The organism is Paracoccus tegillarcae, from assembly GCF_002847305.1.
Lineage (GTDB): Bacteria > Pseudomonadota > Alphaproteobacteria > Rhodobacterales > Rhodobacteraceae > Paracoccus > Paracoccus tegillarcae.
The window spans coordinates 1,270,825-1,380,000 of record NZ_CP025408.1; the positions used below are offsets into that span (position 1 = coordinate 1,270,825).

Sequence of the window (109,176 nt, forward strand, 5' to 3'; positions counted from 1 at the left end):
GCCTGGTTGTTCAATTATCCAGGCGCTGCTTGAGGGCATGGCAAAAGCTCCTCCAAGCTTCTGCCATTGCGGGCAGTTGTTCCCGCGCATGAAGACAGCCGTGCAACATATCGGCTGCCAGGTAATAGCCAACCTCCGCGCCGTCCTCGCGCCAGCGGGAAACTGCGTCTTCCAGCGGTGCGGTCAGCGGGTCGCGCGACACGGCCAAAACCTCGATCTGGCGCGCGGGCGGGGATAGATCATCGACAGCCGGGCTGCCCTGCGCCATTGCCTCCCATGCCGCAAACACGTCGTCGCGGCTAAGCAGGGGGGCATCCGGGCCCAACGTTTCTGCGGTGAGCGTGCCCGCCGGCGGATAGATCAGTCCAAGAGGCGGGCTCGCGTCTGGATCATGGCAAAGATCCAGTATGAGCCGCCCGCCGGCGCTGTCGCCGACAAGGGCGGCAGGCGAAATTTCTGCAATCACCTGGCGGCAATCATCCAGGGCGTCGGCATAGCCCGCCTCGGGCAGCAGCCGATAGCCGATGCTGACCACCTCGCGCGACAGCGCCTCGGCCAGTCCCGCCGCGACACCCTGATGGCTGTCCAGCGAGCCCAGATTGAAGCCGCCGCCATGGATGTAGACGACCACGCCGGGGTTGTGGTGCCGGGGGATGTGGCGCCGCACCGGCACATTGCCAATGCGATCGTCGGTCAGGGTCATGCCGTTGGGCAACGCAGGCGCGAAACTGGCGCATAGCGCGTCGTAATACTGGCGCGCATTCGGCAGCGGCAGATCCGCCATGGCGGTCAGTCCCTGATCGAACTGGCGTTCAAAATCGGCAATATCCATCGTCGTCACACTTTCATTTGAAGCTGCCGCCCAGAACTTGACGACGGCCCGGGGTTGCAGGTCATCCGGGACAGCGCGGCACAATCTGGCGAAGGTCACCGGAACAGGCCGTAGCGCGTCCCGGAAAATTGGCAAGCAGGGGCGAAAGGCGCACGAAAGGTTCCGGCCAGCCAAGCGGTTTTGCAGCGTTCATGGGCGTCTAGATTGGTTGCGGTCGCGAGAGGACCGCGAAATCCGTACGGGGCGTGGTTTCAAATATATGCACAGAAACGCCGTCACATATTAACCAATCTCGCCACACAGAGAGCAAATATCGCCGTATTTCAGGGTGACGGGCCTTTGGAAACGCCCGCGCCTGTCATGCCGCACATTGCGATAAGTGCTGTATTGCGGCTGCCCGCTGGATCGAAACGTCCGGGGGTAGCTCGCAATCGGCAACCCGAGCTCGCATAGCCTAACTGTGGCTTTGTCAGCCAGTGCAGACCGAGCAGACCTAGGGTATGACATCGCGGCTGTCTCGACCTTCACCGCCATCGCGTTTGGGGTCGCCGCAACGCTGATCGGGCTGGCCGTGCATCCGCTGGCGCTGGCATCCCTGCTGCCCCTACCGGCATCTGGCGTCAGGCTGCTGGCAATCGTCGCCGCCCTGATGATCCTCGGGCCGCTGATCTGGGCCTCGTTCACGCGGCGGCGGCTGAAAATCGGCCGTTTCGAGTTGCACGCGCCATCGCCCAGGCTGCTGGCCGTCATGGTTTTCGGATCCGGGCTTTGGATGTCCCTGTCAGCCCTGCTGCCCCCCGTCAGCCCGATTGCGGCAATTTACCCATCCGCGTCGGCAGGCACCTGGCGGGGGTGCGATGCTATCGGGCAAAACGGCGCTGCTCGTTTTCTGCCCTGACAAAGATGGGCCATTCCGTATCTTCATACGCGATTGTTCAGAGTATAGGATGCAAAGGGACAGTTAGGCAGGTACCCTCATGATCGTCAGCCCACCCCTGCACAAGGACGGCACTGCGACCGTTGGCGATGCGCTGCTGCAGACCGTGCGGTTCGATATCATCCGCGGGCAATTGCTGCCAAACCAACGGCTGCGGCTGGAGAAGATGCGCGAAGCCTATGGTGCCAGCGTCACCACCCTGCGCGAAATGCTGAACCGGCTGGTCGCCGAAGGCTTTGTCGTGGCCGAAGGGCAGCGGGGTTTCGAGGTGGCCGCGATCAGCATGGCCGAGCTGCGTGAGTTGGCCGAAATGCGGACCATGCTGGAATGCCATGCGCTGGACAGGTCGATCTCGCTTGGCTCACTGGAATGGGAGGCTGGCGTCGTCTCAGCCCATCACATGCTGCACTCGGTCGAAAACGGGTTGATCGGCGGCGAGACAAGCGCGGTCGAGACATGGGTGCAATACGACTGGAATTTCCACAGCGCCACCGTTGCGGCCTGCGATATGCCGGCGCTGATCGCCACGCATACCAACATCTTTGGGCGCTATATCCGCTATCACCTGCTGGCGTTGGATTTTCGCGGCGCGGCGGTGGCCAGGGATCACGAAAAGCTGCGTGATCTGGTCATATCGCGGCAAATTGATCCTGCCGTCACCCTGCTAAAGGCGCATATCCGCGCCGGAATGGATCACATCATCGCCTCGGGCAAAATCCCGGCCTAAGCGGCGGCGCGATCCGCCACCATGTCACGCAGCAACTGCACGGCATAGCCGTAGCCCCTTGCGCCGGTGCCCGCCATCACCGCGGTCGCAACGGGCGATACCAGCGAGCGGTGATAGATCGGTTCGCGCTTGTGGACATTGCTGATGTGAAACTCGATCAGCGGATGGGGATACATCTTCAGCGCGTCCATCACCGGGACCGAGGTAAAGGTCAGCCCGGCCGGGTTGATCAACAGTGCCGAGCTGTCATCAATTGCCTCGTGAATCCAGTCGATCAGCTGAAACTCGGCATTGGTCTGGCGAAAGACCAGCGCTGTATCGCCGGCGGCCTCGCGGCAGATCTGTTCCACCTGAGCCAGCGTCGTATGGCCATAGATCTCGGGCTCTCGCAGGCCAAGGCGGTTGAGGTTGGGGCCGTTCAGGACATGGATCGGTTTGGTCATGGTTTCGCTCATCCGTTATAGCCGAACTGCCGGGGCAGCCACAAAGACAGGTCGGGCAGCATGGTGATCAGCAGCAGCGCCACCAGTAACGCGGCCAGGAAAGGCAGGATCTCGCGCACGATGCGGCGCAATGGGCTGCCCGAGATATTGCTCATCACGAACAGCAACAACCCATAGGGCGGGGTGATCAGCCCCAGCATGACGTTGACCACGCAAACGACGCCGAAATGCACCAGATCAACGCCCAGGGCATTGGCGGTCGGGATCAGTACCGGCACGATGATCAGCAGGATCGTGGTACCCTCGAGCAGGCAGCCCAGCACCAGCAAAAGCAGGTTCACGAGCAGCAGAAAGGCCAGCGGCGACAGGTCAAAGCCGGTCAGCCAGGCGCTGAGCGTTGCGGGGATGTTTTCGACCGTGACGACATAGTTGAACACCATCGCACCGGCGATCAGCATCCCGATCGAGGCGGTCGTTCTGGCGCTGGACAGCAGTGACGCATAAGCCGAGGCCGGGCTGATGCTGCGGTAGAGCAGGGCCGAGATCAGCAGGGCGTAAAGCGCGGCGATGGCGGCGGCCTCGGTCGGTGTGGTGGCGCCGCCATAGATGCCGCCCAGCAGCACGACCGGCATCATCAGCGCGGGAAAGGCATCCAAGGTGATCCGGGGCAATTCGCGCATCGGCACGGGCGCCTCTACCGGGAAATTCCGGCGGCGTGCCGAGACGACGACGATCAGCGCCTGCACCAGCCCCATCAACAGGCCCGGCACGACGCCCGCCAGAAAAAGGTAACCAATCGAGGCATCGGACACGAGCGCATAGATCACCATCGGGATCGAAGGCGGGATGATCGGTCCGATCACCGAGGTCGAGGCCGTCAGCGCGGCGGCAAAGGCGGGTGGGTATTTGCCGCCCTCGGTCATCATCTTCTGCATCAGCTTGCCCGCGCCTGCCGCATCGGCAATCGCCGACCCCGACATGCCGGCGAAAACGATGCTTTGGACCACATTGACCAGCGCCAGTCCGCCGGGGAAACGCCCGACAAAGGCGTTGCAAAAGGTCAGCAGCCGCAGCGTCATGCTGCCAGCATTCATCAGTTCCGCCGCCACGATGAATAGCGGCACCGCAAGCAGGATATAGCTTGAGAACATGCCGTTCAGCAGTTGCTCGGCCGCGGTGCCCATATCCAGCCCGGCCAGCATCAGATACAGGATCGACGAGGCAATCATCGCGTGCCCGATGGGCAGCCCGATGATGCACAGCAGAACGATGGACAGGATCGACAGCGTAAAGGGGTCGGTCAGGCTCATGTCTGCCCGTCCCCGCGCTGAATGTCGTCGCTCGCGCCCGCCCCGCGCAGCGTTCTGACGAAAATCCAGGCATAGCGGATCAGCACGGCAACCGCGAAAATGATATAGATCGAGTAGAGCCAGTCGTAGCGGATATCCAGATAGGACGATTTCTGGATCTTCATGAAGGTCACGTAATCCCAGACCGCTGGCAGAGAATAACCGTAAAGAAACAGCAGGGCGGCCGCGGCCAGCAGGGTCATGACCCGCCGCGCCTTGGGTCCGACCGATCCATAGATCACGTCAAAGCGGATCTCATCGCGCTCGCGCAGCACGAAGGCCGCGCCCCACAGCACCACCCACAGCCACATGGTGATGGTCAGTTCGCTGGCCCCGCCGACCGGCAGGTTGAACAGATAGCGCGACGCGATCTGCACGATGAATGCCCCGAACATCACCACCAGCATCCCGACGGCAATGTTTTCTGCGCGACGATGCAGCCACGCCCCGATCCTGCTCAGCTTGTCCACCTGCCCTGCCCTCCGCGAGGTGTCGCGCCCGCCGCTCGGGCGGACGCGACCTGATCTTACATCGCGTTGATGCGGTCCAGCATGCCCTCGGGCCAGTCAGCCGAGATCTCATTATCCAGATACATCTGCTGCGCGTGGGTGCGGAAGGCATCCACATCCGGGGTATAAATCTTCAGCCCCTGTTCCTCGAAGAAGGCCGAAAGTTCTTCTTCGCGTTTCAGATGTTCTGCCTGACTCCAGTTGATGGCCTCGTCAGCGGCAGCCTGAAAGGCCTCGCGCTGCGCGTCATCCATACCGTCCCAGACCTCTTTCGAGATCACCAGCAGGTCATAGCCGACCAGATGCGAGGTCATCGCGATCTGCGACATCACCTCGTAGAACTTCATGTTCTCGACATTGGGCAAAGGGTTGTCCTGCCCGTCGATGGCCCCTGTCTGCAGTCCGGTATAAACCTCGGCATAGGCCATCGGCGTCGGGTTGGCCCCCAGCGACTGACCCAGGAACTGCCACGCATCGCCGCCGGGCATGCGCAGTTTGACGCCTGACATATCCTCGGGCGTGCTGATTTCCTTGTCGATGTTCAGCCCTACCTGACGGGTGCCGAAATAGGTCGGGCCAAGGATGTGGATGCCCAGTTGATCCTCGGCCATGGCCTTCATCTCGGCACCGGCGTCGCTGTCAAAGAAGGCGCGCAGATGATCGGCGTCGCGGAACAGATAGGCTGAGGTCAGGATCGAAAAAGCCGGAATCTGCGATGCGATATCCTGCGGCGCGACATTGCCCATTTCCAGATTGCCGCGCTGGATGGCGATGATCTCGGTCGTCTGCTTGAACAGCGTGCCGCCGTAATACAGCTCTAGCTCGAAATTATCTGCGACCGCTTCGGCCAACTGTTTCATCATGTCGGCGCGGATGTCCTGCTCGGAAAACACCGCCGAAAACCGCAATTTTTGGCTGTCTTGCGCCAAGGCCGGCATCGCCACGGACAAAGCCAGAGCCCCCGAGGCCATCAGCCCCAGAACCTTACGTCGATTGAACATTCGTCTTCCTCCCTGTCGAATGGTCATTTTTATTCATCAGGTCTAGCACAGATCACGCAAAGAATGGCGTATAATTTATATTTCATAGGCTATTTTTTTGTTCATAGGTCATTTGATTTTGCTTTGATCGGTCCGCTCAATGATCAACTCGTGCGGCTGATCCAGGAAATATCGGTCGCGCAAACCGCGTCCGGCGCAGCAACTTGAAACCGCCCCGCTGGCCTGTTCTCTGTGTTCATTGCTGGCCTGCCACGCGCGCAACTCGCGATATCCTTGGGCCTTGTCGCTGGCAGCCGATCCTTGATGGCCCGCCGCGCATCCGCCTGCGGACGCTGTCTATTCGTCCTGTGGATCCGGGACAGCATGGCGTCGGCGGTCTTCGTCTCTCAGGCGCGTCTTTTTTAGCCCGCCATGGCTTTCAAGCACGGCATAAGCGATGGTTGAAAGCTTGCTGTTCACCTCTTTCAGCGCGGCAATCAGTTCCAGATGCTGGTTGCTTGAACTGAGGCTGGTCAAGTTGCCGGTGCTGACCCGCTGCAAGTGCTTGCGGCGGCTTTTCTCTTCCAGTTTGGACACACTCTGCTTGTGCAGAACCAAACGGCGCGCGGCCGAGTAATCGCCCGTCCATGTTACCTTTTGGGCCAGGATCAGCGCCTTGCGGACTTCTTCGGCGAGTGTCGCAATTTCTGCGTCACCTTCGGACGAAAAGGCGAATTCGCCGTTCAGCTGTTCCTGACGGATCTCCAAGTATTTGTCCGCGAGGATATCTGCACAACGCTCGATCCGGATGGCAAAATCGACGATATTGCGGACCTCTGTCGACGCATCCTCCGGAAGTTGCGGCAGATCCGCGAATGCCAGCCTGATATCCGACAAGGCGCGATTCATCTGCCGCTCTGACGACGTGACAAGGGCGACCTCGGGGCTGGCTGCAGTTACCTGCTCGAACATGCCTGTCAGGATCGACAGCATCTGGTTGAGGCCACCTTTCAGCGCCGTCACAATGATTTCCGGGTCGCTTTCCCCGCCCGGGATCGTGACCACGCCGGAAACCTGGCCGGAACGATCAGAATTCTGCGGTCTGCGCGCCATGTACCGGGCAATCGGCGCAAGCCACAGCAGGATGAAATTGAACCCGATATGGCCCAGCAGTATCGCGGTTTCCGCATCAGGCAAGTGTTGCGCCACAAGCTCGTCCGATATGACAAGTCCGGCCAAAAGCAACGCTGCCAGCCCGCAGCGCAGAACAGCGATGATCCGCGCCAGATGCATCGCATCCGCCGTTTCATTGCGCAGCAGCCATAGGGGCAACAGGGCGCTGCCGATGTTGCAGCCCAGCACAAAGCCAAGGCCGGTCAACGGCCCCAGACCTGCATGTGCGGCGATAAACAGGCCCGTCAGGATCGCGGCAAGGCTGGAATGCATCAGCAATGTCAGGGCTATCCCGATGATCGCAGCGGTGATCGGGTCGCCTTGCAGCACCGACATCAACGGGCTTTCTTCCGACAGCGCCTGCAGGGGCTCTACCGCGTCTCGGATCACGCCGAGCGACATGAAGATCAGGCCCAGACCAAGGATCACCCGGCCCAGATTTTTCCGCCGGGCCTCGCGCGAATTAAGATAGAGCCAGCCGCCGGTCAGAATGGCGAAGGGCCCAAGCGCCGCAACCGGCAATGTCAGGAAGCGGACGGCCAGGGCAGAGCCGAAATCGGCCCCTATCGCCAGCAAAGCTGCCGAAACCAGTGGGATTGCGTTACTGCCGACCATGCCCGCGGCCATAAGCATGACGACCGTCGCGCCCTGCATGGCAAAGCCCAATGCCGCACCCTTTGCCAGCAGTGGCAAGGTCGCCGAGGCCTCGCCCAGGCTTTGCCGGATTTGGTTGCTCCACAATCGCTCGATCCCGATGCGCATGAAACGCACGGCAAACAGCAGCAGAGTCGCGCCGCTGAGAAGATGAACCAGAAAGGAAATGATCGCCATTGCAGCAGGGTCCCAGCCACGCGCCCAAGCAATGCTTGGCAGTATCAGATCGGCCAACCTGCCCTGCGTCGCAGTCCTGGCGGCTTGACCACGCGCAGCCAGAAGATGACTGTCATTATTTACCGGCAGGTAAGAGTTGCCGTCAAGGATTGCGGCGACGCCACCCGTGGCGCGACGGATCAATTTTCCGGGCGCATGATCCTGTGGGTCACAGGGCACCAAGCCTATTCTGTCAATCGTGAAGACAGACCCGTGCCATTGGACAAGGCTGCTTGCCAGTGTTCGGACGTTGCGCCAAATCTTCATGCAGGATGCGCTGCCAATCGCGAGAGAAGTTCGTGCTGAGACCCTCCATCGTGGTAATTGTGGACGCTGGCTGGGAAACGTCGCCCTCGGTCAACCGCTCAATTTCAGTTCGCCAGATCTCGGTCGACGCGTCCTGAACCGCAATCGCGCCAAGCGACAAATGGTCTTTGAGGCCATCAACATCGCTGGTCAGCAATGCCCGGCCCGCCGCAAGCGCCTCTATCGCGACCAGGCCATAGGCTTCCCAACGTGACGGCATGGCAACTGCATCGACAGCGCCCATCGCCTCGATCGGAGCAACGAGGCCGAAAAAGGCAATACGCGGATCGCCCGAGGCGAGGTTTCTTAGCCGCTGTTCCTCCGCCCCTTCGCCAAAGATGTGCAGCGCGATATCGGGGTTGGTTGTCTGCCGGAATGCCGTGATCAAGGTGTCAAAGCCCTTCTGTCGCTCTAGCCGGCCAACAGCGCCGATCACGCGGATTGGCCCGATGGGGCGATCGAGGTCCAGAAACGCCGACAGATCGACGCAGGACTGAATGACGGACAGCCTGGCCGCAGGGACGGCACCGCTGCTGACAAGCCAGTTCCCCTGCGCCCTGCTGACCGCCACCACGCGGTCGAACAGGCGGTAGGCGATGCGCAGCAAGACGGCGAACCGGCGTTCATGCGTCACGTTATGGGCCACGAAGTTTTCGGTATAGCTGTGTTCGACATGGACCAGCCGCGCATGTGGGTTCATTAGTTTCAGCGCCGCCAACACAGGCAAGGATCGCCAGCTGATCGCCAGATGGGACACAATCACATCAGCCTTGATCCGCCCCAACGACAGGCGACCGCGATCAACGCATTGCAAGCTGTGCTGGGCAAACTCGGCCATAGCGGGTGCCGTGATGATGTGGTCCACGACCCGCATCACGCCGCCGGCAGTCGTGTCATCGACAAGGTGAACGACGCTTGGCAGGCCCATCAGGTTCTTCCTGCGGTCCGGGCGCGCTGGGCGAACATCATGACAGTTTGCAGCGCCCGCTTGCCAAAGGCGAACAGCGCGGCCGAGGCACCAAGCGTCACAATCGATTTGATCGGCTCCTCAAACAGCGGCAGACGCGATTCTGCCAGCCATGCCTTGGTCAGTTCAATGGCGCGCCCGCCGTCCAGATCGCTGATCGCGCGGCGGCTGAGATAACGCAATTGATAGGCACGCGCAGCAGGTGCATTGACCTCAAAGAAGGCCGGATTCAGCGGGGTCTGCTTCTGGACCATTCTTTCCCATGCAGCCAATTGCCGGTCGGTGGCGGCTGACAGGCCGCCTGTGCTGATGCGATATTGCGTGAGCAGACCGGGAATACCTTCAAAGACCCAATTGGTCGTCAGCGCGATGCGCATCCAGCACTCGATGTCTTCGGATTGGCGAAAGGTTTCGTCGAAATACCAATGGCGCGTGGGCTCTTGCCGGTGGTGATAGGCAATCTCTTCCAGCACCTCGCGCCGGATCATCGTGGCAGAGCCGTTGCCGATGGGATTGCGCTTGAAGATGTTGACCTCGGTGATGCCGGTCAGTTGCGGGCGCTGCGCCTGTCCGGTCAGGTTGCCGTCGTCATCGATCAGGGCCGAGCCTGAAAAGCTGATCCCGACCTCGGGCCTTGCCTCGAAATGCACCACATGCCGGGCAAGCTTTTCCGGAACCCACAGGTCGTCGGCATCGCAAAAGCCAATGATGTCGCCGCGTGCGGCCGCGATGCCTGTGTTGCGCGCACCGGCAAGGCCGCGATTGGCCTGACGGATCACGCGCACGCGCGGATCACCGCTGAAACCGGTCGCGATCCGGTTGGTCGCATCGGTCGAGCCGTCATCCACGATGATGATCTCGAACTTCTGATAGGTCTGCTCCAGCAGCGCGTTCAGCGTGCATGTCAGGGTGGCTTCGACGTTGAATGCGGGGACGATGATAGAGGCGAGTGTCATGGCAGGTTCCTTCGGTTGGATCACGAGAAGAGGATGCGGTTCAGGCGACGCGGCAGCAGCGTCGCGCTGACGGCCCCTGCCAGCGTCAAGGCGCCGCGATTGAATGGTGCGAAAAAGCCGCGCGGGCTGTAGGCCACGCCGTAAACCGCGTGACGCAATGCCTGAATTCGCGGCGCGCCTGTGCGCAGTGCGCGGCGGGCAAGATAGCGGTGATGAACGGCGTGGCTGCTTCTGCTGGGCGTGACGCCGAAACGCGCGGCTGTTTCAAGCGCGCGTTCGCGGCCCGACAGCATCGCAGCCAGATTTGCCGACAAGCCGCTGACGCTGGTGCGGTACCAGGTTTGCAAGGACGGCACGCCGATGATCCTTGCGCCGCGACCGATCAGACGGATCAGCAGTTCAAGGTCTTCGTTATGCACCATCGTCACATCAAAGCCGCCAGATCCGACAAAAGCATCGCGGCGCAAGGTGATGTTTGACATGGTGCAGACCGGGTTTTCGCCCAGCAGCCGGTCAATGGTCAGATCCCCGGCTGGAACAGTCGAATACACGGTGCAATCGCTTGGGCATTTATCGAAAAAGCCGATCTGGCCAAACGCGCCGTCAACCTGCTGATCCGCAAAGATCGTGGCAAGTTCGGCCAGCTTTTGCGGGGTCCAGAGGTCATCTGCATCGCAGAACGCGACCAGATCGCCCCGCGCCAGGGTCAGCGCGCCAAAGTTGCGGGCGGCACTGGGGCCCTTTGCCTTGTTCAGGATCAGCCCGATCCTCGCGTCCTGCGTCGCAGCCGCAGCAATGACGTCGCGGGTCAGATCGGTCGATCCGTCATCGACGCAGATCAGTTCCCAATCGCATTCGGTTTGCGCCTGGATACTGGCGATGGTGCTGTCGATGGTGACCTGCGCATTGTAGCAGGGCATGATGATCGAGAATCTGGGCATGGATCAGGCCTTTCTGAGTGTGGGGCCAAAGGCCATCAAGACTGCGGGAAGCGACGGGATGACCATGACGACCGTCGCGACGATGGCGTAGCCCGTGGCGACGGCATGCAGGCCATAGGGTGCCATCAGGGCGGTGTTCAGCATCAGCGCCGCTGTCATGGCCAGAGTGGTCCAGAATTCCTGATGGGCGTGACCGGATGCGCGCAGCCATCCCGCGGCTGCGGACCACAGCGTCGTGGGGATCGCCACCAGACACAGCAGCGAGACGATCTCGGCGATGCCGTCCCAGCCGTCGCCGAACAGGATCGGGACGTAATACGGCGCCATCAGTGCCTGCATGACCACGATGGGCGTAATCAGGCCCAGCGCCATGACAATGCTCTGACGCAGCGCCAGCACCTTGTCCGAACTGCTGCACAGATGCGGGAACAGAACGGTCGAGAAGGCAACCGTGAACGAATTGGCAAGACCCAGACCGGCATTGAACGCCATGAAATACAGGCCAAGGGTTTCGGCACCCATCAGCGACCCGATGATCAGCTTGTCAGCCTGCAGGCGCATGGCCTTTGTCAGCTCGACCCCAAGAACGGCCCAGCCAAACCCGATGAACGGGCGCAGCGGGGCGCGACCATTGCTGAGGTCCAACCGCCAGGGATGCAGCCTGCGCATGGCGACAAGCCAGAACGGCGCAGTCAGCAGGCGCGGCAGGATCAGGGCCAGCGACGAGGGCCAGACAAGGGCCAGAACGGCCGACATCATGTTGGCGCCGACGACCTGCGCACCAGAGATCGCCGCCGTCTGCCGCAGTTTTCCGGCGCGCATCGCCAGCGCCGTTTGTACCAGACCGGCGGGCATGAACAGGTATTCGCCTGCCAGCAACACGATCAGGATCAACAACTCGACGCTGGCGCCGGTGGCATAGAGCGCAAGGCCGATCCCGGTTTGCGCGATGAACAGGCCCAGGCACCAGATCCAGAAAATTCGATGCGCGGTGGCGCAGGTCTGCGGCAGCTCTGCCTCGGGCGCAGAGATGATCTTTTGGCCCACCCCGTTCTCGGTCAGCGATTTCAGGATGTCGGCTGCGGCAAGGGCTGCGGCGGCGACGCCGATCTGCGACAGCTCCAGCGACCGGGCAACCGATATCACCACCAGCAAACGCGATGCCTTGGCAGCAATTTCTGAGGCGCCATAAGCGAAAAGATTTTGCGCGATCTTCGAGGGTGCAAAGCGCAGGGTCATGGTGAAAGGTCCAGTTTTTCAGGTTGGACCATTCATAGCGAAGGCAGATCACTGCGTCGTGGACGTCACCGGACAGGCGCAAGGGGCAACCGGGTTGTCTTATATACGAATGGACAGGGCAGCATCTTCCGATGCTCACTCGACTGGGTGGCGCGAAACGAATATGGTCCGCACAACCGCAAATAAACAACGAGCGTTTTAAATGGCAGACCGTATAAGATATGGATCAACCATTCTTGCCACATTGCTGGTTGCAAACTGCGCATCCTTCGACACCCCCGATAATCTGGAGCCCGTTGAAAAAGGCGGCGGTTATCAAGCCCAATACCGGAATCCCGCCGTATCCCGCAGCAAGGCGGATTCGTTGACCTCGGCTGTGCTTAATGCGCAGGAATGTCGCGAGCCGCGCGGCGGGGATGCAGGCAAGGGCTCTGGCCTTGCCGCGGTTTCGCTGCGTGGCGAACGCCTGACCCGAAATGATCTGGTCGATGTGCGGGTCAGCGATGATGACACGTTCAGCGGTGATTTCGTCGTGTCGCGCGACGGCACCATCAAGCTGCCTTTCCTTGACCCGATCCGCGCCGAGGGCAGGTCGACCGACCAGATCGAAGATGAAATAGCATCGCAGCTGATCGCCGGTGATTTCTATAAATCAAATCCGCGCATTTCAGTGCGTGTGGCGGATTTTGCCTCGGTCAGCGTCGGCGTCGCCGGGGCGGTATTCGAAGCGCGCTCTGTCGAGATTGGCGGGGTCGAGGGCGATCGCGTGGATGATCGTCGGCAAGGCGCGTTGGGCGCCTCGACCGAGGGGCGGAACCTTTCGGCGGCGCTTCGCGCGGCGGGCGGCGTGCGGCCCGATGCGGATATCTCGGCAGTCGAGGTCCGGCGGGCTGGCCAGTTTTACACCGTGGACATGCGCGGCGTGTTCGAGGGCGTCAATGCCGTCGACATCATGCTGCTGACCGGCGATGAAGTGACGGTCCCCACCCGCGGCTGTTTCCAGGAAGACCTGATGCGGCCCAGCCCGATCAGCCCGCCAGGCATTTCGCTGTTCCTGTCGAACCTGACGCAACCTGCCTCGGGCAACGCGGTGTCAGCCGTTGGCCGTGATGTGCGCGAAATTCCCTACGGCACACGATATTTGCAAGCGGTGATAAACACAAACTGCGTCGGAGGCGCTCGCGGGACCAGCGCCAACCGATCGTCGGTTCTGTTCTCACGCAACCCGGCAACGGGTGTCTCGGTCGTCATCGAACGAAGCATCGAAGATTTGCTGCGCCGCGCAGATCGCGACGATTACGACCCCTACCTGCTGCCCGGAGATTCGATTGCCTGTTACGACAGCACCGTGACGAATATCGGGGAAGTTGCCGGCCTGCTCGGCGTTCTGGGCATCTGATCATCGACCTGCGGCCGATCGCAGATCATCCAACGCGGATTGCCTATTCAGATATCAGCAGAGGCCGCGTCTCTGCCCAGATCCCGGGCAGGCGCGCGGCAGCGTCAGACGCGGCTTCGGCATCCGAACGCTTCGCGGCTACTTCAACGGCAATCAGTCCGGCGCGCAACTTTGCCGCGCCAATCGTCGCAGCCGCACCGGCGACGCGATGGGCCTTGTTGGCGATCTGGTCCAGCGAATGGTCCGGCAGGCGTTGCATGAAGTCGATGGCTTCATCCACCTCGGCGCAGAACTTGTCCAGTACCGAGCGAACCGCATCAGGCGACAGCGTTTCGCGCAACTCGCGCAGGTGCTGCGGATCAATTGCATCAGACAGGGCAAGTTTAACCGAGGGGTGCTGCGTCGTGCTGCAAAGGTGATCGGCCAGAATATCGGACATGGCATCGCGCGACAGCGGCTTGGTCAGAATCGCGTTCATGCCGTCGGATATGAACGCCTGCCGTTCCTCGGCCATCACATTCGCCGTCAGCGCAATGATCGGTGCACCGGCAGATGCCCCACCCGACGCCCTGATCGCGCGTGTCGCGGTTCTGCCGTCCATGACAGGCATACTGATGTCCATGAAAATCAGATCGAACCGCTGATCCTGCGCCAGCGCGACCGCGATCTTGCCGTTATGCGCCACACGGACGGTGTGACCCATCGCTGTCAGCATCTCGCGGGCGACGACACGGTTAATCTCATTGTCCTCCACCAGCAGAATGCTGCCGCGGATCGCAGGTGCCCGCCGATCCGTCTTGCGCCTGTTTCGGGTGGCGGCCTTCACCGGGTTGATCGGAAAGCGAATACCAAACGTGCTGCCCTTGCCGACTTCGCTGGCAACCTCGATGCTGCCGCCCAGCGCCTTCACGAAACGCTGCGCGATCCCAAGGCCCAGACCGGTCCCGCCGACGTTTCGGTCATAGGATGAATCGCCGGTCATGAAGTCATCAAAGATCTGCGCTTGCAGCGACTCGTCCATGCCAATGCCGGTATCGCTGATGGTGATCTGAATATCAGGCGCGTCGTTGGGATCGCCGACGACTTCGAGCTGAACCGAGATCTGGCCGTCGCGGGTAAATTTCACCGCATTGCCGATCACGTTCATCAGGATATGCTGAATCCGTTCCTTGTCGGCATAGATCCATTCCACGACTGGCCCCGACCAACCCCATGTCAGCGTGGTATTATGCGCCGCCACCGCGCCGCTTTGGTTATCAACGATATCCTGCAAGAGCGAACTGAGGTTCATCACAACCGGCCGAAGTTTCAGCTTGCCGGCATCATATTTGGTGATGTCCAGGACGTCCGAGATATGGCTCATCAGCAGCTTGCCGGATGTCTCCATATTCTTGATGTAGCGGCTTTGGCGGGCGCTTGGATGACTGTCCTGCAACAGCGAAAGATTGCCCAGCAGACCATTCAGAGGGGTGCGGATTTCGTGGCTCATCGTGGCCAGAAAATCCGTCTTGGCCTTTTCGCCTGCCAGTGCCCTGTCACGGGCCTCGACCAATTGCTTTTCCGCCGCGACCCGGTGCGAGATGTCGCGCAGAAATGAAACGAAAATCTCGCCCTCTGCGGTATCGGCCGATTGGACGGCAAATTCGACCGGAAACACCTCGCCAGAGGCGCGCTTGGCCTCCAGCTTGATGCGCCCCTTGCCGACCACACGTTTCTCACCGCCCTGCCGCATCCGCGCAAGGCCTGCCTCATGCGCCTCGCGGTGATGGTCAGGCACGATCAGTTCGCCCAGTTGACCGCCGATGGCGTGCTGTGCGCTGTAGCCGAACATCTGCTCGGCGGCGACGTTGAAATCCAGGATAACCCCGTCAATGTCGCAAACGATCACGGCATCCAGTGCGGTGCTGGTCACGACGTTCATGCGTTTGCTTGCCTGTATCGTCTCTTGACGGCGCCGCACGTTCTGGCGGTTCAGATAGCCCAGATAGACGGTGAACAGGATCAGCGCGACGATCAGCAGCGTCACGCCAATCGCCATCTGCAGCAGCGTGATATAGACGTTTTCACGTCGCATATCCGATTCCGTGGCAAAATAGCTTAGCCCCGAGGTCGACAGCCTTCGCACATTGCTGCGCACCTTGCCTGCCTCTTGCGCCAAGGTGGGCAAGGCAGCTTGCAGCGTCGGATCGTCGGCGTCGATCTTGTCGACGCAGCCATCCAGAAACCCCCGAAGCGCTTTCAAATTATACGAAAATTCAGGAATGGCCCGCACCGGCGCGTAAATCGACGCCTGTTGCAAGGTTGTCATCCGACTGTAGAAGATGTCGAAATCGCGCCGCAAATCGTCCAAGTTCGGAACGGCGGCGCGGGTCGCGTTTTCAATCGCGATTTCCAACTCTAGAAATTCGACCTCGGTCTGCGACAGGGTCCATTGAACATTGTCCGAACTGGCCGAGTTCAGCAGCCGCAAGTCGCGCGCCACATTGCCAGACAGAAAGGCGATGGTCACCAAGCTGAGGACGGCCATGAGGATCCCAAGGATCAGCCGCGAGGGAAAGCCGCTTTCTGTTTGATCGGCCAAACCTGTATTCCTGACATCAGAGGCTTGTGGACAGGCGTAGAGATGCGGCGGGTCGTCAGTCAACCGCTTCGATACGATCCATCTGCCAAATGCTGCGAGAATAGATCACTTCGGTCCGATAATCGGCGTCGGCATCATAGGGATAGATGATCCACAACGGTCCCTTGTCGCGCAGTGACATGGTATCGCCGTTCTGGCGGTATGCCACGATCGGTCCGCCCTCGACCGCGTCGGTCATGGGGATCTCGATCTCGTAATCGTTGATCGCCGTCGCGCGCAGCGTCTCTCCGGTGATGCCAAGCGCCTCGACCAATGCGGCAAGCGACACACCTTCAAAGGTTTGCATGCCTTCGGTCCAGATCGTCGATGTCTCGATGGTGGTCGTATCCATCGCTTCGAGCATGTCCAGATCAAGCTGGGCCGTGCCGTCGACATTCGTCGTCTCGACATTGCCCGAGACGGTCAACATGACCTCACCCGTCGGCGCGGCAAGATCTGACGCAATTGCGGGCAAGCCGGTTGCGCCAGTCATGGCAATCACGGCCAAAGCTCCGAAAAGTCTACGCGACATGGTGATATCCTTTTCAAGTCACCCAAGCTATCGCATGAACGCCGCGAACCGCTCAACTGGGCAGAGGGATAGCGACCTACCCGTTCGGATAGGTCGCCATGTTTCAAGCCACCCGGCGCATCGGGGCGGCGCGTTCCCTCAGGAAATACCGCAATTCCCCCTCAAGCTCTGGCCGGTCCAGCGCGAAGGCGGCGGTTGCCTGCACAAACCCCTGGATCGAGCCGCAATCGAACCGTTCACCTTCGAACCGGAAGCCGGAAATGCCTGCCGTCTGCACATCGGCATTGATCGCATCGGTCAATTGCAACTCGCCCCCGGCGCCTGGTCCCAGATTGGCAAGACGGGCAAAGATCGACGGTTCCAGAATGTAACGGCCAATGACCGCATCGGTCGACGGGGCCAGTTCCGGGCGCGGCTTTTCAACCATCCCCTTGGCGCGCAGCAAGCGACCATCCTGACTGGCCACGTCAAGCACGCCATAGGACGAGGTCTTCTTCAGCGGCACGTCCATCGTTGCGACCATATGCCCGCGGTTTCTGGCATGTGCATCGACCATCTGGGCCAATGCCCCGCGCTTTGAGCGGATCACATCATCGGGCAGCAGCACGGCAAAGGGTTCATCCCCGACAAGCCGCTGCGCAAGTCGGACGGCATGGCCCAACCCCAGCGGATTGCTCTGGCGCACAAAGGACAGCGCCCCTTCGGGCATGCGGGTCGGTTCCAGCGCGGCCAATGCATCGGCTTTGCCGGCGCGTGCCAGCCGCTGTTCAAGGGCTGCGGCGGTGTCGAAGTAATCCTCCAGCGCGCCCTTGCCGACGGCGGTGACAAAGATGAACTCTTCAATTCCGGCCTCGCGGGCCTCATCGACGGCGTATTGGATCAGCGGGCGATCAACGAGCGGCAGCATCTCTTTCGGGATCGATTTGGTCGCAGGAAGAAAGCGGGTGCCCATGCCGGCGACGGGGAAAACGGCCTTGCGGATATGTGTCATTGGTCGTGTCCTTTCAGGTTAAAAGTCGCGTTCAGTAGGCGCCATCGCTGGAAACCACGGCGCGGAAGGTCATGCAGATCAGGGCCAGATCAAGCAGCAGGGTGCGCGATGCGGCATAGCTGAGATCCATCTCGACCATCTGGTCGAAGCCGATCTTGGCGCGGCCCGAGACCTGCCAGACGCCCGTGATGCCCGGCTTGACCGCCAAACGTCCCAAGGCGCGTTCCGGATAAAGGGCAACCTCGCGCGGCAAAGCAGGGCGCGGGCCGACAATCGCCATTTCGCCGCGCAAGACGTTCAGGATCTGCGGCAGCTCATCGATCGAAAAGCGACGGATAAATCGGCCGACGCGCGTGACCCGCGGGTCGTTGCAGGATTTGAAGCAAACACCTTCGCGGTCAGACGCACCGGCGATGGAGGCAAGCTGCGCCTCGGCATCCGCGCCCATCGATCGGAACTTGAGCATGCTGAAGGACTTGCCAGCTTGTCCGACGCGGCGTTGCCGGTAGAATACCGGACCGCGGCTGTCTGCCTTGATGGCCAGAGCGGTCAGCGCGAAGACTGGCATCAGCAGGACCAGCGCAGTGGCCGCAATGCCCACATCCAGCCCGCGCCGCACCATGTTGGACACCGGTATGCGCCTGGCGGCTTTTGCCCCGGCATGGGCGAGGAAGGTCGGATTGCCCGCAATATAGCGTTTGGCCAGGCGGCGCGGCTCTTGCGCCAGACGCCATGTCCATTCCATTTTTATCTTGCGCAGGATCTTGGGCGCACGCACCACCACCCCGGCAAGGAAATCTAGCAAGGCACCCACGGCCAGTGTCACCCTTGCATTCAACCGGTGTGCATTCTGGTGCAGCCACATCTCTTGCAGCGGCACGCCAAGGGCGACCAGCACGATGTCAGCGCCGCTTTCGTTGATATCCGCGATGACCGCTTCGGTATCGGAGGCCCCATCATAGCCGTCGCGCGTTCCGGCGATCCGCAAATGCGGTGTTTTGCGGATCAGGGCAGCGGCTGCCGCATCTGCCACGCCTGGCCGGCCGCCGAACAGATAGACTGACTTGCCGCGCCGAGCGGCCTCGGCCATCAAATCAGGAACAAGATCGGTGCCGTTCAGGTTCTCGGTCAAGCGCAGGCCAGTCATCCGGGCGGCCAGTTCAACGCCGATCCCGTCAGGCAGCAGCATGTCCGCATCGGCAACGGCGCGTGCATACTGCGGATCCTGGCGGCGGATGTTGCAGCAATGCGCGTTCATGAAAAATGCGCGGCGGCGTCCGGGTGCAAGCAGCGCGTCAATTGCCTGCTGCTTTGTTCCATCGACAAGGTATAGATCAAGCGCTGGAACGTATGTGTTTGAATGCGTAGGAACTTCGGCCGGCAAAAGCGTGGCGAAATCTTTGTTGAAGTCGGTATGTTTCATGGGGCGGCCTCGCTGGCTTGGGTTGCATTTCCCTAAAGCTGACGAAGGTTCGCGGTCCGCTCAACGGAGCGGACGGACAGGAAAACGGCACTTTGGTTCGCCGCACTGAGAATGTGGTTAATGCCGCTATCCGATCGGAGTGTGACCTATCCGAACGCCCCGAAAACGAAATGACAGTTGTGGTGCCATGTCGCAGTGCATGCATATATGTTTTGCGTTATAGTCTGATTGAAAAGGGAGTATGCGATGCGCGTATTGATTGCAGATGACCATGATTTGCTGCGTGACACGCTCGTTCTTTTTCTGGAGGCCAATGGCGATATCCAGACCAGTGCGGCTGCCGACCTGGCAGGGGCACATAGACTTATCGAACTTGAAGACCCATTCGATTTGATCCTGCTAGACCTAAATATGTCGGGCATGAATGGCTTGGACGGGCTGAAAACAACGCTAGAGATGAAGGGCGGCCAACGGGTCGCCCTTTTGTCGGGCGAAGCGACCCGGGAAATTGCCGAACGCGCGTTAGAGGCAGGCGCGGCAGGTTTTGTGCCCAAGACACTTGCAGCAAAATCCATGATCAACGCGGTCAAGTTCATGGCAATGGGCGAACAATATGCCCCCATCGATTTCATGACCGCCGTCGATGATGTTCCCGTCCATCCCTTGGCCGAGAAACTGACGTCGCGCGAATTGCAGGTTCTGAAAGGGCTGACAGAAGGCAAGGCCAATAAAGAGATCGCCCGTGATCTTGATATCACCGAGCCGACAATCAAGCTGCACATGAAGACGCTTTATCGCAAGCTTGACGCATCAAACCGCACCCAGGCGGCCTTGATTGCGCGCGAAGCGGGTCTTTTCTGAACTATTCGAAAGGATAGGCCCATGCGCAAAAGTTCCATAAGACAACCCCTGTGCGCAGGCGCGGGCAATTAAAAGAAACGATACATACAGGGCAAAGGAGCCACCGAATGAGTCTGCAAGACGCCGAGAATAAGATCAAAGCGCGTCAACGCCTCGGCAGACGAATTCCATTCCGCCGAATGCTGGTTGGTGGTCGCATCAGCGATCTGGGCCGCTTTCCCCGATACCTTGCCTTTTCGTTGCTGGGCGGCGCGCTGATCTGGGCGCCGATCTCGGGCTACCTGCGGACCGCGCCGCTGGTTTTCACCTCGCATACCTCATTGATCCTGCCGGGATCAGGCGCGTCGGCCTCGATGAACCTCAACGGGATCGGGCAGGCCACCTCTTATGCGAATTCGGCCTTTGCCAGCAATTCGGTCAGCCCAACAGAAACCTATAAGCGCCTGATCGGTGCCGACAGAATTCTGGAGGCGGCGGCCAGATCAATGGATATAAGCCGTGGGGAGTTCGGGAAACCGCGCATCAGTCTGGTGGACCAGACCAGCCTGATCAATCTGGAAATGACTGGTGGATCGCCCGAACTGGCGAAGGCGCGCGGCGATGCGCTGCTGGCCGCGTTCTTCAGCGAGCTGGACACCCTGCGTACCGACGAAAAGGACACCCGCGAAGACAGCGGCGTGGGTGCCATCGAGGGATACCGGAATTCCGTCGCTGCAACCCGCCGCGACATCGCGCAATTGCAGCAGGAAACCGGGCTGGTTTCCAGCGACCAGTACAATGCAATGGTCGAAGCAACGCGCGTGCTGGAAGGCCGGGTTCAGGACGTTGCTGCCACCCTCAGCGAACGGGACAAGAACGTGGTCGCGCTGGAGACGACACTGGGGATTCCTGCCGATGCCGCCGCAACGACGCTGAAGCTTTATGCCGACGCAGAATTTGCCGCGCTGAACAATGAACGTGGCGCTCAGGCCGCCTCATTGGCCGAAGCGCGCTCGTCCTTTGGCGAAGGCCATCCCAAGGTTGAAAGCGCACGCGCGGCGCATCTGGCCGCGTCGGCGGCGGCACTGGCGCGGGCGGCGCAGGTTACCGACCTGACCATACCGCAGCTTGAAAAACTGGACATTGCCCCGGCTGGCGCGCGGGCTGACCTGTTGGCGCAATTGGTCCGGATGGATGCGGAACGCGTCGGCATCGCTCAGCAACTGGAGACCCTGACCAACCGGTTGCAGGGTGAGTTGGGCCGTCAGCAAGACCTGTCAGCCGCCGCCGCCCAACTGCAAGATCTGCAACGCGATTTTTCGGTTGCAGAGGCTGTATTTGCCTCGGCCATCGCGCGCACCCAGTCGACCAGATCAGACGTTTACGCCTCTTATCCTCTGGTGCAGGTGCTGGAAAACCCGTCCTTGCCAGACGCGCCGACGTCGCCCAACCGCAAGTTGGCGATTGCCGCCGGCATTGCTGCGACCTTCATGATGCTGATGGGCCTTGTGCTGATCTGGATGCGCTCGGCGCTGATCGGCCGGCTGCTGAAAACCCCAGACGAACAAGCATGACCCCCGAAAACCCGGCAGAGCGCATCGTCTATAAGGCGATGGTCTACACATGGCCGCTTTATGGCATCGGTGCGCTTTATCTGGTCGGCCCCGTGCTTGCATGGTCACTTGGTGCGCTTGCCCTGATCTCACTTTACCTGGGCCCTGCCATGCGCCGCGATCTTCGCGCCACGGGCCCCGTACCGCCGCTGGTCTGGGTCTGGTTTCTAGGCATGTTCATCATGCTGATTGCCCTTTGGATCGGGCATCTTGATTGGGGTCTGGGCCTCAAGCAGACGATCAAGTCATCCATCGGATGGGCGAAAGGCTGGGCGCTGCTGGCGCTGTTTCCTTTGATCGGTGCCGTCCTGCCGATCAGGCGGGAAGTTCTGATCCGGGGGCAATGCGTCATCGGCGCGGGAACGCTGGTCCTGGCCCCGCTGATGCTGGCGGCACCGTATATCGGCTTGCCCGAGAAAATATTCACCTCGCCGCTGAAGGCGGTTGGCGGACCGGGGCCGGAATATTTCAGCGTATATTTCTTTACCTTCGATCCCGCGAGCTGGACCCCCAGATGGCAGTTCTATGCACCATGGTCGCCATTCGCGGCGCTGCTTGGGGTCGTGATGGTCGTGTTCGCGCTTGAGGAAAAGAACCGAAAATGGATGCTGGCCGGGCTGGGCGCGGGCATTCTGATGATCCTCGCCTCCAAATCCCGGATGGGCCTTGTCGGTCTGGTCGCCTGCACTGTCGCGCCAAGGATGATGCCGCTGATCTTGCGCGGATGGGCGTGGCAAAGCGTGGCCGCGCTGACCGCATCACTGGCCGTCTTCGGCACGGCGCTGGTGAGCATGGCAAAAGACGCCGTTGCAACCTTCAAGGGCGCCCGCGCCGACAGCACCCGGGTCCGCGAGACACTGCAGCGCATCGCCGGCGAGCGGTGGAGGAACGAAGCCGTCTGGTTCGGCCACGGCACGGTGCACCCCGGGTCCCACGCGGTCGAGTTCATGCCCATCGGCAGCCATCACACATGGTGGGGGCTGCTTTTCGTAAAGGGCGTTGTGGGGTTTGGCGCGCTGCTTGTGCCGATGGTCTGGCACGTATTGTTCAGCCTCATTGATGCCGCGCGCCACCAAAGGGGTCGGCTGCCCTTGGGCATTCTAATGACAATTGTCCTGCTTTCCTTTGGTGAAAACCTGGAGATCGAGGCATATATGTTATGGCCCGGACTCGTCCTGCTCGGCGTTCACCTGCGGGAAGTCGCGGATGACCACCTCAGATGGCCGCCTCAAGAGTAGATAACGATGGCAGCCATCAAAGCAAAAAATCCTGCGAACAAGACGATTCCTACAATAACCTGCGCAATTGCTCTGGCAGAGATACAGGTTATAGCGACCTGACCGGTGACGTCGGGCCAGCTGCTGGCCGACTTGTTTTGCGGCGCGCGCAGCGGATAGTCGCATGAGGGGCAGGCAAAAGCCTTGTCGGAAACGTTGGTTTCACATTCGGGGCATGAAAGCAGGGCCATATCAAAACTTCGGCTGCAAGATTGTAAATTCGACCCTTCGGTTCAGCTGGCGCCCCTCGGGGTTGTCATCGCCATCTGAAAGGGTGTTGGGTGCGACCGGCTCACTTTCGCCACGGGGCCTGGTCGTCATCCGGTCGAGCTTGATACCGCGCGCGGCAAGCCAGGTCCCGACCGAAACCGCAAGCCTGTCCGACAGCGCCATGTTGTAATCATCCGATCCCTTCGCATCGGTATGGGACACCTTCCATTCCCTTGACGGCCTTGCTGTCGCGACGCTGCTGCGCATGATCCTCTTGGTCTGTTGCCTCAGGTGACCTGATCGGGCGACGCGCGGCGATCCCAGACCTCTTGCTGCTCCTTTTTCACCATCGCCTCGGCACTGGCCGGACGAACGGTTCGATATGGAGGGTTTTCGGCCTCTATTACTTCGATCATGGCCTCGATCATCTGATCGGGGTCGTGTTGGTTGTTCAGTTCCCGCACCGGCCAGTGGGCCACCTTGCGGTCGCCCTGCCCCCACCACTGATCCATGCTTTCCATACCGGTGTCGTTGAATCCCGTTCGGAACGCGCCCGGGTTGACCGTCACCACCTGAACGCCATAGGGCTGCAATTCGTCATGCATGGCCGAGCAGATCGCCTCGACCGCGTGTTTCGAGGCGGCATAGGCGCCATCGAAGGGCACCTTTACCAATCCCGCAACGGACGAAGTCCAGACGATCCGCCCCGATCCGCGCGTGACCATAGCCTTGGCAAAGCCCTGCGCCAGTTCCAGCGCGGCAAAGACATTGGTTTCAAATACAGAACGGAAAACCGGCATCGGAATTTCAACCATGGGGCCGGATTCCATGATCCCCGCATTGTTGAACAGCGTATCAATCTCAAGCGTCAATGCGTGGTTGCGGTCGATTTCGTTCAGCACGTCCAGCTTGATGACCTGAATATTCAGCCCCTCGGCCTTGGCGGCGTTGCGCATTTCCCAGACCTGCGGCCAGATCTGGCAGCCCGCTATGACCTGATGCCCGCGTTGGGCCAAACCCCAGGCGACACCGCGGCCAAAACCCGTGGCGGCGCCGGTGATAAGAACTGTGTTGCCCATGGCGATCTTCCTTTCAGGATGGTCAGGCGTCGATATCGCCGTTGCGAATGGCAAGTTTGATGGCCTGGGCGGTCGTTGCCACGCCCAGCTTGTGCCTGATCCGGCGCAGATGGTTTTCAACTGTCCGGGCCGACAGGTCGAGGACCGCGGCGATTTCCGATTGACGCCGGCCCGCAGCTGTCCAGCCAAGGACTTCACGCTCTCTGGACGACAGCCTTCCGACGGCGCCCATGTCCTCATTCAGCCTCTGCGCCGCCACGGCCGCGGCTGTGGCGAGCAGAGTCAGCGCAAGTCGCGTATGGGCAGACGCGTCAATTTTTTCCCCGCCAAGGCTCAACGCGGCTTCCAACCCCGACGGACCGAATACCGGGATTTGCAGCCCGTGCAGCCCCGCGCCGCTGGGACGGCTCACGACGCGATAGCGGTCGCCATCGGCGGTCTTGAGCTTGGTCCAGAAGAATGCCTCGCGCGTCTCAAGGATGTGGCGTGTGACCGGGCAGCGCCTGACGTACAGGTCTGCGCTGACCGGTTCATTGTCACCAAACCAGTCGCCCTCTACCCAATAGATCCGGTCGATCAAATCCTCGCGTTTAGCCGATGCCGAGAACAGAATGAACCTGTCGTAACCCAGCGGACCAGCGAAGGCGCGGACAGATTGCTCGACCTGGCCAAGCTCATCGCTCCGCTCGATTTCCAGCACTAAGCGGAAGACCTCATCGAGCGGAGCCGAGGCCATTGTCAGCCGACCGCTTTCAGCAGTTCAGCGGCCGCAAGCTGACCCAACGCATTCCCCGCCAGCGGGCTGTCGCCTGTCAGCAGCTTGCCATCCTTCAGTGTCGCGCCAGAAATTTCGTCATCGTAATTGACGACATCAAAGCCCAGATCCTTCAGCTTTTCGCCGAATTTCCAGGTCAGATGGCCGGGCATATAGCCGATATCAGGCGTCTGGGCGTCCAGAGCATCCGGGAAGGCCACGATCTTGCGGCCCTTGTAGATGTCACTGTCCCCGACCGCCAGCAGTGCCGCCGGTCCGTGGCACAGAGTCACGACGAATTTGTCATTCGCATCGGCCCATTCCAGCACAGCCTTCACATCCTCGCTTTCCGGCAATCCGATCAGCGCGCCGTGACCGCCCGGGATGAAGACGGCGATATAGTCCGAATCCGGCCCCAAAGCCTGTTCGACCACATCGGCCAGCTTCTTCGGCTGCTTGAACTTGTCCCGGAATTTTCCGAACAGGCCTTTCACCTCCTCATCCTCGGAGGGCATGGCCCACAGCTCAAACTTGACCGGATTTCCAGACAGCGTAGCGATGTCGAAATCAAAGCCCGCCTTATCCATGTGGTACATGGGCAGCAGGGTTTCTACCGGATGGTTTCCGGTCGAGAACATCGTGCCATTATCGGTGAGCAGGTAGCGTTCGTCGGCCGCGATCACCAAGACCTTCCAGCGCCCTTCGGCATAAGGGTTGGGATAATCCGCCCCGCTGAGGTCGGATTTCGGCGCCGTGAACTGGCTTAGTGAATAGGGTGACGGGAAAAAGGCATTGTCCTCGGCCGGGTCGGGCTTCGGCCTTTTGTCATCGGCGGATTTCTCGCTCATTTTCAACTCCTTTTGATGGCTGTTCATCACACAGCATTTACAACTCAGACCGACGCGCAATGAGGGTTTTCCCTCAATTTCCGACGCGCTTCTGTTGACTTAACCAAAATTCAGCCGATGAGTTGCAATCAACGGCAGTTCTTCCGCCACTTCCGCCTCCCTGCCGGTCTGACCTGCAAAATATGGCTTTGAGGGCGCGCGATGCTGACTGGCTTTCCATCGCTTGAATTTCGTACCGCCCTGCCCGAGCGGCTGGAATGGTTTGAAATGGAGAATTTGTATCGAACGGAGCATTCCCAACGATCGTCAGAGTGGGCACAGCCTTTGGTTGCGAATATTTGTTTGTTTTGTCTGCGATCTCGGGTTCCTTTGGCACATATGGAAGATGGCGCGTAAATCGCTGACCAAAGCGCAGACGGCCGCGGCGATCCGAGGCGACCGTGACTTAAGGAAGCGCAGTGGCGTTCGTCTGATGCCCGAGGAAGTGGAGACGTTGCGCCGACTGAAAGGCGTTCTCGGGACCGAAAGCCGCTCGGATGTGCTAGGCAATAGAAGGCGATCAAGAGTCAGCTATACAAGATCGGCTTGGCATCAACGAGATCGCCTTCGCCCAAGAACTTTTCGGTGTGGCAGTCTGAAACAAGGCCAGGCCTCCGCCACCCGCCCGCCTGACGCAGCAGCACCATGATCCGCGGTTCCGTAAATCGGGTCTTTCTGATTCAAATCTCCGTGCTCACGCGACGAGAAAATTCTATCTCTGCACCCCCTTAACCATCGGGATGATTACCCTTATAAATCGAAATGGTCTCGTGTATCGTTGATCTGGTTGCGAGAATATTTGCTTCTGGCCAAGGCACAGATTGCGTTTATCGGGATGGGCAAATTTGCAGATTTTAGCCAACGATTTCACTAAGCTTTGGCAGGACTGTCAAGATGATTACATCGCTGCGGTAGCGGCAGTCGGCGCAAGCGGCTGGTACATACTCGGGCGAGAAGTCTCTGGTTTTGAGGACGCGCTATCGGCCTATTGCGTCAGCCCCTTCTCGGTTGGTTGCGCCAATGGCATGGATGCCTTGGAAATAGCCTTGCGGGTCCTGGGCATCGGGCCGGGGGACAAGGTTCTGACGACACCGTTGAGTGCGTTTGCAACCGGGCTGGCGATTCTTCGGGCTGGCGCCGAACCGGTTTATTGTGATGTCGACGAGCACGGGGCGCTTGATCCAGATGCAGCGGCGAAGGCGCTGGACTCGATGAACGGAATCCGCGCGATCATCCCTGTTCATCTTTATGGGCATATGGCCGATATCGCTGCCCTAAGTGCCGTTGCTGACCAATATAACGTACCGATCATCGAAGATGCCGCGCAGGCGATTGGTGCGTCCCGAAATGGCGTCAGGGTTGGCGCTCAGGGGCGCATCGCTTGTTTCAGTTTTTATCCAACAAAGAACCTTGGCGTCGTCGGTGACGGCGGGGCGCTGATCGTGTCTGATGAACAGCAGGCCACCGCTGCGCGCGCGCTGCGCAATTACGGTCAGACAGAAAAATACGTCCACGACACCATCGGCCTGAACAGCCGGCTGGATGAGTTGCATGCCGCGACCTTAAACCATGTCTTTCTGCCAAAACTGGACGGCTGGCTGACAGCGCGACGCCGCATCGCGCGGGCATATCTGGACGGAATCACCAACCCGAATGTCAGCTTGCTGCCAGGCCCTGATCACGACGGATCCGTCTGGCACCTGTTCCCAGTCTTGGTAAAGGCCGACAGGCGTGACAATTTTCTGGCGCATTTGCAGGCTGATGGGATCCAAGTTGGCCTGCACTATCCAATTCTTATCTCCGATCAAAGGGCAATGACCGATCGCGGCAGCCCACTCGTTTCGGGCTCGCTTGAGCAAGCGCGTCAGTTTGCGACGCAAGAAGCATCCTTGCCGATTCATCCCTATCTGACTGACGATGAGATCGGACATGTGATTTCCAGTGTCAATAAATGGGCAGGTTGATGCTGTCTCTGATCATCCCCGTCTACAAGAACGAAGCAAATATTCCATCGCTGCTTGAAGCAATATCGCTGCTGAGGACCCAGATAAAAGACGATTTCGAGGCTGTTTTTGTCGTCGACGGAAGCCCTGATAGATCCCATCTGGTGCTTGAAAATGCGCTGCCAGATATGTGTTTCAAAACACAGTTGATCCTACTGTCACGGAATTTTGGCTCATTTGCGGCGATCCGTGCTGGGCTCGAAGCTGCAAATGGCGATTTTCTGACAGTGATGGCTGCCGACTTGCAAGAGCCGCCGGACCTGGTCGTACAGATGTATAAAGCGCTTAAGAATGACGAATGCGACGTGGTTTATGGCGAACGGCTTAGTCGGGAGGATCCCTGGTCAAGCCGGCTGATGTCACGGACATTTTGGCGGATGTACCAACGCGTCGCGATCCCCGAGATTCCTCAAGGTGGAGTCGATATATTTGGCTGCACCCGAAAGGTCCGCGACCAGATCATGCGGCTTGGAGAACGAAATAGCTCACTGATCGGCCTGCTGTTCTGGGTAGGTTTCAGGCGCAAGGGCATCCCCTACAATCGATCCAAGCGAGAAATTGGCAGCAGCGCTTGGACCTTTGTAAAAAAGTGGAAATACATGCAGGATAGCGTTTTCAGCTTTTCTGATCTGCCAATTTCCCTGTTGATTGGCGTCGGAGCTTTTGGGCTGATCTTTACAACCATCCTTTCTATCGTCGTTCTGGTCACCGCCGTCTTTGGACAGTTGGACGTTCCCGGCTATGCGGCGACGATGATGGTGATCCTGTTTCTCGGGATGCTGCAAATTCTGTCGATGGGCGTGCTGGGGATCTATCTCTGGCGTGTTTTCGAAAACACCAAGGGGCGACCGCTGCATGTGGTCATGTCAGCCCACAGCTTTGACGGTCAGGACAAATGAGCGATTTCTTTCAGCATGAAAAGGCTCTGGTCGAGAGCACACAGATCGGGAAGGGCACTCGTGTCTGGGCCTTTGCGCATATCCTGCCCCAGGCTCGCATCGGGTCGGACTGCAATATCTGCGACAATGTCTTCGTCGAGAACGATGTCGTCGTCGGCGATCGCGTCACCGTCAAATGCGGCGTGCAGCTTTGGGACGGAACGCGGATCGGCGATGACGTCTTTATCGGCCCCAACGCCACCTTTACCAATGATCGCTGGCCGCGCAGCCGTGAATGGCAAGAGACACCGCCCCGCATCACCATCGAGAATGGCGCATCGATCGGTGCAAATGCCACCATACTGCCCGGTATAACCATCGGCCGTGGCGCCATGGTCGGTGCGGGCAGCGTCGTCACGCGTTCGGTCCCGCCCTATGCGGTTGTCGTGGGAAATCCGGGCCGCATCGTGCGCTACACCATGGAACAGCAGGACTCTCCAGCACCAAGGGCGACGACCGAATTGCCCGCCGCGCAGCTACTGGGCGGCGCGACGCTGGAGGCGATTCCGCTGGTTCGGGACATGCGCGGCAATCTGTCCGCCCGCGAGATCGGCCGTGGTCTGCCATTCACGCCGGAACGCTATTTCGTTGTGCTCGACGTGCCCACCAAGGAAGTCCGGGGCGAGCATGCCCATAAAGAGTGTCACCAATTGCTGGTCTGTCTGAAAGGCTCGGTCAATTGCGTGGTCGATAACGGCTCCGAGCGGCACGAGATCGTTCTGGACACGCCGGAAAAGGCGCTGCATCTGCCCCCGATGATCTGGGGAACGCAGTATAAATACACCGAAGAGGCCGTTCTGTTGGTGCTGGCCTCGCATGCCTATGACCCGGATGACTATATCCGAGACTATGATACGTTCCGAAGCGCCGTTGCACCGGGATGACCCTGCCGCGAATAAGCATTGTCGCGTGGCTCGTCCTGACGCCGCTGCTATGCGCCCTTTACCTGACCGTTCCGCCGTCGCCTGACCAATCGCTGTTTGACTATATCGCGTGGTCGCGCCTGCAGGGTGACTATTACTATGTCGGGGTCGCAGAGCAGAACTGGCCCGGCATGATGTTCATCCATGAGATCGGCATCCGCATTTTCGGTGTCGCTTTCTGGACCTTTCACGCCTTCGATTTTGTCCTGCTGCAGATTCTGACGGGCGCGGGCATGCTGCTGCTCTATCGGGCCCGGTTTCGAATAGCGCCCTGGGTGTTTCTGCTGCTTTACCCCGCGGTCTATGTAACCGCCGGTTGGTGGATGGCCGGACAGCGCGATATCGTGGCAATGGGCTTGCTGGTGGCCGCCGCAGCCCTGACCCTGCCCGCGGTGTCGCGCGACAGCGACGGGTTCGCAGCCTGTTTCCTGAGCGGCGCGGTCATCTTTCTCGCCGTCATCACCCGCCCGACTTACCTGACTTTTCTTGCCCTCCTCATGTTGCTGGAACTGGGTTTGTTTCTGACCGGACAGCAGCGGTTCAAACGGGCGTCCTTGCGAGCGCTGATGATGTTCACGGGCTTTGCGCTGCCGCTTGGGTTGCTGATCTTGCAGGGGCAGAGGATCGGCGCGCTGGATGATTTCTACCAGCAGACGATCCTGTTCAATATCGAAGGCTATCAGGTGCCCCAGTCGCGGATGCGGCTCTTTGAACCGATGTTCGTGCTGCTGACGAAATCTTGGCACTGGATCACGCTTCTGGCGGCCGTGGGCGTGGCGTTGTGGCTATGGACCAAGGGGCTGTCGCGGGCGCTGATCCTAATTCTGGGCCTCTTTGCGACCATCCTGATCTCTTATTTTGTTCAGAATAAGGGCTTTGGCTACCATCTTGGCGGACTGCTGACCCTTTTTTGCCTGCTGGTCGGGGTCAGCTTTGACCGCGTGGGCGAGGCAGCTATGCAGGCAAGAACCTCATCCGCGCGGCTGCTGAATGGCGGCTTGTTGCTGGGGATGGCGCTTTTGGCAGCCGCGGGGACGGGAAAAAAGATCCTCGGAACAGCCCCGGACATGAGCGGCGATCAGGCCTATGTGCTGGCCCCGAATGATGAGCTTTCCGACGGACCGGACTGGGACGAGATCTCGCAGGTGGTGGCAATGATAAAATCCGAAACCACCCAAGACGACCATATCCTGCAATGGGGCCGCGATTTCTCGATCCCCTTTCTGGCAGAGCGCCGTTCTTCGATCCGTTTCGTCTCGACGCCTGCACTGGACGTGATGACGCCCAGCTTTTCCGGCTATGACGCATGGCTCGACGAGGTCACGCGCGACCTTGTGGACAAGCGCCCGGCCTTTATCATCGTGACGAAGGAAGTCCTGTCGAACCCCGTCGGCGAAGGTTTTGCGCCGCGCGAAGGGGCCAGTCCGGCCGAAAGCCTGTTGGTCGAGCATCTGGCGGACTACAAACTGCGGATCCTCAACGAGGATATCGGCGTGTTTCAGGACCCGTGATGCCTCAGCTGAAAATGGAGAAAGCGGCGGCTCTGTTCTGGCTCGCCTTCCGGTTCGGCCTTGTCGGGCTGGGGTCGGTCGGCGTTTATTTCATCGCTCTGTACCTGTTGCGCCCGCTGCTTGACAGCACCATCGCACTGACCGCAGCGGCCTATGTGATCAGCGCCGTTTTCAATTTTATCCTCCAAAATTTCTTCACTTTCCGGGGAGGGGCCGTGCACTCGGCAAAGGTCGTGAAGTACATGCTCATGCATATCCTGTGTATGACGATCAATTCATCGGCGATGTATCTATTGGTCGATATCGCTGGGCAAAAGCTCTATCTGTCGCAGTTGATTACCACAGGGATCGTAGCGATTGTCTCTTTCGTGCTGTCATCACGGTATGTCTATCGTGATCGTTCGGTCTGACCGTGACAAAATCGGTTGTGTTGCAAAGTTTGCCTCACGCCGGGTTCCAGCCTTTGTGGACAGAGCCAAGCTGCGAGATCGGCGAATATCCGGAACGGCGACCGGTTCTCGTCGGCGATCTGGCCCTTACGGATCACGTGAGTCGTCTCGATCGCTGCTAGGCGACACACTGCGCGAGATTGAAGTGACCGTGTCGATACCGCAGCGAAGACCGTGGTCATATTGTTTTCGCGAATTCGGCAGAGTTGCCCTTCGCTGTGCTGGGCGTAAACTTACTCTTGGAAGGAGAAACCGAGCGTTGGCCTCGGAGACGCTGACGCCCGCTTGGTCGAGACTGACAGCCGACCAACCCTGAATATACGGTTAGCAAACGATGGTTCTAGGTATCGCGATTGCTGGCTATAAATCACCCTCATGCCGGCCTTCGCACAGATCATGATTGCCCAGCACTTCGATGACGCGGCATTCAGCGATGGTCCCGCAGGCGCAATGATGCAGCATCCGATCCAGTTCGTCCTTCAAGGCTGTCAGACGCATGATGCGCCTGCTGACTTCGGCAAGCTGCTGCGCTGCGATCCGGTCCACCTCGGCGCATGACTGGTCGGGTTTGTCCGACAGTTCCAGAAGATCGCGGATCGATTGCAGTGAAAAACCCAGGTCGCGCGCATGGCGGATGAATGTCAGCCGCTCGACGGTCGCCTGGCTGTAGGCGCGCTGGTTTCCTGCGGTCCGATCCGCCTGCGGCAGCATCCCGATCTGTTCATAATAGCGGATGGTCGGCACCTTGACGTCTGTCGCCTTGCTCAGTTTTCCGATGCTCAACATGAAAGACCTCTTGAAGCTCTAGTTGCTAGAGCAAATATATCCTGATTCGTTGAATGCAAGCGATATGGGATAATCGATATGGCAGAGCAGCGGGAATGGTCGGTAACGGGGATGGATTGTGCCGCCTGCACGACCAAAGTGACGCGCGCGGTTGAACGGTTGCCCGGCGTCAGCGCCGTCAAGGTCGCGCTGATGGCCGAGCGGCTGTCGCTGGTTCTCGACGATGGCGCGGACCCGGCGGCGGTCGAAGGCACGGTGCGCAAGCTGGGTTACGGCATCGCGCCGAAGGGACAGGATGTCCCGCGCAAAAAGGCGTTCGTGCTGCCTGACGACGACACGCCACAAAACGACGATCACAGCTCGCACGACCATGATCCCAGTTCGCACACCCATGCCGATCCGGCCGATCGCGGCAAGGCGTGGTATCACACCGCCAAGGGACGGCTGGTGATCCTGACCGGCGCGCTGTTGGTGGTGGCGTGGGGGATTGAACTGCTGACATCGGCCACGATCGGGTATCGGGCGTTTGTGCTGGCCTGCGTGATTGGCGTGGCACCGGTGGCCAAACGCGCCTTTGCGGCGCTGCGCATGGGTCAGCCGTTTACCATTGAATCGCTGATGACCGTCGCCGCCATCGGTGCGCTGTTCATCGGCGCTGCCGAAGAGGCCGCGTTGGTCGTGTTTCTGTTTGCTGTGGGCGAGGTGCTGGAAGGCGTGGCCGCCGGCAAGGCGCGCGACGGAATCCGGGGTCTGGCGCAGTTGGTCCCGAAAACCGCAATCATCGAAATTGGTGGCCGGACCCGTACCGTTCCCGCAGAAACGCTGGAGATCGGGCAGATCGTTCTTGTGCGCCCCGGCGACCGCGTTCCGGCGGATGGCGAGATCGCCGACGGCACCAGCGGCATCGACGAAAGCCCGGTGACCGGCGAAAGCATCCCGGTCAACAGAACAACGGGCGATGCTGTTTTTGCGGGGTCAATCAATACCGAGGCCGCTTTGCGCGTTCGCGTGACGCGTGCCGCCGCTGACAACACCATTTCCCGGATCATCCGACTGGTCGAAGAGGCCGAGGATGCGCGCGCCCCGACCGAACGCTTTATCGACAGGTTCAGCCGCTGGTATATGCCGGCGGTGGTCGGCGTGGCCTTGCTGGTGATGCTCGTGCCGCCGCTGGCTCCGGGGGCGGATTGGGGCACATGGACCTATCGCGGGCTGGCGCTGCTGCTGATCGGGTGCCCCTGCGCTCTGGTCATCTCGGTGCCTGCGGCCATTGCCTCGGCATTGTCGTCGGGGGCGCGGCGGGGCCTGCTGATGAAGGGCGGCGCGGTGATCGAGGCGGCGGCCAAGACCACCCATGTGGCCTTTGACAAGACCGGCACACTGACGCGCGGCAAGCCTGTGGTGACCGATATCGTCCCGGCACCGGGCGTGTCCGAGGCCGATCTTCTGGCCATCGCCGCCGGGGTCGAGACGGGGTCCAGCCACCCGCTGGCCGTGGCGATTCTGGCCCGTGCAGGCGACACTGCCAAGCCGTCGCAGGCTGCCCGCGCCCTGCCCGGCAAAGGGGTGCAGGCGATCGTTGAGGGGGCGAAGACATGGGTTGCCTCGCCGCTTCATGCCGCTGAACTGGGCGGGATAGCGGATCCTGATCGGGCCTCGGCGCTGGAAGAACAGGGAAAGACCGTCGTCGCGGTTTTCCGTGACAACACGCCCATCGGCCTGATCGCACTGCGCGATGAGCCCCGCGACGACGCCTCCGAAGCCGTCCGCCAGTTGACGGGTATGGGCATCGCGTCGGTCATGATGACTGGTGACAACGCCCGAACGGCTGCCGCGATTGCCGGGACCCTTGGGCTTGATCACCGCGCCCAGATGATGCCCGAGGACAAACTGACGGCCATCCGCGACCTCGGCCCGCAGGTGATGATGATCGGCGACGGCATCAACGACGCCCCGGCGCTGAAACAGGCGGGCGTGGGTGTCGCCATGGGCTCGGGCACAGACGTGGCGCTGGAAACGGCGGACGCGGCGATCCTGCGCGACCGCGTGACCGACGCCCCCGCGCTGATCCGCCTTGCCCGCGCGACGATGGGCAATATCCGCCAGAACGTGACGCTGGCCCTGGGGTTGAAGGCGGTTTTCCTGGTAACTTCGGTGTTTGGCATCACCGGCCTGTGGATTGCGATCCTGGCCGATACCGGCGCAACGGTGCTGGTCACGCTGAACGCGCTGCGGCTGCTGCGCTTTGATCCGACAAGGGATGCATGATCAAACATTGTTGAAATTCGCACAGCGGACCGGCAGGATCTGTCTGCTTAGGTGTTTGATCCCAGGGTTTGATGGTGTGATCCTTTCGAAGGAAGGGAAGGATGCCCTATGGGACAAGTTCGTCACGGAAGCGCCACGACCACGTACGCCGTCAGAGCAGCAACACAGCGATCGCAAGCTTCGCTCGCGACGTTGAGCCGGGAGTTCGGGATCAATCCCCAAACGGTTGCGAAGTGGCGCAAACGACAGACGGTTGATGATCTCAAGACCGGCCCAAAGGAGCCACGTTCGACGGTCCTCACGGAGGCTGAGGAGGCGGCTATCGTCGCGTTTCGGCGCCACACGATGCTGCCGCTTGATGATTGCCTTTATGCCCTCCAGTCGTCCATCCCGCATCTGACACGCTCAGCACTGCACCGCTGTCTGCAGCGACATGGCATCTCGCGCCTGCCTGACGTCGAGGGCGACAAGCCAAAGCGGTCGAAGTTCAAACGCTACCCTATCGGCTTCTTCCACATCGACATCGCCGAGGTGCAGACTGCTGAAGGAAAGCTGTTCCTGTTCGTCGGTATCGACCGCACGAGCAAGTTTGCTGTGACCCGGCTTGTCGAGAAGGCGGACAGAAAGACGGCTTGAGCGTTTCTGCAATACATGCTCGAAGCCGTGCCGTATCAGGTCCACACCATTCTAACCGATAACGGCATTCAGTTCGCCGAGCAGCCTCGGAACCGGAACACCGCGTATTCACGGCCGATGCGCTTTGACATGATCTGTGAGGCAAACGGGATTGAGCGCCGACTGACCAAACCCAACCATCCCTGGACCAACGGACAGGTCGAACGGATGGACCGCACGATCAAGGAAGCCACTGTAAAGCGCTTCCCCTACGACAGCCATGATCAGCTGCGAACGCACCTCACGGACTTCATGGCAGCATACAACTTCGCGCGTCGGCAAAAGCCCCTCAACGGGCTCACACCCTACGAATACATCTGCAAGACCTGGACATCAGAGCCGGACAGATCCATCTTGAACCCGATCCACCAGATGCCGGGACTGAGCACATAGGCGGCCGCATCGAAAGACCGAATACATAGAAGCAGGGTCAAAATGGCATCAAAAAAACGCTTGCAGGGGAAGGCAGTTCTTGCATACCCTCCATATGCTTAAAAAATTTTTCGCGTGATTTTGGCGATTTTTTGCTGCTGCGCCACAAGCAAATAGAATCTACCAGGCAGCTATGAGGCCCGCAATGAAGGATCTAACAGTCATAATTGTTTGCTATAATAGCAGTTCCATTCTGCCAAACCTTCTGGCTTCTCTCCCAAATAATGTCGCAGTCACCCTTGTAAACAACACCCCAAATGACCGCTTGGACCACTTAGCATCTGACTGGGTTCAGATCATTACGCCAGGTAGAAACGTGGGCTTTGGGGTCGCGTGTAACCTTGGCGCGAGCAACGTCGGGACCCAATATATTTTGTTTTTGAACCCAGATACACGGCTGCAATCTGGCGCAATCGATGCCCTTATGCAAAGTGCTAAAGACCACCCTGAGGCATCGGCATTTAACCCTGTTCTCGCGGACAGCGATGGCAAGCTCCATAACAAGCGGCGCAGCATTCTCCTGCCTCGTGGTCATCGCCTGTCGGCTCAAGCGGTTCAATGTGATGGAGTCGTGCCGGTGCTCACGGGCGCAGCCTTGCTGGTGCGCGCGGATGCATTTTTCCAAGCAGGTAAATTTGATTCGGCAATCTTTCTTTATCATGAAGACGATGATCTAAGCATCCGATTGAAAGCACTGGGTCCGTTGCGTATCGTCGGGGCGGCACAAGTCATACATGAAGGAGGACATGGGTCTGGTGATCGCATCGCATCGGCCAGCATAAAGGCATTTCACATGGGTCAGTCTCGTGTCTATGCCATGCGCAAACATAATCGCCCAATGCCATTGCTGCGCAGCCTTGGGCGAGCCACGCTGCAATTGTTGTCCCCCACCACATGGCTTTCGCGACGTAAACGAACCAAACAAGTGCATTTTCTGCGCGGAATCTTGTCTGCACCACAAGTATCCAATGCCTCCACGTAAAAAAACTTCTTTTGAGAACTTCTTTTCTCTCAAGCGTCACCGCCGTCGTCTAAGCCGCAGTGCAGTTAATGCACCCAAGGCCGAATTCTCAGTTCTGAAAGAACAAATTGTAGATGCTGGAAAGCCAAATCAAACACGCGGCTCTCACGATAGTCTGGACCGCCATTTTGAAGCTTTGCGCTCAGAATTTTCTGGCCAATCCGCCTTGATACTCGAACATGCACGTCTGAACGTACTGCTCCGGCGTCAAATATCTCCAAAAGAAAACTATGCACGATTGGCCGAACTTTACCGATCAGAAGCCCCCTATTTGCTAGAGCACCTGAATGTGCGTTGGATGGTTTCCGCGTGCGATAGCATTGCAGATTGGGATCCTGATCCCGCGGCACGGGCGACGGCGCTGTCGGTCTCATTGTTGGTCAACACGGTCAAATTGATTGAGTCTGAGCGTTATTTGAATGACCAGATTTCTCAGGATATGCAGCCAGACCGCGTGACGCATGTAAATGAGGCACTTGTTCCGTTGTTTGAGGGTTTGTCAGTTTTTACTGTCGGCACAGACGATACGCTGCGTAATATGCGCTGGCGGATGGAGGCCGGAAAAGGTGCTCATTTTAGCGGTGATATCTTGATGGAAGTGTTCGACAGGCTGCAAGTGAACGACACCGTTTACGCACGTTTCAGGGCGAGACATCATCGTAAGAAGACGTCTTGGTGGTGATGGTTGGAATACGTGTCCTTTTGCCAAAAGGAACCATTGTCTTTTCCCCACGTCCTAATTGGCGAAACCCCAAAGATAATTGCGCCATGATCCGTCGCAGGGTTTGCGCTGGCGACTTGGGCGCCTTGCGATGAAGTGCGCTGGACACGCTTGAGGTTTCAGGGGGCCATTCTTGGGGCACGTTGTAGAACTGGGCCATGTCGTTCTGAATAACCTGAGCGGGTACAACTTGGGCTGCACGCAATAAACCAGGTTTCGCAATCACAGCATCCGCAAGCCCCGGGGTTTTCGCCACGTAATCCAGTAGCTTTCTGGCCCCCGTGGGCCACAGGATGTAGCCCGCTGCTCCCGCACGGTCGATTAGCAATGTACGAGCCTGTGCGGGCCCTACATCGAATACGTTTGCTCCTAAAAATTTGGCCCGATTACGTGTTTCCAATTGTAATAGGTCGAGATCATCTATGCGGATGGCTGCCGTGAGGACTGCGGACAAATCATCCGCTAACAAAGCATCGTCCTCAAGTATCAAGCAAGGTGCGCCCTTATCATACACCATCTGCCAGCCAGTCATATGGCTGCGCAAACAGGCCCGTTCCGCAGGCGCTATCGGGCGTTGCCAGCCATCCCAATAGACATCGTCAGTATCCATTTCGATGTCGTCGATAGTGACTGCGGGCAGTCTTTTCCACGTGATCCCCTTGCCCGTCAATTGCTCTTGTTGAAAAGCCATCCGTGCTCTGGCGATTTCTACGTTGATGATTAGTGCTTGTATTGTCACGTTACACCGATGTTCCGACTTTGTGTTGGTAAAGCAGTATGATGATAACTAGGTTGACCGCAGGAACTCAAACAAACGACGCTTTGCCCGGCCTTTGTTGCGCAACGGGGCTGAAGACCGAGCTCCCCTTCCTAGGATAGACTTATCCCACGGCCACTGTGACACGGATGCCGCGCGGGGTGTAGCCGTTCAGCACGGCAGTGCGAGCCTGGAGTTCAGCGCCCTGACGGTCGAAGTCGCGTGCCATGAGATTCTGATCCAGCAGCTTCACGCAATGCATCTTCGTCTCGACGCGGCTTCGGCGGTGGTATCCGCTCCACTTTCGCCAGATGGCACGACCAACTGGAATCGTGAAAATGATCGTGGCCCCCGCCATGAAGCCGGTGATCGACGCGATGATCCAGCCCTCATTCGACAAGGCCAGTGTTTTAGCAAGCTGATCGCCACCCATGTCTACAAGATCGTTGCAATGTGACTGGTCGCACGCGCTGGCACCACTGGCGAAGGCAAAAAGCGTGCTAACCATTTCCCGTGGCCCTAGCCTCGCAATTGCCAGCGAGGCGGCCCTGAAGCTTAAGGAAACCTGTGGAATTCACGCCGAGGCGTTCAGCTCTGCCGAGGTCATCCACGGCCCGCTGGCGCTTGCCAAAGGCGACCTGGCTGCATTGGTGTTCCAGCCCGATCCGCATGGAAGGGCAAGCGCGGAATATGCCGTTCAACGCATGCGGGCGTCAGGCAGTTCTGTCTATACGGTCGGCCAAGACGGACACAGCCCGTATCACTTGCCTGTTCCTTCGACTGGAAACGACTTCCTCGATCCAATTGCCGCGATTTGCGCCTTCTACGTCTTCGCCGAGCAACTGGCCGGCACGCTTGGACTTGATCCTGACAGCCCGCCGAACCTGAACAAAATCACGGTGACAGTATGAGCGATCTGGTTTGCGATTTGGGCGGCACGCATTGCCGACTTGGCACATCCGTCAACGGCGCGCTGGACGTCACCAAGAACCGAAAATTCCAGAATAGCGACTTCAACAGTTTGAACGAAATCATCAAACAATACATGAACGCGTCTTCGGTCGATGCGTTCGATGCGGTCGTCATCGCTATGGCCGCCCCCGTCTCGGGCAACGTGGTAACACTGACAAATCTGAATTGGGAAATCAGTTCAGACAGAATTTGTCACGATACTCAGGCCCGTGAGGTGAATTTCATCAATGATTTTGAGGCACTGGGATACTCTCTAGCGCAAACAGATCTTCTGAAGCAGGAACTGATAATTCAGGCCGACAGCACTGCACCACAGGGTACAAAGCTTGTTTTGGGCGCGGGAACAGGTTTCAACTGCGCAGCCCGGCACGCCAAAGGCGCGGTTTCCACCTGTGAAGCCGGGCACACCACATTTCCGATCTCGAATGAGATAGATGTTATAATCAGCAGATACTTTTCGCAGCAATACGGACGCTGTTCACTTGATCGGGTCCTGTCAGGCAGCGGTATCCAAACGCTGTACAATATTATTTGCCTGGAAATGGCAATCACTCCTCGGGCAATAGACAGTACAGCCATCGTACAGTCAGCGCTCCGCGGCAATTGCCGGGCTTCCGTAAGAACCTGCGATGAATTTCTGAGAATTCTGGGAAGGACCACAGGTGATCTCGCCCTGATGTTCTTGGCACATGGCGGTGTTTACCTAACCGGCGGCCTAACACGCGCATTGCTCCCGCTGTTGGCACTGCACGGCAACAGCTTTGAACGCAACTTCACTTCGAAGGGTCGAATGGCAGATATGATGCGCAGCTTCTCTGTTTCTCTCATTGCCGACGACTTTCAGGCTCTTCGGGGATGCACCGAATATCGTCGGTCGTCTGGGAGTAGCGGCGGCCTCGGAATGGATCCACAGTAGCTCGCTGCTCACGCTCGATATGCATGATATTATCTTTTCGAAAGACGATACTTTGTTGGCACTGCGAACGACTTTTTGGACCTGTCACGTATTTGTGCCGCTCCGAGTGCTCGTTTAAGCCACCTTCCGTTCAAAAGCGACCGGGCTTTTCCAGCCCAGTGCTGAGTGCCGTCGACGCGGATTGTAGAACCCATTGATGTATTCGAAGATCGCCATCTCAGCGTGCCGCCGGGTTACCCATGACCGCCGCCAGATCAGCTCGGCCTTGATGGTTTTGAAGAATGTCTCGACGGCCGCATTGTCATAACAATTACCTTTGCCGCTCATCGAGACTTTGAAGCCATGCTGGCGCAGGATCTTCTGGTAGTCATGCGAACAGTATTGGCTGCCCCTGTCGCTGTGGAAGATGCAGCCTTTGGGTGGCGACCTGAAGGCAATCGCCATCTTCAAGGCCCGGATCGCCAGATCGCGCTTCATCCGGTTGCTGACAGCCCAGCCGATCACGCGGCGGGAGTGCAGGTCCAGGATGACTGCCAGATATAGCCAGCCCTCGCGGGTCCAGATGTAGCTGATGTCGCCCGCCCATTTCTGGTTGGGCCCGGCTGCACTAAAGTCGCGATCCAGCAGGTTCGGGGCGATGTTGAACGTATGGGCGCTGTCGGTCGTGGCTTTGAACTTACGCGTTCTTTCAACGATGATCCTGTTTTCGCGCATCAGGCGACCGACGCGTCGATGCCCGACATCGACACCAACCTCTTTCAGCTCCTCTGTCATCCTCGGCCGACCATAGCTGCCCAAGCTCAGACGCGACTGTTCCTTGATATGCGCCAGAACGACCATGTCCATGCGCTGCCTGTGGCTGGCTGGGAGGCTGCGGAAGGCCCGTAATCCACGCGGGCTGACATTCATCACCTGGCAAAGCCGGTCGATCGGGAAGGCCCCGCGCTGTTCTTCGATGAACCTGAACCTCACGGCTTTTGGCCCGCGAAGAACTGGGTGGCTTTTTTTAGGGGGGCTATATACTTAACTAGCCAACAACCGGCTAGGACGGTTACGGTAGACACCGGATTCCTGTATTAGTAGTGTAAAACGGAAGGTGACGGCTACTGCCTTCTCACATGTCCCTAGGCGCCAACCTTAGTGGGACGGAAATGAACGACAGTGAGCTACAACGTGCTCCCAGCGTCCAAACCGAAACCGGATATATGAGCAAACACTCACCGGTTTCGGCCATGTGCAAGTAACTGCCATCGCAGCACCTCCATGATGGATCACCAGCTTGAGGCTGGCTCTCCGAAGGCGCACCACGCGCCTCCGCCCTGTTTCAGAGAGCAAGTGGTGCGTAGAGGCGACAGTAGCCGTCAGGTCATATATATCGAATCAGCAGATCGCGAGTCGAGTCATTTACTTGCAAATGTTCACCATTCAGTCTTGAACGTCTAATCGTCCGTCAGGAGCAGTTCCAACTGCGTCCCTTTCTTGGGGAAGGCTCGATCCAAGAGCGACTTGAACTGATCCCAAGTGGCGGATGCTCGCATCAGGCCAATGACGGCGTGTAGGTGCTGGGCAAGCGCAGGGTGGCCGATGTCATCAGTTAAATACTGATGATGTTTGCGGGCCCGCCCGCCGTCCTCATGAGTCGGGTTCAGGTGTTGCAGTTCCTCAAGGATGCCTGGAGCAAGTCGCTCATATACGATGTCATTAGTGTAGCGACCGACAACACCCGGCCTTGCCACCGACATTGCATTCCAACTCCACCCTCGCAGGCGGAATATTTCCCGATAAAAGGCATCTGGGAACCGCTTAGCCCACGCTGCAAATTCCTTCTGAAGGTATTTGTCCAGGATGGCTTGCAGTGCGTCTCTATCGCGCGTGTCTTGGTAACCGGTAGCTTCATCAATCAGAGCAATAACGCCGAGGTTAGCCAATCCGCGCATGACGATCTCTGCCGCTTGGGCTCGGTCTGCCTGCTGATCATTCAGAACGCCGTCTTGCCGCGCTTGCAGCCATATATTGCAGATCTCCGGAAGCGCCTCTGCCTGATACCCAATCACTTCTGCATCGCCAGATATATAGGAAATCGGCTGTAGGGGCCCGGAGGCTAACTCACTGGTAACATAGCTAGAAAGGCTTTTTGCCGCCAGAAAAACAGGGATATGGGCCCCGGCTTCTGCGGCAGCCGTTTTCATCCTTTTGGCAGCACCACTTCGCCCTCCAAGGGCATTTGCTATTCCGTTTTCAGATAGAATTCTGGTCCCATCACGAAGAACTGCGCATGGAATACTGACTGATCCAATGCGGAGCGTCCCCCTGTGAGTTGCTTCATTCGCCGGGCCCATACTTTCGTCGTCTGCCGTGGGGACGGCCTCTCTTGCCCGCTTGGCCTTTGGTGCGACGGCCTGCACCACTTCATCAAAACCAGCGTCAATCGGCTCGATAAGGTCCTTCTTGTCGTCAGGCATTGATCAGTCCTTTGTAGGTAAGGCGCTTGTCGGCCATGCGGGAAATGGTCAGGTCGATGAAATCCATAGTGCCGATTTTTACGGTGTTGTGACGGAAGGAGAACTCTTTGACATAGCGGTGCAAGTGCTTCGCGCTCATGTAGTGGTAGATGCCGATGTAGCCGCGCTTGAGCAGCGACCAGAAGTTTTCGATGCCGTTGGTATGCGCCATGTCGCGGATATATTCGCCAGCCGAATGATTGATGCGGATATGGTTGAAGCCTGCGCCGGTCAGACCGATGTAGCCGCCGTGCGTGTCGGTGACGACCGTAGCGCCATGCTTAGCATGCTGACGAACGAAACGCTCTAGCGTGGCTGCTTTGGTGTTCTCCACCACAATCGCGCGAACTTCGCCGGTTTCCGAACGAACGCCGACAACGGCGGTCTTGCCAACCGTGCCGCGACCGGCATGCAGCTTCTTGGACGCATGCTTGTTCTTCTCGCGCCCACCAACATAGGTTTCATCGACCTGCACCTGACCATCCATGTGGTCATCGCGGTCCTTCATCCAGGTTTCGCGGATGCGCTGGGCGAGGAACCATGCGGTTTTCTGGGTGACGCCAAGCTCCCGCGCCATCTGGGTGCTGGGGATGCCCTTGCGCGCGCTGGTGAGCATGTAGATAGCCAGAAGCCACTTAATCAGCGGCAGGCGGCTTTCGGCCAGAACGGTGCCGGTGCGAACGCTGAAATGCTTGCGGCAGTCCTTGCAGCGGTAGGGCATCGGCTTGTGGTCCTTGCACTCGACAACGGTGACCGACCCACAATGCCCGCATACCGGCTCGTTACCCCAGCGACGCTGTTCAAAATGCTTGCGCGCGGCTTCCTCATTCGGGAACTTCTGGAAGAACTGGAAGGTGGAAAGCGTCTCGGGGTTCGACATGATCGGGCTCCTTGTAGAACCTGAATAACCTAACTAGCCGCTCCACGCAAGGGAAATTTGGCTAGTTAAGTATATAGCCCCCTTTTTTAGGATGTCCCTCTCCTCCTTGAGGATACGGTTCTCGCGCCGAAGCCGTTCGTTCTCACGCGCCAACTCGCGATCCTCGGCTGAGACTACGTCCGTGTCCCGGTGTGCGTTCACCCACTTATTGAGGGTCGACAAGCCGACCCCAAGATCATCCGCAACTTGACGCCGCGAAAGCCCGCTGGTCAGCGCAATCCGCACTGCATCCTTGCGAAATTCATCCGTCCTGACTGTGCCCATGGTTCATCTCCTTTGCTGCACATTACGTGGTCAAAGGAGCGGCACCAAACCGCGACAGGTCCAGGTTCGATGAATATGTCAGTCGGATCTGACAAGAGCGGGGCGTTGATTGCAGCGCTGGTGGGACTGATCGGGCAGGCTGGTGCCAAAGCAATGGAGGGGGCGGGACTTATTGGGAACCCGATCGTGTCTCAGATGGTGGCTGGCATGGCGGAAGCGGGCGTTGCTGCCGAGGCGGCCTCATTGGGCGCAAATGCGGCTTTTTCAGGCGTAGACGGATTCCGGGCGATAGCAGGTGCAGGTCAGATGTCGGCGGGGGCCGTCGTGGGTTCGTTGCTCGACTCGGTCATGCCGGTATCGGGCATGGTCAACTCTGTGGTTGAGAAAGGAAAATCCGAGACGGTCGGCTTGGTTTCGACGCAGCAGGTCGGGCTTTTCCAGAACACGGTGGTCGGCATGGTTCAAACCACTTATGTCGGCACCAAGAAGATTGTGGATGTCGGCGAGGAGCTGGTCATCCAGGTCGGGGCCAGTAAACTGATTATGAAAAAGGATGGTACCATCCGCATGATCGGAAAAGACCTGAATATAACTATGTCGGGTCCTGTCCAGATCAATGGTTCAACCGTCGATTTCAACTGACATGAAACTCGGCACGCATATCCTGTATCCTGCCTTTGCGTTTCGGCAGTATAATAACCAGGCTGAACTGACCGGCTGCGTTACGGTTGCCGCTCTGTTTGAAGTCAATTCGCAGGGAATTTGCCAGTCAATCGGGGTGCAGCCAGAGATTCGTCTGACTGATGAATTGATTGGCCCAGAAGATCCGCCGCTGGAATTGAAACGGCAGGCCGATTTCCTGCCATTCAAACCGGGCACCGATGTTACCGTTCTGGCTGAAGCGGTCGCTCCTTCTGGCCGGCCTGAACAAAGCTGGTATTGCGGTATTCGCGGAGCGGGGTTGGAGGCCAGGCTGCGTGTGCATGGTCCGCGCAGATGGCAGGAAATCGGGCGCTTGGTTCAACCCGGTCCGGCAGAACCTGTATCGACGGTGCGTCTGAGCTGGCGATCAGCTTGGGGTGGTGCCGAGGTCGGAGCGGATGGAAAGCTGACTGGTGAAGTGGATTCCCGCAATCCAATTGGTGCAGGCTACGCAGCGCGCGGTGCTGAACGTGCTATGATAGGGGTGTTGGTGCCTCAGGTTGAGGCGGCGGATGAACCTATCGTCTCTGTTTTTCATGCATCCGAACCGGCAGGCGTGGCACCGGTCGCGCCGATTTCTTCATGGCGTGCAAATTTCGCCGGAACCTATGATGAAAAATGGCAGAAAACCGTTCACCCTTTTCTGCCGCGCGACTTTGATCCGCGCTTTTATCAGTGCGCGCCGCCGCTCCTACGATCCGCCAACCATCTCTGTGGCGATGAGAAATTCGAAATGGTCAATTTGCACGCAAAATATCCTCGGTTGAGCGTGTCATTGCCAAGTCTCGCATTCGGGGCGGTTGCAAGTTACCGCGATGGGAATCGGTTACGAATGCCGCTGGCGCTCGACGGTGTCCATTTCGAGCTTCTCGGCCCGAAGCCACAAGTGCGGCTGACATGGCGAACAAGCTTCCTATGGTATTCCGGCATTACCGCGATGGATGTAGGTGCGCTGGACTTCGATAGCCTGCATCATCCGACCCCGGACGCTGCCTATGCAGGATAGCCCGCTGCATCTTACCGTCGACGAGTCCGGCCTGACTGGAACTGATATTGACCAAGCGGCGCGCAGTCTCGGAATATTTGAGCGCTATGGCTTTGATCCGACTGGGCATATCGTCAATCGTCCTCCTCGTTACTATGCCGACATGGATGACTATACCGGCCAGTTGGTCAATGACGCCGAGATCGACGCTGAGATTCAGCGCATCGAAGACGAGAAGCTCGGGAAACAACGCGCCCGCTGGACCACGACACCCCGCGAGATCATTCGGGAAGGGCCGTCCCCTCTCGTCCTGTCGACAACTCCTGATGTGGCCTATACGCCGCGCGGCTCCGCTGTTTGTCCGATTCCCTACGCAACCTGCGCGCGTCCAGCGAGCCCGCAGAACTTTGCCAACACCGTTCGTGCAACGAACCAACGTATCATGGTACTGCGCTCGCGCGAGTTGATTACGCATGGCGCCGAACAAGGCGTCGCGCTCGGCGTCGCTTCAGGGACGATAAATGGGCCGGTCGATCCGCTTCAGCATTCGACGACAGTCCGGGCGGAAAGATCCTATATCATTCGGGACCAGGACGCAGTCTGGATGAATGATTTAAATAATCTGGGCGTGATTCAGATGGACGGCGACAAGTCCCTGGTCGCGCCAGCGAACAGCCCGGAAGCCCCTGTCGACGGAGATGATGAAGAAGGTTTCTTCGACGGGTTGTGGGACGGCGCGAAGGATGCCTGGCAGGCAACCAAAGATACCGCCAGTTCTGCCGCCCAGGCCATCGCCGATTTTGATCGCGAGCATGGGCGTGTTCTGACAAGAGGCGTCGGCGTCGTTCAGACGGTCGGCGGAGCGGCGGAGGCCTTTGGCGGGGGTGCGTTGGCCACGGGAGGTGCTGCTGCAACACCCACTGGCCTGGGAACCGCACCGGGGATCGGAGCGATGGCCTTGGGCGGCGCCTTATGGGTCAATGGCTGGGACAACGCGTGGACGGGGCTGCAGACGGCTTGGACGGGTGAGTTCCAGCATACCATGATGGCCGAGACCGCTGGCGCTGCGGCAGAGGCGCTCGGCGCGGATCAAGCGACAGCGGAATCCATCCGCGACGGCACGGATCTGGCCAGCGGCGCGCTGAGCATCGGCGGCGGCATCGCCGCCGGCGTGCGCGCGGGAACACGCGAAACTGTCGAAACGGGTCTGCGGGAATCCGCCGAGACGGCTTCGCGCGAGATTGACGAAGTCGCAGAAGCTACGGCAGAGCAGACGGGGCGGGTGACGCGGACGGTCTCAAAGCGCTTGCAATATCTCGGGAATACGCCCGACAAATATCGCAAGACAGGCAAAGCAGTCCGTGAGCGGATGCGGTCGGAAGGAACGCTTAAATATGACGCTGACCTTGGGGAAGACGTGTTCTTGGCGGAAAATGGGCGGTGGTATCCGGTCAACCGCCCGAATGTTCATATGGGTCATCATCCTGTTGATGCCGTTGACTGGTGGAACAGCACAGGCAGATACTACGGTGCGAAATCTCCTGAAGTGCGCTCCTGGATGCTCAACTCGGATAACTATCGGTTCGAATACGGCCCTCTCAACTCGGGGAGAGGGGGAGCCACCACTTCGCGTTATCTTGATCCAATCCAATGAAACAGGAAATGCTATGATTGCTAATCGTAAGCCAGAGATGCCGGCTTCACTGGTTTCTGAAGTTGAAGCGTTGATGAAGAAATCAGGGGAAGCGCGGCGTGCGGGTCGGGGAAGAGCGTCGCTTGAATTTTCGGAAGAGGCTTGGTCACTTATTCCTGACCCCAAGACCGAATGGAATTTCTACCCTCAGACTATTTCTCGCGGTGTGGTCGAAACTGTAAAAGAACGCGAAGCTTGTGATGTGCTCGACCTTTGGCTCGATCGCATGTATCAGACCCATTTTGATCCGGAGCATATTGACCCATATACGAACATGGTCGCGGGGCACGCGTTGTTCCGATGTGGTCGTCGCGAAGATGCGGTTGCAGCTTTTAAGCGTGTATTGAAGTATGGCGGGCCGGGTCATTTCTCAGGAGAGTACCGGCCCTATTTGGATCTGGCGGAAAAAGGATAATACCTTTGGAACTCGATGAAACCGTCGCGGAACGCATCGATCTTCTCGCCGAGGAAGGCAACTCATTACTGGATGGTCAGAGCGACTGGCGTGGCGCCATTGAGGTTTGGGAAAAGGCTCTCGGGATGCTTCCCGCACCCAGCACCCAATGGTCTCAGGCTGTATGGCTATATGCGTCAATTGGTTCTGCTTGGCTCGAAGGCGATGATCGCGAAAACGCGTTTCAAGCTTTCGACAATGCATATCGCTCCGAGGACGGTCATCTGAATCCGTTCGTGCTGCTCAACCTTGGCTCGCTTTTGCAGGGGAGGGACGATGAAGCTGCAGTTCAACTTCTGCTTCGAGCTTATATGCTTGAGGGAAGCGGGATATTCGCCGACGGAAACGAGTCCGACCTGAAATTTTTATCTGAGCATGTTGATCTGACACGGCCGATGGCATGATGATCATGAATGCGATTGAGCTTTCCGAAGTAGGGCGCACATCATCGCCATGTGCCCATTTCCGGGCGCGACAGGTGGCGGCATCAATGCCATAATCGGTCGTCTGTCGCGACTTCCTGCCGCTTTTCGACATCGTGAATCGCGGTCCTAAGTTTTGCGCTGATGATTGACTGCATCATCGGTTACCTCAACGCCACCTCAACCCTTGGATGCCGTTTTCGCGCAGGCTGTGCTGTCCAAACCCGTTTGATGCCGCCGAAAGCCGGAGTGGAAATCTCAAGAAATCAAAGACTTGTCTTGTAGGTCTTTGAAATCTCTCTGTTTCCAATTTTCGCCTACGATCGGCTCATAACCTGAAGGTCGTAGGTTCAAATCCTACCCCCGCAACCAAAAAAAACAAAAGATATCAAACGCTTGAATGTCGACAAAAACTGTCAGGATTTTGCTTGCGCGGTTTACATCAACGCCACATCAACACCGGACACCAAAAACTGCAACGACGCGCATAAGCACGCAGCCACAGGCGTTGGCCGACGGCTCCGGTTCGATGGAGGCTGACCTGCACCAGTTCAACGTGATCGGTCCGCCGCATCACGCCTCGAAGCACCGTCGTACATCCGATCGAACCACGATAACACGCCCCTCAGCGATTCGCCCCGCCAACATGCATATGCTGGCAAAAACGGGCGTCGGCGGGCAAGGGCGGCAGCAACCACCGATGCGCAGGCAACGGTCGGCGTCTCTTCTGTTCATCGTCACACGGCTCGGCTATAAACGCAGCCGATTGTAGTTTTGCGATTTCGATTCGGGGGTTTTATGAACGCTCCTTTCAAGCAGGCCGAGCGGCTGGGTCGGTTGACCACGGAGCTTGGGCCGGACGTTCTGGTGCTGCTGCGTTTCGATGGCAGCGATCATCTCAACGACCTGTTCGAATATCGCGTTGAAGCCCTCGCCATCCGCGACGATCTGGATTTCGACGCGTTGGTTGGCACGCATGCGACCGTCGAGATAGAGGCCCATGAGGTGATGCGGCCCTTTGACGGCATCGTCACATCGGCCCGTTGGGCCGGCGTCGGCGAGAACGGTCATCGCTATGATCTTACGCTGCGCCCGTGGTTCTGGCTGGCCGGGCGGCGGCGCAATCAGCGGATCTTCCACAACAAGACCGTCATCCAGATCCTGCAGGAGCTGCTTTCGGATTATGCCGGACTTGGCGATCCGGCCTTGGAAATCAGCCTGTCCAAGGACTATCCGATCCTCGAATATACCGTGCAGTACCGCGAATCCGACCTGGATTTCGCCCGCCGCCAGATGGAGCGGCACGGGATCAGCTTCCATTTCAAACACGCGATGGGCAGCCACACGCTGGTGCTGACCGACGACGTGCTGGCCCATGAGGAGATCGGCGCTCGCCCGTTCAAGCGCTATGATGGCCATCACCAGTACGAGCAGGAGCATTTCTGGGACTGGGCTCCGGAACGCAACATCACCACCGGCGCAGTGCGGTTGGCGGATTACAACTTCAAGAAACCGACGCAGGCGATGGAGGTGGATCGTCTGGGCGACGCGCAGCATGCTCAGGGCCAGATCGAGAGCTTCGACTATCCCGGCGACTATCTCGCGCAGGGCGTGGGCAAGCTGGTGGCGGGGCTCAGAACCGAGCAGGAACGCGGCGCGGATCGTCGTAACCGGGCGGCGGGCGATTGCGTATCGCTTGGCGCGGGCATGCGGATGACGCTCTCGGGCGACAAGGTGCCCGGCACGGGCGAGACCTATCTGTGTCTGAGCGCCTCGCATCACTTCGTCAGCGAGGCTTACGGCACGGGCGGCCAGGGCAGCGACGGCTACAGCTTCACCGGCAGCTATGTGCTGATGCCCGACACAGCCCCGATGGCCCCGCCCAAGCGCACGCCGCTGGCCGTGGTGCAGGGCCCGCAAACCGCCGAGGTTGTGGGCGAAGGCGAGATCGACTGCGACGAATATGGCCGCATTCTGGTTCGCTTCCACTGGGACTTGGCGAACGCCTATTCGATGCGCTGCCGGGTCAGCCAGAACTGGGCCGGCGCCGGCTGGGGCGGTATGGTTATCCCGAGGATCGGCATGGAGGTCGTCGTCGAGTTCCTCGAAGGCGATCCGGACAAGCCCTTGGTCACCGGCAATGTGTTCAATGGTAAGAACGACGCGCCGTACCAGCTTCCGGCCAACAAGACCCGCGCGGTCTGGCGTTCGAACACCCATCAGGGCCAAGGCTTCAACGAGATCAGCTTCGAAGACCAGTCCGGCATCGAGGACATGTTCTTTCACGCCCAGAAGGACCTGACCACCAAGGTTCTGAACAATTCCAGCGCCAATATCGGGGCCAACAGGGTCGACAATATCGCGAATAATGCGAGCCTCGTGATCGGCGATAACGCCGTCGAGCGCGTTGGCCGGAACAAGAATGTGACTATTGGCGGCGGCGGCGCGGGGCTGCTTGGGATGCTGATGCCTCTCTTGCAAGCTGGCGGCAAGCTGTTCCGCAAATCCGGTCAGAAAGCCGGACTTGGGCCTGTGACCGGCATGGGTGGGTATGTCGCGGGCGGCAAGGAATTGCCGGTCGAGGTGATGACGCTTCTCGGCAATGCCGGGTTTTCGCAAAGCGGGGATCACCGCAGCGGGCAGGGCGTTTCACAAAGTGGCAAGGCGGCTTCGCTGGCTGGCCAGATCGGTTCGCTGCTGGGTGGATCGGGCGTGCTGAATTCCGTGGTCGAGCGGTTCCGGACGGATACGATCGGGCTGGCCCGGACCGAGCAGATCGGTCTGGCCAAGAATACGGTCGTCGGCAATATCATGACCACCTCGGTCGGCAAGACGATGAAGGTGAAGGTCGGCGAGGATTACGATCTCGAAACCAAGAAATCGATCTTCAGCCGGACCGTGAAGCACACGCTGCATGCCAAGGAAAAGTTCATCATCGGTGGGCCTGGCGGCACGATCATCATCGACAGTTCCGGCGTGACCATCAAGGCGCGGCATCTGAAGATCAAATCCCCCAATGTCGATTTTTCATCCGGCAATCCCGATCAGGTCGATGCGCTGAACTCCGACAAGGCCTTCGTCCAGGAGTGCAAGGCCGGGAAGGGCGAGGGCCAGACATGACGCTCAATCTTCCCGAGGCGCTGACCGGCTCGCCGGATCAGGAGGCGCTGGCGCTTGGCCTCGAAGAGATCGTCTTTGCTCCGCTGGACGAGGACGAACAGCAGCGGCAGGCATCAGATACGACGTCACTGCCGCTGCGCGCCTTTGCCTTGCTGGACGCGTCGCAAAGCCCGGATATTCCGATCTGCCTCGAAGGGTTCTCGGGCCCCGCCCGATGCCTGTTCGACGGTGCGGCCTATGAGGACATGGCCGAGGTCGCGCCCTGGCTGATCGAGTTGACGCGCCATTCCGATGCCTGGGACTGGTTCGTCGAGGAGGGTTATGGCCGGAACTGGGGCATCCTGATCCACTCCCGCCTCGAACTGCCGCGCCTGAAGACCCACCTCAAGAAGTTCCTGAAGATCGAGGACGAAGACGGCGAGCGCTATTTCTTCAAATATTACCGCCCGGAGCATTTCAACAGATATGCGCCGGGCTTTGATGGTGTCCAGCGCGCATCATTCTGGCGCGGGATCGAGGCGGTCCATGCCGAAAGCAAAGGTAACGCGACGGTGCTAATGCGTCATCGGCTGAATAAAGGGGGCCGGCATGAGAGCAGGCCGCTTGATGTGGCGGAAGCCGGAAGGCCGCTGCTGATCAGAACGGCGGACCTCGGCGATAACCCTACCAGCCCGGCACGAGGATAGCATGGTCATCAAGTTTACGAAAAAGCAGAAAGTCGATGGCTACCTCAAGGAAGACGACAGCTTTGCTGATTGGTATGTGGACGAATTCATGGAGGTAAATTTCAAGGATCTGAAATTCGGGATCGAAGACGCCGTCCTCAAGAAATGGGTTCTGAATGGACGTGGCTATGCCCGGCATTTCCGTATTGATGACCCAAGTGATCAGGCCATGTTCGTCACCATGATGTGGGAGGTCGGGCCCGACTTTTTCAAATTCGACGGCTTTCGCCAGATCGCGACCGACCCTGACATGCCGCCAGAGGAAAAGATCAGGCGCTTCTTCGATATGGATGCAGATCGCGCAGCCGATGCCATCGTCAACAGCGATATGACCTGCTGGATCTACTGTGACCTTCCTGAGATGGAGGTCCGATAATGGGCAGCATCGAACACGCGAGAGTCGATGAATGGGGCCAGCAGAGCGTCAGCAATGCGCAGAAGGAACTCGACCAGTTGAACGCACAGATTGCCGAGGTTGGCGTCGATGCCGCGTTGACGGCTTGTAGCTCTGTACCTGGCTACGGCATCGCCTGTGACTTCGCGAGTCTTGGGAAATCAGTTTCCAAAGGGGATTGGCTTGGTGCTGCCCTGGATCTTGTGGGTTTTGTGCCGGTGCTCGGGGACATTGCCAAGGGCTCAGTGCGCGGCACGAAGATCCTGAAGACGATGGACGACCTGACCGGCGCACTCAGCGTCGCGCAAGCGGTCGTCAACAAATCGCGGCGTGTCCTGTCTCAGGGAACCGATGCGATCCGTGCGGCAGCGCGAACTTCGGGTGATTTCCTTGGGATCCGGAAGGCAGCCGCGCGCGACTATTGGAGCAAGCAGGTCCGCAACAGCGACGCATACAAACGTTATCGCAAGCAAATCGACGAATGCCCCGATGCTGCGTGTAGAGCTAAGGCACGTGAGGCGTATCAGCAAGAACGCTACAAGCATATGAATTTGCCCAAATCGGGTCCACCGCCAGCAGGCCGTGGCGAATGGGTGGGCGACGGGGCCTATCCTGGGCATGGGATTTTCAAACCTCATCCTGACACCGATTTGGCACGCTCATTGGATGCCTACAATGCAAAATATGGAACAAATTTCGAGGGTGTTAAGTACTCCGGTGGCCACCCCGATTTTTCTCCGTTTGTGATGCGTGATTCTCGGGGCCGGCCGATGGAAGTCGAGATACCAGACATGAAAGGGGATCGGCTGGGTGGCAGCGGAGATTTTGGGCAGGCTAGATCTCGCCTTTCGGAGAAGTACGGTAGTTGGTCAAAACGCCAAGAGAGCGGCTATACTTGGCACCATATGGAAGATGGCACAACCATGCAGCTTGTCGATAGCACCATTCATAATGCTGCCGCGGGCGGGGCGACGCATCGAGGCGGCGGGAGCATGATGTCAACGAATGCGGCGGAGTTTTAGGAGATTAATGTGAACTTAGCAGAGGTAATGCAAAAAGTCGCCGAAAGTGGGGAGCTAGACGTAGATCCCAATTTTGCTGATCGATGGACAATCGATGATGTGGCTACTTTTGAGAGCGAAGCGGGCTTGAAAATCGGTCGCGAAGGCAGGGAGTTTCTGACTGATTTTGGTTGTGTAGCAATCGAAGAAAACTGCCACTTTCTAGCCAAGATTCCTGGCGAACCGCAGCAAGTTCACGAAGTTCAGGTGCTTGGAGGTAGTCCTGATCAGTTGATTGCGAATGAAAGGATTTTCCGTGGGCGAGGGTCGCATGCCCTGAAATATCGCATGTTCTTCTTTGGATCTGCCGATGGTGGGTATCGCTATATATTGCTCGGTGAAGAAAATGATGATGCAGTATATATCTGGTCAGGACTGTCTGGCCCTAATGAACCCGATGAGTTGCATCAGCCTGTGAAAATTTCGGAAAACCTGGCGGATTTTCTCAATAATTTGCAGCCCTATGAGAACTTATGATCGGCAACGCTGAGGTCACCACTTTGGTCCCTTCATTCTGCGGCGTAGATCTGGCTGCGAAATGGAGAGAAACATTCGTTGAAAAGTACTCTGATCAGCTACGGAAGCTTATGCTGCCTGCACTTGAAATCCATATGAGTGAGCAGGATCGGCTTGCTGTGGGGGCGGGCACGCCGGGTTTTTCGGAAGCGCTACGGTTGGATGCTCCGGTGCCGATATCGACCGGATTGTCCCAACAGATCGAGGCGGCGCTGGATCGGTTCCCGGATGGGGTCTTCCTTCGCACGGGAGCCACAAGTTTCAAGTCATCGCTCCTGCCGGTAACACCGGCCAGGACGGTAAAAAGGGCGATGGATATTCTTTCTCTGCCCAACAGGCGCGCTGCCGCTTTTCTGGCTGACAGCCTCGTGAACTTCTACGATCTGAATTTGTTCGCCTTCCCCTGGCGCGACATTGCCCCTTGGTCCGAGTTCCGCATTTTCATCCGCGACCGCCGGATTATCGGTATTTCGCAATACCACCATCAGTCGAATTTCCCAGAGATTGCTACCAACGAGCGCGCGATCAAGACGTCGCTGTCCGATTTCTCGCGCGATCTGCTTGATGCGCTGCATATGGACACGGTGGTCGCGGATGTCTTTGTCGAGCGCCACAATAATGGCGGTTTCAAGACCACGCTGATCGAGTTGAACCCCTTCATCCAGCGCACCGATCCCTGCCTCTACACCTGGAAGAACGGCGGTGATTTCGATAGCGGGTTCCGGTATCGAGAGGCTCAGGATCGGCCTCAGGCGGCTCGGTCCGGCAGGCAGCAGATGATCGACGATCCGTGGCAATTGCCGTCGTGAACGTGGGAGGATTGTCAAATGGGTAAACCTGTCGCACTTGTCGGCCATCCGCACACCTGTCCGATCCACGGCGGTGGGCCGGTGATGAACCCCGGGCAGGCTTTTGTCAGGTTCAACGGCATTTCGCTGGCCGTCGAAGGCGGGCAATGCGGCTGTCCCGGCTTGCCGCCGCTGCCCGATCCGATGGTGAAAGGCTCCGGCACGGTGAAGATCAACGGCCGCGGCATCATGCGCATCGGCGACAAGACCGCGCATGGCGGCAGGATCGCGATGGGTGTGCCGACGCTGAAATCCGACTGAGCATCCGCCGGTTTGCATTCACAAGTTGGACCGGAACCGGCATCTCAGCATCGTCATGCAAACTGGACCTGTCACGTATTTGTGCCGCTCCGAGTGCTCGTTTAAGCCACCTTCCGTTCAAAAGCGACCGGGCTTTTCCAGCCCAGTGCTGAGTGCCGTCGACGCGGATTGTAGAACCCATTGATGTATTCGAAGATCGCCATCTCAGCGTGCCGCCGGGTTACCCATGACCGCCGCCAGATCAGCTCGGCCTTGATGGTTTTGAAGAATGTCTCGACGGCCGCATTGTCATAACAATTACCTTTGCCGCTCATCGAGACTTTGAAGCCATGCTGGCGCAGGATCTTCTGGTAGTCATGCGAACAGTATTGGCTGCCCCTGTCGCTGTGGAAGATGCAGCCTTTGGGTGGCGACCTGAAGGCAATCGCCATCTTCAAGGCCCGGATCGCCAGATCGCGCTTCATCCGGTTGCTGACAGCCCAGCCGATCACGCGGCGGGAGTGCAGGTCCAGGATGACTGCCAGATATAGCCAGCCCTCGCGGGTCCAGATGTAGCTGATGTCGCCCGCCCATTTCTGGTTGGGCCCGGCTGCACTAAAGTCGCGATCCAGCAGGTTCGGGGCGATGTTGAACGTATGGGCGCTGTCGGTCGTGGCTTTGAACTTACGCGTTCTTTCAACGATGATCCTGTTTTCGCGCATCAGGCGACCGACGCGTCGATGCCCGACATCGACACCAACCTCTTTCAGCTCCTCTGTCATCCTCGGCCGACCATAGCTGCCCAAGCTCAGACGCGACTGTTCCTTGATATGCGCCAGAACGACCATGTCCATGCGCTGCCTGTGGCTGGCTGGGAGGCTGCGGAAGGCCCGTAATCCACGCGGGCTGACATTCATCACCTGGCAAAGCCGGTCGATCGGGAAGGCCCCGCGCTGTTCTTCGATGAACCTGAACCTCACGGCTTTTGGCCCGCGAAGAACTGGGTGGCTTTTTTTAGGATGTCCCTCTCCTCCTTGAGGATACGGTTCTCGCGCCGAAGCCGTTCGTTCTCACGCGCCAACTCGCGATCCTCGGCTGAGACTACGTCCGTGTCCCGGTGTGCGTTCACCCACTTATTGAGGGTCGACAAGCCGACCCCAAGATCATCCGCAACTTGACGCCGCGAAAGCCCGCTGGTCAGCGCAATCCGCACTGCATCCTTGCGAAATTCATCCGTCCTGACTGTGCCCATGGTTCATCTCCTTTGCTGCACATTACGTGGTCAAAGGAGCGGCACCAAACCGCGACAGGTCCAATCGGCTTGCCTGGCGCGATGTAGTGCCATTCGATCCGATGCTCGGAACACCACCGCAGGATGGCTTTGGAGGTCAGTTCCGTGCCGTTGTCGCTGACAATCATTCCGGGTTTGCCACGACGTTCGATCAGGGCCGTCAGTTCACGTGCCACGCGGTGCCCCGATATCGAGGTGTCCGGTATTGCTGCGAGACATTCACGAGTGACGTCGTCGACCACGTTGAGAACCCGGAAGCGCTGGCCATTGGCGAACTGGTCATGGACAAAATCCAGCGACCATCGCGCATTTGGGCGAGCCTCGACCAGGATTGGCGCCCGTGTCCCGACGGCCTTGCGGCGAGTCTTCCGCTTGCGCACCGTCAGCCCTTCCTCGCGGTAGAGCCGATAGATCCGGTTGATGCCGGAAGGTTCGCCCTCACGGCGCAGCAGCACGAAGAGCCGCCGGTAGCCGAACCGACGGCGCTCGTTGGCCAGTTCGCGCAACCGCGCGCGCAGTGCCGTATCCGGCGCGCGTTGCGCTTGGTATCGGATCATCTTGCGATCCGCCCCAGCAACCCGGCACGCCCGCCGTTCCGAAAGCCCGAACCGGGCCTTCAGGTGCGCGACCGCCTCGCGCTTCAAGGCGGGCGTCACCACTTTTTTGAAACCAGTTCCTTCATCGCGGAAAGATCGAGCATTTGCTCGGCCAGCAGCTTCTTCAGCTTCGCGTTCTCATCCTCGAGCGCCTTAAGCCGCTTGGCCTCCGACACCGTCATGCCGCCGAACTTGGCCTTCCAGTTATAGAAGGTGCCTTCGGACATGCCGTGCTTGCGGCACAGGTCCGCGCACTTCGCACCCGCCTCGTGCTCCGTCAGGATGCCGATGATCTGTTCGTCCGTGAATCTCGTTCGCTTCATTGTCCGTCCTCAAGTTGGGCCGGACTCTAATCAACGGTGGAGCAAAAATCCCGTGGCAGGTCAGCTGCTGCACGCTGATGCGCGTCGGTGCAGTTTTTGGTGTTCGGTGTTGATGTGGCGTTGATGTGCGTGCGCGATTGGCCGGTGGCATGTGTATACCATCGACCTATGCATTTGATTTATTTATCGATTTTGGTTGCGGGGGTAGGATTTGAACCTACGACCTTCAGGTTATGAGCCGATCAGGAGGAAAAATAGGAAATCTATATATTTCAGCAGCTTACGCAATAACCGTTTGATTTCTTGCGATTTCCATTCCGGCGTTCGACCGCATTGAGCGGCTTTTGACAGCACAACCTGCACGAAAACTGCAGCCAAAGGTTGATGTGGCGTTGAGGTGAGCAATTTTCAGTACCATCCATTTCGCTATATGATCACGCAGAACGTGATCCCGCACGAAAGCAGCGACGAAAGTGCAAGTTTGACTTGACAGAATTTCGTCCGGCTCTCCATCGATTTGGCTAAGATCAGATTGTCGCCCCGAGGTCAGGGTAACGATGATCGGTCGCGCAAAGCGAATGGTCGCCCAATGCTTCGATGACGCGGCAGTTCGCTATTTTGCCTCCCGCGCATTGCGTCAGAATACGTTGCAGTTCGACCTTGAGCGCGCCCAGCCGCGCAAGACGACTTTCAACCTCGGCCAGTTGCGCGATGACGATGGCGTCGGCCGCCGCGCAGGGCTGGTCAGGCTGGTCCGACAGGCTGAGCAGGTCACGGATCGCCTCCAGCGTGAAACCCAGATCGCGCGCGTGGCGGATGAAGGCCAGCCGTTCCAGCGCCTTTTGACTGTAAAGCCGCTGGTTTCCCGCACTGCGTTCAGCCTCGGGCAAAAGACCGATCTGCTCGTAATAACGGATCGTCGGCACCTTCACACCGGCAGACGCACCCAACTTTCCAATCGTCAACATGAGATTCCCCTTGAAGCTCTAGTTACTAGAGACATTAGGTTCTCGAATCGATGAAGGCAACTTCCCGATCCGGGGCGAGGATAACGACATGACAACTACAGATCCCAACAGCGGAACAGCCTGCGACTGGACAGTCTCGGGCATGGATTGTGGATCCTGTGCGACCAAGATCAAAGATGCCGTGACACGCCTGCCGGGCGTCAGCGGCGTTGAAATTGGCATCATGACGGAACGGCTTCGCCTGACGCTGGACGAAACACAGACCGATCGCAACAAGGTCGAAAAGGTGGTGAAATCGCTTGGTTATGGAATCGCGCCGCGCGCGGCAGGGGCGAAGAAGGACTTTGTCATGCCCGCCATGAGCGATGCGCCGGCAGATGGCCATGACCATGACCATGACCATGATCGGAATGATGCCGCCGCAGCGGCGCGTGACGACAGCGGTCATGGCAGCCCTGGCCATGTGGATGACGACCCTGCCGACCGCGGCAAGCGATGGTATCAGACCCGCAAGGGTAAGCTGGTAATCTTTACCGCGATCCTTCTGGGTGTCGCCTGGATCATCGAATTGCTGGCGCCGCAGGTCGGCAAGTGGGCTTTCGTCGCGGCCTGTCTGATCGGCGTGGCGCCGGTTGCGAAACGCGCCTTTGCAGCTCTGCGTCTGGGTCAGCCCTTTACAATCGAAAGCCTGATGACGGTCGCGGCCATTGGCGCCTTGTTCATCGATGCTGCGGAAGAGGCGGCATTGGTAGTGTTCCTGTTCGCGGTTGGCGAAGTGCTGGAGGGTGTGGCAGCCGGCAAGGCGCGCGATGGCATCCGCGCGCTTGCCGATCTGGTTCCCAAGACAGCGCTGCTGTTGGTAAACGGGACAACGCAGGAAGTCCCGGCATCAAGCCTTGCTGTCGGGCAAATGGTGCTTGTCCGTCCGGGCGACCGCATCCCCGCAGATGGCGAGATTGCCGAGGGCACCTCGGGCGTAGATGACAGCCCCGTTACCGGCGAAAGTGTTCCTGTCACCAAGGGGCCGGGCGACCCGGTCTTCGCCGGCTCGATCAATACCGAGGCCGCGCTACGCGTGACCGTCACCAAAGCTGCAGAGGATAACACAATCGCCCGCATCATCCGGCTGGTGGAAGAGGCTGAGGTCGCGCGCGCGCCGACTGAACGCTTCATCGACCGCTTCAGCCGCTGGTACATGCCCGCTATCGTTACTGTCGCGGCGCTGGTTGTTCTGGTGCCGCCGCTGGCATTTGGCCAACCTTGGGACACCTGGATCTATCGCGGTCTGGCGCTGCTGCTGATCGGCTGCCCCTGCGCGCTGGTCATCTCGGTTCCGGCCTCAATCGCCTCGGCGCTGTCCACAGGCGCACGGCGCGGGATGCTGATGAAGGGCGGTGCGGTGATCGAGGCGGCGGCCGATGTATCCCGTGTCGCCTTCGACAAGACCGGCACCCTGACTCATGGGCGTCCGGTGGTGACGGATGTTGTCGCTTTCGGCGCGACGACCGAGGCCGAGTTGCTGGCAGTGGCGGCGGGGGTCGAAACCGGCTCCAGCCACCCGCTGGCCGTCGCCATCCTGACCAAGGCCGATGAGGCGGGCATCGAAGCGCTGCCGTCACGCGATGCGAAAGCACTGTTGGGCAAAGGGGTGATCGCCACGGTCGGCGACGCCTCCGCTTGGGTCACCTCGCCGCGGTATGCGCTGGAAAATGGCGGGATCGACCAGTCTGACCTGCAGCTTGCCACGGCATTTGAGGAAGATGGCAAGACCGCTGTCGCCGTCTTCCGCGAAAAGACCCCGTTCGGCCTGATCGCCATGCGCGATGAGCCAAGACAGGACGCAGCCGAAGCGATTCGTCAACTGACAGAGATGGGCGTGACCTCCGTCATCCTGACGGGGGACAATCCGCGCACGGCGGCCGCGATCGCCGGCGGGCTGGGCATGGAGTTTCGGGCCGACATGATGCCTGAAGACAAGCTAACCGCGATCCGTGAAATGGGCGAGCAAGGCGGCGTGATGATGATCGGGGACGGCATCAACGACGCGCCGGCCCTGAAACAGGCAAGCATCGGCGTGGCCATGGGATCAGGCACGGATGTGGCGCTGGAAACCGCAGATGCCGCGATCCTTCGCGACCGGGTCACGGACATCCCCGCGCAGATCCGGCTTGCCCGCACGGCCATGGGAAATATCCGCCAGAACATCACCATCGCGCTGGGGCTTAAGGCGGTGTTTCTTGTGACCTCGGTTCTGGGGATCACCGGGCTGTGGATCGCGATCATGGCCGATACCGGGGCGACGGTTCTGGTTACGCTGAACGCGCTACGGCTGTTGCGCTTCGATCCTGAACGCGAGGCATGACGCCGTGATTTCCGCTTTCGGTTGGGCGGTGCTTGCCCTGCTTGCCGCTTACCTCATGCTTTTCTTTTTCGGCAATGCCATGGCGGCGCGAGCCGCCGGGCGGCCGGTCTGGCTGTTCTCGCGGGCGAAACGGCGCGACTGGTGGGCGGCGCTGGGCTTTCGGGCGGCCTTCGCTTTGGCGCTTCTGGGGCCACTGCTGTGGGGTGCCTTTCCCACGCTGCATAACCTCGACCCCTTCTGGATCGAAGGACAGGCGCTGGCGCTTGGCGGGGTCGGTGTGTTTCTGGCCGGCATCGGCGCGATGGTTGCCTTTGCTGCGCAGATGTCGATGGGCGCTTCATGGCGGGTGGGTGTCGCTGAAGGTGCAACGGGTGCGCTTGTCTCGGGCGGGCTCTATCGGTTCAGCCGCAACCCGGCCTTTTTCGGGCAGTTCATCCTGCTTCTTGGCACAGCCCTTGCCATCCCTTCACTGCCGACACTTCTCGCGCCGATGCTGTTTCTGTGGTCGGCCACGGCGCAGGTCCGGTCCGAGGAGGTCGTCCTTCGGCAAGCCCTGGGGGCAGAGTATGACGCATACGCGGCATCTGTTCCGCGCTGGATCGGGCTACCATAATCTCTTCTCGACCAATTACCTGAATCACACGATCAATTATGCCACTTGCGAATGTCCGGACGGATCACAGCTCGACCCGTTTCAGCCGCAGCGCATTGGCGATGACAGAAACCGAGGACAGCGACATGGCCGCTGCAGCGATCATCGGCGACAGCAGCAGGCCAAAGATCGGATAGAGCAGCCCCGCCGCAACCGGGATGCCGGCGGCATTGTAGATGAAGGCGAAGAACAGGTTCTGCCGGATATTGCGCATGGTGGCCACCGCCAGCTTGCGGGCACGGACGATGCCGGTCAGGTCGCCGCCCAGCAGGGTCAGCCCGGCGCTTTCGACCGCCACATCGGCGCCGGTGCCCATGGCGATACCGACATCCGCCGCAGCCAGCGCCGGGGCGTCGTTCACACCATCGCCGGCCATGGCGACCCTGGTCCCCTTGCCGCGCAGCCCGTCGATCAGGTCCCTCTTGCCCTCGGGCAGCATCCCGGCGCGGACCTCGTCGATGCCCAGCTTTGACGCAACGGCCTTCGCCGTGCGTTCATTGTCGCCGGTTGCCATGATCACCTTGATGCCCAGATCGTGCAGGTCACGTATTGCCGCCTCGGCGGTGGATTTGATCGGGTCGGCCACGGCGACCAGACCGGCCAGCCCGCCATCCAGCGCCACGAACATGGCGGTCTTGCCCTCGCCGCGCAGGCGATCGGCGGTCTTCTCGCCCGTGTCGCAGTCGATGCCGAGCGATGTCATCAGCGCATTATTGCCAAGCGCCACATCCCGGCCATCGACCTTGCCGATCACCCCCTTGCCGGTGATGGCCTCGAACTCCTCGCCATTGCCAAGGCTCAACCCACGCGATTTCGCGCCTTCGACAATCGCCTCAGCCAGCGGGTGTTCGGAGGCGCGTTCCAGCGCAGCGGCGGCAGCCAGCAACTCATCCTCGGGCACGTCGCCGAAGCTGGTCACATCGGTCAGGGCCGGCTTGCCTTCGGTCAGCGTGCCGGTCTTGTCGACGATCAGCGTGTCCACATCTGCCATCAGTTCCAGCGCCTCGGCATTCTTGACGAGCACGCCGGCCTGCGCGCCGCGCCCCGCCGCCGTGGTGATGGAAATCGGCGTCGCCAGTCCAAGCGCACAGGGACAAGCGATGATCAGCACCGAAACCGCCGAGGCAATTGCGAAGACATAGGACGGGCTGGGGCCAAAGATCAGCCAGACGACAAAGGCCAGAATGGCGATCACCACCACCGCCGGCACAAAAATCGCCGAAACCCGGTCGGCCAGCCCCTGAATCGGCGCTTTGGAACGTCGCGCGCCGGCGACCATCTGGACGATCTGCGACAGGACCGTGTCGGCGCGGACATCGGTGGCGCGGATCGCCAGCGTGCCGTTCTTATTAATCGTGCCGCCGGTCACGCGGTCGCCCTCGGTCTTCTCGACCGGCACCGGCTCGCCGGTAATCATGCTTTCATCGACGGAAGAGCGGCCCTCGACCACCTCGCCATCGACCGGCACGCTGTCGCCAGGCCGCACGCGCAGCATGTCGCCCGCCATGATGTTTTCCAGCGGTGCATCGTATTCCGTACCATCGGGCAGGATACGTCGGGCAGTCTTGGGCGCCAGATCCAGCAGCGCCCGGATCGCATCGCCGGTGCGTTCCCGAGCCCGCAGTTCCAAGACCTGCCCGACGAAGACCAGCGCCACAATGACCACGGCCGCCTCGTAATAGGTGCCGACGGTTTCGCCCATCCGGTATTCCTCGGGAAAGATGCCCGGCAGGAAGGTCGCGAACAGCGAATAGATATAGGCCGCCCCGACACCCAGAGAGATCAGCGTCCACATGTTCGGCGAGCGGTTCCTGAAGGAATCCAGCCCGCGCTGAAAGAAGGGCCGCGCCGCCCAGAGCACGATGGGCGTGGCCAGCAGAAACTCCAGCCAGACGGCGGTGCGGTGCCCGATCCAGTCGCGGACCGGAATGCCCACCATCTCGCCCATGGTCAGGATCAACAGCGGCACGGCAGCGGCCACGCTGACCCAGAGCCGCCGGGTGAAATCGGTCAGTTCATGGCTGGGTTCATCCGAGGGAATCATCGGCTCCAAGGCCATGCCGCAGATCGGGCAGGCGCCGGGTTCGTCGCGGACGATCTCGGGATGCATCGGGCAGGTCCATTGCGTGCCCACCGGGGCGGTTTTTTCGACCTTGGCCGCCGCGCCCGAGGCGTAGAACCACGGATCGCCGTCGAATTTCGACTGGCACCCGTCCGAGCAGAAATAGAAGGTCTGTCCCTCATAGTCGCGGTGCCGGGCCTCGGGCTTTATCTTCACCTGCATCCCGCAAACCGGATCGATGGCCTTGCCGGGATCAGCCTGTACCGGTGAGCCACCGTGTGTCCCGTGATCGTGATGCCCATGCGAATGATCGTGCTTGTGGTCCATGACTCTCTCCCGGCAGATACCTATAGGGGGTATATCAGACTTGCTCTATACCCCTTTAGGGTATAGCACAAGCTGCGGATGTTGAAGATCGGAGCCCTCCTTGGCGCATGACAAGCAGAACCGAGACGCGATCCTGAAGCGGCTTTCCCGCCTGAACGGTCAGGTGCAGGGCGTCTCGCGCATGGTCGAGGATGGGCGCTATTGCGTCGACATCCTGAACCAGACCGCCGCCATCCGGTCTGCCCTGCGCGGCGTCGAACGCTTGCTGATCGAGGATCACGCGCGAAGCTGCATGGAAGACGCGATCCAATCCGGCGATCAGGACCGTCAGCGGGTGATGTTCCGCGAGGTCGTCGAACTGATGGAAAAGGTGCGCGACTGATGCGGTTGCTGCTGTCGGCCCTGCTTTCTGTCATGCTGGCGGTGACGATGCCGCTGGTCGTGATGGGCGCATCGGCGGAGGCATCGCCGATGGCCTCGATGGCCGCAACATCCCCGTCGCCAACCGCGCATGAATGCTGCACCACGCAGCCCGATTCTCCGCATGGCGACTGTGCAGCCTGTGCCGCGCTCGGCCATACCGAGGTCACGCCGGATGCGGCCCGGTCGCCACGCCGAATCCGGCACATTCCTCCACTGGTGGATATGAAATCCGCCAGGCCGCGTTTTCCGCTGCCCCCTCCGCGATCCGCTGCTCTCTGACGCCACATGGCCCGAGGGGCACAAGCCGATCAACTGCGCCACGAGAGGGGCGAATGACCCTACGGCGCGTAATATCCTGAAGGACATCAGAAATGAGCAACCCCAATTTCTCGCGTCGCGGGGCGATCCTTGCGGTCGCAGCGATGCTGTCGACAACCTCTACGCTTGCCTTTGCCACCATCGGTTCGGACGAAAAGCCGAACCTGCTGAGCATCACCAAGGACCCCGGCTGCGGCTGCTGCGGCGCCTGGGCCGATCTGGCCATCGAGGCGGGGTTCGAGGTCGAGATCACTGAGGCCAGCGACTATGTCGGCATGAAGCGCGACGCCGCTGTGCCCGAAAACCTGTGGTCCTGCCACACGACCCGGATCAGCGGCTATATCGTCGAGGGCCATGTGCCCTTCGCGGCCATAAGGCAGCTTCTGGAACAGCGCCCCGACATCACCGGGATCGCCGTGCCGGGGATGCCCGCCGGATCGCCGGGAATGGGCGGCGGGGTCGAGGCCACCGCTGAGGTCATCGCCTGGGGCGGCATTGCCGGCGATGGGCGCGCCTTTCCGCTGGACGGGTAGCAGATGGCGCGCAACGCACTCATCCTCATCGCAGCGGTCGGGCTGGCCGCTGCGATCCTTATTCTCTGGCGCGGCAGCGCGGCGACTGAGACAGCCGCGCAGGATCAGGCCGTAATCGCGCTTGGCCAGCGGCTCTACGCCGAAAACTGCGCCAGTTGCCACGGCGCCGATCTGGAAGGCCAGCCGGACTGGCAGACCCCGCTGGAAAATGGCCGCTATCCGGCGCCCCCGCATGACGAGACCGGCCACACATGGCATCACGCCGACCCGCTGCTGGAACGGATCATTCGCGACGGCACGGCCGCCGTGGTCGGCGATGGGTATGAAAGCGACATGCCCGGTTTCGGCGATGTCATGAGTGACGCCGAAATTTCCGCCGTTCTGGCCTATATCAAATCTACCTGGCCGGAACGCGAGGGCGCAATCCAGAGCCGCATTACCAAGGACAGCGCGCCGTGACACCCCGGCGCATCACCACCATAGCCAAGGAGTTTCCCATGCAGAAAAGAACCGCCGCCATCGTCCTGACGCTTCTCATCCTCGCCGGATGCGCAGCCCAGACGCCCGATATCGCCGCCGAGGAGGCCTCGCCCTATCCGATCCCAAACGAGGTCGTCGCCATTGCTGGCCCTAATCAGGACCTGACAACAGCGCGCCTCGATCCGGCGGATGACTGCTATTGGTACTACTACGCAGGGCCGGTCGAAACGACGCTGGTGCCGCTGCGCGCCGCAAATGGCAACCAAATCTGCAACGCAAAACCGGTCTGACCCATCAGGATCGCCGGAGGGCAGCCTTCTAGCTGATGGCCGTCACGCTGCCTTCCGGCGAATAGAGATAGGCGGTCGCGCCGATCTGGACCCGCGGATACAGTTCGTTGATGTGGGCCATGACCATGCGGACGCAGCCGGAACTGGCGCGGCTGCCGATCGAGGTTGGAAACGGCGTGCCGTGAATGCGCAGATAGGTATCGCGGTCGCCGAGATAGAGATACAGCGCACGCGAACCCAGAGCGTTCCGAGGGCCGGGTTCCATGCCGTCCTCATATTGCGCATAGATCTCGGGTTCGCGCTCGATCATGTTGCGCGTCGGGGTCCAATGCGGCCATTCGGCCTTGCGCTTGATCGTATAGGTGCCCGGCTCGTAAAGATCGCCCCTGCCGATGGCCACGCCGTAACGCATCGCCGTGCCGCCCTCTTCGATGTGATAAAGGTATCGGGCCACCGCATCGACATGAATGTCGCCCGGCACCAGCCCTGCGTTCGCAGTGACTCGCTGCGGCAGGTAACGCGCGTGCAGTCCCCAGGGATTGGGACCACCGGCCTCGACCTCGGCATCCCAAGCGGCCTTTTGCGCCGTGTCGGGCCAGGTTGAGGCCATGACCGGCGTGGCGGCGGCCGCCGAAAACAGCGCCGTCGTCGTGCGGATGAAATGTCTGCGTGTCAGCATGTGATTGCTCCTTGTCTTTTCCTTGTATCTTCAGATGGAAGCGGCAAGCGCAGCGACTTCTGCGATTGCCGTGCCGTATCTTCAGCGCCCATCGACCTCTGGCGTCGCCGCTGGCCCGCCTTCCAGATCGGCGATCAGCGCCTTCATCTCCGCGATTTCCAGAGTCTGCGCCTCGATGATGCTGTCCGCCAGCGCCCGGACGCGAGGATCCGAGATATCCGCACGGGTGGATGTCAGGATCGCAATGGAATGATGCGGAATCATCGCCTTCATCCAGGCGGTATCATCGACTGTTGCCTGACTGCGGACCAGAAACAGGCCAAGTGCAAATGCCAGAATCGAAACGCCCGCGACGATCAAATTGGCACGCGGACTGCGATACATCCCCAGCATGAAGGCCAACATGATCAGCGCCATGGCGCCGCCCATATACAGAGCCATCCACATCCGGGTCTGGCTGAAAAAGACGTGATCGATCGCCCAGGTGTTCAGATACATCAACCCGAACATGATGAACGTCGAGGTGACGATCATCGCGGCAAATCGGACATAGCTTCCGCCACGCATGTTTCCGTGGCTATCGTGGTGATCAGAATGATCCATGACATTCTCCTTTCGTGAAATCTGTCAGTTGCGGCGCGAGGCCGCGATCAGTTCGGCCAGTTCCGTTGATGAAATGGCGCCAAAGCGCGAATCCGATCCGGCGATGAAGGTGGGCGTGCCGACAAGCGCCATCGCTTCGGCCAGCGCATTGGACTGCTGGATATGTTGGGCAATCTCCGGGCCGTCCATATCGCGCTGCAACTGCTGGGTGTCCAACCCGATGAATCGCGCAACACGCAGGACGCTGGCCCTTTCGGCCCGGGGTTTCTGACTCAACAGGGCGCGATGAAAGTCGGCGTAGCGGCCCTGCTTGCGTGACGCCAGCGCCGCGCGGGCCGCGAAAACCGAACCCTCGCCAAAAACCGGCCATTCCCGCATCACCATTCGCAAGCCGGAATCGGCTCCTAACACAGCATCCACCACCGGCATCATCGCGCGGCAGAATTGGCAGTTGTAATCGAAGAACTCGATCAGTGTCGCATTGCCCTCAGGATTGCCAAAGATCGGCGCATTCGCGTCATGTTCAAGCTGCCTGCGGAATTCGGGTGGCAGCGAATGCCCGGCCCACGAAAGGCGCGGTGCGATGGCCATCGCCGGGACGGTAAGGGCCAAGGTCAGGATCATGCGTCGCTGAAACATGGTGCTCCCCTCTCACCCCGAGACCGCGAACGTCGTCATCATGCCGCTGGCAAGATGCGGCATATGGTGACAATGCAGCATCCATTCCGCCGCCTCGCCCGCATCCAGCGCCACCGTGACCATGACCATTGACATGGGCGGCACATAGACCGTGTCGCGCAAAGCACCGGCGAACCGCTTGCCATTGAGGGCGACGACCTGAAAATGATGGCCGTGCAGATGCATCGGATGGCCCATCATCGACATGTTGTGAAACATGATCTCGACCCGCTGACCCGATTTGGCCGCAACCGGAATTCGGTCCTCGAACACACGGTCATTGATGGTCCAGCGATAGGGCTGCATCTGCCCGCCCAGCATCACCATGGGTGAGGCATCCGCAGCACGTTCCGTCAGCGGAGCAACGGCCCGCAAGGCGGCTTCCTGCGCAAGGTCGATATCGAATGCAGGTGCCGCATCGTCGGCCATTCCGAGAATGACCGGCACGTTGGCGCCAGAAGTGGCAAGGATAAGGCCGGTGCGCTCATGCGCGCCTTCACGCAGAGCAAGGATCGGCCAGGCGCCGCCTCCGGCGGGCAGGTCAAGTTCGATATCCAGGCGCTGACCCATGGCCAGACCGAAGCGTGTTCCCGGCAAGGGCTGCACCGGCTGGCCATCCACCGCGACAAGCCGGCCTGGAACCTCGCCGCTGTCGATCCAGAACACCGTGGCAGCAGCCCCATTGATGACCCGCAAAAGGATGCGGCCACCCTTTTCCACCTGCACGACCTCGGGGTCGCCCAGGGTGCGGTCATTCGCCAGATAAGCGTCGAAATCGAAATCGTTGAGGTCCATCTGCATCCCGGCCATACCGGACATGGACATGCCGCCCATTTCCGACATCCCGTTCATGGCCATACCATCGCCCATGTCATGACCGGCATGAGGATCGGCTGGTTGCGACATTTCGGCTTCGGCGGCCTCGTCATGCCCCTTTCCCGAGCGAATTTCGTCCAGCACCTCTTCCGGCGAGCGGAATGAAAAGTCATGCAGGAACATGGTGACCTCTTGCCGATCAGCTCGCCGATCCCCGGGGCGGCGGACGATCAGGGGTGCGGCCAGTAACTGCATCTCCTGAATGGGCACATGGCTGTGCATCCAGTGCGTGCCTGCTGCTGCCTCAAAATCATAGGCACGCGTCTCTCCTGGCTGCAGCAGCGGCATCGGCATATCGGGAACGCCGTCCTGCGCGTTCGGCGGGATCTGTCCATGCCAATGAATGATCGTCGGCTCGGTCAGATCGTTGGTCAGGTCCAGCAGGAAACGCTGGCCGGGGTCCAGAATCAGCCCGGGCGTTCCGTTGCCGTTGATCAGCCCGAAAACAGTGGCGGCGCGGCCATCGATGTCAAGCGTGCGCGTCGTTGCCTGCAATGCCAGCGCGGCTGGCTGCGCAAAGCCCGCGCGCGGGATGACAAAAGCTGCGGCCATGGCAGCGGATGCGGTCAGAAAGCCGCGGCGATTCAGTGTGCAAGTCATATGAATAATCCATCAGATCCCGTAGGGCGAACCATGTTCGGCACCTTGAAAGGTGCGGCAAGCAAGTGTTCAGATGGATTTCGGAGGGCGGTATCCGGGGCCGACCAGACGGCCCTCACGTGTCACTGCTATAGAGCGCCATTTCAGCGAATGCTCGGTCTCAACAGGCGCAAGTTGTGCGGCAGCAAGCCAGGGCGTAGGTGTGCCGACACATACAATCGCACAGGCATCGGTCATATCGTGCCGAGAAGGCTCTCCTGAATAACCGTGCTCATGCCCGGTTGTATCGCCGGGATGGCTGATCGAAGCGACAACGTGATCGGTCGGCAGTCCGGCTGGGCCAGCACTTTGCCCATGCTCCGTCGCGCCCGCCAACACGAGCAGAACAACAAGCAGAAAACATATCGCGCGGCACATCATGTGGTTGAGTTGGAACCTATGAAACTAGCTTGACAATAAGCAGGACAGGCTTTCGTTGCAATTCACGGAGTAGTCAACAGAGGGTGTAGGTTTTTCCCTTCTGAGCCATTGACCGGCAGCCCTCCCCCTAGGTTCTGCCACCTTCCGCCTCCCTGCCGGTCTGTCTGGTGATGTATGACTTGCCAAGCGCGCGAGGCTGAGCCTCATGTGGGATGCAAGAAGGAGGCGCTGGGCATGGTGAAGCGATTGAGGTTAAACGAAAAATCGGTGCGGGAGGCGGCACCGGAACCGGGCCGGGACTATCAGATTTTCGACAGCGAGGTGCGGGGGTTTGCCATCTGCATTTACCGTTCGGGCAACCGGGCCTTCACGCTGGATTACCGCCATGCCGGGCGGCAGCGGCGGATGACGCTGGGGCGCTGGCCGGAATGGTCGACAGCAGCGGCGCGGGAACGGGCGAAGGAGCTGCGCCGCGATATCGATGCCGGGGGCGATCCGCTGGGCGCCAAGGAAGACGGGCGGGACGCGCCCCGGTTCAGGGATCTGGTCGAGCGTTATACCGAGGTGCATCTGCCCAACCTCGCCAGGACGAATGCCTCGGATCAGCGATCCATGCTGACCAAGCTGGTCGGGCCGGACTGGAACAACCGGCTTGTCACCGAGATCACGCCCTATGATGTGGAAAAGCTGCTGAACCGCATCGCAGAGGGTCGCGCCCGCCCGCATAAGGCAAAGCCCAACAATCGGGCCCGAAAGCTGCAGGGGTCCAAACCGACGCCGGTGCGCGCCAACCGCGTCGGCGAGGTGCTCCGAAAAATGTTCACCTATGCGCAAGGATGGGGCTGGCGGGATGACAACCCGGCCTCGGGCTTCCGCCGCCGCATCGAGAACCCGCGCGAGCGGTTTCTGTCGCAGGACGAAATCCGGAAGCTTGCTACCGCGCTGGACGCGGCCGAGGATCGGCGCGCGGCGGATATCATCCGGCTCTGCATGCTGACCGGCGCGCGGGTCGGCGAGGTCCGGCAGGCGCGGTTCGAGCATTTCAACCTTGAACATCTGAGCTGGTCAAAGCCCGCCAGCATGACCAAGCAGCGTAGGATTCACCGGCTGCCGATTTCGGACGAAGCAGCGGCCATCGTGCGGCAGCGCCAGCTTCTGGTCCCGCGCGGCTGCTCATACCTGTTTCCGGGCGATGTGCCCGGCCAGCCTGTGAAGGAAATCCGCCGCTTCTGGCATCAGATCCAGAAGCAGGTGAACATTCCCGATGTCCGCATTCACGACTTGCGCCACACCTTTGCCTCGCTGCTGGTCAGCGGTGGCGCGTCGCTGGAAATGATCGGAAAGCTCTTGGGTCACAGCCAGACGCAGACCACGGCGCGCTATGCCCATTTGATGGATTCACCCCTGCGTGCTGGCGTCGATGCCGTGGCCAGCGCCTTCCGGCCGAAGCCGGTGCTGGTGCATGATCCCGGGGCGCAAGATGATCAGGCGCGCAAAAGCGCCTGACCAAACGTCGGCCTCTCGCAACGGGCGCTATGGGGTTTCCCGCAGCGCCCGCCAGATCGGGGTCAGTCGCCTGCGGATCGTGCTTTCATCAGGTATCTCGCGACCCGGAGAGGTCTTTGCGAACCAGTCCTGAACTTCCGCAACCCATTCACCCTGCGTTGCAGGCAGGCCATCCTCGTGCAGACGGACCATCTGCGAGATATAAAGACCTTCCCAGTCATAGCGGGATGGCGCACCGCCCGGATCTGCCGCACGCTTGGCGAGACCGTGGGCAATCTCGAACTCGTAAACCTCACTCGCGAGGATCAGCAGGTCGGAGGGTTCGACGGTGATGTGATTTTCGGGATCCGCGATCATCACCCAGTCCTTCTGGCCAATTGGTCGAACCCGCCGGATCACGCGGCGTTGCGGCCCGCTGGCCCAGCGCCGGAACATGCTGAGGATATCGACCACGGGCACCACGACCAGCCCTGACAGAATCGTCCCGTTCTGCTGGATCGGCTCGATCGCCATGACGACCTCGGGCTTTCCGTTGATGGCCCAACCCGCCAGATCGTCGAGGCTGCAATCCCATCTGATCGCAACTTCCTGAACCGTGAAAAACGTGCGTTGCGGCAATCCCATTTTGTTTCTTCTCCCTGCTCGTAGGCGCTGGGCTGCCCTTCTTTCGGCCCCAAAGCACCTTGCCTCAATCCTCTCGCGCGCAGACACAGCTTTCCCGATCACGGGCCTTGCAAAGGCTCGCGTCGCTCGACCGCATCCGGCGTGATTGGCCGACTTCTTCACCACCAGAACGAGACTTGTCCAGACGATTTCACTGGGGACAACCGACTCTTTGTTCTTGACATGTTCCAGCCCCAACAAAGGCTGAATCTGACACCGGCGACCGGCAGAACCGGTTCTGCCGGTCGCCGGATTTTGCCTCTTGACAGCCTGTTTCGCAGTGCATGCGCGTCGCCAAACCCAGCAAAACATGGGGTGGCATAACCTCCGGGAGGTTACGCCACCTTCCGCCTCCCTGCCGGGCCTTTTTATGTGATTGTTCTTCTCCCCGTCAGCGGCCCGGTCCGGGCGATGCAAGATGGAGGCAAGAGCATGACACAACCCATGAGTGCGGAACCGACGGTTGAACCGCGCCTGCTGCGCGGCTGGATCAGCCGCTACGATCTGGCGCAGGAGCTTGGCCTCACGGTCGATACGCTGGGGCGCTGGGAGCGGCGGCGGAAGGGTCCGGCCTGTGTCCGCGCCGGTCGCAAGATTTTCTATCGGATGAGCGTGGTGCAGGACTGGTTGCAGTCGCAGGAAATGCCGCGGGTCACCGACGCGAAACCCGGCAAGGCGCGGGGGCGGAAATGAACGCTATGTCCCAGATTCCCGATGCCGCTATCGATCATAGCTCTACGACCGATACTGCCTGCCCGCCGGACTGGCCCGCCCAGCGCCTCTCTGAGGCCCGGGGCATTGTCGCCGATTTCGTCCATCACCCGGACAGCCTGATCATCCTGGCCTGCCGCGCCATCGCCGCGCACAGCCCTGAAGATCAGGAACGCCGCGAGGCCTTGGCCCTTGCCGGTCTGCTGATCGCCGTATCGAACCGCAAAGCGAAAGATGGTGACGCATGACCCGTCGAACACCCGAGGCCGATATCCAGCGCGCCATTGTCCACACATTGCGGATCGTCCTGCCCCGCGATGCCATCATCCACCATTCCGCCAATGAGGTCGGGTCGGGTGGCAAGGCCGCACGGCAGCGCCAGGCGATCCTGACTGGCATGGGCGTGTTTCCGGGCTTTGCCGATCTGGTCGTCCTGACTGGCGGGCAGGTGTTGTTTCTGGAGGTCAAAAGCCCGTCCGGCCGCCTCAGTCCGGCCCAGAGAGCGTTCCGCGACATGGTGAAGGCCCAAGGGTTCGGCTGGGCGCTGGTCCGCTCCGTCGAGGACGCGCTGGGCGCGCTCGCCGATCACGGCATCACGACGCGCGCCCAAGCGCTAAACCCGCGACGGAGGGCCTGCGCATGAGCCACTACGCGACCAACTGGGCCATCCTCCAGCGTGGGCTGAAGCCCGCCACCAAGATCGTGCTCTGGCATCTCTGCGACCGCCACAACCCCGACTTCGGCTGTTTCCCGACGCAAGTGCGATTGGCGGCCGATTGCGAGATGTCGGTGTCATCCCTGAACGACCATCTCCGGGCGCTGGAAGAAGCGCGGCTGATCCACCGGGTTCGCTGTCACGATCCGCAGACGCATCGACGCCAGGCGACGCGCTACATCCTCGGCTTCGAAGATCGGTTTCCAGATCCGTCGGACGAAGAAGACGATTGCGCTTCCGAGCCCGACGATGGCGATGACAGCGACGATCCATGTCCGGATTCCGGAGATGGAGCCATCTCCGAAAAATCGCCAAAGCCATCTCCGAATTTGGCCGGTTTCCATCTCCGAAATTCGGAGACTAACCCTGTAAGAGAACCATTAAGGGAACCAGTAAAGGAGGAGGAGGGCGCGCGAGCGCGCGATGATCGATTTGAAGAGTTTTTCGGCACGCTGCTCGACGCCCTCGGTTTCGACACCGATGCGGGGCTTCCAGGCTGGTGGCAGGGCTGGCCGCCCAGAGAACACGTTCGCCGCTGGATCACCGATCTCGGCCTGACAGAAGACAGGATCGTCGCCGTGGCGCGGGACAGCCGCAGCACCCATCCCAATCCGCCGGACGGACCGAGGGCGCTGGACAGGGCGATGGAACGGGCGGCAAATGCCACCAGCAATCCGAAGCTCAGTACCGACGACAAGCGCCGCAAGCGCGGCGGCAAGCCGGCCGACACGCCCCGCGCCAGCATGGACGAGATCGCGGGTTTTTACGCCGGGCTGGTGAACGGGGACGGCTACCTGCCCTCCAACGCCATCTCGAACACTGTGCGCAATGCCATGCTCGAGAGGAAGCTGGTGACGGCCGAGCGGCTGAGAGCGCGGGGTGTGGCATGAGCATCCATTCCCGCTTCCCGAACCGCAGTTCCACCCGCACCCGCGCCAAATGCGCACTGGGTGTCCAGCAGGTGCTGGAGTGGGCCTTTCGCACCGAGAAGGCCCGTCTGGAACTGCCCGAGCCGCCCGACCCCGAACGCGGAGACCGTCCCGGCTTCGGCCTCGAATATGTGCTGATGCAGCGCGCCGCGCTGGGCTGCCGCATCGATGGCGGGCGGTACAAACCGGACAGTTCGACGCACGCGGATGCCGAGGTGATCGCCGCCTGTGTCGCCGGCCTGCCGACGTCGCTGGGCGGGCTGCGCATGGCGATCCGCATCGCCGAACTGGCCCGGGCCGGGCTGACACCGGACTGGATGCCCGGCGCCATGCCGCGCTGCGTGCCCGTCGAGACCAAGCGCAACCAGCATGGCGAACGCTCGATCACCATCGCCGTCGGCACGACCCGCGTGCTGTCGCGCGGCAAATGGCGCACGGTGGAACTGCGCGCCTGCCCGGTCACCTTCTCGCCGCATCCGGACCAAATCGCCGCGGCACATCGCCACTACGCGCAATGGTGGCTGGCAATGGATTGGGTGCGGGGCGGGCTGCTGGCGGGCGGCATGCTGCGAAGCATCGAAGTGACCGATGCCATGCCGAAACGGACGCCGTGGCAGCAACGGTCAGTCCGCGAACAATTTGGCATCGAGGCCTGTTGACAGAGCTGCCCCTCTTGACCGATACATCAAACATCGAAGACGAGCGCCCGGAGAACAGACCCTCTCGGGCGCTCTTCTGTTCCGGACCTCGCCACGGTCCTACCCCCCTGCCTCGGTTCCTCCCCGGCGTCCTTCGTATTCGGGGGGGCGCAGCGCGGAAGTTTGCCAGCGTCAGGCGATTTCACCGGGGAATCCAGGCGGAATCCACCTGAGCCAACCGGGCGTCGTTTCAAACAGTAAAACAAGGCCTTAAGCGCCGCCGCAGGGTGGATTCCTTCTGGATACCTAGGTGGATTCCAGAAGCCACCTGCGGGATCCACCGCGCGGAAGCCAGGCCACCGGAAGCCAGCGGAATCCACCCGCCCCAGAGCCACCCAAAACCACAGGACTACCCTGCCCCATGGACCTTGCCTTTGCGCCGCGCCAGATCGAGTTCTGGCCGATCGAGCGCCTGCGCCCCTATACCCGGAACGCCAAGATGCACGGGCCCGATCAGGTGGCGCGCATCGCCGCCAGCATGGCCCGCTTCGGCTGGACCGTGCCCTGCATGGTCGGTGACGATGGCGAGCTGATCGCCGGTCACGGAAGGGTGCTGGCGGCGACCGAACTGGGGCTTGCGGAGGTGCCGGTGATCCGCCTCGGCCATCTCGACGAGGCCGAGCGCCGGGCCTACCGGATCGCCGACAACAAGCTGACGGAGCTCGGTGACTGGGACGAGGGCCTGCTGCGCGACGAGGTGGCGGGCCTGCTGGCCGAGGATTTCGACCTGTCACTGCTGGGCTTCGCCGAGGACGAGTTGGAGGCGCTTCTGCAGGATCCGGATCTGGACGAGGGTGGCGCGGCCGAGGGCGAGGACGACATCCCGGAACCGCCCGCCGATCCGGTCTCAGTGCCGGGCGATCTGTGGCAGCTCGGGCCGCACCGGCTGATCTGCGGCGACAGCACATCGGCCGATATGGTCGGAAAACTGCTCGGCGATGTCCGGCCGCTGCTGATGGTCACCGACCCGCCCTATGGCGTCGAATATGATCCGTCATGGCGGAACCAGACTGCCGCATCGGTCACCAAGCGGACCGGCAAGGTGCTGAACGACGACCGGGCCGACTGGCGCGAAGCCTGGGCGCTGTTTCCCGGCGATGTCGCCTATGTCTGGCATGGCGCGCTGCATGCCACCACCGTTGCCGACAGCCTGATCGCGGCGGGCTTCGATATCCGCTCGCAGATCATCTGGGCCAAGGACCGGCTGGTCCTCAGTCGCGGCGACTACCACTGGCAGCACGAACCCTGCTGGTATGCGGTCAGGAAGCGCGGCAAGGGTCACTGGGCCGGGGACCGGAAACAGACAACGCTCTGGCAGATCGCGAACCGAGATCAGGATGCGGAAACCGTGCACGGCACCCAGAAGCCGGTCGAATGCATGCGCCGCCCGATCCTGAACAACTCGAGCCCCGGGCAGGCCGTGTATGAGCCGTTCATGGGCTCAGGCACCACCCTGATCGCGGCTGAGACCACCGGGCGGGTCTGCTACGGCATCGAATTGAAACCCGCCTATGTCGATGTCGCCATCGCCCGCTGGCAGAACCTGACCGGTCAGGCGGCGGTGCTGGACGGCACCGACAAGACCTTCGACGACCTGACCGCCACTCGACGCTGAGACCATGAATGACCTGGCTTTACCTGCCCCCGGACGCGATTCCGGGGTCGATGACACCTGCCTCTTCGGCCTCTCCCTCTGCTCCGGCGCGGGCGGCATCGATCTCGGCCTCACCCTTGCCCTGCCCGGATATCGAACTGTGGGCCATGTCGAGCGGGAAACATACGCTGCGGCCACTCTCGTGGCGAGGATGGCGGACAAGGCCCTGGATCAGGCTATTGTCTGGGACGACATTGCCACATTCGACGGCAAGCCTTGGTGCGGCGCGGTGGATATCGTCTCTGCGGGCTATCCGTGCCAGCCGTTCAGCGTGGCGGGCAAGAGAAGGGGCGCCGAGGATCCCCGCCACCTCTGGCCGCATGTCGCCCGGATCATCGGCGAGGTTGAGCCACCCTTCGTCTTCCTCGAAAATGTCGCCCATCATCTCCGCCTCGGTTTCCCCGAAGTCGCAGGCGGACTGGTCGCGCTGGGCTACAGGCTTGCGGCAGGATTGTTTACGGCGGCGGAAGTCGGCGCCCCGCATCGGCGGGAACGCCTGTTCATCCTCGCCATCCGCGAAGGCGACCAACTGGCCAACCCCGCGCGCCTGCTCTGGCACTCGCTCGAGCGGCGGGAACCGGACGGAACTCCTGCGCCTCTGGCCGACGCCAAGGGCCAGCGCCAACGAGAACCGACAGACGAAACCGACGCCATCGCAGGCGGCTGGCAAGCATGGGATGAACCTCGCCACCACGGCGGCGCAATGGCCGACGCCGCTGGCGACGGATGGCAACAAACCGAGCGCTGGCAACCGCAAATCGGCCGATCTGACCCATGCGGCGGGCATGTGGATGACCCCGACGGCGCGGGATCACAAGGATGGGGCGACGACGCTGGCGAATACGCCGGTGAACGGCCTCCTTGGCCGCCAGGTCCTGACGACGCCGATGGCTGGCAGCGATACCTCAGATCAGCGCCGGACGCTGAACCCGCTATTCGTCGAGGCGCTGATGGGCTGGCCCAGCGGGTGGACAGGCTCCGCCTCTGTGGCAACGGCGTGGTCCCCCTGGTTGCGGCGCATGCGCTCCGAACTCTGGCGTTTCAGCTGCTGGAGGGTGGGTGATGTGGAGTGACCTTCACAAGGTGAGCGCGACAGTTCACAAAAACCTAAGCTGGTTGCTGCCAGCATGTCGTTCGTGATTTCAAAAGTCGACCCGCCGCCCGGAGATGCCTTAAGGGCGTCAATCTCGCGCCACATTACGTTGGCAACTCAAAATGGGATCTCGTCAGGTATTTCGTTTATAGGCCCCTCCGCTCCCTTGGGAAGCGCGCAGTTCGACGCCACGAAGAGGTTAAGGATGTCATCCCTGTCTATGAACATGATTTGACTGCGCTTAATCGCATCGAGCCTCCCGCCGAGCCAGTTGCGCGCTGCTTTGGTGATCTCGCCGCCAGCGACAATATATGCATGATCAACAAGAACGCGACGACCAACCTCAGGATCAAAAATCTCGTGACCAAGCATCATGTTGGTTTGATTTAGAATCTCAGCAACGTTCTCGGAAGAGCGACCAGCGGCATCGAGCTTGCCCTTTTTCGCCTGAATTCCAAAGTAAAGTACATGCTGCGTCGGCAGAACGTATCGCATCCATAGGTCCTTGCCGTATTCAAGTGCCTTGTCCTTGTGCCCCGCTACGCTGATCCTCTGAAATCCGAGCTGTCGTAGCAGCGGCAACAGAACTTCTTCGATCAGTTGGTCTTCACTACAGTTACCCAGGAATGCCTCAAGTTGATCACGTTTCAGTTGCTCCGCCGCCGAGAATGGCCGGTGCGGCGTCACTTGCTGCAGAACGGACCTGTTCCCGCCGGTGTGCCGCAGATAACATTCGCGGTCCTCAGCATAAAACGCCTCAAAACCTTCTCTCGCCAATGCCGCATTGAGCATATCCATCGCTTTCGGACGGTCGAGTTCCTCGTTCAGTGCATCTCCCCGATCCATCAGTGTGCGAATCACTCGAAGGAACGCATCTGGAGGAGTTCGGGCATCCGGGCGAGGCTCTTTCTCGAGGATTTCTTCGAGGACAGACTGCACCCACACCGCCCGCGTCGAACCGTCATGTTCGTACTCCGTGTCTGCATCTTGGAAAAAGCGGCTAATGTAATAGCTGCTTCGGTAGGGAAACACGCTCTCGGACTCGGGGAAGTTCCCGCAGATCATGTCAGCCAGTTGGGATAAGGTTCGAGCTTTGAATTTCATGCTGAGACATTAGCGAAGAAATCGCCCGAGCGTACCACCCATCTTGGCAGACGATTGACGTGGAATTGGCCGCTTGATCCCTCGTACCCACGTGCACATGGCCAAGTCGCAACTACTGCTGCAAAATAAGAAGAGTGTTATGTTTCACCTAGCCTGTAGACCCGCCCACGTCCCTCAACCTTTTCGGAGGTCACCCCCAGCCCTAGTTTCTTCTTCAGCGAACCGGAAATAGCACCGCGAATCGAATGATGTTGCCACGACGTCGCCTCGGCGATCTCTGCGATGGTGGCACCACCTTCCGCCTGCAGCATGGCAATCAGCCGCGCCTGTTTGGTGCCGGGGCGCCGGGCGGCGGCGATGGCCTCGGGCTTGGCATCCCGCAGGCCCGCCATGGTTTTCACCACGACCGTGTCGATCCCGACAGCCGCAAGGCCCTCGGGCGACGCAATCAGCGTGGTGCCGTGGCCATCGCCGGTCTCGCGCCAGAGAGGCTCAGTGCGCCGGAGATTTGCTTCGACCTCCTCAAGCCAGCCAAGCTTGATCATCTTGCCGATGGCCATCTTCGCCGCAGCGCCATGCAGGCCATCAGGCAGCGGCAGGGCGAGATTGCCGGGCCGGGCGCTGGCCCGGGTCAGGATCAGGGATTGGGTGTCGGTGAGCTTCGTCATTGTAGGCTCCGTGCATCGCCGCCGCAGGTTGCGGTCGGCTTCTACGGAGCCGGGCCCCGCGTGGGGCGGGGCTCAGCGGTCGGTATCCGCAGTGGCGTCAGGCCGCGTGCTCGCCCTCGCCAAAGGCAAAATCGCTGATCTGCTTCAGAAGATGGGCCTGATATTCGAGGCTGCCGAGGTCGCTCCAGTTCACCTGATCCGGGTCCGCCCCGAAATGGTCATCGCTGAAGGCCTGTAGCCGGGCCAGCATGGCGTCGATTTCCGCTTTTTTCGCGATGAAGGCGGCAAGGGCGGCGTCATTGGTTCGGGCGGGCTTGCGGGTCATGTCGATGCTCCGGTTCATTTCGTGGCGGCGGCGAGGCCAGCGGCGTAGGCCTCTTCCAGCGCGTGCCGGATCGCCCAGACGGCAACGTCGTGGAAATCCAGCGCGTCGCGGTTCCGGGTCTCCAGCGTTTCCAGCCCGTGAAAATAGCGCTGGGCAATGTCGGTCAGCAGGGCGTTGGTGGCGGGCTGGTTCGGTTTGATCATGATCAGGCTTCCGGTGGTGAGTTGCATCGCATTCGCACCATCAGATTCGCTCTGATCCGCAACCACATCAAGTAAATCACGAGCAATTTCATTGCTTTATAATCACGCGAGGCAGCGCCGATGCAGGGTATGAGCGAACGGGCCTATGCGGCCCATGCCGGGCTGTCGCGCGGGGCGATCCAGAAGGCGCGCAAGAGCGGTCGGCTGGTTTTGTTCGCCGACGGCTCCATCGATGCAGCCGCGTCCGACGCCCGCCGCGCGGCCATGACCGATCCCGACCAGCAGAACCGGTCCAACGGTGCCACGAGCCGTCAGACGACGATCCCGGACAGGCCGATCCGCCCCGCCGACAACCTCGCCGCCCCGTCGATCTCCGGCCCGGGCGACTCGTCCTCCTATCTGAAGGCCCGAACGGCGCTGACGGTCTATCAGGCGCAGGAGCGCCAGATAGCCATCCAGAAGAAGAAGGGCGTTCTGGTCGACCGGGCGCGGGCCGAGACGCTCGTCTTCCGGCTGGCGCGGCAGGAACGCGATGCCTGGGTGACATGGCCCGCGCGCGTCGCCGCGATCATGGCCGCGGAGCTGTCAGCGGAAACCGAGAAGGCGACCGGTGAGGCCGTCACGATCAGCACCGGGGTGCTGCAGAGGGTGCTGGAAGCCCATGTCCGAGACCAGCTCACCGCCCTCGCCGACCTCAAAGTCGCGCTTGACCCATGACGATGAGACCGATGATGACGGAATCAATGATTACAGCCCCGACCTGAGTTTCGACGGCGCCGAGGATATCCTGCGCGCCTGGTCGCGCGGCATCCGGCCTGATCCGGACCTGACGGTCTCCGAATGGGCGGACAAACACCGCTGGCTGTCCTCGCGCGCCGCCGCCGAGCCGGGGCGCTATCGCACCGCGCGGACGCCCTATCTGCGCGAGATCATGGATGCGCTCTCGCCGGGCCATCCGGCGCAGCGGATCAGCTTCATGAAGGCCGCGCAGGTCGGTGCGACCGAAGCGGGCAACAACTGGATCGGCTTTGTGATCCATCACGCGCCGGGCCCGATGCTGGCGGTACTGCCGACGGTCGAGATGGCGAAACGCGCCTCGCGCGGCCGGCTCGACCCGCTGATTACGGATTCGCCGGCCCTGCGCGAACGGGTCAGCCCGGCGCGGTCGCGCGATGCCGGGAATTCGATGCTCTCAAAAGAGTTTCCGGGCGGCATTCTGGTGCTGACCGGCGCCAACAGCGCGACCGGCCTGCGTTCCATGCCTGCACGCTATCTGTTTCTGGACGAGATCGACGCCTATCCGCCCTCGGCCGACGAGGAGGGCGATCCGGTGACACTGGCGGAGGCCCGCAGCACCACCTTCGCCCATCGCCGAAAGGTTTTTCTGGTTTCGACGCCGACGATCCGGGGGCTGAGCCGGATCGAGCAGGAATTCGAGGCGTCCGACCAGCGACGCTATTTCGTGCCCTGCCCGCATTGCGGTGCGATGCAATGGCTGGAATTCGAGCGCCTGCGTTGGGACAAGGGCAAGCCCGAGACCGCTGCCTATGTCTGCAACGCCTGCGATACCCTGATCGCCGAGCATCACAAGACGGCCATGCTGGAAGCGGGCGAATGGCGCGCGACGGCGGTCGCAACTGACCCGTATCATGTCGGCTATCACCTCTCGGCGCTTTATTCGCCCATCGGCTGGAAGAGCTGGGAACAGATCGCCCGGGAATGGCTGGCCGCTCAGGGCAATGACGAGATGCTGCGCGCGGCGCGCAACACGCTTCTGGGCGAGACCTGGGTCGAACGCGGCGAGGCACCGGAATGGCAGCGGCTGGCCGACCGGCGCGAGGTCTTCGCGGCGCAGATCCCCGAAGGCGGACTGTTCCTGACCGCCGGGGCCGACATTCAGAAGGACCGCATCGAGGTCGATATCTGGGCCTGGGGACGGGGCCTACAAAGCTGGCTTGTCGATCACATCGTCATCCCCGGCGGTCCCGATAGCCCGCCCGCGTGGGCGGAGCTGACGAAGCTGCTGTCACGCACATGGCAGCATGCGCATGGCGCGGTGATGCCAGTGGCAAAACTCGCCATTGATACCGGCTATGAGGCAGCGACGGTCTATGCCTGGGCGCGGGCGCAGGGGTTCGAGCAGGTCGTGCCGGTCAAAGGGCTGGAAGGCTTCAACCGGGCCACCCCGGTTTCCGGGCCGACCTTTGTCGATGCGACGGTGGGCGGCAAACGCCTGCGGCGCGGCGCCCGGCTCTGGTCGGTGGCCACCGCCACCTTCAAGATCGAGACCTATCGGTTTCTGCGGCTGGAATGGCCCGAGGAGGATCAGCCCGATCCGCCGGGGATGATCCATCTGCCGGACTGGGCCGACAGCGAATGGCTGAAGCAGCTGGTGGCCGAACAGCTGGTCACGGTCCGCAACAAGCGCGGCTACGCCCGTCAGGAATGGCAGAAGCTGCGCGAGCGCAACGAGGCGCTGGACACCCGCGTCTATGCCCGCGCCGCCGCCTGGATCATGGGCGCGGATCGCTGGGACGAGCGGATGTGGCGGCAGCTGGAAGATCAGGCCGGGGTGGTGACGCCGGTTACGGATGTCGGCGGCACGGCTGAAAATGCCGATGACCCGACCGTGCCGACGCCTGACCCGCCTGCCCGTCAGGCCGGTGCGCCACCGACCACGCCGCGCCGCAAGCGGCAAACCTACACACCGCGTTTCATGAGGTGAGAAATGGACATCGACCGGATGCGGGCATTGCTGAGCGCGCTGCAGGAGGCCCGGTTCAGCGGGCTTCGTTCTGTCAGCTATGACGGCAAGACCCTGACCTATGGCTCGGACGCCGAACTGGCAGCTGCGATCAGCGATCTGGAAGCCCGGATTGCGCGTGTATCTGGCACCGCGCGCCATCGCCGCTGGGGCACTGTCGCGACCAAGGGGCTCTGAGCCATGGCATTCGACGGCATCCGTCAGCGGCTGGGCGCGATCATCGGCGGGTTCGACGCCGCACAGTCGCATCGACGCCTGCGCGGCTTTCGGGCCTCCCGCGCGCATGTGAACACGCTGATCGCGGGCGCGGGCGAGACCATCACCGCGCGGGCCCGCTGGCTTGCGCGCAACAATGGCTACGCCAGCGGCGCGGTCGAGGCCTTCGCCAGCAATGTCGTCGGTGATGGGATCAAACCGTCCTCGTCGATTGCGAATGCGGCGCAGAAGGAGGCGCTGCAGAAACTCTGGCTTGCCTGGACCGACGAGGCCGATGCCGAAGGTCTGACAGATTTTTATGGCCTCCAGCGCCGCGCGGCCCGCGAGTTGTTTCTGGCGGGCGAGGTGTTTCTGCGGCTGCGCCCGCGCCGCCCCGAGGACGGGCTGTCGGTGCCGCTCCAGCTGCAGATGCTGCCCTCGGAGATGCTGCCGATGGATTTGAACCGCGAATTGCCGGGCGGTGGAACCATCCGTCAGGGCATCGAATTCGACCGGATCGGGCGCCGTGTGGCCTATCACCTGCTCCGCCGCCATCCAGGCGACATGACCGATCCGGGGCTGGTGGGCGAAACGGTCCGCGTGTCGGCCAACGATATCATTCACGTTCTCGACCCGGTCGAGGCCGGTCAGCTGCGCGGCGTGTCGCGTTTTGCACCGGCCATCGTCAAACTCTTCACGCTGGATCTCTATGACGATGCCGAGCTGGAGCGGAAGAAGACGGCGGCAATGTTCGCCATGTTCATCACCTCGCCCGCCCCGGAGACCCCGCTGGAACCGGTGGAAGAGGATCTGGAGGTGGAACCCGGTCAGGTCGTCCGTCTCGATCCCGGCGAAGATGTCTCGACGCCCGCCACACCGGATTCCGGCGCGACCTATGAGCCATTCCAATACCGCACCCTTCTACAGATCGCGGCGGCGCTGGGCATTCCCTACCCGTATCTGACCGGCGATGCGGCGCGCGGCAACTTTTCCAATACCCGCGTGGCGCTGCTGGATTTCAGGCGCCGTGTCTCGGCGATCCAGCACAGCGTGATCGTGCATCAGCTCTGCCGCCCGGTTTGGCAGCGCTGGCTGGATCTGGCGGTGCTGTCGGGCGCCATCGATCTGCCCGGCTATGACCGCGACCGGCGCAGCTTTCAGGCGGTCAGCTGGCTGCCGACGCGCTGGGACTGGGTCGATCCGATGAAGGACGCCTCGGCCGAGATCCTGCAGATCGAGGCCGGTCTCAAATCCCGCAGCCAGGCCATTTCCGAGCGCGGCTATGACGCCGAACAGGTGGATCGCGAGATCGCCGCCGAACGGAAACGCGAGGCGGCGCTGGGCCTCGACTTCCGCCGCCCGGGATCGCCCGCGCAAGGGCCGAAGGGTGAGGCGGCTGGCGATGGCACGGACGCCAGCGACGGCAAGGACGATGATGACGATCCTGCCGCCGACCCGGATGCCGATGACCCCGACGATGACGATGACGATGCAAAACCAAAGGAGGATCGTTGATGCATCACGCCCAGATCGCCCAGCGCGCCTTCGACACCCCGCTGATGATTGCGCCTGCCAAGGCACTGGCCTTTCTCTCCGGTCTCGGACCCCGGATCACAGGGCAGGAGATCAGCTTTGATGGCATGGGAATCGCCGAACCTGAACTGTCGGCCGCGCGTCAGACGGCCCGCGCCTCGCTGATCGGCGGCGATCTGGTCCAGCGGCGTGGTGACGATGCCGACGCGCCCTTCCCGGTGATCGATGGGGTGGCGGTCATCGCCATCGCCGGAACGCTGGTCCATCGCGGCGCCTGGATCGGCCAGAGTTCGGGCATGACCTCCTATGAGGGTCTCGCCGCCCAGATCGACGCCGCCGCCAGCGATCCCGCCATTCGCGGCATCGCGCTGGAGATCGACAGTTTCGGTGGCGAGGTGGCCGGAGCCTTCGATCTCGCCGACCGCATCCGCGCGGCGCGGGCCAAAAAACCGGTTCATGCCTTTCTGGCCGAACATGCACTCTCGGCCGGTTACGCGCTTGCCTCACAGGCGACCCGCATCACCCTGCCCCGCACCGGGGCGGCAGGCAGCATCGGGGTCATCACCATGCACACCGACATGTCCGGCATGCTGGCCCAGAAGGGTGTGGCGGTTACGCTGATCCATGCCGGGGCCCAAAAGGCCGATGGCAATCCCTATGCCGCGCTGCCCGAAGGCATCCGCGACCGGCTGCAATCCGAACTGGAGGATCTGCGCATCCTCTTCGCGGAAACGGTGGCGGCAGGTCGCGGTGCCAGAATGACCAGAGACGCGGCGCTCGCCACCGAAGCGGCAGTGTTTCGCGGCGCTGCGGCCATTGAGGCCGGTCTCGCCGATGCCGTGGCCGATCCCCGTGCCGCGTTCCGCGCCTTTGCCGACAGTTTCGGCCGCCCGGCATTGCCGGTCGGACGACCGACGAAATCCCCGACCCTTTCACCACCCCACCCCAAACAGGAGATGATCATGAGTGATCAGTCGGATACCGATGCCCGGACGCCGGACCAGCAAAACCCGCAAGCCGCCGCCCCAAGCGCGGCCCACGCGCCGACGCAACCCGTCGCGCCGACGGCAGAGCAAGCGGCAGCGGAACCGCCCGCGCCCGGCACCGCAGCGGCTGCGGCCCCGCATGATGCCACCGCCGATGCCATCCGCGCCGAAGCTGCCGAAGTGGCCGCGATCTGCGCGCAGGCGGCAAAGCTGGGCGTCGCCCTGGACGCCGCCGATGCGGTGAGGCGCGGCGTGAGCCCCGATGCCCTGCGCGGCCAGATCCTCGACAGCCTCGCGGCCAGAAGCGATGCCAGCGGCATTCTGGCCAGCGCGCCCGCGCCGACAAACAAGCCGAGCCCGCTTGTCACTGCCGCCCGCAAATCCGCCGACAGCGCCCAGCGCTGATCGCCTGACAGCTTCCGGAGATCCAGATGCCCGTTCTGACCCAACCGCCCAGCATGGGCGATGCGCTCAAATATGAGCTGAACCCCAATTATACCCGCGAGACAGTCACCCTGGCCGAGGGCATGGAATACCCGGCAGGTGCGGTCCTCGGCCGCATCACCGTCAGCGGCCACTACACCTTCGCCAGCCACGGCGGCAGCGATGGCGCGGAACTGGCCGCTGGCATCCTGCTCTATCCGGTCGATACAAGGCTGGCGGAGGCCACCGGCATTCTGCTGGCCCGTGGACCGGCGATCCTGTCGCGCGACGCCCTCTTCTACGATGGCAGCATCGATGACGCGGCCAAGATCGCCCTGAAACACACTGAGCTGACCGCGCTGGGCATCGTCATCCGCGACAGCGCCTGACCGGAAGCTGCGACACTCTCTTTCTTATCCTTCTTTCCGACAAGGTTTCCCCATGACCATCATCCGCAATCCCTTCGATGCCGGTGGCTATTCACTGGCCGAGATGACGCAGGCCATCAATATCCTGCCGAACCTCTATACCCGCCTCGGCGAGTTGGGCCTCTTCCGCTTCGAGGGCGTCTCCCAGCGCAGCGTCATCATCGAACAGATCGAGGGCGTGCTGAACCTGCTCCCCTCGGTGCCGCTGGGCGGTCCCGCCTCGGTCGGGTCGCGAGAGGGGCGCGCCATGCGCAGTTTTGCCCTGCCCTGGATCCCGCATGACGATGTCATTCTGCCCGCCGATATTCAGGGGGTTCCGGCCATCGGCGCCGGGGACGAGGCCGATCCGCTGGTCGCGGTGATGACCCGCAAACTGACGCTGATGCGCCGCAAGCATGCCCAGACCCGCGAATATATGGAGATGAACGCGCTGCGCGGCATCGTGAAGGACGGCGCGGGCACCACGCTCTACAATTACTTCACCGAATTCGGCATCGCGCAGATCAGCGTCGATTTTGTCCTCGGCACCGCCGGGACCAACATTCAGGGCAAGGTCCGCGAGGTGCTGCGCGCCGTCGAGGACAATCTGCTGGGCGAAAGCATGTCGGGCGTCCATGCCCTGGTCAGCCGCGAATTCTTCGACAAGCTGATCTCGCATCCGAAGACCGAGGAAGCCTATAAATTCTATGCCGCGACCGGCGCCCAGCCGCTCCGGCAGGATGTCCGCCGCAACTTCCCCTTCGCAGGCATCCTCTTCGAGGAATATGCGGGCGCGGTGACGCTGTCGACCAAGGCATCGGATCGGCTGGTCCCGGCCAATGAAGGCATCGCCTTCCCGACCGGCACCATGGACACGTTTACCACCTATGGCGGTCCGGCGAACCTTCTGGAAACCGCCAATACCATCGGGTTGCCGCTCTATGCCCGCCAGCATCTCGACCCCAAGGGCCGGTGGATTGACCTGATGACCGAGGCCTCGATCCTGCCGGTCAACAAGCGGCCCCGCCTCGCAATCCGGCTGCACAGCTCGAACTGATGACTGCGTTTGCCGCCGCCATGGATCGCATCTTCGGCCATCCGGACATGGGCATTTCCGCCGTCTGGATCGCGGGTGGCACATCGGAGGAACGCCCGATCCGTCTGATCCGCCGCGCGCCGGACCGGATCACCGAGTTCGGATCGGCGCGGATCCTGTCGGACACCCTGACCGCCGATATCCGCATCAGCGAAATCCCCGATCCCCGGCCGGGCGATCTGATCGTCATCGGCGCCGACAGCCATGTCATTCAGGGCGAGCCGATCCGCGACCGCGACCGGCTGATCTGGACGGTGGAACTGGTGCCAGCATGAGGCTCAAACTCGATATCGATCCGGATCTCGTCGCGATGATGCAGGCCGAGATCGAGGCGGGCGAAAAGGCCGTGACCGGCGCCATGCGCGAGGCGGGTGCGGGCCTGAAGGCCGCATGGCGCGGGCAGATCACCGGGGCCGGACTGGGGCGCAGGCTGGCGAATTCGATCCGCAACGCCACCTATCCGAAGGCGGGAGACAGCCTGAACGCCACAGCGCTGGTCTGGTCGAAGGCGCCGGTGATCATCGGCGCCCATAATGCCGGGCCGCTGATCCGTTCCCGCGACGGGTTCTGGCTGGCGATCCCGACCGAAGCCGCCGGAAAATCCCTGCACGGCGGGCGCATCACACCGGGCGAATGGGAAAGACGCACCGGGTTGCGGCTGCGCTTCGTCTATCGCAGGCGCGGACCGAGCCTGCTGGTGGCCGAAGGACGGTTGAATACCAAGGGCCGCGCGGTGGCGTCACGCTCCCAAACCGGGCGCGGACGCACCACGGTGCCCATCTTCCTGCTGGTGCCGCAGGTCAGGCTGCCCAAGCGGCTGGATCTGGCACGGGATGCGGAACGGGCCGCGGATGCGGTGCCGGGGAGGATCGTTGGGAAGTGGGCGGAGGGGAAAATGAAATAGTGGCCCTCATGCCTGAGTATATCTGCGCCCGCACGATTATTGTCGAAAAGTCGCAAGCTTCGTCAGCACGAGGAAGGGATCAAGGTCATGAAACACTTCGTTGTTATTTGGTTCTGAGCGATGTTTAGCAAACTCCTGTCCAAGGTACTTCTCTGCTTCAATCGCATCCAATACAGAGCCGATAGGTTGATCAGTATGTAGTGTCCACTGTGGCTCAGAGGACAGCCGATACTTGTTGAGGTCGTCCACACGCTGTTTTGCGTTCTGAGCATGCCCGATTTTGAGGACCCGACCGGCCTTGCCCAGGGTGGCAATATAGATGCTATTGATCGCATCGGCATTTGGTTCAACGGCATAGCCATTTAGAGCAAACGGGTGTTTTTGCCGCAAAGCCTGCACACGGCTTGCCAAAGACTGATATAGCGGCGTCATAACTTCGAGTTCGGTCCCGCTCTCTTGAAGAAGTTGCCTCAGCGTTTGGGACAGGTCACCTCCGACCTCCTGCAGAGTGGTAATAGCCTGCTGAGTATGTGTCTTGGAGGTGTAACCGGCCAAATATTTGAACTCTGGCGCGTTCCCGATGGACCATGCCCGAATAGGCTGAAGCGCAAATGGCCAGCGATAGCCACCATCGTCCAGCAGGTCCCATGTATTTGTTGCCTCAATCCCGAAATCTGCCGTGGCAGCCGTGCTATGACTAATCTGCCACGCGCTTATGACCCGACCTTTGATTTCTTCCGGGATCTGAACTGTAGAATCGCTCGGGCTTCGGCTCACAACACCGAAAACCAAATCACCTTCTTTAGTATTTTTGATAGCGCGGGTTCGGTTAGCTTTGCTGGTAAAGGTGATAGGCCCGCCGCGCTTGCCGGTGCTGCCCCATACATATGTGTAAAATACGCCAGTCACTGAACCTTCTGTCCCCTACCAGTTTCCGCATATCCTAGCCGAAATGGCCACCCTCACAACATATCAGGCGTCGGCATGCCCACTCTCCGCGAAACCATCCTGACCGCGCTGCACGCGCGCCTGTCTGCCCTGCCCGCCACGGCCCTGCGCAGCGACGTCCTGCCCGAACGCATTCCACCTGACGGCCTCCTGATCCTGCGCGATGGCGAGCCGGGCGAACCTGAAGTCACGCTGTCACCGCTGGCCTACCACTACCAGCACCGCACCGAGATCGAGGCGGTGGTTCACGGCCCCGACCGTGACGCTGTATTTGACCATCTCTGCGCCAGCATCGGCGCAGTGCTCGCCGCCGACCGCACGCTGGGCGGTCTCTGCGACTGGGTCGAAGCGGAAGCGCCGCGCCCGGTCGATCTGCCCGTCGAGGGCGCGGCCAGCCTGAAGGTGGCGATCATTCCGGTCATCCTGCACTACACCACCGCCGATCCGCTCGGCTGACCCACGCAAAATCGAGGAGAACACGATGGCACGAGCCCAGGGGGCGCGGGCGCAGATGGCGCTTGCGTTCGAGACCGTCTATGGAACGCCGCCGGCCGGCGGCTTCACCAAGATGCCGTTTGCCAGCACCACGCTCGGGGCGGAACAGCCGCTCCTGAACTCCGAACTCTTGGGCTATGGCCGCGATCCGCTGGCGCCGATCAAGGATGCAGTGACGGCCGATGGCGATGTCGTAGTACCCATCGATGCGGAAGGTTTTGGCTTCTGGCTGAAGGCGGCGTTCGGCGATCCGGTCACCACCGGCACCGGACCATGGACGCATGAGTTCCGATCCGGCGCCTGGTCGCTGCCAAGCCTCTCCATCGAGACCGGCATGCCCGAGGTGCCGCGTTATGCGCTCTATTCCGGCTGCGTGCTAGATCAGATCAGCTGGCAGATGCAACGCTCCGGGCTGCTGACCGCCACGGCGCGGCTGGTGGCACAGGGCGAAACGGTCGGCACCGTCAGCAGTGCAGGTGCGCCCGCGCCGCTGGAACTGCAGCGCTTCGGCCATTTCAACGGGGCGATCACGCGCAACGGCGCGGCGCTGGGCAATGTGGTCTCGGCCCAGATCAGCTATGCCAACAATCTCGACCGAATTGAGACCATCCGCGCCGATGGCCGCATCGATGGCGCCGATCCCTCGATTACCGCCCTGACCGGCTCCATCGAGGTCCGGTTCTCGGACAGCACTTTGGTGACACAGGCCATGGATGGCGATCCTTGCGCGCTGGAATTTTCCTATGCTCTGCCCTCGGGAGAGAGCTTCACCTTCGCCGTCCATGCCGTCTATCTGCCGCGCCCCCGGATCGAAATTTCCGGGCCGCAGGGCGTACAGGCCACATTCGACTGGCAGGCCGCGCGCGACAGCGCCGTGGGCCGCATGTGCACCGCCACCCTGATCAACAACCGCGAGGACTATTGAACCCATGCTTACACTCGATCTGATCAATGAACCCCGCTGGCACGATCTGGCGCCCGGCGTGCGGGTGCTGCTGCGCCCGCTGACCACCGCGCTGATGGTCGCCACGCGCAGCGATCCGGAGGTCGAAGCCGTACCGGACGGGACGAGCGACGAAGAACGGGCATTGATCTTCGCCAAGGCGCTGGCCCGCCGCGCTGTGCTGGATTGGGAAGGCGTCGGTGATGCCGAAGGGAACGTCATCGACCCGAGCACGGCAGCCATCGACGCGCTCCTCGACATCTGGCCGATCTTCGAAGCTTTCCAACTGGTCTATGTCTCGAAGGGCCTGCTGCTGGAGCAGGAAAAAAACGTCTCCGCGCCCTCGCCGAATGGTCCTTCGGCGGGGGCGACAGCTACTGCGCGGCCTGCGACGGGGCGTGCCCGGACTGCCCAGGCCGCGCAAACCAGCCGCTGACATTCGAGGGCTGGCAGGTCTGGGATCTGATCGGGCGTCTTGGCGGCCAGTTGCGGGCGTTGCCCGGCACGGTGATCGGCTGGGATCTGAACGCCGCGCTGGGACTGGCGGCGGCGCTGGGCATCCCGCCCCCGGCAGCGGCTGAGCTTGTGCCCATCATCGAGGCCGAGATGGTCCGGAAGTTGAACGAACAGATGGAACGGTGAGATGGCAGAAAAACGCGTCAGCGTCCGGCTCGCGGCAGTTGGCGGACGGCAGGTGCGCGCGGAGCTGGAAGGTGTCGGCGAGGCTGGATCGCGCGGCTTCGGGCGGCTCTCACGCGAGATGGAGGCGGCGAATGCCCGCATGGCCGGGTTCACCCGCAAGGTCGGTGTCGCGGCAGCCGCAGCGGTGGCCGCCGCCACGGCAGCGGGCATCGCCATGGTCCGGTCGGGGCTCTCGAGCGTGGATGCACAGGCGAAGCTCGCGCAATCGCTCGGCACCACGGTGGCCTCGATCCAGACGCTGGAGCGCGCGGGCGAGCTGGCGGGCGTGTCGATGTCCGGCATCGAACAGGCGACCAAGGATCTGACCCGACGGTTGAGCCAGGCGGCGGCGGGTGGCGGTCCGGCGGCGGATGCGCTGGAACGGCTGGGGCTGACCGCAGGGGACTTGCTGGCCCTTCCCTTGGATCAGCGGGTCGGGGCGATCAATGCCGCTATAGCCGCATTCGTGCCGGTGGCCGAGCGCGCGGCGGTCGCTGGCCAGCTCTTCGGCGAGGAAGGATCGATCGCGATGTCGCGCATCGACACGGCCACGCTTCGGCAGGCAACCGAGGATGTCCGCGCCTTCGGGGTCGTGGTCTCGGAACAGGATGCCGACCGGATCGAGCGCACGAATGACGCGATCTCCCGGCTGGGACTTGTCTGGCGGGGTCTGTCTAACCAACTGGCTGTGGCCGCCGCACCTGCGCTGGAAGCCGTCGCCAATGCCATGGCGGCGCTGGCCAGCCGCACCGGGCCGCTGGGGATGGCGATCAGCGGGCTCTTCAACCAGATCGGCAGGCTCTCCAGCTATGCGGCCAGTTTCGCCGGTTTCATGGCGGGGCGCTGGGTCGCCGGGCTAGCTGCGGCGGCTGTTTCCGTGCGCGGCCTCGCGACCGCGCTGGTGGTGCTGCGCGGCGCGCTGATCCGGACCGGCATCGGCGCCCTGATCGTCGGGGCGGGCGAGCTGGTCTATCAGTTCACCCGGCTGGTCAAAGGCGCGGGCGGTTTCGGCAATGCCATGGCGCTGATGGGCGATGTGGCCAAGGCCGTCTGGGAGGGCATCAAGGTAACGGCAATGTCCTTCGCCGACGATTTCCGGGCGATGCAATCGGAGATCGAGGCGATCTGGACCCGGCTCATGGCATTTCTGGCGGGCAAATGGGCGGATTTTCTGGGAATGATTGCGCCCACCTTCAACAAGGTAGCGGAAGAGATCGGCTCGGATACCCGGATCGATGTTTTTGAAGCGCTTGGCCGGGCCTCAATGCTAGAGCATTCGGCCAGCAATTCCGCGCATATGGCCGGCCGCTATCGTGACCGGGCCAGTTCCAATCGCGCATCGGCTTTCGATGGGGTCGGCCCGGCCATGGAGGCGCTGCGCGCGGCAATGTCGGGCGGTGAGGATGATGTCGGAAGCGAAGCCCTGGACGTAGCGACCGAAGCCGCCGGGCGTTACGAGGATGCACTGGGCGGGGTGGAAACGGCTGCCAACGGCGCGGGCGCTGCCGCAAAGGACGCCGGGGCCGCAGGGAAGGCGGCGGCGGAAGAGGCCAGACCCGCGACCGAGGCCACGGCCACCGGCTGGAAAGCCGTGACCGAAGCTCTGTCGGACTATGCGAAGCAGGCAAAAGATATCGGTGCGGATATCGGCCAGGCGCTGGTGGGCGCGTTTCAGAGCGCCGAGAACGCGGTCGGGGAGTTCGTTAAGACCGGCAAGCTCGATTTTCGCGATCTGGTCACCTCGCTGCTGGCCGATCTGTCGAAGCTGGCCGCGCGGCGTTTCCTACTGGGGCCGATTGCCAGTGCACTTTCGGGCGCGCTGGGCGGCGCAGGCGGAATCTTTGCCAGCATCATGCATGCGGGCGGGATGGTCGGTGCCACAAGTCCGGGCCGCATGGTCCCTGCACTCGCCTTTGCCGGAGCGCAACGCATGCATTCAGGTGGCATGGTCGGCCTGCGTCATGACGAGGTGCCCGCGATCCTCCAACGCGGCGAGCGTGTGTTGTCGCGCCGCGAGGTGCAGGATTACGGCAACGGCGTCATCGTCAACATCAACGCCCGCGACGCCGAGAGTTTTCGGCAGTCTCGCACCCAGATCGCCGCCGATATCGCCCGTTCCGTCTCGTTGGGCCGTCGCGGCCTCTGACACAAGGATTCTTGCATAATGGCATTCCACGAGGTCCGGTTTCCGGACAATATCAGTCGCGGCGCGCGCGGCGGGCCGGAACGGCGCACACAGATCGTCGAACTGGCCTCGGGCGACGAGGAGCGCAATGCCAGCTGGGCCAACAGTCGGCGCCGCTACGATGTCAGCTATGGTATCCGCCGCGCCGACGATCTGGCGGCGGTCGTGGCCTTTTTCGAAGCTCGAAACGGCAGGCTGTACGGCTTTCGCTTCAAGGATTGGGCTGATCACCGGTCTTGCCTGCCCTCGCGGACCTCGTCGCCGATGGATCAGCAGATTGGCACGGGCGATGGCGTGACGACCACCTTCCAGCTTGTGAAGCGCTATGCCTCCGGTGGCCAGTCTTGGACCCGCGCGATAACCAAGCCGGTCGCGGGCACCGTCCAGATCGCGTTGAATGGCATCGCGCAAGGCTCGGGCTGGTCCGTCGAAGGCAAGACCGGCCTCGTCAGCTTCGACACTGCACCATCCGCTGGCATCGCCATCGCGGCCGGGTTCGAATTCGACGTGCCGGTCCGCTTCAACAGCGACACACTGGATGTGACGCTGGATATAGAACGGCTGGGATCCATTACCTCCATTCCCCTGCTGGAGATCCGGCGATGAAGAATATCCCGCCCGCGCTGCAGGCGCATCTGGACAGCGGCACGACGACGCTGGCCTGGTGCTGGCGCATCACCCGCGCCGACGGCATGGCCTTCGGCTTCACCGATCACGATTGCCCCCTCAGTTTCGACGGCACGGAATTCGAACCGGAGAGCGGGCTGACCGCCAGCGAGATCCGCTCCGGCGCCGATCTCTCGGTCGATGCACAGGACGCGGCGGGCGCGCTGCGCTCGGACCGGATCACCGAGGCCGATATCCTTGACGGCCGCTGGGACAATGCCGAAGTGGAACTCTGGCGGGTCAACTGGCAGACGCCAGGCCAGCGCGTGCTGATGCGGCGCGGCGCCATCGGTCAGATCAGGCGCGGACGACATGCCTTCGTGGCCGAGATCCGCTCGATGTCGCATCTCCTCGGCCAGACCGTCGGGCGGAGCTTTCAGGCCAGCTGCGACGCCGCGCTCGGCGATTCCCGCTGCGGCATCGATCTGGAGGATCCGGCCTTTCGAGGCACCGGCATGGTGATCGAGAACCTGCGCGACCGGGCGTTCACCGCCTCCGGGCTCGGCGGCTTCGCGCGCGGCTGGTTCCGCTTCGGCACGCTGGACTGGACCACCGGGCCCAATGCCGGGCGGCGGGCGGAAGTCTTGGCCCATGACCGCAGCGATGGCATTGCGGTCCTGACACTGCTGGAAGCGCCGATCCGTCCCATCGGCGCAGGCGATAATTTCACCATCCGGGCGGGCTGCGACAAGCGCATCGCCACCTGCGGCGCCAGGTTTGGCAATCTCGTCAACTTCCGGGGCTTTCCGCATATTCCCGGTCAGGACACGATCCTGCGCTATGCTAGTCAGGATGGCACCCATAGCGGGGCCGTACTGTGAGGCCCGCCGATCCCGACCGCATCATCGCCACCGCGCGCAACTGGCTCGGCACGCCCTATCACGATCAGGCCAGCCTCAAGGGCGTTGGCTGCGATTGCCTCGGGCTGGCGCGTGGCGTCTGGCGGGAGGTCGTGGGCGAAGAGCCCTTCCCGATCCCGCCCTATAGCCGCGACCGGGGCGAGACAGGGACCATCGAGGTGCTGGCGGACGGCGCGCGGCGGATGATGATCGAGGTGCAGGTCTCGGATGCCGGACCGGGAACGCTTGTGCTGTTCCGGATGCGCCCCGGCGCCATCGCCAAACATGTCGGTATCCTGACCGCGCCGACCCGCTTCATCCACGCCTATGAGCGGCTCGGCGTCATCGAAGAGCCCCTGACCTCCGCATGGCAGCGGCGCATCGCTTTCGCCTTTCTCTTCCCCAGCATCTGAGACTTTTTCACCATGGCAACATTGGTATTGGCTTCGGTCGGCGCCACGATTGGCGGCGGCTTCGGCGGCGCGATCCTCGGTTTCTCCGGCGCTGCCATCGGCGGCATGATCGGATCGACCATCGGCGCGGCCGTGGACAGCTGGATCGTCTCTTCGCTGGCCCCGGCCCAGCGCATCGAAGGTGCGCGGCTCGACAATCTGCGCATCACCGCCTCGACCGAAGGCGCGGTCATTCCGCGCGTCTTCGGCCGCATGCGAATCGGCGGCAATATCATCTGGGCCACCGACTTTCGCGAGGAGACACGGACCAGCCGGCAGGGCGGCGGCAAGGGCGGCGGGCCCAAGGTTGAGACCACCGAATATCTCTATTATGCGTCTTTCGCCGTGGCACTGGCCGAGGGCGAGATCACCGGCATCGGCCGCATCTGGGCCGATGGCAAGCCTTTGGACACATCCGGCCTCACCTGGCGCTGGTATCCGGGCAGCGAGACACAGGACCCGGACCCGTTCATCGCCGCCACGATGGGGACCAACGCGACGCCTGCGTATCGCGGCACGGCCTATGTTGTCTTCGAGGATCTGCCGCTGAATGACTATGGCAATCGCCTGCCGCAGCTCTCCTTCGAGGTGTTCCGGCCCCTGGCCGATCTCGACACGGCCGAGGGGCTGACCCGTGCCGTGACCCTGATCCCGGCCTCGGGTGAGTTCACCTATGCCACCGAACCGGTGCGCAAGGGTGGCAGCGGGACCAGCTCCGCCGAGAACCTGAACGCCACGCCGGGCAGTCCCGACATGATCGTGGCGCTGGACCGGCTGCAGGCCATGGCGCCGAAAGTGGAAAGTGTCAGTCTAGTGGTGGCCTGGTTCGGCAACGATCTGCGCTGTGGGCATTGCACGATCCGGCCCGGCGTTGAGGTTGCCGAGAAGGCGAGCAGCCCAAAGACATGGTCCGTGAATGGCGTCTCCCGTGCCGATGCCCATCTCGTCAGCCGCGATGATCAAGATCGTCCCGTCTATGGCGGCACACCGGCCGATTTCGCGGTGGTGCAGGCGATCCGGGAGATTAAGGCCCACGGGCTGCGCGTCACCTTCTATCCCTTCATTCTGATGGATGTGCCGCCAGGCAACGCGCTGCCGGATCCCTATTCGGACAACACCACCGACATCGGCCAGCCCGCTTTCCCGTGGCGCGGGCGGATCACCTGTTCGCCTGCCGCTGGTCAGGCAGGGACTGTCGACGAGACGGGGTCGGCCGCAGATCAGGTTGATGCCTTCTTCGGTGCTGCCAGCGTGGGTGATTTCACCGTCACCGGCGACGAGGTCCGCTGGGCGGGCGATCCCGGCGATCATGGGCTGCGGCGCATGGTGCTGCATTATGCCCATCTCTGCGCGGCGGCTGGCGGCGTCGACATTTTTCTCATTGGCTCCGAGATGCGCGGGTTGACCACGATCCGCGCGGGTGCCGATACATATCCCGCCGTCACCGCCTTCCGCGCGCTGGCCGCCGATGTCCGCGCCATTCTCGGGCCCGGCACGAAGATCAGCTATGCCGCCGATTGGTCGGAATATTTCAGCCATCAGCCCGACGATGGCAGCGGTGATGTGTTCTTCCATCTCGATCCGCTCTGGGCCGACCAGAACATCGATTTCATCGGCATCGACAATTACCTGCCGCTCTCGGACTGGCGCGACGGATTCGATCATCTGGACGCCCAAGCTGGCTGGCCCGCCATCCATGACCGGGCCTATCTGCAATCGAATGTTTCGGGCGGTGAAGGCTTCGATTGGTTCTATGCCTCGGAGGCGGATCGGGCTGCGCAGGTCCGGACCCCCATCACCGACGGTGCCCATGGCAAGCCTTGGGTCTTCCGGCCCAAGGATTTGCGGTCGTGGTGGTCGAACCGGCATTTCGACAGGCCGGGTGGCATGGAATCCGCGGCACCGACGGCGTGGCTGCCCGAGTCAAAGCCGATCCGTTTCACCGAGCTTGGCTGCCCGGCCATCGACCGTGGCACCAACCAACCCAACGTCTTCTATGACCCCAAATCCTCGGAAAGCTTCGTGCCGTATTTTTCCCGCGGCTGGCGGGACGACGCGATCCAGCGCGCCTATCTGGAGGCGACATACCTGTTCTGGGGGAAGGCATCGAACAACCCGACCTCATCGGAATATACCGGTCGCATGGTCGAGGTCGGCGAATGCGCGGCATGGACCTGGGATGCCCGGCCCTATCCGTTCTTTCCGGCGCTGGGCGGTGTCTGGACCGATGGCGCCAACTGGCGGCTGGGGCACTGGCTGACCGGGCGGCTGGGCGCGGTCTCGCTGGCAGCGCTTGTCCGCCATCTCTGCCTGCGCACCGGGCTGCCGGAAGCCCGCATCGACGTTTCGGGTCTCTGGGGCGCCGCCGAGGGCTATGCGATCACAGCCCTTGAAAGTCCACGCGCCTCGATCACCACGCTGGCCCGGCATTTCGGCTTCGATGCGATCGAGAGCGAAGGCGTCATCCGATTTGTCATGCGCGGCCGGGCACCTGTCGCAACCATCAGCCATGAAGATCTGGTCGCGGCAGGCGATGGCGAGGCGATAGAACTGACACGGGCGCAGGAGACCGAACTGCCGCAGGCTCTCAAATGGCAGGTGGCCCGGGCCGACGAAGACTATGACGCGGCACTGGTCGAAGCCGCGCGCATTACCGTCGACACCAGCCGCATCGCCTCCGAGAGTTTTCCGATGGCCGTGCCGCCCGAAGAGGCCGAGCGCCGCTGCCGCCGCGCATTGCAGGAAGCTTGGGCGGGTCGGGAAAGCGCGGTGTTTCGTGTTCCGCCCTCGCGGCTGGCGCTCGACCCGGCCGATGTCATCGCGCTGGATCACGACGGACGCGCCCAACAATTCCGCCTGACCGCCATTGCCGATGCGGAAGCGCGCGGCATCGAAGCCGTGCGGCAGGACCGCGAGGCCTATGATCTGCCGCCCGGTGCCGAGCGACCCGCCACCCTGCCCCGCGCGGTGACGTTTGGGCCGCCGGAAGTTGTCATTCTCGACCTACCCCAACTGCGCGATGATATCCCGGCGCATCAGCCGCTGATCGCGGCCACGGCAAAACCATGGCCCGGCGCGCTGGCCGTGTATCGCAGCCCCGGCACAGACGGGTTCGAACTGCTGACCACGGTGCGGCGCCGCGCAAACATGGGGCGTCTGGCCGCCGATCTCTGGCCCGGTCCGACCTCGCGCCTCGATCTGGGCAATGTCCTGATCCTCGATCTGATGAGTGGCCAGCTGGAGAGCGTCAGCGATCTGGCCCTGTTCGGCGGCGCCAATGCAATGGCAATCGAAACGGCACCGGGCCGCTGGGAGATCGTCCAGGCGGGACATGCCGAGTTGATCGCACCGGGGCGATACCGCCTGACCCGGCTGTTGCGCGGCCAGCGCGGCACGGAGCAGGCCATGGGCAACCCCACTCCGGCCGGAGCGCGGGTCGTTCTGCTGAACGAGGCTCTGACCCCTCTGCCGATCCCGGAAGCCGATCTCGGCATCCCCTTCAACTGGCGCATCGGCCCCGCCCGCCATCCGGTCAGCAGCGAGACCTTCGCTGCCATCAGTTTCACGGCCGAGGGTGAAGGGCTGCAGCCGTTCTCGCCGGTGCATGTCGCCCAGCCCTGGCGCCACCCGCATAGCCCTGGCGATCTGACGCTCCGCTGGACGCGGCGATCCCGCAGCCTCGCTGGCGACAGTTGGCAGGGGATCGAAGTGCCGATGGCCGAAGAACTGGAAAGCTATGAGGTCCGGATCATGGATGGGCACGTCGTGAAGCGGACACTGACCAGCAATGCGCCTTCAGTCACCTACGGCGCCGCGCAACAGACCGCCGATTGGGGCGCAGAACTGGCGCCGGGTGACAGCCTGACGATCCGCATCTGCCAGCTTTCAGCCCGCATCGGACGCGGCACCGCCATCACCACCACGCTTTATCTCTGACGACCGGGAAACCCAAAAATGTCCGACAGTACGACGAACCTGCTGCTGCCATATCTGATGGCGGCGCAGGCGCAGAAACACGTCACCCATAACGAGGCCCTGCGCCTGCTCGACGGGCTGGTGCAGCTCTCGGTCAAAAGCCAGGGTCTGACCGCGCCACCGGCAAGCCCCGCCGATGGCGACCGTTATATCGTCGCCTCAGGCGCGACCGGCGGCTGGGCCGGATGGGATCTGACTGTCGCCCTCTGGGCCGATGGCGCCTGGCTGCGCCTGCCGCCGCGCGAGGGCTGGCGGGCATGGGTCGAGGATGAGGCGGTCCTGCTGGTCCGGAATGGCACGGGCTGGGAGCCGGTGATCCCGAGCGCACTCGACGATCTGACCCGCCTCGGCATCGGCATGGCGGCCAGCGCCGGTTCCCCCTTTTCGGCCAAGCTGAACAGCGCACTTTGGACCGCGCTCTATGCGGCCGACGGCGGCAGCGGCGATCTGACCCAGACTTTGAACCGCGAAACGAATACGGACGATGCCGGGCTGATCCTGCAGACCGGGTTTTCGACCCGGGCGCTGATCGGGATGTTCGGCACGGACCGGCTGCGGATTACCGTCTCGCCCGATGGCAGCAGTTTCCGCGATGCGCTGGGTATCGATCCGGCGACGGGCATCGTGGATCAGCCGAACCTGCCGCGCTTCAAGGCTTATACGAATTACGACAATTACGTCGCCACCGACAGCTGGGCGACGCTCGGCATCAACGTGGCTGAATACAATGATCAGGGCTGCTTTGACGCGGGCACCAATCTTTTCGTCGCGCCGGTCGCGGGCACATACCTCTTCGGCGCGTCCCTTCTCTACAAGGTCAATGCCAATACCAGCGCCCGGATGCGCGGGCGGCTGGTGCTGAACGGAGCCACGGAAATCCGGGGATCGTTCGGCGAGATATCCGGGGCGCATGTGTCCGAGGCGACCGCCCTCTGGCTGCAGACCGTGGCTAGTCTCAATGCAGGCGACACCGTCGCACTGCAGGGCACATTCCGGGCGGCGGATGGATATTTCGCGGCGGATCACACCACCTTCTGGGGAGCGAAGATCGGATGACACCCAAACGTCTCGAGGACATGCTGCAGATGAGCGAGAGCGAATTCGAGGAACTGCTGGCAAGGGCTGCGCAGGAAGGCGCGAGGCGTGCGCTGGCCGATGCCGGGCTGGACGGCAAGGAAGCCGCCCTCGATATCCGCGATCTGCGGGCACTCCTGGAGGGCATCCGCCTGATGCGCCGCACCGCTGCCCAAACAATCATCCGCATGCTGACCACAGGCCTGATCCTGACCCTGCTGGCCGGGATCGCCCTGAAGCTGAAACTCTTCGGCGAGGGCGGCTGACGCGCTGGGCGGCAATCACCGCCGACCCCAACAGATCCATCACCCCATGGCCCGCCTCCCCGGCGGGCTTTTTTCGTACCCGGAGGATCCTCATGACCACCCGTTTCTACCACCACTGGCGCGACGTGCCGAAAGACAGCTGGCGCTGGCCGAATTTCTCGCCTGCCGAGATCGCCTGTCGCGGCACCGGCGCGATCCTGATCGTTGAGGCGGCCCTCGACCAGCTGCAGGCTTTGCGCAGCCGTCTCGGCAAGCCGCTGATCGTGAACTCCGCCTATCGCAGCCCGGAACATAACCGGCGCGTCGGCGGCGCCAAACATTCGAAGCATCTGGAAGGCGCGGCCTTCGACATCTCCATGGCCAATCACGATCCGGCCAGCTTCGAAAAGGCCGCGCGGGCGGTGGGTTTCCTGGGCTTCGGCACCTATCCCCGATCCGGCTTCATGCATATCGATCTCGGCCCCACCCGGCGCTGGGGTGAGCCCTTTCCAGCCCGCGCCATCCCCTTCGCCGGGGATCAGCCGCCTGCGCGGGAACATCTGGCGGACAGCCGCACGATGAAGGGGAGCGGCGCGGCCGGAATTGCAACGGTCGGCGCGGCGGGCATCGAGATCGCCCAAGACACGCTGAGCGATGCGCAATCGGCCATCCAGCCGCTGATCCCCTATCTCGACACATTGCGCTGGGCCTTCATCGCCCTGGCGCTGGCCGGGATCGGCCTGACCGTCTGGGCCCGGCTGGATGACTGGAACCGGGGGCGGCGGTGATGGGCGCCCTCGCTGCGCTGATGGCGTCGCCGTGGACGCGACGGCTGATCGTCTGGATCGCGCTGATCGGCGCGGTCCTTCTTTTTCTCCTCAACCTGCGGCGGGCGGGTGAAACCGCCGGTCGCCACGCCGAACGTCTGAACCAGATGGAGCGCCAGAATGACATCCAACGCCGTATGCTGGAGGCATCCAGCAACCGCCCTCGTGATCGCGATGATCTCGCTGACCGCCTGCGCGACGGGCGGTTCTGATCCGGGCGGCGCGGTCTGTCCGCCGGTCGTCGCTTACGATCAGGCGATGCGGGACCGGGCGGCGGCAGAGCTGGAGGCGCTGCCCGAGAATGCTGTGCTGGTCCGGATGATGGCGGATTATGCCGTCATGCGGGCGCAGGCGCGGGTGTGCGCTTCATAGGGTGTATAGGCCGGGTGGGTTCTGACCCGCCCGGTACGGCCATGATTTGACGATGTCAAAAAGCGGCAGGGGTTCGCTGCTCGGGGACCGTCGCACAGGAGGGCCGAGCCTGTCGCGCGTGGAAATGGGCACAATTGTGCACCTGGCGCGCGTGGAAGACCGCGCGATCAAGCATGTGAGCTGCCGCCTGACCTACGTCCCGGACGGCCCAAGTCAAGTCACAACCGCCCTGGATACCCCGTTTGTTCTTGATTAAGGTGGATCATGTAGACATTGTGTCAGAAAAATTCCCAGAGAGGACAGAGGGACATGCAGGCTGATTTTTCCACGCTCCTGGCGCAGGCCGGATACACTGTTCCTGAAGCAGCTCGTGTCCTCGGCTATTCGGAAGGCCACATCTATCGCTGGAAGCGCGGCGAGGAAATCCCCCGCGAGAGCGTGATCCGCCTGCTGAACATGGAAATTGACCGGAGGCGCGATGCCGGTGACGCTGACAAGGCCTTTACTTTCATCGACCTCTTTGCGGGAATCGGCGGACTGAGGCGGGCAATGGAGAGCGCTGGCGGGCGCTGTATCTTCACCTCGGAATGGGACAAATACGCCCAGCAGACCTATATGGCCAACTTTCCCGACAACCGTCTTCCGGTTGGCGATATCCGTGAGGTCAACGCAGAGGACATTCCCGCGCATGATGTGCTGGTCGCGGGTTTTCCCTGCCAGCCCTTCTCGATTGCGGGCGTTTCCAAGAAGAACGCACTCGGCCGCGCGCATGGTTTTGACGATGAAACTCAGGGAACGCTGTTCTTTGACGTGCTGCGCATCCTGATGCACCATCGCCCTGCGGCCTTTATGCTTGAAAACGTCAAGAACCTGAAAAGCCATGACAAGGGCCGCACGTTCGAAGTCATACGGCGCAAGCTGACGGAAGAACTTGGTTACACGCTGGAGACCCGGATTATCGACGCCGGACATTTCGTGCCGCAGCACCGCGAACGTATCGTCATGGTAGGGTTTCGCGAGCCCACGGGGTTCAGCTTCGATAACGTGCAGTTACCAGCCTACGGCGCCAAGCGTATGCGCCATATCCTGCATCCCGAAGACGGCACCGAACGCTCCGAGGGGCATTTCACCGAAGGACCAGATGCCGTGGTCAGCGGGAAATATACCCTGACTGATAAGCTCTGGGCCTATCTGCAAGGCTATGCCCAAAAACACAAGGCCAAGGGGAACGGCTTCGGCTTTGGCATGGTGGATGGCGACAGCATTTCGCGCACGCTTTCGGCGCGCTATTACAAAGATGGTTCGGAAATTCTGGTGAGCCGCGGCGCAGGCAACAATCCGCGCCGGCTGACGCCGCGCGAATGCGCGCGACTGATGGGCTATCCGGATGACTTCCGGATCCCCGTCTCGGACACCCAAGCCTACAAGCAGTTCGGAAATTCGGTGGCAGTGCCGGTTTTTGCCGAGGTCGCGCGGGTCATGGCCCCTCATATCCTGGCAGTCGCTGGAGCCGAGCCCCTCAGAAAAGTTGGCTGACGTTCACGACAGCAAAACCCGGAGCCGCAATATGGCGGCAATCCGGAGAGCAGATACCAAACCGGAGATGCTGATCCGGCGCGGGCTCCACGCGCGCGGGTTTCGCTACCGTCTGCATGACCGGCAGCTGCCCGGCAGGCCCGACCTTACTCTGTCGAAGCATAATGCCGCGATCTTCGTGAATGGGTGCTTCTGGCACGGTCATGACTGCACGATGTTCCGCTGGCCGACAACACGGCAGGAATTCTGGCGCGACAAGATCACCGGCAACATGGAGCGGGACGTCCGCAATATCGCAGCACTGCTTTCGTCGGGCTGGCGCGTCGCCCTGATCTGGGAATGCGCTCTGAAGGGACGCGGTAAATTGCCGCCCGAGGCCGTGATTGACTCCCTGATCGATTGGCTATGTTCTGCAGACAAGAGGCTGGCACTCGAAGGCCTGACAGCAGACACAGGCGGTTGAGTTGAGCGAGCAGGGTATTTTCGATTTTGAGAACGAGGACGATGGTCAGGCAGGTTTGCTGACGGACCTGTTGAACCGGGCGGAACGGGTTCTGGTCAAGAAACTCTCGAACAACGACCGTGACTGGGCGCGCTTCGCCAACAAGCATCAGGCCGGAGTCTACATCCCCGCCGAGCAACGTGAAGGCGGATTCTTTCCACCTCTCGAGACCAAAGCACGTAAAGATGCCAACGCCGCCCCGATCCGGGAGGCCTGGTTCGACACATATTGGCCACAGGCTTCTGGCGACGAGCGTAGCAAACACACCCGGATCGTGCATTACACGAGCAAGGGCCCCGAAACGCATATGACCCGCCTGCCGAAGGAATGCTTCGGCTACCTTTCGCCGGCGTCATTCCTCGTTATGGGCCGATACCGGCAGGGTGAAGATACTGCCTACGAGTGTCTTACCATCGATTCCGCCAGCGATGACGCCGAGCTGCTTCTGGCACAGCTCGACATCACGCCCGACTTCCTGATCGGTGAGTTCGAGCCCGCCGAAATTCGTGCGCGGGAGCAAGATCGCGTGCTGGATTTCGTCGAAGAGCTCATCGCAGCTTGGCATGCCGGAACGATTGTCGACTTCGCCCGGGCCCGCGCGGCAATGCCGAAAACCGAAGAACTGGCCGGGCTGGCACGTGGCCGATACCTTGAGCTGCACGGTCTGGAACGCCTCGATCCCTTTGTGATCAAGCGCCCGGGGGATGCCCTGCGTGAAATCAGCCGCATCATCGAATGGGACATGTTTCGAGAGTTCCAGCGCCGCGAACGGGCTGTTGATCTTGTCCGCATCGTCATGGGCGACAAACCGCGTGACATGACTGTCGCGGAGGTCATCCGGCGACTGGTCAGCGAACTGCCGCAGGTCGATGCGCTTATGCTGTCGGCGAGCCAGCAGCGGAAATCACGGGCGGGTTACTCCTACGAACACCATATCGAAGCGATGCTGGCGGGTGGAGGAATCCCCTTCGAAAAGCAGGTCGTCATCGAAGCGAAGAAGCGGCCGGACTTCATCCTGCCATCTCTGCGCTTCATCCGTAGCGGTGACGCGGCTGCCGCATCAGGCTTGATCCTGAGTGCCAAGACCACCCTGCGCGAGCGTTGGAAGCAGGTCGAGCGCGAGAAGGGTGAACACAGGCTCTACCTTACCACCGTCGACGAAAACATCGCAGGGAACGCGATAGAGGATATGGCGTCCTTGGGCGTTCATCTTGTGATTCCGGAAAGCCTTATGGATGCGAGGGAAACCGAGTACAGTGGCCATAAAAACGTTTTGACGTTTGAACAATTCTGCAGTGGCGTCATTCGTCCGGCGATGAACCAGTGGGCATAGCGATGGTGTCAGCGAGAATCTATAGTTCGCGGTATTGCGGCCGATGGTTCGGTGGTTATTGTTGGGAAGCTAAAACGATTGTTGGGGCAATGAGCAAATGTCTGTGAAAGAGCTTTTCGATAGCCTCCGCCATCGGATGTCGTGGACAAGCGCTCGCAAGATACTGCAGGCAAACGGAATCTCTACGAGCTATGGTTGGGACGCAACGCTCGAGAAAATTTCGGATCAAGCACGTGAGCCGGAAACAGGAAGCATCGAAGATGGTTTGATCGAGCATCTGCTTTGTGGGCAGAAGTTCACCAAGCTTTATCCTCTTGATCCCGGACACCGTGAAGTCCTCCAGGCAAGGATAGCCGCGATGGCGCCTGCAGACTGTCCAGCAACGCAGCGCTATCCCTATAAGATGGACGACAGCGATCTGCTGCACGGAAACGGTGATATGCTGCCCGTTCGCACCGAATCCAACGAAGACGGCGTAGGTTTGGTCCTGTCTTCAGTTTTTTGGATTAAGCGGCGCGAGGAAATTAGCTTTCAGGAGTTTGACAAGCCCTCAGACATGAAGGCTCGATATGATGAAGTTGTGGGCATCGTCAGGGAACCGGTCCAGATGTTTCACGTCATCTGGATCCCTCACCAACGAGACTTCTTGGAAATTCGCGTTGATAGCCCACGCGGAGTCGCAGAAGCGGACATCCACGGGCTGCACTCGGTGTTGCGAACTCTTGTGAACAGTTGGGGTGACGTAACTTTGGGCAAACCGGTCAACCTTTTTCCTGCCGTGCGCCCGTTCTATGACGACGTCAGCGAGGGAACGGTAACTCAGATGACCTTTCAGACCACGACCGGCGGCATAAAGGATGAAAAATTGCCGCGCCGGCGGCGAGACGCCGACCAACGAACCGAAGCATACCACGTCGCTGGGAAAGAGGCTGTTGAGGCTATCGCGATCTATCGCATCACCGTCGAATGGGGCTTTTCTGAGGACAACATCGTCTATACGCCTTCTATCAGCTTGTCCGCTTCCGGGCCTGCCGGCAACAGCAATACTGGTGATCCCGTCATCACTGGCGCGCTGATCGAGAACTGCGTACGTGCGGTGGACTATGAATTTGTGATCGATCGTCTTGGCAGAAAGGCTAAACTCGACGAGCAAGATGTGCCACACTCGTGAGATGGACATCGCGGAATTCAGAAACAGGCTTGCGGATTCGCGGCTTGAGCCGCGAATCTTGTCTGCGTGTCTGGCGATCACGGATATCCTCGCGAAACTAAGGCCTGGCGATGGCCAGCATCTTGGCCTTCCCTTCTTTTACGAACGCCTCGGCGCGTCGCCTGACCGCGATAGCTTGCTTCCGGCGCTAAGCATTTTGAGCTCTAAGGACGGCGCTATTCTTGAGGTGCATGGCTACCTTGATGATGCAGAAGAAGGACAGCTCCATTTATCCAATGAGGATTTTCGTGAGCTTTTGCACAACGGCAAGTTGGCGCATCCTACATCGGGCGAGCTCGTTTCAAACCCGCTAGAACAGGTCCGGATCTTTTATTCGCTTCGGGGTGATTTTTGACGTGAACCCGAAGGATATTTCAGTAGCAGAATATCTAAAATTCTTTGGGAATCGGCCTGGTGGGATTGTCCTGAGGTGGCAATTCGCTGGTGATCATGGCGAGCGCCTGAGCATTTTAGAAGAAGCGCTGGATCGTTGCTATAGCAGGCTCGTCGATACGCGCGGATTAAACGAAGATCGCAGCGAGGACGAACTTAGCATGCAGATCGCCAACATGCTCAGCGCGTCTGGAATTTCAGCCAGACATGATCGCCATATTAATGGCCATTGCGATATTGTTGTCGATGCGGAAGACGGCTTCATGTGGCTGGGTGAGGCAAAAATCCACAGCGACTATAATTGGCTCGCAGACGGATTCCTTCAGTTGTCTACCCGTTATGGGACCGCGATGGATGGCAGGGATCATGGCGAACTCATTATCTACCACCGAACCGGAAATTCTTTAAATGTACTCACGACTTGGCGAGATCGTCTTTTCGCCAATCATCCCGACGCCAAGCTCTCTTTCGACATCGCTCAGCCCAAGTTGTTCTTTCGGACATTTCATAAATGCCCGAATTCGGGCTGCGATTTTCATGTTCGTCACACGATCATTCCACTGATGCATGCTCCGGAAAAGTAGGTGCCGGCAGCCTATCGCTGGTGGCCTCCCCAAACGTTGATGTGGCGTTGATGTAAATGGGCGATAGGCCGGTGGTATTGATATACCATCGACTTATCGCTTTGTTATCTTTTATGTTTTTGGTTGCGGGGGCAGGATTTGAACCTGCGACCTTCAGGTTATGAGCCTGACGAGCTACCGGGCTGCTCTACCCCGCGCCAATTGCATCGCGGTTTTTTGCGGTGCGGTTGTTTTCATCGTTTCAGAGATTTTCGTTTCTTTCCAGGTCTGGCGGTGACCTACTCTCCCACGTCTTAGGACGCAGTACCATTGGCGCGACGGCGCTTAACGGCCGAGTTCGGGATGGGATCGGGTGTTTCGCTCGTGCTATGGCCACCAGACCGGGAAAGAAACGTATCAGCGTTGGCCCTTGCTTTCGCTCGGGTCGGTTTTGTTCAAGTTTTCGCATGTTCTGCATGCTTGTGATCGGAGGTGGAAGTCTTGCTTCCACCGGATCAAATCAAGCCAATCGAGCCATTAGTACCAGTCAACTGAACGCATTGCTGCGCTTACATCTCTGGCCTATCGACGTGGTGGTCTTCCACGGCTCTCAAGGGATACCTTGTTTTGAGGGGGGCTTCCCGCTTAGATGCCTTCAGCGGTTATCCTGTCCGTTCATAGCTACCCAGCACTACCGTTGGCACGATAACTGGTCCACCAGTGGAACGTTCACCCCGGTCCTCTCGTACTAGGGGCAACTCCTCTCAAGTATCCTACACCCACGGCAGATAGGGACCGAACTGTCTCACGACGTTCTAAACCCAGCTCACGTACCTCTTTAAATGGCGAACAGCCATACCCTTGGGACCTGCTCCAGCCCCAGGATGAGATGAGCCGACATCGAGGTGCCAAACGATGCCGTCGATATGGACTCTTGGGCATCATCAGCCTGTTATCCCCAGCGTACCTTTTATCCGTTGAGCGATGGCCCTTCCACTCGGGACCACCGGATCACTATGGCCGACTTTCGTCTCTGCTCGACTTGTCAGTCTTGCAGTCAGGCTGGCTTATGCCATTGCACTCAACGAGCGATTTCCGACCGCTCTGAGCCAACCTTCGCGCGCCTCCGTTACTGTTTAGGAGGCGACCGCCCCAGTCAAACTACCCGCCACGCAGGGTCCCGGATCCGGATAACGGACCGCGGTTAGACATCAAGAGTGCGAAGGGCGGTATCTCAAGGATGGCTCCCCAGAGACTAGCGTCCCTGGTTCAAAGCCTACCGCCTATCCTGCACATCGCAATCCTGATGCCAGTGCGAAGCTGTAGTAAAGGTGCATGGGGTCTTTCCGTCTAACCGCGGGAAGTCTGCATCTTCACAGACAATTCAATTTCGCTGAGTCCACATTTGAGACAGCGGGGAAGTCGTTACGCCATTCGTGCAGGTCGGAACTTACCCGACAAGGAATTTCGCTACCTTAGGACCGTTATAGTTACGGCCGCCGTTTACCGGGGCTTCAATTCAGAGCTTGCACTCCTCCTTTTAACCTTCCGGCACCGGGCAGGCGTCAGACCCTATACGTCGTCTTGCGACTTCGCAGAGCCCTGTGTTTTTAGTAAACAGTCGCCACCCCCTGGTTTGTGCCCCCGCCCATAGTTGCCTACGAACGGGGCCTCCTTCTCGCGAACTTACGGAGGTATTTTGCCGAGTTCCTTAAATGTGGTTCTCTCAAGCGCCTTGGTATTCTCTACCAGTCCACCTGTGTCGGTTTCGGGTACGGTCTCATGGAG

108 protein-coding genes, 1 tRNA gene, 2 rRNA genes and 6 pseudogenes (1 of these 117 only partly in view) are annotated in these 109,176 nt (G+C 61.0%); 73 read left to right on the top strand and 44 right to left on the bottom strand.

Annotation, left to right across the window (positions count from 1 at the left end; genetic code table 11):
- Nucleotides 1-10: 10 nt before the first annotated feature.
- Entirely contained in the window at nt 11-832 is an 822-nt protein-coding gene (locus CUV01_RS06280; RefSeq protein WP_101459724.1) for an alpha/beta hydrolase, read from the bottom strand.
- 466 nt (nt 833-1,298) lie between these two features.
- On the opposite strand from CUV01_RS06280, the gene CUV01_RS06285 reads away from it, so the two are divergent.
- Complete coding sequence (locus CUV01_RS06285) at nt 1,299-1,730, top strand: hypothetical protein (RefSeq protein ID WP_101459725.1); 432 nt, start codon at nt 1,299-1,301, stop codon at nt 1,728-1,730.
- Between the two features lie 79 nt (nt 1,731-1,809).
- The gene (locus tag CUV01_RS06290; protein ID WP_101459726.1) at nt 1,810-2,496 is read left to right on the top strand and encodes a GntR family transcriptional regulator; all 687 of its coding nucleotides are present in this window, start codon (nt 1,810-1,812) and stop codon (nt 2,494-2,496) included.
- Here CUV01_RS06290 and CUV01_RS06295 read toward each other — a convergent pair.
- From CUV01_RS06295 to CUV01_RS06335, 9 genes are all read right to left on the bottom strand, one after another.
- The gene (locus CUV01_RS06295) at nt 2,493-2,939 is read right to left on the bottom strand and encodes a type II 3-dehydroquinate dehydratase (protein WP_101461905.1); all 447 of its coding nucleotides are present in this window, start codon (nt 2,937-2,939) and stop codon (nt 2,493-2,495) included. The genes CUV01_RS06290 and CUV01_RS06295 overlap by 4 nt on opposite strands.
- 8 nt (nt 2,940-2,947) lie before the next feature.
- On the bottom strand, nt 2,948-4,249 hold the full coding sequence (locus tag CUV01_RS06300; protein ID WP_101459727.1) for a TRAP transporter large permease: 1,302 nt from the start codon (nt 4,247-4,249) through the stop codon (nt 2,948-2,950).
- Nucleotides 4,246-4,758 (bottom strand): TRAP transporter small permease, encoded by a 513-nt coding sequence (locus CUV01_RS06305; RefSeq protein ID WP_232962545.1) that lies wholly within the window; start codon nt 4,756-4,758, stop codon nt 4,246-4,248. The genes CUV01_RS06300 and CUV01_RS06305 overlap by 4 nt, the downstream gene beginning before the upstream one ends.
- Nucleotides 4,759-4,814: 56 nt before the next feature.
- Complete coding sequence (gene dctP / locus CUV01_RS06310) at nt 4,815-5,798, bottom strand: TRAP transporter substrate-binding protein DctP (RefSeq protein ID WP_101459728.1); 984 nt, start codon at nt 5,796-5,798, stop codon at nt 4,815-4,817.
- Nucleotides 5,799-6,134: 336 nt separating this feature from the next.
- The gene (locus tag CUV01_RS06315; RefSeq protein ID WP_157994790.1) at nt 6,135-8,000 is read right to left on the bottom strand and encodes a Na/Pi cotransporter family protein; all 1,866 of its coding nucleotides are present in this window, start codon (nt 7,998-8,000) and stop codon (nt 6,135-6,137) included.
- Nucleotides 8,001-8,013: 13 nt separating this feature from the next.
- Nucleotides 8,014-9,054 carry a glycosyltransferase family 4 protein gene (locus tag CUV01_RS06320; protein ID WP_101459730.1) on the bottom strand — a complete coding sequence of 347 codons (1,041 nt, stop codon included), beginning with the start codon at nt 9,052-9,054 and terminating at the stop codon, nt 8,014-8,016.
- Entirely contained in the window at nt 9,054-10,049 is a 996-nt protein-coding gene (locus CUV01_RS06325; RefSeq protein WP_101459731.1) for a glycosyltransferase family 2 protein, read from the bottom strand. Before CUV01_RS06325 ends, CUV01_RS06320 begins: the two co-directional genes overlap by 1 nt.
- Nucleotides 10,050-10,069: 20 nt before the next feature.
- On the bottom strand, nt 10,070-10,990 hold the full coding sequence (locus tag CUV01_RS06330) for a glycosyltransferase family 2 protein (RefSeq protein WP_101459732.1): 921 nt from the start codon (nt 10,988-10,990) through the stop codon (nt 10,070-10,072).
- 3 nt (nt 10,991-10,993) lie between these two features.
- Complete coding sequence (locus CUV01_RS06335; RefSeq protein ID WP_101459733.1) at nt 10,994-12,229, bottom strand: oligosaccharide flippase family protein; 1,236 nt, start codon at nt 12,227-12,229, stop codon at nt 10,994-10,996.
- A 202-nt stretch (nt 12,230-12,431) separates the two neighbouring features.
- Between CUV01_RS06335 and CUV01_RS06340 the strand changes: the two genes are divergently transcribed.
- A complete protein-coding gene (locus tag CUV01_RS06340; RefSeq protein WP_101459734.1) occupies nt 12,432-13,628 on the top strand; it encodes a polysaccharide biosynthesis/export family protein in 1,197 nt (398 codons plus the stop codon).
- Between the two features lie 43 nt (nt 13,629-13,671).
- Here CUV01_RS06340 and CUV01_RS06345 read toward each other — a convergent pair whose 3' ends face one another.
- The 4 genes from CUV01_RS06345 to CUV01_RS06360 all read right to left on the bottom strand — a co-directional run bounded on the left by CUV01_RS06345 (nt 13,672) and on the right by CUV01_RS06360 (nt 19,194).
- Complete coding sequence (locus tag CUV01_RS06345; protein WP_232962547.1) at nt 13,672-16,209, bottom strand: PAS domain-containing hybrid sensor histidine kinase/response regulator; 2,538 nt, start codon at nt 16,207-16,209, stop codon at nt 13,672-13,674.
- Between the two features lie 55 nt (nt 16,210-16,264).
- The gene (locus CUV01_RS06350) at nt 16,265-16,780 is read right to left on the bottom strand and encodes a putative pterin-binding protein (protein ID WP_101459735.1); all 516 of its coding nucleotides are present in this window, start codon (nt 16,778-16,780) and stop codon (nt 16,265-16,267) included.
- Between the two features lie 103 nt (nt 16,781-16,883).
- The gene (locus CUV01_RS06355; RefSeq protein WP_101459736.1) at nt 16,884-17,771 is read right to left on the bottom strand and encodes a UTP--glucose-1-phosphate uridylyltransferase; all 888 of its coding nucleotides are present in this window, start codon (nt 17,769-17,771) and stop codon (nt 16,884-16,886) included.
- Nucleotides 17,772-17,802: 31 nt separating this feature from the next.
- Nucleotides 17,803-19,194: a sugar transferase gene (locus CUV01_RS06360; protein WP_101459737.1), complete on the bottom strand. Its 1,392-nt coding sequence runs from the start codon at nt 19,192-19,194 to the stop codon at nt 17,803-17,805.
- Nucleotides 19,195-19,440: 246 nt separating this feature from the next.
- Between CUV01_RS06360 and CUV01_RS06365 the strand changes: the two genes are divergently transcribed.
- The 3 genes from CUV01_RS06365 (at nt 19,441) to CUV01_RS06375 (ending at nt 22,885) form a co-directional block, all read left to right on the top strand.
- Complete coding sequence (locus CUV01_RS06365) at nt 19,441-20,055, top strand: LuxR C-terminal-related transcriptional regulator (RefSeq protein ID WP_101459738.1); 615 nt, start codon at nt 19,441-19,443, stop codon at nt 20,053-20,055.
- A 107-nt stretch (nt 20,056-20,162) separates the two neighbouring features.
- Complete coding sequence (locus tag CUV01_RS06370) at nt 20,163-21,608, top strand: GumC family protein (RefSeq protein WP_101459739.1); 1,446 nt, start codon at nt 20,163-20,165, stop codon at nt 21,606-21,608.
- Nucleotides 21,605-22,885, top strand: a complete 1,281-nt coding sequence (locus CUV01_RS06375) for a capsular biosynthesis protein (protein WP_101459740.1) — start codon at nt 21,605-21,607, stop codon at nt 22,883-22,885. Before CUV01_RS06370 ends, CUV01_RS06375 begins: the two co-directional genes overlap by 4 nt.
- Here CUV01_RS06375 and CUV01_RS06380 read toward each other — a convergent pair.
- From CUV01_RS06380 to hchA, 5 genes are all read right to left on the bottom strand, one after another.
- Nucleotides 22,876-23,115, bottom strand: coding sequence for a zinc ribbon domain-containing protein (locus CUV01_RS06380; protein WP_101459741.1), 240 nt, complete (start codon nt 23,113-23,115; stop codon nt 22,876-22,878). The two genes, CUV01_RS06375 and CUV01_RS06380, sit on opposite strands and share 10 nt — an antisense overlap.
- Before the next feature lies 1 nt (nt 23,116).
- Nucleotides 23,117-23,356: an OmpA family protein gene (locus tag CUV01_RS06385; protein ID WP_157994791.1), complete on the bottom strand. Its 240-nt coding sequence runs from the start codon at nt 23,354-23,356 to the stop codon at nt 23,117-23,119.
- A gap of 65 nt (nt 23,357-23,421) precedes the next feature.
- Complete coding sequence (locus CUV01_RS06390; RefSeq protein ID WP_101459743.1) at nt 23,422-24,213, bottom strand: SDR family oxidoreductase; 792 nt, start codon at nt 24,211-24,213, stop codon at nt 23,422-23,424.
- Between the two features lie 22 nt (nt 24,214-24,235).
- Complete coding sequence (locus CUV01_RS06395; RefSeq protein WP_101459744.1) at nt 24,236-24,949, bottom strand: PA1136 family autoinducer-binding transcriptional regulator; 714 nt, start codon at nt 24,947-24,949, stop codon at nt 24,236-24,238.
- Nucleotides 24,950-24,951: 2 nt separating this feature from the next.
- Complete coding sequence (gene hchA, locus CUV01_RS06400) at nt 24,952-25,815, bottom strand: glyoxalase III HchA (protein WP_101461908.1); 864 nt, start codon at nt 25,813-25,815, stop codon at nt 24,952-24,954.
- A gap of 884 nt (nt 25,816-26,699) precedes the next feature.
- Between hchA and CUV01_RS06405 the strand changes: the two genes are divergently transcribed.
- From CUV01_RS06405 to CUV01_RS06420, 5 genes are read left to right on the top strand one after another with little or no spacing between them, the layout of a single operon-like run.
- On the top strand, nt 26,700-27,818 hold the full coding sequence (locus CUV01_RS06405; RefSeq protein ID WP_157994792.1) for a DegT/DnrJ/EryC1/StrS family aminotransferase: 1,119 nt from the start codon (nt 26,700-26,702) through the stop codon (nt 27,816-27,818).
- Complete coding sequence (locus CUV01_RS06410) at nt 27,818-28,756, top strand: glycosyltransferase family 2 protein (protein ID WP_101461909.1); 939 nt, start codon at nt 27,818-27,820, stop codon at nt 28,754-28,756. The genes CUV01_RS06405 and CUV01_RS06410 overlap by 1 nt, the downstream gene beginning before the upstream one ends.
- Complete coding sequence (locus tag CUV01_RS20220; RefSeq protein WP_101459746.1) at nt 28,753-29,679, top strand: WxcM-like domain-containing protein; 927 nt, start codon at nt 28,753-28,755, stop codon at nt 29,677-29,679. The genes CUV01_RS06410 and CUV01_RS20220 overlap by 4 nt, the downstream gene beginning before the upstream one ends.
- Nucleotides 29,676-31,229 (top strand): hypothetical protein, encoded by a 1,554-nt coding sequence (locus tag CUV01_RS19600; protein ID WP_157994793.1) that lies wholly within the window; start codon nt 29,676-29,678, stop codon nt 31,227-31,229. Before CUV01_RS20220 ends, CUV01_RS19600 begins: the two co-directional genes overlap by 4 nt.
- Nucleotides 31,229-31,639, top strand: a complete 411-nt coding sequence (locus CUV01_RS06420) for a GtrA family protein (protein ID WP_157994794.1) — start codon at nt 31,229-31,231, stop codon at nt 31,637-31,639. Before CUV01_RS19600 ends, CUV01_RS06420 begins: the two co-directional genes overlap by 1 nt.
- Before the next feature lie 399 nt (nt 31,640-32,038).
- Here CUV01_RS06420 and CUV01_RS06425 read toward each other — a convergent pair whose 3' ends face one another.
- Nucleotides 32,039-32,464 (bottom strand): MerR family transcriptional regulator, encoded by a 426-nt coding sequence (locus CUV01_RS06425; protein ID WP_101459748.1) that lies wholly within the window; start codon nt 32,462-32,464, stop codon nt 32,039-32,041.
- A 78-nt stretch (nt 32,465-32,542) separates the two neighbouring features.
- Here CUV01_RS06425 and CUV01_RS06430 point away from each other — a divergent pair, with 78 nt between their 5' ends.
- The 4 genes and pseudogenes from CUV01_RS06430 (at nt 32,543) to CUV01_RS06450 (ending at nt 37,542) form a co-directional block, all read left to right on the top strand.
- Nucleotides 32,543-34,732, top strand: coding sequence for a heavy metal translocating P-type ATPase (locus tag CUV01_RS06430; RefSeq protein WP_101459749.1), 2,190 nt, complete (start codon nt 32,543-32,545; stop codon nt 34,730-34,732).
- Between the two features lie 108 nt (nt 34,733-34,840).
- A pseudogene (locus CUV01_RS06440) lies at nt 34,841-35,800 on the top strand (IS481 family transposase).
- Nucleotides 35,801-35,984: 184 nt separating this feature from the next.
- The gene (locus CUV01_RS06445; protein WP_232962552.1) at nt 35,985-36,821 is read left to right on the top strand and encodes a glycosyltransferase family 2 protein; all 837 of its coding nucleotides are present in this window, start codon (nt 35,985-35,987) and stop codon (nt 36,819-36,821) included.
- Entirely contained in the window at nt 36,808-37,542 is a 735-nt protein-coding gene (locus CUV01_RS06450) for a hypothetical protein (protein WP_232962554.1), read from the top strand. Before CUV01_RS06445 ends, CUV01_RS06450 begins: the two co-directional genes overlap by 14 nt.
- Here CUV01_RS06450 and CUV01_RS06455 read toward each other — a convergent pair.
- The 3 genes and pseudogenes from CUV01_RS06455 to CUV01_RS20305 form a co-directional block, all read right to left on the bottom strand.
- Nucleotides 37,502-38,272 carry a glycosyltransferase family 25 protein gene (locus CUV01_RS06455; protein WP_101459751.1) on the bottom strand — a complete coding sequence of 257 codons (771 nt, stop codon included), beginning with the start codon at nt 38,270-38,272 and terminating at the stop codon, nt 37,502-37,504. The two genes, CUV01_RS06450 and CUV01_RS06455, sit on opposite strands and share 41 nt — an antisense overlap.
- Before the next feature lie 190 nt (nt 38,273-38,462).
- Nucleotides 38,463-38,663 (bottom strand): annotated as a pseudogene (locus CUV01_RS06460) (IS5/IS1182 family transposase); the annotation flags it as partial.
- 39 nt (nt 38,664-38,702) lie between these two features.
- Nucleotides 38,703-38,846 (bottom strand): annotated as a pseudogene (locus CUV01_RS20305) (hypothetical protein); the annotation flags it as partial.
- Between CUV01_RS20305 and CUV01_RS06465 the strand changes: the two are divergent.
- Nucleotides 38,836-39,249 (top strand): SIS domain-containing protein, encoded by a 414-nt coding sequence (locus tag CUV01_RS06465; RefSeq protein WP_157994796.1) that lies wholly within the window; start codon nt 38,836-38,838, stop codon nt 39,247-39,249. The pseudogene CUV01_RS20305 and the gene CUV01_RS06465 sit on opposite strands and share 11 nt — an antisense overlap.
- Nucleotides 39,246-40,226: a glucokinase gene (locus CUV01_RS06470; RefSeq protein WP_101459754.1), complete on the top strand. Its 981-nt coding sequence runs from the start codon at nt 39,246-39,248 to the stop codon at nt 40,224-40,226. Before CUV01_RS06465 ends, CUV01_RS06470 begins: the two co-directional genes overlap by 4 nt.
- Nucleotides 40,227-40,340: 114 nt before the next feature.
- Here CUV01_RS06470 and CUV01_RS06475 read toward each other — a convergent pair.
- From CUV01_RS06475 to CUV01_RS06490, 4 genes and pseudogenes are all read right to left on the bottom strand, one after another.
- A pseudogene (locus tag CUV01_RS06475) lies at nt 40,341-41,234 on the bottom strand (IS3 family transposase); the annotation flags it as partial.
- A 431-nt stretch (nt 41,235-41,665) separates the two neighbouring features.
- Nucleotides 41,666-42,688, bottom strand: coding sequence for a P63C domain-containing protein (locus tag CUV01_RS06480; protein ID WP_101459755.1), 1,023 nt, complete (start codon nt 42,686-42,688; stop codon nt 41,666-41,668).
- Complete coding sequence (locus CUV01_RS06485; RefSeq protein ID WP_101459756.1) at nt 42,681-43,607, bottom strand: IS1595 family transposase; 927 nt, start codon at nt 43,605-43,607, stop codon at nt 42,681-42,683. Before CUV01_RS06485 ends, CUV01_RS06480 begins: the two co-directional genes overlap by 8 nt.
- Nucleotides 43,608-43,688: 81 nt before the next feature.
- A pseudogene (locus CUV01_RS06490) lies at nt 43,689-43,931 on the bottom strand (transposase); the annotation flags it as partial.
- A gap of 69 nt (nt 43,932-44,000) precedes the next feature.
- On the opposite strand from CUV01_RS06490, the gene CUV01_RS06495 reads away from it, so the two are divergent.
- From CUV01_RS06495 to CUV01_RS06550, 12 genes are all read left to right on the top strand, one after another.
- The gene (locus CUV01_RS06495; protein ID WP_157994797.1) at nt 44,001-44,573 is read left to right on the top strand and encodes a hypothetical protein; all 573 of its coding nucleotides are present in this window, start codon (nt 44,001-44,003) and stop codon (nt 44,571-44,573) included.
- Between the two features lies 1 nt (nt 44,574).
- The gene (locus CUV01_RS06500) at nt 44,575-45,639 is read left to right on the top strand and encodes a DUF2169 family type VI secretion system accessory protein (protein WP_157994798.1); all 1,065 of its coding nucleotides are present in this window, start codon (nt 44,575-44,577) and stop codon (nt 45,637-45,639) included.
- The gene (locus CUV01_RS06505) at nt 45,629-47,272 is read left to right on the top strand and encodes a PAAR-like domain-containing protein (RefSeq protein ID WP_101459759.1); all 1,644 of its coding nucleotides are present in this window, start codon (nt 45,629-45,631) and stop codon (nt 47,270-47,272) included. Before CUV01_RS06500 ends, CUV01_RS06505 begins: the two co-directional genes overlap by 11 nt.
- Before the next feature lie 13 nt (nt 47,273-47,285).
- Nucleotides 47,286-47,726, top strand: a complete 441-nt coding sequence (locus tag CUV01_RS19605; RefSeq protein ID WP_157994799.1) for a hypothetical protein — start codon at nt 47,286-47,288, stop codon at nt 47,724-47,726.
- A 5-nt stretch (nt 47,727-47,731) separates the two neighbouring features.
- Complete coding sequence (locus tag CUV01_RS06515) at nt 47,732-48,169, top strand: hypothetical protein (RefSeq protein WP_101459761.1); 438 nt, start codon at nt 47,732-47,734, stop codon at nt 48,167-48,169.
- An 816-nt stretch (nt 48,170-48,985) separates the two neighbouring features.
- Entirely contained in the window at nt 48,986-51,307 is a 2,322-nt protein-coding gene (locus CUV01_RS06520; protein WP_101459762.1) for a type VI secretion system Vgr family protein, read from the top strand.
- Complete coding sequence (locus CUV01_RS06525) at nt 51,304-51,993, top strand: DUF4123 domain-containing protein (protein ID WP_101459763.1); 690 nt, start codon at nt 51,304-51,306, stop codon at nt 51,991-51,993. The genes CUV01_RS06520 and CUV01_RS06525 overlap by 4 nt, the downstream gene beginning before the upstream one ends.
- Nucleotide 51,994: 1 nt before the next feature.
- Nucleotides 51,995-52,408 (top strand): hypothetical protein, encoded by a 414-nt coding sequence (locus CUV01_RS06530; RefSeq protein WP_101459764.1) that lies wholly within the window; start codon nt 51,995-51,997, stop codon nt 52,406-52,408.
- Nucleotides 52,408-53,448, top strand: coding sequence for an HNH endonuclease (locus tag CUV01_RS06535; RefSeq protein WP_101459765.1), 1,041 nt, complete (start codon nt 52,408-52,410; stop codon nt 53,446-53,448). Before CUV01_RS06530 ends, CUV01_RS06535 begins: the two co-directional genes overlap by 1 nt.
- Nucleotides 53,449-53,475: 27 nt before the next feature.
- Nucleotides 53,476-53,964 carry a hypothetical protein gene (locus CUV01_RS06540; RefSeq protein WP_101459766.1) on the top strand — a complete coding sequence of 163 codons (489 nt, stop codon included), beginning with the start codon at nt 53,476-53,478 and terminating at the stop codon, nt 53,962-53,964.
- Nucleotides 53,961-54,812, top strand: coding sequence for a cell division cycle protein 123 family protein (locus tag CUV01_RS06545; RefSeq protein WP_101459767.1), 852 nt, complete (start codon nt 53,961-53,963; stop codon nt 54,810-54,812). Before CUV01_RS06540 ends, CUV01_RS06545 begins: the two co-directional genes overlap by 4 nt.
- Nucleotides 54,813-54,830: 18 nt before the next feature.
- Entirely contained in the window at nt 54,831-55,112 is a 282-nt protein-coding gene (locus CUV01_RS06550) for a PAAR domain-containing protein (protein ID WP_101459768.1), read from the top strand.
- Between the two features lie 101 nt (nt 55,113-55,213).
- Here CUV01_RS06550 and CUV01_RS06555 read toward each other — a convergent pair.
- The 3 genes and pseudogenes from CUV01_RS06555 to CUV01_RS06565 all read right to left on the bottom strand — a co-directional run bounded on the left by CUV01_RS06555 (nt 55,214) and on the right by CUV01_RS06565 (nt 58,269).
- Nucleotides 55,214-56,343, bottom strand: a protein-coding gene (locus CUV01_RS06555) for an IS3 family transposase (protein ID WP_101458713.1) whose coding sequence is annotated in 2 segments (ribosomal slippage) — nt 55,214-56,109 and nt 56,109-56,343 — 1,131 coding nt in all. Because the reading frame shifts where the segments join, the coding sequence is not laid out codon by codon here.
- Nucleotides 56,344-56,405: 62 nt separating this feature from the next.
- Nucleotides 56,406-57,301: pseudogene (locus tag CUV01_RS06560) on the bottom strand (IS3 family transposase); the annotation flags it as partial.
- A gap of 527 nt (nt 57,302-57,828) precedes the next feature.
- Nucleotides 57,829-58,269 (bottom strand): MerR family transcriptional regulator, encoded by a 441-nt coding sequence (locus CUV01_RS06565; RefSeq protein ID WP_101459769.1) that lies wholly within the window; start codon nt 58,267-58,269, stop codon nt 57,829-57,831.
- A gap of 88 nt (nt 58,270-58,357) precedes the next feature.
- Here CUV01_RS06565 and CUV01_RS06570 point away from each other — a divergent pair, with 88 nt between their 5' ends.
- Together CUV01_RS06570 and CUV01_RS06575 are read left to right on the top strand one after the other, a co-directional pair.
- A complete protein-coding gene (locus CUV01_RS06570; protein ID WP_101459770.1) occupies nt 58,358-60,631 on the top strand; it encodes a heavy metal translocating P-type ATPase in 2,274 nt (757 codons plus the stop codon).
- A gap of 4 nt (nt 60,632-60,635) precedes the next feature.
- Nucleotides 60,636-61,244 carry a methyltransferase family protein gene (locus tag CUV01_RS06575; RefSeq protein ID WP_232962557.1) on the top strand — a complete coding sequence of 203 codons (609 nt, stop codon included), beginning with the start codon at nt 60,636-60,638 and terminating at the stop codon, nt 61,242-61,244.
- Between the two features lie 64 nt (nt 61,245-61,308).
- Here CUV01_RS06575 and CUV01_RS06580 read toward each other — a convergent pair whose 3' ends face one another.
- Complete coding sequence (locus CUV01_RS06580) at nt 61,309-63,672, bottom strand: heavy metal translocating P-type ATPase (protein WP_422385866.1); 2,364 nt, start codon at nt 63,670-63,672, stop codon at nt 61,309-61,311.
- Nucleotides 63,673-63,772: 100 nt separating this feature from the next.
- On the opposite strand from CUV01_RS06580, the gene CUV01_RS06585 reads away from it, so the two are divergent.
- The 5 genes from CUV01_RS06585 (at nt 63,773) to CUV01_RS06605 (ending at nt 65,716) form a co-directional block, all read left to right on the top strand.
- Nucleotides 63,773-64,054: a metal-sensitive transcriptional regulator gene (locus tag CUV01_RS06585; protein ID WP_101459771.1), complete on the top strand. Its 282-nt coding sequence runs from the start codon at nt 63,773-63,775 to the stop codon at nt 64,052-64,054.
- Nucleotides 64,054-64,374: a hypothetical protein gene (locus CUV01_RS06590; RefSeq protein WP_101459772.1), complete on the top strand. Its 321-nt coding sequence runs from the start codon at nt 64,054-64,056 to the stop codon at nt 64,372-64,374. The genes CUV01_RS06585 and CUV01_RS06590 overlap by 1 nt, the downstream gene beginning before the upstream one ends.
- Before the next feature lie 92 nt (nt 64,375-64,466).
- Nucleotides 64,467-64,946 carry a DUF411 domain-containing protein gene (locus CUV01_RS06595; protein ID WP_101459773.1) on the top strand — a complete coding sequence of 160 codons (480 nt, stop codon included), beginning with the start codon at nt 64,467-64,469 and terminating at the stop codon, nt 64,944-64,946.
- 3 nt (nt 64,947-64,949) lie between these two features.
- On the top strand, nt 64,950-65,405 hold the full coding sequence (locus CUV01_RS06600; RefSeq protein ID WP_101459774.1) for a c-type cytochrome: 456 nt from the start codon (nt 64,950-64,952) through the stop codon (nt 65,403-65,405).
- A gap of 38 nt (nt 65,406-65,443) precedes the next feature.
- Entirely contained in the window at nt 65,444-65,716 is a 273-nt protein-coding gene (locus CUV01_RS06605) for a hypothetical protein (protein WP_101459775.1), read from the top strand.
- A 28-nt stretch (nt 65,717-65,744) separates the two neighbouring features.
- Here the strand turns inward: CUV01_RS06605 and CUV01_RS06610 are convergent, their stop codons facing one another.
- The 4 genes from CUV01_RS06610 to CUV01_RS06625 form a co-directional block, all read right to left on the bottom strand.
- Complete coding sequence (locus CUV01_RS06610) at nt 65,745-66,395, bottom strand: L,D-transpeptidase (protein ID WP_101459776.1); 651 nt, start codon at nt 66,393-66,395, stop codon at nt 65,745-65,747.
- An 81-nt stretch (nt 66,396-66,476) separates the two neighbouring features.
- Nucleotides 66,477-66,998: a DUF305 domain-containing protein gene (locus CUV01_RS06615; protein ID WP_422385867.1), complete on the bottom strand. Its 522-nt coding sequence runs from the start codon at nt 66,996-66,998 to the stop codon at nt 66,477-66,479.
- Nucleotides 66,999-67,022: 24 nt separating this feature from the next.
- Entirely contained in the window at nt 67,023-67,637 is a 615-nt protein-coding gene (locus tag CUV01_RS06620; RefSeq protein WP_101459777.1) for a DsbA family protein, read from the bottom strand.
- Between the two features lie 12 nt (nt 67,638-67,649).
- Nucleotides 67,650-69,152: a multicopper oxidase family protein gene (locus tag CUV01_RS06625; RefSeq protein WP_101459778.1), complete on the bottom strand. Its 1,503-nt coding sequence runs from the start codon at nt 69,150-69,152 to the stop codon at nt 67,650-67,652.
- Between the two features lie 654 nt (nt 69,153-69,806).
- Here CUV01_RS06625 and CUV01_RS06635 point away from each other — a divergent pair.
- Nucleotides 69,807-71,078, top strand: a complete 1,272-nt coding sequence (locus CUV01_RS06635) for a tyrosine-type recombinase/integrase (RefSeq protein ID WP_101461914.1) — start codon at nt 69,807-69,809, stop codon at nt 71,076-71,078.
- Between the two features lie 27 nt (nt 71,079-71,105).
- Here the strand turns inward: CUV01_RS06635 and CUV01_RS06640 are convergent, their stop codons facing one another.
- Nucleotides 71,106-71,702 carry a hypothetical protein gene (locus CUV01_RS06640; protein WP_101459780.1) on the bottom strand — a complete coding sequence of 199 codons (597 nt, stop codon included), beginning with the start codon at nt 71,700-71,702 and terminating at the stop codon, nt 71,106-71,108.
- 471 nt (nt 71,703-72,173) lie between these two features.
- Between CUV01_RS06640 and CUV01_RS06645 the strand changes: the two genes are divergently transcribed.
- The 7 genes from CUV01_RS06645 (at nt 72,174) to CUV01_RS06675 (ending at nt 77,511) form a co-directional block, all read left to right on the top strand.
- Nucleotides 72,174-72,434 carry a helix-turn-helix transcriptional regulator gene (locus tag CUV01_RS06645; protein WP_101461915.1) on the top strand — a complete coding sequence of 87 codons (261 nt, stop codon included), beginning with the start codon at nt 72,174-72,176 and terminating at the stop codon, nt 72,432-72,434.
- Nucleotides 72,435-72,439: 5 nt separating this feature from the next.
- Complete coding sequence (locus CUV01_RS06650; protein ID WP_101459781.1) at nt 72,440-72,700, top strand: hypothetical protein; 261 nt, start codon at nt 72,440-72,442, stop codon at nt 72,698-72,700.
- A complete protein-coding gene (locus tag CUV01_RS06655; protein WP_101459782.1) occupies nt 72,697-73,095 on the top strand; it encodes a VRR-NUC domain-containing protein in 399 nt (132 codons plus the stop codon). Before CUV01_RS06650 ends, CUV01_RS06655 begins: the two co-directional genes overlap by 4 nt.
- On the top strand, nt 73,092-74,057 hold the full coding sequence (locus tag CUV01_RS06660; protein ID WP_101459783.1) for a helix-turn-helix domain-containing protein: 966 nt from the start codon (nt 73,092-73,094) through the stop codon (nt 74,055-74,057). Before CUV01_RS06655 ends, CUV01_RS06660 begins: the two co-directional genes overlap by 4 nt.
- Complete coding sequence (locus tag CUV01_RS06665) at nt 74,054-74,755, top strand: hypothetical protein (RefSeq protein ID WP_101459784.1); 702 nt, start codon at nt 74,054-74,056, stop codon at nt 74,753-74,755. Before CUV01_RS06660 ends, CUV01_RS06665 begins: the two co-directional genes overlap by 4 nt.
- A 400-nt stretch (nt 74,756-75,155) precedes the next feature.
- On the top strand, nt 75,156-76,409 hold the full coding sequence (locus tag CUV01_RS06670) for a site-specific DNA-methyltransferase (RefSeq protein WP_101459785.1): 1,254 nt from the start codon (nt 75,156-75,158) through the stop codon (nt 76,407-76,409).
- 4 nt (nt 76,410-76,413) lie between these two features.
- Complete coding sequence (locus CUV01_RS06675; protein WP_101459786.1) at nt 76,414-77,511, top strand: DNA cytosine methyltransferase; 1,098 nt, start codon at nt 76,414-76,416, stop codon at nt 77,509-77,511.
- A 147-nt stretch (nt 77,512-77,658) separates the two neighbouring features.
- On the opposite strand, the gene CUV01_RS06680 is transcribed toward CUV01_RS06675, so the two are convergent.
- The 4 genes from CUV01_RS06680 to CUV01_RS06695 form a co-directional block, all read right to left on the bottom strand.
- Entirely contained in the window at nt 77,659-78,645 is a 987-nt protein-coding gene (locus CUV01_RS06680; RefSeq protein ID WP_101459787.1) for a PDDEXK family nuclease, read from the bottom strand.
- 137 nt (nt 78,646-78,782) lie between these two features.
- A complete protein-coding gene (locus CUV01_RS06685) occupies nt 78,783-79,313 on the bottom strand; it encodes a DUF3489 domain-containing protein (RefSeq protein WP_101459788.1) in 531 nt (176 codons plus the stop codon).
- Between the two features lie 97 nt (nt 79,314-79,410).
- Nucleotides 79,411-79,638 (bottom strand): hypothetical protein, encoded by a 228-nt coding sequence (locus CUV01_RS06690; protein WP_198731889.1) that lies wholly within the window; start codon nt 79,636-79,638, stop codon nt 79,411-79,413.
- 14 nt (nt 79,639-79,652) lie between these two features.
- Complete coding sequence (locus tag CUV01_RS06695) at nt 79,653-79,841, bottom strand: DUF6900 domain-containing protein (protein WP_101461916.1); 189 nt, start codon at nt 79,839-79,841, stop codon at nt 79,653-79,655.
- Between the two features lie 120 nt (nt 79,842-79,961).
- Here CUV01_RS06695 and CUV01_RS06700 point away from each other — a divergent pair, with 120 nt between their 5' ends.
- From CUV01_RS06700 to CUV01_RS06740, 9 genes are read left to right on the top strand one after another with little or no spacing between them, the layout of a single operon-like run.
- Entirely contained in the window at nt 79,962-80,558 is a 597-nt protein-coding gene (locus tag CUV01_RS06700) for a hypothetical protein (protein ID WP_101459790.1), read from the top strand.
- On the top strand, nt 80,503-82,566 hold the full coding sequence (locus tag CUV01_RS06705; protein WP_101459791.1) for a phage terminase large subunit family protein: 2,064 nt from the start codon (nt 80,503-80,505) through the stop codon (nt 82,564-82,566). Before CUV01_RS06700 ends, CUV01_RS06705 begins: the two co-directional genes overlap by 56 nt.
- 3 nt (nt 82,567-82,569) lie before the next feature.
- On the top strand, nt 82,570-82,782 hold the full coding sequence (locus tag CUV01_RS06710; RefSeq protein ID WP_101459792.1) for a phage head-tail joining protein: 213 nt from the start codon (nt 82,570-82,572) through the stop codon (nt 82,780-82,782).
- A 3-nt stretch (nt 82,783-82,785) separates the two neighbouring features.
- Entirely contained in the window at nt 82,786-84,315 is a 1,530-nt protein-coding gene (locus CUV01_RS06715) for a phage portal protein (protein ID WP_101459793.1), read from the top strand.
- On the top strand, nt 84,315-85,724 hold the full coding sequence (locus CUV01_RS06720) for a S49 family peptidase (RefSeq protein WP_101459794.1): 1,410 nt from the start codon (nt 84,315-84,317) through the stop codon (nt 85,722-85,724). Before CUV01_RS06715 ends, CUV01_RS06720 begins: the two co-directional genes overlap by 1 nt.
- Nucleotides 85,725-85,750: 26 nt before the next feature.
- On the top strand, nt 85,751-86,131 hold the full coding sequence (locus tag CUV01_RS06725) for a head decoration protein (protein WP_101459795.1): 381 nt from the start codon (nt 85,751-85,753) through the stop codon (nt 86,129-86,131).
- Nucleotides 86,132-86,183: 52 nt separating this feature from the next.
- Nucleotides 86,184-87,206, top strand: a complete 1,023-nt coding sequence (locus CUV01_RS06730; RefSeq protein WP_101459043.1) for a major capsid protein — start codon at nt 86,184-86,186, stop codon at nt 87,204-87,206.
- The gene (locus tag CUV01_RS06735; RefSeq protein WP_101459044.1) at nt 87,206-87,520 is read left to right on the top strand and encodes a head-tail joining protein; all 315 of its coding nucleotides are present in this window, start codon (nt 87,206-87,208) and stop codon (nt 87,518-87,520) included. The genes CUV01_RS06730 and CUV01_RS06735 overlap by 1 nt, the downstream gene beginning before the upstream one ends.
- On the top strand, nt 87,517-88,149 hold the full coding sequence (locus CUV01_RS06740; protein ID WP_101459796.1) for a DUF6441 family protein: 633 nt from the start codon (nt 87,517-87,519) through the stop codon (nt 88,147-88,149). Before CUV01_RS06735 ends, CUV01_RS06740 begins: the two co-directional genes overlap by 4 nt.
- 36 nt (nt 88,150-88,185) lie before the next feature.
- Here the strand turns inward: CUV01_RS06740 and CUV01_RS06745 are convergent, their stop codons facing one another.
- Nucleotides 88,186-89,058 carry a GIY-YIG nuclease family protein gene (locus tag CUV01_RS06745; RefSeq protein WP_157994800.1) on the bottom strand — a complete coding sequence of 291 codons (873 nt, stop codon included), beginning with the start codon at nt 89,056-89,058 and terminating at the stop codon, nt 88,186-88,188.
- Nucleotides 89,059-89,133: 75 nt separating this feature from the next.
- Between CUV01_RS06745 and CUV01_RS06750 the strand changes: the two genes are divergently transcribed.
- The 20 genes from CUV01_RS06750 (at nt 89,134) to CUV01_RS06845 (ending at nt 107,409) form a co-directional block, all read left to right on the top strand.
- On the top strand, nt 89,134-89,553 hold the full coding sequence (locus CUV01_RS06750; protein WP_101459798.1) for an acyl-CoA transferase: 420 nt from the start codon (nt 89,134-89,136) through the stop codon (nt 89,551-89,553).
- 25 nt (nt 89,554-89,578) lie between these two features.
- Nucleotides 89,579-90,517, top strand: a complete 939-nt coding sequence (locus CUV01_RS06755; protein WP_101459799.1) for a phage tail tube protein — start codon at nt 89,579-89,581, stop codon at nt 90,515-90,517.
- A gap of 4 nt (nt 90,518-90,521) precedes the next feature.
- Nucleotides 90,522-90,971, top strand: a complete 450-nt coding sequence (locus tag CUV01_RS06760) for a hypothetical protein (RefSeq protein WP_101459800.1) — start codon at nt 90,522-90,524, stop codon at nt 90,969-90,971.
- A gap of 50 nt (nt 90,972-91,021) precedes the next feature.
- Nucleotides 91,022-91,177 (top strand): DUF7697 family protein, encoded by a 156-nt coding sequence (locus CUV01_RS06765; RefSeq protein WP_232962559.1) that lies wholly within the window; start codon nt 91,022-91,024, stop codon nt 91,175-91,177.
- 1 nt (nt 91,178) lies between these two features.
- Nucleotides 91,179-93,362: a phage tail tape measure C-terminal domain-containing protein gene (locus CUV01_RS06770; RefSeq protein ID WP_101459802.1), complete on the top strand. Its 2,184-nt coding sequence runs from the start codon at nt 91,179-91,181 to the stop codon at nt 93,360-93,362.
- 18 nt (nt 93,363-93,380) lie between these two features.
- Nucleotides 93,381-94,007, top strand: coding sequence for a DUF2460 domain-containing protein (locus CUV01_RS06775; RefSeq protein WP_101459803.1), 627 nt, complete (start codon nt 93,381-93,383; stop codon nt 94,005-94,007).
- Nucleotides 94,004-94,888, top strand: a complete 885-nt coding sequence (locus CUV01_RS06780; protein ID WP_101459804.1) for a DUF2163 domain-containing protein — start codon at nt 94,004-94,006, stop codon at nt 94,886-94,888. The genes CUV01_RS06775 and CUV01_RS06780 overlap by 4 nt, the downstream gene beginning before the upstream one ends.
- Nucleotides 94,885-95,319 (top strand): NlpC/P60 family protein, encoded by a 435-nt coding sequence (locus CUV01_RS06785; RefSeq protein ID WP_101459805.1) that lies wholly within the window; start codon nt 94,885-94,887, stop codon nt 95,317-95,319. Before CUV01_RS06780 ends, CUV01_RS06785 begins: the two co-directional genes overlap by 4 nt.
- A 12-nt stretch (nt 95,320-95,331) precedes the next feature.
- Nucleotides 95,332-99,294: a baseplate multidomain protein megatron gene (locus tag CUV01_RS06790; RefSeq protein ID WP_101459806.1), complete on the top strand. Its 3,963-nt coding sequence runs from the start codon at nt 95,332-95,334 to the stop codon at nt 99,292-99,294.
- 18 nt (nt 99,295-99,312) lie between these two features.
- Nucleotides 99,313-100,389 (top strand): DUF2793 domain-containing protein, encoded by a 1,077-nt coding sequence (locus CUV01_RS06795; protein ID WP_101459807.1) that lies wholly within the window; start codon nt 99,313-99,315, stop codon nt 100,387-100,389.
- Entirely contained in the window at nt 100,386-100,673 is a 288-nt protein-coding gene (locus CUV01_RS06800; protein WP_101459808.1) for a DUF6127 family protein, read from the top strand. The genes CUV01_RS06795 and CUV01_RS06800 overlap by 4 nt, the downstream gene beginning before the upstream one ends.
- A 92-nt stretch (nt 100,674-100,765) precedes the next feature.
- Nucleotides 100,766-101,440 carry a YcbK family protein gene (locus CUV01_RS06805; RefSeq protein ID WP_101459809.1) on the top strand — a complete coding sequence of 225 codons (675 nt, stop codon included), beginning with the start codon at nt 100,766-100,768 and terminating at the stop codon, nt 101,438-101,440.
- Nucleotides 101,440-101,691, top strand: coding sequence for a hypothetical protein (locus CUV01_RS06810; RefSeq protein ID WP_101459810.1), 252 nt, complete (start codon nt 101,440-101,442; stop codon nt 101,689-101,691). Before CUV01_RS06805 ends, CUV01_RS06810 begins: the two co-directional genes overlap by 1 nt.
- Nucleotides 101,654-101,851 carry a hypothetical protein gene (locus CUV01_RS06815; protein WP_232962561.1) on the top strand — a complete coding sequence of 66 codons (198 nt, stop codon included), beginning with the start codon at nt 101,654-101,656 and terminating at the stop codon, nt 101,849-101,851. Before CUV01_RS06810 ends, CUV01_RS06815 begins: the two co-directional genes overlap by 38 nt.
- Before the next feature lie 309 nt (nt 101,852-102,160).
- Nucleotides 102,161-103,387: a DNA (cytosine-5-)-methyltransferase gene (dcm, locus tag CUV01_RS06820; protein ID WP_101459812.1), complete on the top strand. Its 1,227-nt coding sequence runs from the start codon at nt 102,161-102,163 to the stop codon at nt 103,385-103,387.
- Nucleotides 103,380-103,850, top strand: coding sequence for a very short patch repair endonuclease (locus tag CUV01_RS06825; RefSeq protein ID WP_101459813.1), 471 nt, complete (start codon nt 103,380-103,382; stop codon nt 103,848-103,850). Before dcm ends, CUV01_RS06825 begins: the two co-directional genes overlap by 8 nt.
- Before the next feature lies 1 nt (nt 103,851).
- The gene (locus tag CUV01_RS06830; RefSeq protein WP_101459814.1) at nt 103,852-105,222 is read left to right on the top strand and encodes a type II restriction endonuclease; all 1,371 of its coding nucleotides are present in this window, start codon (nt 103,852-103,854) and stop codon (nt 105,220-105,222) included.
- 97 nt (nt 105,223-105,319) lie between these two features.
- On the top strand, nt 105,320-106,393 hold the full coding sequence (locus tag CUV01_RS06835; protein WP_101459815.1) for a hypothetical protein: 1,074 nt from the start codon (nt 105,320-105,322) through the stop codon (nt 106,391-106,393).
- A 1-nt stretch (nt 106,394) separates the two neighbouring features.
- Nucleotides 106,395-106,787 carry a hypothetical protein gene (locus tag CUV01_RS06840; RefSeq protein WP_101459816.1) on the top strand — a complete coding sequence of 131 codons (393 nt, stop codon included), beginning with the start codon at nt 106,395-106,397 and terminating at the stop codon, nt 106,785-106,787.
- A gap of 1 nt (nt 106,788) precedes the next feature.
- Nucleotides 106,789-107,409 (top strand): hypothetical protein, encoded by a 621-nt coding sequence (locus CUV01_RS06845; RefSeq protein WP_101459817.1) that lies wholly within the window; start codon nt 106,789-106,791, stop codon nt 107,407-107,409.
- A gap of 120 nt (nt 107,410-107,529) precedes the next feature.
- Here CUV01_RS06845 and CUV01_RS06850 read toward each other — a convergent pair.
- From CUV01_RS06850 to CUV01_RS06860, 3 genes are all read right to left on the bottom strand, one after another.
- A tRNA-Met gene (locus CUV01_RS06850) sits at nt 107,530-107,606 on the bottom strand.
- Between the two features lie 68 nt (nt 107,607-107,674).
- Nucleotides 107,675-107,789 (bottom strand): 5S ribosomal RNA (gene rrf, locus CUV01_RS06855).
- A 115-nt stretch (nt 107,790-107,904) separates the two neighbouring features.
- Nucleotides 107,905-109,176: ribosomal RNA gene (locus tag CUV01_RS06860) — 23S ribosomal RNA — on the bottom strand; it runs 1,564 nt beyond the window's last position.

Excerpts from the sequence above, each read along its gene's own strand:
- CUV01_RS06600 (WP_101459774.1), top strand. The coding sequence starts at position 64,950 with ATGGCGCGCAACGCACTCATCCTCATCGCAGCGGTCGGGCTGGCCGCT.
- CUV01_RS06325 (WP_101459731.1), bottom strand. The coding sequence starts at position 10,049 with ATGACACTCGCCTCTATCATCGTCCCCGCATTCAACGTCGAAGCCACC.
- CUV01_RS06365 (WP_101459738.1), top strand. The coding sequence starts at position 19,441 with ATGCGCGTATTGATTGCAGATGACCATGATTTGCTGCGTGACACGCTC.
- CUV01_RS06725 (WP_101459795.1), top strand. The coding sequence starts at position 85,751 with ATGCCCGTTCTGACCCAACCGCCCAGCATGGGCGATGCGCTCAAATAT.
- CUV01_RS06495 (WP_157994797.1), top strand. The coding sequence starts at position 44,001 with ATGAATATGTCAGTCGGATCTGACAAGAGCGGGGCGTTGATTGCAGCG.
- CUV01_RS06800 (WP_101459808.1), top strand. The coding sequence starts at position 100,386 with ATGACACCCAAACGTCTCGAGGACATGCTGCAGATGAGCGAGAGCGAA.
- CUV01_RS06840 (WP_101459816.1), top strand. The coding sequence starts at position 106,395 with ATGGACATCGCGGAATTCAGAAACAGGCTTGCGGATTCGCGGCTTGAG.
- CUV01_RS06430 (WP_101459749.1), top strand. The coding sequence starts at position 32,543 with ATGGCAGAGCAGCGGGAATGGTCGGTAACGGGGATGGATTGTGCCGCC.
- CUV01_RS19600 (WP_157994793.1), top strand. The coding sequence starts at position 29,676 with ATGACCCTGCCGCGAATAAGCATTGTCGCGTGGCTCGTCCTGACGCCG.
- CUV01_RS06535 (WP_101459765.1), top strand. The coding sequence starts at position 52,408 with ATGGGCAGCATCGAACACGCGAGAGTCGATGAATGGGGCCAGCAGAGC.
- CUV01_RS06645 (WP_101461915.1), top strand. The coding sequence starts at position 72,174 with ATGACACAACCCATGAGTGCGGAACCGACGGTTGAACCGCGCCTGCTG.
- CUV01_RS06540 (WP_101459766.1), top strand. The coding sequence starts at position 53,476 with ATGCAAAAAGTCGCCGAAAGTGGGGAGCTAGACGTAGATCCCAATTTT.
- CUV01_RS06355 (WP_101459736.1), bottom strand. The coding sequence starts at position 17,771 with ATGACACATATCCGCAAGGCCGTTTTCCCCGTCGCCGGCATGGGCACC.
- CUV01_RS06545 (WP_101459767.1), top strand. The coding sequence starts at position 53,961 with ATGATCGGCAACGCTGAGGTCACCACTTTGGTCCCTTCATTCTGCGGC.
- CUV01_RS06525 (WP_101459763.1), top strand. The coding sequence starts at position 51,304 with ATGACGCTCAATCTTCCCGAGGCGCTGACCGGCTCGCCGGATCAGGAG.
- CUV01_RS06565 (WP_101459769.1), bottom strand. The coding sequence starts at position 58,269 with ATGTTGACGATTGGAAAGTTGGGTGCGTCTGCCGGTGTGAAGGTGCCG.
- CUV01_RS06750 (WP_101459798.1), top strand. The coding sequence starts at position 89,134 with ATGCCCACTCTCCGCGAAACCATCCTGACCGCGCTGCACGCGCGCCTG.
- CUV01_RS06720 (WP_101459794.1), top strand. The coding sequence starts at position 84,315 with ATGCATCACGCCCAGATCGCCCAGCGCGCCTTCGACACCCCGCTGATG.
- CUV01_RS06520 (WP_101459762.1), top strand. The coding sequence starts at position 48,986 with ATGAACGCTCCTTTCAAGCAGGCCGAGCGGCTGGGTCGGTTGACCACG.
- CUV01_RS06330 (WP_101459732.1), bottom strand. The coding sequence starts at position 10,990 with ATGCCCAGATTCTCGATCATCATGCCCTGCTACAATGCGCAGGTCACC.
- CUV01_RS06770 (WP_101459802.1), top strand. The coding sequence starts at position 91,179 with ATGGCAGAAAAACGCGTCAGCGTCCGGCTCGCGGCAGTTGGCGGACGG.
- dcm (WP_101459812.1), top strand. The coding sequence starts at position 102,161 with ATGCAGGCTGATTTTTCCACGCTCCTGGCGCAGGCCGGATACACTGTT.
- CUV01_RS06775 (WP_101459803.1), top strand. The coding sequence starts at position 93,381 with ATGGCATTCCACGAGGTCCGGTTTCCGGACAATATCAGTCGCGGCGCG.
- CUV01_RS06395 (WP_101459744.1), bottom strand. The coding sequence starts at position 24,949 with ATGGCCTCGGCTCCGCTCGATGAGGTCTTCCGCTTAGTGCTGGAAATC.
- CUV01_RS06815 (WP_232962561.1), top strand. The coding sequence starts at position 101,654 with ATGATCTCGCTGACCGCCTGCGCGACGGGCGGTTCTGATCCGGGCGGC.
- CUV01_RS06625 (WP_101459778.1), bottom strand. The coding sequence starts at position 69,152 with ATGACTTGCACACTGAATCGCCGCGGCTTTCTGACCGCATCCGCTGCC.
- CUV01_RS06640 (WP_101459780.1), bottom strand. The coding sequence starts at position 71,702 with ATGGGATTGCCGCAACGCACGTTTTTCACGGTTCAGGAAGTTGCGATC.
- CUV01_RS06715 (WP_101459793.1), top strand. The coding sequence starts at position 82,786 with ATGGCATTCGACGGCATCCGTCAGCGGCTGGGCGCGATCATCGGCGGG.
- CUV01_RS06485 (WP_101459756.1), bottom strand. The coding sequence starts at position 43,607 with ATGTCGAACCCCGAGACGCTTTCCACCTTCCAGTTCTTCCAGAAGTTC.
- CUV01_RS06675 (WP_101459786.1), top strand. The coding sequence starts at position 76,414 with ATGAATGACCTGGCTTTACCTGCCCCCGGACGCGATTCCGGGGTCGAT.
- CUV01_RS06380 (WP_101459741.1), bottom strand. The coding sequence starts at position 23,115 with ATGGCCCTGCTTTCATGCCCCGAATGTGAAACCAACGTTTCCGACAAG.
- dctP (WP_101459728.1), bottom strand. The coding sequence starts at position 5,798 with ATGTTCAATCGACGTAAGGTTCTGGGGCTGATGGCCTCGGGGGCTCTG.
- CUV01_RS19605 (WP_157994799.1), top strand. The coding sequence starts at position 47,286 with ATGATTGCTAATCGTAAGCCAGAGATGCCGGCTTCACTGGTTTCTGAA.
- CUV01_RS06690 (WP_198731889.1), bottom strand. The coding sequence starts at position 79,638 with ATGACCCGCAAGCCCGCCCGAACCAATGACGCCGCCCTTGCCGCCTTC.
- CUV01_RS06610 (WP_101459776.1), bottom strand. The coding sequence starts at position 66,395 with ATGCTGACACGCAGACATTTCATCCGCACGACGACGGCGCTGTTTTCG.
- CUV01_RS06740 (WP_101459796.1), top strand. The coding sequence starts at position 87,517 with ATGAGGCTCAAACTCGATATCGATCCGGATCTCGTCGCGATGATGCAG.
- CUV01_RS06615 (WP_422385867.1), bottom strand. The coding sequence starts at position 66,998 with ATGGATCATTCTGATCACCACGATAGCCACGGAAACATGCGTGGCGGA.
- CUV01_RS06650 (WP_101459781.1), top strand. The coding sequence starts at position 72,440 with ATGTCCCAGATTCCCGATGCCGCTATCGATCATAGCTCTACGACCGAT.
- CUV01_RS06635 (WP_101461914.1), top strand. The coding sequence starts at position 69,807 with ATGGTGAAGCGATTGAGGTTAAACGAAAAATCGGTGCGGGAGGCGGCA.
- CUV01_RS06805 (WP_101459809.1), top strand. The coding sequence starts at position 100,766 with ATGACCACCCGTTTCTACCACCACTGGCGCGACGTGCCGAAAGACAGC.
- CUV01_RS06755 (WP_101459799.1), top strand. The coding sequence starts at position 89,579 with ATGGCACGAGCCCAGGGGGCGCGGGCGCAGATGGCGCTTGCGTTCGAG.
- CUV01_RS06760 (WP_101459800.1), top strand. The coding sequence starts at position 90,522 with ATGCTTACACTCGATCTGATCAATGAACCCCGCTGGCACGATCTGGCG.
- CUV01_RS06470 (WP_101459754.1), top strand. The coding sequence starts at position 39,246 with ATGAGCGATCTGGTTTGCGATTTGGGCGGCACGCATTGCCGACTTGGC.
- CUV01_RS06370 (WP_101459739.1), top strand. The coding sequence starts at position 20,163 with ATGAGTCTGCAAGACGCCGAGAATAAGATCAAAGCGCGTCAACGCCTC.
- CUV01_RS06295 (WP_101461905.1), bottom strand. The coding sequence starts at position 2,939 with ATGACCAAACCGATCCATGTCCTGAACGGCCCCAACCTCAACCGCCTT.
- CUV01_RS06425 (WP_101459748.1), bottom strand. The coding sequence starts at position 32,464 with ATGTTGAGCATCGGAAAACTGAGCAAGGCGACAGACGTCAAGGTGCCG.
- CUV01_RS06375 (WP_101459740.1), top strand. The coding sequence starts at position 21,605 with ATGACCCCCGAAAACCCGGCAGAGCGCATCGTCTATAAGGCGATGGTC.
- hchA (WP_101461908.1), bottom strand. The coding sequence starts at position 25,815 with ATGAGCGAGAAATCCGCCGATGACAAAAGGCCGAAGCCCGACCCGGCC.
- CUV01_RS20220 (WP_101459746.1), top strand. The coding sequence starts at position 28,753 with ATGAGCGATTTCTTTCAGCATGAAAAGGCTCTGGTCGAGAGCACACAG.
- CUV01_RS06670 (WP_101459785.1), top strand. The coding sequence starts at position 75,156 with ATGGACCTTGCCTTTGCGCCGCGCCAGATCGAGTTCTGGCCGATCGAG.
- CUV01_RS06705 (WP_101459791.1), top strand. The coding sequence starts at position 80,503 with ATGTCCGAGACCAGCTCACCGCCCTCGCCGACCTCAAAGTCGCGCTTG.
- CUV01_RS06550 (WP_101459768.1), top strand. The coding sequence starts at position 54,831 with ATGGGTAAACCTGTCGCACTTGTCGGCCATCCGCACACCTGTCCGATC.
- CUV01_RS06480 (WP_101459755.1), bottom strand. The coding sequence starts at position 42,688 with ATGCCTGACGACAAGAAGGACCTTATCGAGCCGATTGACGCTGGTTTT.
- CUV01_RS06685 (WP_101459788.1), bottom strand. The coding sequence starts at position 79,313 with ATGACGAAGCTCACCGACACCCAATCCCTGATCCTGACCCGGGCCAGC.
- CUV01_RS06810 (WP_101459810.1), top strand. The coding sequence starts at position 101,440 with ATGGGCGCCCTCGCTGCGCTGATGGCGTCGCCGTGGACGCGACGGCTG.
- CUV01_RS06335 (WP_101459733.1), bottom strand. The coding sequence starts at position 12,229 with ATGACCCTGCGCTTTGCACCCTCGAAGATCGCGCAAAATCTTTTCGCT.
- CUV01_RS06735 (WP_101459044.1), top strand. The coding sequence starts at position 87,206 with ATGACTGCGTTTGCCGCCGCCATGGATCGCATCTTCGGCCATCCGGAC.
- CUV01_RS06280 (WP_101459724.1), bottom strand. The coding sequence starts at position 832 with ATGGATATTGCCGATTTTGAACGCCAGTTCGATCAGGGACTGACCGCC.
- CUV01_RS06795 (WP_101459807.1), top strand. The coding sequence starts at position 99,313 with ATGTCCGACAGTACGACGAACCTGCTGCTGCCATATCTGATGGCGGCG.
- CUV01_RS06445 (WP_232962552.1), top strand. The coding sequence starts at position 35,985 with ATGAAGGATCTAACAGTCATAATTGTTTGCTATAATAGCAGTTCCATT.
- CUV01_RS06710 (WP_101459792.1), top strand. The coding sequence starts at position 82,570 with ATGGACATCGACCGGATGCGGGCATTGCTGAGCGCGCTGCAGGAGGCC.
- CUV01_RS06660 (WP_101459783.1), top strand. The coding sequence starts at position 73,092 with ATGAGCCACTACGCGACCAACTGGGCCATCCTCCAGCGTGGGCTGAAG.
- CUV01_RS06605 (WP_101459775.1), top strand. The coding sequence starts at position 65,444 with ATGCAGAAAAGAACCGCCGCCATCGTCCTGACGCTTCTCATCCTCGCC.
- CUV01_RS06665 (WP_101459784.1), top strand. The coding sequence starts at position 74,054 with ATGAGCATCCATTCCCGCTTCCCGAACCGCAGTTCCACCCGCACCCGC.
- CUV01_RS06835 (WP_101459815.1), top strand. The coding sequence starts at position 105,320 with ATGTCTGTGAAAGAGCTTTTCGATAGCCTCCGCCATCGGATGTCGTGG.
- CUV01_RS06390 (WP_101459743.1), bottom strand. The coding sequence starts at position 24,213 with ATGGGCAACACAGTTCTTATCACCGGCGCCGCCACGGGTTTTGGCCGC.
- CUV01_RS06730 (WP_101459043.1), top strand. The coding sequence starts at position 86,184 with ATGACCATCATCCGCAATCCCTTCGATGCCGGTGGCTATTCACTGGCC.
- CUV01_RS06505 (WP_101459759.1), top strand. The coding sequence starts at position 45,629 with ATGCAGGATAGCCCGCTGCATCTTACCGTCGACGAGTCCGGCCTGACT.
- CUV01_RS06290 (WP_101459726.1), top strand. The coding sequence starts at position 1,810 with ATGATCGTCAGCCCACCCCTGCACAAGGACGGCACTGCGACCGTTGGC.
- CUV01_RS06450 (WP_232962554.1), top strand. The coding sequence starts at position 36,808 with ATGCCTCCACGTAAAAAAACTTCTTTTGAGAACTTCTTTTCTCTCAAG.
- CUV01_RS06500 (WP_157994798.1), top strand. The coding sequence starts at position 44,575 with ATGAAACTCGGCACGCATATCCTGTATCCTGCCTTTGCGTTTCGGCAG.
- CUV01_RS06420 (WP_157994794.1), top strand. The coding sequence starts at position 31,229 with ATGCCTCAGCTGAAAATGGAGAAAGCGGCGGCTCTGTTCTGGCTCGCC.
- CUV01_RS06590 (WP_101459772.1), top strand. The coding sequence starts at position 64,054 with ATGCGGTTGCTGCTGTCGGCCCTGCTTTCTGTCATGCTGGCGGTGACG.
- CUV01_RS06620 (WP_101459777.1), bottom strand. The coding sequence starts at position 67,637 with ATGTTTCAGCGACGCATGATCCTGACCTTGGCCCTTACCGTCCCGGCG.
- CUV01_RS06320 (WP_101459730.1), bottom strand. The coding sequence starts at position 9,054 with ATGGGCCTGCCAAGCGTCGTTCACCTTGTCGATGACACGACTGCCGGC.
- CUV01_RS06695 (WP_101461916.1), bottom strand. The coding sequence starts at position 79,841 with ATGATCAAACCGAACCAGCCCGCCACCAACGCCCTGCTGACCGACATT.
- CUV01_RS06360 (WP_101459737.1), bottom strand. The coding sequence starts at position 19,194 with ATGAAACATACCGACTTCAACAAAGATTTCGCCACGCTTTTGCCGGCC.
- CUV01_RS06300 (WP_101459727.1), bottom strand. The coding sequence starts at position 4,249 with ATGAGCCTGACCGACCCCTTTACGCTGTCGATCCTGTCCATCGTTCTG.
- CUV01_RS06595 (WP_101459773.1), top strand. The coding sequence starts at position 64,467 with ATGAGCAACCCCAATTTCTCGCGTCGCGGGGCGATCCTTGCGGTCGCA.
- CUV01_RS06455 (WP_101459751.1), bottom strand. The coding sequence starts at position 38,272 with ATGGCTTTTCAACAAGAGCAATTGACGGGCAAGGGGATCACGTGGAAA.
- CUV01_RS06410 (WP_101461909.1), top strand. The coding sequence starts at position 27,818 with ATGCTGTCTCTGATCATCCCCGTCTACAAGAACGAAGCAAATATTCCA.
- CUV01_RS06780 (WP_101459804.1), top strand. The coding sequence starts at position 94,004 with ATGAAGAATATCCCGCCCGCGCTGCAGGCGCATCTGGACAGCGGCACG.
- CUV01_RS06350 (WP_101459735.1), bottom strand. The coding sequence starts at position 16,780 with ATGTCGCGTAGACTTTTCGGAGCTTTGGCCGTGATTGCCATGACTGGC.
- CUV01_RS06580 (WP_422385866.1), bottom strand. The coding sequence starts at position 63,672 with ATGGACCACAAGCACGATCATTCGCATGGGCATCACGATCACGGGACA.
- CUV01_RS06680 (WP_101459787.1), bottom strand. The coding sequence starts at position 78,645 with ATGAAATTCAAAGCTCGAACCTTATCCCAACTGGCTGACATGATCTGC.
- CUV01_RS06530 (WP_101459764.1), top strand. The coding sequence starts at position 51,995 with ATGGTCATCAAGTTTACGAAAAAGCAGAAAGTCGATGGCTACCTCAAG.
- CUV01_RS06570 (WP_101459770.1), top strand. The coding sequence starts at position 58,358 with ATGACAACTACAGATCCCAACAGCGGAACAGCCTGCGACTGGACAGTC.
- CUV01_RS06790 (WP_101459806.1), top strand. The coding sequence starts at position 95,332 with ATGGCAACATTGGTATTGGCTTCGGTCGGCGCCACGATTGGCGGCGGC.
- CUV01_RS06340 (WP_101459734.1), top strand. The coding sequence starts at position 12,432 with ATGGCAGACCGTATAAGATATGGATCAACCATTCTTGCCACATTGCTG.
- CUV01_RS06655 (WP_101459782.1), top strand. The coding sequence starts at position 72,697 with ATGACCCGTCGAACACCCGAGGCCGATATCCAGCGCGCCATTGTCCAC.
- CUV01_RS06700 (WP_101459790.1), top strand. The coding sequence starts at position 79,962 with ATGCAGGGTATGAGCGAACGGGCCTATGCGGCCCATGCCGGGCTGTCG.